The sequence below is a fragment of the Ruegeria sp. BB9 genome, assembly GCF_056539345.1.
Window position 1 is genome coordinate 225,417 of the sequence record NZ_JBQFUU010000001.1, and the last position, 110,530, is coordinate 335,946.

The 110,530-nt window shown below is 61.4% G+C and carries 112 protein-coding genes and 2 tRNA genes (2 of these 114 only partly in view); 59 read left to right on the forward strand and 55 right to left on the reverse strand.

Features of this window, described 5'->3' with window-relative positions:
• Window positions 1-33 carry the beginning of a GcrA family cell cycle regulator gene (locus ACR0FC_RS01085; protein WP_093962717.1) on the reverse strand. It extends 546 nt beyond the left edge of the window, so the window shows 33 of its 579 coding nt (coding positions 1-33); it begins with the start codon at window positions 31-33; its stop codon lies beyond the left edge, outside the window.
• Window positions 34-159: 126 nt separating this feature from the next.
• Here ACR0FC_RS01085 and ACR0FC_RS01090 point away from each other — a divergent pair, with 126 nt between their 5' ends.
• Entirely contained in the window at window positions 160-963 is an 804-nt protein-coding gene (locus ACR0FC_RS01090) for an ABC transporter permease (RefSeq protein WP_170337564.1), read from the forward strand.
• On the opposite strand, the gene ACR0FC_RS01095 is transcribed toward ACR0FC_RS01090, so the two are convergent.
• Window positions 960-2,195: an MFS transporter gene (locus ACR0FC_RS01095; RefSeq protein WP_170337565.1), complete on the reverse strand. Its 1,236-nt coding sequence runs from the start codon at window positions 2,193-2,195 to the stop codon at window positions 960-962. The genes ACR0FC_RS01090 and ACR0FC_RS01095 overlap by 4 nt on opposite strands.
• A gap of 106 nt (window positions 2,196-2,301) precedes the next feature.
• Window positions 2,302-3,186, reverse strand: a complete 885-nt coding sequence (locus ACR0FC_RS01100) for a DMT family transporter (RefSeq protein WP_170337566.1) — start codon at window positions 3,184-3,186, stop codon at window positions 2,302-2,304.
• A gap of 306 nt (window positions 3,187-3,492) precedes the next feature.
• Here ACR0FC_RS01100 and ACR0FC_RS01105 point away from each other — a divergent pair, with 306 nt between their 5' ends.
• The 3 genes from ACR0FC_RS01105 (at window position 3,493) to ACR0FC_RS01115 (ending at window position 6,077) form a co-directional block, all read left to right on the forward strand.
• Window positions 3,493-4,680 carry an aspartate aminotransferase family protein gene (locus ACR0FC_RS01105; RefSeq protein ID WP_170337567.1) on the forward strand — a complete coding sequence of 396 codons (1,188 nt, stop codon included), beginning with the start codon at window positions 3,493-3,495 and terminating at the stop codon, window positions 4,678-4,680.
• 68 nt (window positions 4,681-4,748) lie between these two features.
• The gene (gene argF, locus ACR0FC_RS01110) at window positions 4,749-5,675 is read left to right on the forward strand and encodes an ornithine carbamoyltransferase (protein ID WP_093963032.1); all 927 of its coding nucleotides are present in this window, start codon (window positions 4,749-4,751) and stop codon (window positions 5,673-5,675) included.
• 57 nt (window positions 5,676-5,732) lie between these two features.
• Complete coding sequence (locus tag ACR0FC_RS01115; RefSeq protein ID WP_170337568.1) at window positions 5,733-6,077, forward strand: 5-carboxymethyl-2-hydroxymuconate Delta-isomerase; 345 nt, start codon at window positions 5,733-5,735, stop codon at window positions 6,075-6,077.
• A 14-nt stretch (window positions 6,078-6,091) separates the two neighbouring features.
• On the opposite strand, the gene ACR0FC_RS01120 is transcribed toward ACR0FC_RS01115, so the two are convergent.
• Complete coding sequence (locus ACR0FC_RS01120; RefSeq protein WP_170337569.1) at window positions 6,092-6,697, reverse strand: ferric reductase-like transmembrane domain-containing protein; 606 nt, start codon at window positions 6,695-6,697, stop codon at window positions 6,092-6,094.
• A gap of 5 nt (window positions 6,698-6,702) precedes the next feature.
• Window positions 6,703-7,191, reverse strand: coding sequence for a peptidase associated/transthyretin-like domain-containing protein (locus ACR0FC_RS01125; RefSeq protein ID WP_170337570.1), 489 nt, complete (start codon window positions 7,189-7,191; stop codon window positions 6,703-6,705).
• 205 nt (window positions 7,192-7,396) lie between these two features.
• Here ACR0FC_RS01125 and ACR0FC_RS01130 point away from each other — a divergent pair, with 205 nt between their 5' ends.
• The 3 genes from ACR0FC_RS01130 (at window position 7,397) to ACR0FC_RS01140 (ending at window position 10,378) form a co-directional block, all read left to right on the forward strand.
• Window positions 7,397-8,239, forward strand: a complete 843-nt coding sequence (locus ACR0FC_RS01130) for a phytanoyl-CoA dioxygenase family protein (RefSeq protein WP_170337571.1) — start codon at window positions 7,397-7,399, stop codon at window positions 8,237-8,239.
• 102 nt (window positions 8,240-8,341) lie between these two features.
• Window positions 8,342-9,304 (forward strand): pirin family protein, encoded by a 963-nt coding sequence (locus ACR0FC_RS01135; protein WP_170337572.1) that lies wholly within the window; start codon window positions 8,342-8,344, stop codon window positions 9,302-9,304.
• Window positions 9,305-9,382: 78 nt separating this feature from the next.
• Window positions 9,383-10,378: a 2-dehydropantoate 2-reductase gene (locus ACR0FC_RS01140; protein WP_170337573.1), complete on the forward strand. Its 996-nt coding sequence runs from the start codon at window positions 9,383-9,385 to the stop codon at window positions 10,376-10,378.
• On the opposite strand, the gene ACR0FC_RS01145 is transcribed toward ACR0FC_RS01140, so the two are convergent.
• Together ACR0FC_RS01145 and hrpB are read right to left on the reverse strand one after the other, a co-directional pair.
• A complete protein-coding gene (locus tag ACR0FC_RS01145; protein WP_170337574.1) occupies window positions 10,375-10,830 on the reverse strand; it encodes an NUDIX hydrolase in 456 nt (151 codons plus the stop codon). The two genes, ACR0FC_RS01140 and ACR0FC_RS01145, sit on opposite strands and share 4 nt — an antisense overlap.
• Window positions 10,831-10,901: 71 nt before the next feature.
• On the reverse strand, window positions 10,902-13,352 hold the full coding sequence (gene hrpB, locus ACR0FC_RS01150) for an ATP-dependent helicase HrpB (protein WP_170337575.1): 2,451 nt from the start codon (window positions 13,350-13,352) through the stop codon (window positions 10,902-10,904).
• 126 nt (window positions 13,353-13,478) lie between these two features.
• On the opposite strand from hrpB, the gene meaB reads away from it, so the two are divergent.
• From meaB to rpmB, 3 genes are all read left to right on the forward strand, one after another.
• Entirely contained in the window at window positions 13,479-14,456 is a 978-nt protein-coding gene (gene meaB / locus ACR0FC_RS01155; protein WP_170337576.1) for a methylmalonyl Co-A mutase-associated GTPase MeaB, read from the forward strand.
• Window positions 14,457-14,612: 156 nt separating this feature from the next.
• On the forward strand, window positions 14,613-15,749 hold the full coding sequence (locus tag ACR0FC_RS01160) for a Hint domain-containing protein (RefSeq protein WP_170337577.1): 1,137 nt from the start codon (window positions 14,613-14,615) through the stop codon (window positions 15,747-15,749).
• A gap of 171 nt (window positions 15,750-15,920) precedes the next feature.
• A complete protein-coding gene (rpmB, locus tag ACR0FC_RS01165) occupies window positions 15,921-16,208 on the forward strand; it encodes a 50S ribosomal protein L28 (RefSeq protein WP_039532366.1) in 288 nt (95 codons plus the stop codon).
• A gap of 69 nt (window positions 16,209-16,277) precedes the next feature.
• On the opposite strand, the gene ACR0FC_RS01170 is transcribed toward rpmB, so the two are convergent.
• Window positions 16,278-16,763, reverse strand: a complete 486-nt coding sequence (locus ACR0FC_RS01170) for a GNAT family N-acetyltransferase (RefSeq protein WP_170337578.1) — start codon at window positions 16,761-16,763, stop codon at window positions 16,278-16,280.
• Window positions 16,764-17,612: 849 nt separating this feature from the next.
• Here ACR0FC_RS01170 and ACR0FC_RS01175 point away from each other — a divergent pair.
• A complete protein-coding gene (locus ACR0FC_RS01175; RefSeq protein ID WP_170337579.1) occupies window positions 17,613-18,086 on the forward strand; it encodes a copper chaperone PCu(A)C in 474 nt (157 codons plus the stop codon).
• Between the two features lie 101 nt (window positions 18,087-18,187).
• Here ACR0FC_RS01175 and ACR0FC_RS01180 read toward each other — a convergent pair whose 3' ends face one another.
• The gene (locus tag ACR0FC_RS01180) at window positions 18,188-18,796 is read right to left on the reverse strand and encodes an HdeD family acid-resistance protein (protein ID WP_170337580.1); all 609 of its coding nucleotides are present in this window, start codon (window positions 18,794-18,796) and stop codon (window positions 18,188-18,190) included.
• A gap of 52 nt (window positions 18,797-18,848) precedes the next feature.
• Window positions 18,849-19,544, reverse strand: a complete 696-nt coding sequence (locus ACR0FC_RS01185) for an NAD-dependent deacylase (protein ID WP_170337581.1) — start codon at window positions 19,542-19,544, stop codon at window positions 18,849-18,851.
• Window positions 19,545-19,571: 27 nt separating this feature from the next.
• Here ACR0FC_RS01185 and ACR0FC_RS01190 point away from each other — a divergent pair, with 27 nt between their 5' ends.
• Window positions 19,572-20,015, forward strand: coding sequence for a low molecular weight protein-tyrosine-phosphatase (locus tag ACR0FC_RS01190; RefSeq protein ID WP_170337582.1), 444 nt, complete (start codon window positions 19,572-19,574; stop codon window positions 20,013-20,015).
• On the opposite strand, the gene ACR0FC_RS01195 is transcribed toward ACR0FC_RS01190, so the two are convergent.
• Entirely contained in the window at window positions 20,012-20,974 is a 963-nt protein-coding gene (locus tag ACR0FC_RS01195) for a LysR family transcriptional regulator (protein ID WP_170337583.1), read from the reverse strand. The genes ACR0FC_RS01190 and ACR0FC_RS01195 overlap by 4 nt on opposite strands.
• A gap of 67 nt (window positions 20,975-21,041) precedes the next feature.
• A complete protein-coding gene (locus ACR0FC_RS01200) occupies window positions 21,042-21,353 on the reverse strand; it encodes a hypothetical protein (RefSeq protein ID WP_093962696.1) in 312 nt (103 codons plus the stop codon).
• 345 nt (window positions 21,354-21,698) lie between these two features.
• Here ACR0FC_RS01200 and lepA point away from each other — a divergent pair, with 345 nt between their 5' ends.
• Window positions 21,699-23,498: a translation elongation factor 4 gene (gene lepA / locus ACR0FC_RS01205; RefSeq protein ID WP_170337584.1), complete on the forward strand. Its 1,800-nt coding sequence runs from the start codon at window positions 21,699-21,701 to the stop codon at window positions 23,496-23,498.
• Between the two features lie 67 nt (window positions 23,499-23,565).
• Here lepA and ACR0FC_RS01210 read toward each other — a convergent pair whose 3' ends face one another.
• Entirely contained in the window at window positions 23,566-24,279 is a 714-nt protein-coding gene (locus ACR0FC_RS01210) for a class I SAM-dependent methyltransferase (RefSeq protein WP_170337585.1), read from the reverse strand.
• 322 nt (window positions 24,280-24,601) lie between these two features.
• Here ACR0FC_RS01210 and ACR0FC_RS01215 point away from each other — a divergent pair, with 322 nt between their 5' ends.
• Both ACR0FC_RS01215 and ACR0FC_RS01220 read left to right on the forward strand, forming a co-directional pair.
• Window positions 24,602-24,916, forward strand: a complete 315-nt coding sequence (locus ACR0FC_RS01215; RefSeq protein WP_110644555.1) for a hypothetical protein — start codon at window positions 24,602-24,604, stop codon at window positions 24,914-24,916.
• 123 nt (window positions 24,917-25,039) lie between these two features.
• A complete protein-coding gene (locus ACR0FC_RS01220; protein ID WP_093962693.1) occupies window positions 25,040-25,492 on the forward strand; it encodes a hypothetical protein in 453 nt (150 codons plus the stop codon).
• Between the two features lie 954 nt (window positions 25,493-26,446).
• Here ACR0FC_RS01220 and ACR0FC_RS01225 read toward each other — a convergent pair.
• The 4 genes from ACR0FC_RS01225 to ACR0FC_RS01240 form a co-directional block, all read right to left on the reverse strand.
• Complete coding sequence (locus tag ACR0FC_RS01225; RefSeq protein ID WP_170337586.1) at window positions 26,447-26,584, reverse strand: entericidin A/B family lipoprotein; 138 nt, start codon at window positions 26,582-26,584, stop codon at window positions 26,447-26,449.
• A gap of 73 nt (window positions 26,585-26,657) precedes the next feature.
• Window positions 26,658-27,452 (reverse strand): iron chelate uptake ABC transporter family permease subunit, encoded by a 795-nt coding sequence (locus ACR0FC_RS01230; RefSeq protein ID WP_170337587.1) that lies wholly within the window; start codon window positions 27,450-27,452, stop codon window positions 26,658-26,660.
• Window positions 27,452-28,195, reverse strand: a complete 744-nt coding sequence (locus tag ACR0FC_RS01235) for a metal ABC transporter ATP-binding protein (RefSeq protein ID WP_170337588.1) — start codon at window positions 28,193-28,195, stop codon at window positions 27,452-27,454. Before ACR0FC_RS01235 ends, ACR0FC_RS01230 begins: the two co-directional genes overlap by 1 nt.
• Entirely contained in the window at window positions 28,192-28,671 is a 480-nt protein-coding gene (locus tag ACR0FC_RS01240) for a Fur family transcriptional regulator (protein ID WP_170337589.1), read from the reverse strand. The genes ACR0FC_RS01235 and ACR0FC_RS01240 overlap by 4 nt, the downstream gene beginning before the upstream one ends.
• Window positions 28,672-28,762: 91 nt before the next feature.
• On the opposite strand from ACR0FC_RS01240, the gene ACR0FC_RS01245 reads away from it, so the two are divergent.
• On the forward strand, window positions 28,763-29,824 hold the full coding sequence (locus tag ACR0FC_RS01245; protein WP_170337590.1) for a zinc ABC transporter substrate-binding protein: 1,062 nt from the start codon (window positions 28,763-28,765) through the stop codon (window positions 29,822-29,824).
• Window positions 29,825-29,880: 56 nt separating this feature from the next.
• On the opposite strand, the gene ACR0FC_RS01250 is transcribed toward ACR0FC_RS01245, so the two are convergent.
• A complete protein-coding gene (locus ACR0FC_RS01250; protein WP_093962687.1) occupies window positions 29,881-30,216 on the reverse strand; it encodes an ArsR/SmtB family transcription factor in 336 nt (111 codons plus the stop codon).
• A gap of 353 nt (window positions 30,217-30,569) precedes the next feature.
• On the opposite strand from ACR0FC_RS01250, the gene ACR0FC_RS01255 reads away from it, so the two are divergent.
• The 6 genes from ACR0FC_RS01255 (at window position 30,570) to ACR0FC_RS01280 (ending at window position 34,317) form a co-directional block, all read left to right on the forward strand.
• Complete coding sequence (locus ACR0FC_RS01255) at window positions 30,570-31,202, forward strand: ATP-dependent Clp protease proteolytic subunit (protein WP_093962686.1); 633 nt, start codon at window positions 30,570-30,572, stop codon at window positions 31,200-31,202.
• Between the two features lie 136 nt (window positions 31,203-31,338).
• Complete coding sequence (gene clpX / locus ACR0FC_RS01260) at window positions 31,339-32,607, forward strand: ATP-dependent Clp protease ATP-binding subunit ClpX (RefSeq protein WP_170337591.1); 1,269 nt, start codon at window positions 31,339-31,341, stop codon at window positions 32,605-32,607.
• 64 nt (window positions 32,608-32,671) lie between these two features.
• A complete protein-coding gene (locus ACR0FC_RS01265) occupies window positions 32,672-33,034 on the forward strand; it encodes a RidA family protein (protein ID WP_170337592.1) in 363 nt (120 codons plus the stop codon).
• A gap of 79 nt (window positions 33,035-33,113) precedes the next feature.
• A complete protein-coding gene (locus ACR0FC_RS01270) occupies window positions 33,114-33,497 on the forward strand; it encodes an NADH:ubiquinone oxidoreductase subunit NDUFA12 (RefSeq protein ID WP_093962683.1) in 384 nt (127 codons plus the stop codon).
• Window positions 33,498-33,508: 11 nt separating this feature from the next.
• On the forward strand, window positions 33,509-33,961 hold the full coding sequence (gene mlaD / locus ACR0FC_RS01275) for an outer membrane lipid asymmetry maintenance protein MlaD (RefSeq protein ID WP_093962682.1): 453 nt from the start codon (window positions 33,509-33,511) through the stop codon (window positions 33,959-33,961).
• Window positions 33,958-34,317, forward strand: a complete 360-nt coding sequence (locus ACR0FC_RS01280; protein WP_170337593.1) for a DUF2155 domain-containing protein — start codon at window positions 33,958-33,960, stop codon at window positions 34,315-34,317. Before mlaD ends, ACR0FC_RS01280 begins: the two co-directional genes overlap by 4 nt.
• On the opposite strand, the gene aat is transcribed toward ACR0FC_RS01280, so the two are convergent.
• The 4 genes from aat to ACR0FC_RS01300 all read right to left on the reverse strand — a co-directional run bounded on the left by aat (window position 34,281) and on the right by ACR0FC_RS01300 (window position 37,508).
• Entirely contained in the window at window positions 34,281-34,913 is a 633-nt protein-coding gene (gene aat, locus ACR0FC_RS01285; protein WP_170337594.1) for a leucyl/phenylalanyl-tRNA--protein transferase, read from the reverse strand. The genes ACR0FC_RS01280 and aat overlap by 37 nt on opposite strands.
• Window positions 34,914-34,968: 55 nt before the next feature.
• Window positions 34,969-36,315, reverse strand: coding sequence for an acetyl-CoA carboxylase biotin carboxylase subunit (gene accC, locus ACR0FC_RS01290; protein WP_170337595.1), 1,347 nt, complete (start codon window positions 36,313-36,315; stop codon window positions 34,969-34,971).
• Between the two features lie 9 nt (window positions 36,316-36,324).
• Window positions 36,325-36,822: an acetyl-CoA carboxylase biotin carboxyl carrier protein gene (gene accB, locus ACR0FC_RS01295; protein WP_170337596.1), complete on the reverse strand. Its 498-nt coding sequence runs from the start codon at window positions 36,820-36,822 to the stop codon at window positions 36,325-36,327.
• Window positions 36,823-36,971: 149 nt separating this feature from the next.
• Window positions 36,972-37,508 (reverse strand): LuxR C-terminal-related transcriptional regulator, encoded by a 537-nt coding sequence (locus ACR0FC_RS01300; protein ID WP_170337597.1) that lies wholly within the window; start codon window positions 37,506-37,508, stop codon window positions 36,972-36,974.
• A gap of 220 nt (window positions 37,509-37,728) precedes the next feature.
• Between ACR0FC_RS01300 and ACR0FC_RS01305 the strand changes: the two genes are divergently transcribed.
• The 5 genes from ACR0FC_RS01305 (at window position 37,729) to ACR0FC_RS01325 (ending at window position 43,641) form a co-directional block, all read left to right on the forward strand.
• The gene (locus ACR0FC_RS01305) at window positions 37,729-39,024 is read left to right on the forward strand and encodes a helix-turn-helix transcriptional regulator (RefSeq protein ID WP_170337598.1); all 1,296 of its coding nucleotides are present in this window, start codon (window positions 37,729-37,731) and stop codon (window positions 39,022-39,024) included.
• A gap of 78 nt (window positions 39,025-39,102) precedes the next feature.
• A complete protein-coding gene (locus ACR0FC_RS01310; protein WP_093962675.1) occupies window positions 39,103-39,483 on the forward strand; it encodes a response regulator transcription factor in 381 nt (126 codons plus the stop codon).
• Window positions 39,480-39,800, forward strand: a complete 321-nt coding sequence (locus ACR0FC_RS01315) for a hypothetical protein (protein WP_170337599.1) — start codon at window positions 39,480-39,482, stop codon at window positions 39,798-39,800. Before ACR0FC_RS01310 ends, ACR0FC_RS01315 begins: the two co-directional genes overlap by 4 nt.
• On the forward strand, window positions 39,788-42,466 hold the full coding sequence (locus ACR0FC_RS01320; protein WP_170337600.1) for a sensor histidine kinase: 2,679 nt from the start codon (window positions 39,788-39,790) through the stop codon (window positions 42,464-42,466). Before ACR0FC_RS01315 ends, ACR0FC_RS01320 begins: the two co-directional genes overlap by 13 nt.
• 77 nt (window positions 42,467-42,543) lie before the next feature.
• Window positions 42,544-43,641 (forward strand): FliM/FliN family flagellar motor switch protein, encoded by a 1,098-nt coding sequence (locus ACR0FC_RS01325; protein WP_170337601.1) that lies wholly within the window; start codon window positions 42,544-42,546, stop codon window positions 43,639-43,641.
• A 9-nt stretch (window positions 43,642-43,650) separates the two neighbouring features.
• Here the strand turns inward: ACR0FC_RS01325 and ACR0FC_RS01330 are convergent, their stop codons facing one another.
• The gene (locus ACR0FC_RS01330) at window positions 43,651-44,082 is read right to left on the reverse strand and encodes a protein tyrosine phosphatase family protein (protein ID WP_170337602.1); all 432 of its coding nucleotides are present in this window, start codon (window positions 44,080-44,082) and stop codon (window positions 43,651-43,653) included.
• A 269-nt stretch (window positions 44,083-44,351) separates the two neighbouring features.
• Here ACR0FC_RS01330 and ACR0FC_RS01335 point away from each other — a divergent pair, with 269 nt between their 5' ends.
• Window positions 44,352-44,567: a hypothetical protein gene (locus ACR0FC_RS01335; protein WP_170337604.1), complete on the forward strand. Its 216-nt coding sequence runs from the start codon at window positions 44,352-44,354 to the stop codon at window positions 44,565-44,567.
• A gap of 9 nt (window positions 44,568-44,576) precedes the next feature.
• Here ACR0FC_RS01335 and ACR0FC_RS01340 read toward each other — a convergent pair whose 3' ends face one another.
• Window positions 44,577-44,795, reverse strand: a complete 219-nt coding sequence (locus ACR0FC_RS01340) for a hypothetical protein (RefSeq protein ID WP_170337605.1) — start codon at window positions 44,793-44,795, stop codon at window positions 44,577-44,579.
• Between the two features lie 165 nt (window positions 44,796-44,960).
• Between ACR0FC_RS01340 and ACR0FC_RS01345 the strand changes: the two genes are divergently transcribed.
• Entirely contained in the window at window positions 44,961-45,227 is a 267-nt protein-coding gene (locus ACR0FC_RS01345) for a DUF2312 domain-containing protein (RefSeq protein ID WP_093962669.1), read from the forward strand.
• 24 nt (window positions 45,228-45,251) lie between these two features.
• Here ACR0FC_RS01345 and ACR0FC_RS01350 read toward each other — a convergent pair whose 3' ends face one another.
• Complete coding sequence (locus ACR0FC_RS01350; protein WP_170337607.1) at window positions 45,252-46,127, reverse strand: hypothetical protein; 876 nt, start codon at window positions 46,125-46,127, stop codon at window positions 45,252-45,254.
• Between the two features lie 434 nt (window positions 46,128-46,561).
• Between ACR0FC_RS01350 and ACR0FC_RS01355 the strand changes: the two genes are divergently transcribed.
• A tRNA-Thr gene (locus tag ACR0FC_RS01355) sits at window positions 46,562-46,637 on the forward strand.
• Between the two features lie 138 nt (window positions 46,638-46,775).
• On the opposite strand, the gene ACR0FC_RS01360 is transcribed toward ACR0FC_RS01355, so the two are convergent.
• Complete coding sequence (locus ACR0FC_RS01360) at window positions 46,776-47,630, reverse strand: LysR family transcriptional regulator (RefSeq protein ID WP_367646629.1); 855 nt, start codon at window positions 47,628-47,630, stop codon at window positions 46,776-46,778.
• Window positions 47,631-47,781: 151 nt separating this feature from the next.
• On the opposite strand from ACR0FC_RS01360, the gene ACR0FC_RS01365 reads away from it, so the two are divergent.
• From ACR0FC_RS01365 to ACR0FC_RS01385, 5 genes are read left to right on the forward strand one after another with little or no spacing between them, the layout of a single operon-like run.
• Complete coding sequence (locus tag ACR0FC_RS01365; RefSeq protein ID WP_170339390.1) at window positions 47,782-49,194, forward strand: aldehyde dehydrogenase family protein; 1,413 nt, start codon at window positions 47,782-47,784, stop codon at window positions 49,192-49,194.
• A complete protein-coding gene (locus tag ACR0FC_RS01370) occupies window positions 49,194-50,171 on the forward strand; it encodes a membrane dipeptidase (RefSeq protein WP_170337611.1) in 978 nt (325 codons plus the stop codon). The genes ACR0FC_RS01365 and ACR0FC_RS01370 overlap by 1 nt, the downstream gene beginning before the upstream one ends.
• A 44-nt stretch (window positions 50,172-50,215) precedes the next feature.
• Window positions 50,216-51,853: a hypothetical protein gene (locus ACR0FC_RS01375; RefSeq protein WP_170339392.1), complete on the forward strand. Its 1,638-nt coding sequence runs from the start codon at window positions 50,216-50,218 to the stop codon at window positions 51,851-51,853.
• On the forward strand, window positions 51,850-52,479 hold the full coding sequence (locus tag ACR0FC_RS01380) for a DUF3726 domain-containing protein (protein ID WP_170337612.1): 630 nt from the start codon (window positions 51,850-51,852) through the stop codon (window positions 52,477-52,479). Before ACR0FC_RS01375 ends, ACR0FC_RS01380 begins: the two co-directional genes overlap by 4 nt.
• A gap of 10 nt (window positions 52,480-52,489) precedes the next feature.
• Window positions 52,490-53,500 (forward strand): Ldh family oxidoreductase, encoded by a 1,011-nt coding sequence (locus ACR0FC_RS01385; RefSeq protein WP_170337614.1) that lies wholly within the window; start codon window positions 52,490-52,492, stop codon window positions 53,498-53,500.
• Window positions 53,501-53,552: 52 nt separating this feature from the next.
• On the opposite strand, the gene ACR0FC_RS01390 is transcribed toward ACR0FC_RS01385, so the two are convergent.
• From ACR0FC_RS01390 to ACR0FC_RS01425, 8 genes are all read right to left on the reverse strand, one after another.
• Entirely contained in the window at window positions 53,553-54,773 is a 1,221-nt protein-coding gene (locus ACR0FC_RS01390) for an aminopeptidase P family protein (RefSeq protein ID WP_170337616.1), read from the reverse strand.
• Window positions 54,774-54,936: 163 nt separating this feature from the next.
• The gene (locus ACR0FC_RS01395) at window positions 54,937-56,148 is read right to left on the reverse strand and encodes an ABC transporter permease (RefSeq protein ID WP_093962661.1); all 1,212 of its coding nucleotides are present in this window, start codon (window positions 56,146-56,148) and stop codon (window positions 54,937-54,939) included.
• Between the two features lie 5 nt (window positions 56,149-56,153).
• A complete protein-coding gene (locus ACR0FC_RS01400) occupies window positions 56,154-57,428 on the reverse strand; it encodes an ABC transporter permease (RefSeq protein ID WP_170337618.1) in 1,275 nt (424 codons plus the stop codon).
• A 73-nt stretch (window positions 57,429-57,501) separates the two neighbouring features.
• The gene (locus ACR0FC_RS01405; protein WP_093962659.1) at window positions 57,502-58,593 is read right to left on the reverse strand and encodes an extracellular solute-binding protein; all 1,092 of its coding nucleotides are present in this window, start codon (window positions 58,591-58,593) and stop codon (window positions 57,502-57,504) included.
• Between the two features lie 103 nt (window positions 58,594-58,696).
• Complete coding sequence (locus ACR0FC_RS01410) at window positions 58,697-59,845, reverse strand: ABC transporter ATP-binding protein (RefSeq protein ID WP_217358561.1); 1,149 nt, start codon at window positions 59,843-59,845, stop codon at window positions 58,697-58,699.
• An 81-nt stretch (window positions 59,846-59,926) separates the two neighbouring features.
• A complete protein-coding gene (locus ACR0FC_RS01415; protein ID WP_170337622.1) occupies window positions 59,927-60,643 on the reverse strand; it encodes a maleate cis-trans isomerase family protein in 717 nt (238 codons plus the stop codon).
• A complete protein-coding gene (locus ACR0FC_RS01420) occupies window positions 60,640-61,785 on the reverse strand; it encodes a M24 family metallopeptidase (RefSeq protein ID WP_170337624.1) in 1,146 nt (381 codons plus the stop codon). Before ACR0FC_RS01420 ends, ACR0FC_RS01415 begins: the two co-directional genes overlap by 4 nt.
• The gene (locus ACR0FC_RS01425) at window positions 61,782-62,825 is read right to left on the reverse strand and encodes a pyridoxal-phosphate dependent enzyme (protein WP_170337626.1); all 1,044 of its coding nucleotides are present in this window, start codon (window positions 62,823-62,825) and stop codon (window positions 61,782-61,784) included. Before ACR0FC_RS01425 ends, ACR0FC_RS01420 begins: the two co-directional genes overlap by 4 nt.
• 237 nt (window positions 62,826-63,062) lie before the next feature.
• Between ACR0FC_RS01425 and ACR0FC_RS01430 the strand changes: the two genes are divergently transcribed.
• Window positions 63,063-63,148 (forward strand) — tRNA-Leu (locus ACR0FC_RS01430).
• Window positions 63,149-63,180: 32 nt separating this feature from the next.
• Here ACR0FC_RS01430 and ACR0FC_RS01435 read toward each other — a convergent pair.
• Complete coding sequence (locus ACR0FC_RS01435) at window positions 63,181-63,678, reverse strand: hypothetical protein (protein WP_170337628.1); 498 nt, start codon at window positions 63,676-63,678, stop codon at window positions 63,181-63,183.
• Window positions 63,671-64,423, reverse strand: a complete 753-nt coding sequence (locus ACR0FC_RS01440; protein WP_170337630.1) for a helix-turn-helix transcriptional regulator — start codon at window positions 64,421-64,423, stop codon at window positions 63,671-63,673. The genes ACR0FC_RS01435 and ACR0FC_RS01440 overlap by 8 nt, the downstream gene beginning before the upstream one ends.
• 605 nt (window positions 64,424-65,028) lie before the next feature.
• Here ACR0FC_RS01440 and ACR0FC_RS01445 point away from each other — a divergent pair.
• The 6 genes from ACR0FC_RS01445 to ACR0FC_RS01470 all read left to right on the forward strand — a co-directional run bounded on the left by ACR0FC_RS01445 (window position 65,029) and on the right by ACR0FC_RS01470 (window position 73,884).
• A complete protein-coding gene (locus ACR0FC_RS01445) occupies window positions 65,029-67,383 on the forward strand; it encodes a hypothetical protein (RefSeq protein ID WP_170337631.1) in 2,355 nt (784 codons plus the stop codon).
• A 133-nt stretch (window positions 67,384-67,516) separates the two neighbouring features.
• Window positions 67,517-69,472 (forward strand): type I secretion protein, encoded by a 1,956-nt coding sequence (locus ACR0FC_RS01450; protein WP_170337633.1) that lies wholly within the window; start codon window positions 67,517-67,519, stop codon window positions 69,470-69,472.
• 36 nt (window positions 69,473-69,508) lie between these two features.
• Window positions 69,509-71,800: a type I secretion system permease/ATPase gene (locus ACR0FC_RS01455; protein WP_170337635.1), complete on the forward strand. Its 2,292-nt coding sequence runs from the start codon at window positions 69,509-69,511 to the stop codon at window positions 71,798-71,800.
• A gap of 12 nt (window positions 71,801-71,812) precedes the next feature.
• The gene (locus ACR0FC_RS01460; protein WP_170337636.1) at window positions 71,813-73,153 is read left to right on the forward strand and encodes an HlyD family type I secretion periplasmic adaptor subunit; all 1,341 of its coding nucleotides are present in this window, start codon (window positions 71,813-71,815) and stop codon (window positions 73,151-73,153) included.
• Window positions 73,154-73,227: 74 nt separating this feature from the next.
• Window positions 73,228-73,620 (forward strand): rhodanese-like domain-containing protein, encoded by a 393-nt coding sequence (locus ACR0FC_RS01465; RefSeq protein WP_093962649.1) that lies wholly within the window; start codon window positions 73,228-73,230, stop codon window positions 73,618-73,620.
• A gap of 84 nt (window positions 73,621-73,704) precedes the next feature.
• Window positions 73,705-73,884 carry a hypothetical protein gene (locus tag ACR0FC_RS01470; RefSeq protein ID WP_170337638.1) on the forward strand — a complete coding sequence of 60 codons (180 nt, stop codon included), beginning with the start codon at window positions 73,705-73,707 and terminating at the stop codon, window positions 73,882-73,884.
• A gap of 5 nt (window positions 73,885-73,889) precedes the next feature.
• Here the strand turns inward: ACR0FC_RS01470 and ACR0FC_RS01475 are convergent, their stop codons facing one another.
• Window positions 73,890-74,693: an alpha/beta fold hydrolase gene (locus tag ACR0FC_RS01475; protein WP_254432904.1), complete on the reverse strand. Its 804-nt coding sequence runs from the start codon at window positions 74,691-74,693 to the stop codon at window positions 73,890-73,892.
• 47 nt (window positions 74,694-74,740) lie between these two features.
• On the opposite strand from ACR0FC_RS01475, the gene ACR0FC_RS01480 reads away from it, so the two are divergent.
• Entirely contained in the window at window positions 74,741-75,115 is a 375-nt protein-coding gene (locus ACR0FC_RS01480) for a hypothetical protein (RefSeq protein ID WP_170337639.1), read from the forward strand.
• 72 nt (window positions 75,116-75,187) lie between these two features.
• On the opposite strand, the gene glyA is transcribed toward ACR0FC_RS01480, so the two are convergent.
• On the reverse strand, window positions 75,188-76,483 hold the full coding sequence (gene glyA, locus ACR0FC_RS01485; RefSeq protein WP_170337640.1) for a serine hydroxymethyltransferase: 1,296 nt from the start codon (window positions 76,481-76,483) through the stop codon (window positions 75,188-75,190).
• Window positions 76,484-76,651: 168 nt separating this feature from the next.
• Between glyA and ACR0FC_RS01490 the strand changes: the two genes are divergently transcribed.
• Window positions 76,652-77,413 (forward strand): NAD kinase, encoded by a 762-nt coding sequence (locus ACR0FC_RS01490; protein ID WP_170337641.1) that lies wholly within the window; start codon window positions 76,652-76,654, stop codon window positions 77,411-77,413.
• Window positions 77,414-77,676: 263 nt separating this feature from the next.
• Here the strand turns inward: ACR0FC_RS01490 and ACR0FC_RS01495 are convergent, their stop codons facing one another.
• From ACR0FC_RS01495 to ACR0FC_RS01510, 4 genes are all read right to left on the reverse strand, one after another.
• The gene (locus ACR0FC_RS01495; protein ID WP_170337642.1) at window positions 77,677-79,116 is read right to left on the reverse strand and encodes an amidase family protein; all 1,440 of its coding nucleotides are present in this window, start codon (window positions 79,114-79,116) and stop codon (window positions 77,677-77,679) included.
• 90 nt (window positions 79,117-79,206) lie between these two features.
• Complete coding sequence (gene prpE / locus ACR0FC_RS01500) at window positions 79,207-81,096, reverse strand: propionate-CoA ligase PrpE (protein WP_170337643.1); 1,890 nt, start codon at window positions 81,094-81,096, stop codon at window positions 79,207-79,209.
• A 228-nt stretch (window positions 81,097-81,324) separates the two neighbouring features.
• A complete protein-coding gene (locus ACR0FC_RS01505) occupies window positions 81,325-81,714 on the reverse strand; it encodes a GFA family protein (protein WP_170337644.1) in 390 nt (129 codons plus the stop codon).
• A 46-nt stretch (window positions 81,715-81,760) separates the two neighbouring features.
• Window positions 81,761-84,034, reverse strand: a complete 2,274-nt coding sequence (locus ACR0FC_RS01510) for an NADP-dependent malic enzyme (protein WP_170337645.1) — start codon at window positions 84,032-84,034, stop codon at window positions 81,761-81,763.
• A 143-nt stretch (window positions 84,035-84,177) separates the two neighbouring features.
• On the opposite strand from ACR0FC_RS01510, the gene ACR0FC_RS01515 reads away from it, so the two are divergent.
• The 6 genes from ACR0FC_RS01515 to upp all read left to right on the forward strand — a co-directional run bounded on the left by ACR0FC_RS01515 (window position 84,178) and on the right by upp (window position 89,884).
• Window positions 84,178-85,263: a cupin domain-containing protein gene (locus ACR0FC_RS01515; RefSeq protein ID WP_170337646.1), complete on the forward strand. Its 1,086-nt coding sequence runs from the start codon at window positions 84,178-84,180 to the stop codon at window positions 85,261-85,263.
• Between the two features lie 98 nt (window positions 85,264-85,361).
• Complete coding sequence (locus ACR0FC_RS01520) at window positions 85,362-85,745, forward strand: cytidine deaminase (protein WP_170337647.1); 384 nt, start codon at window positions 85,362-85,364, stop codon at window positions 85,743-85,745.
• A gap of 11 nt (window positions 85,746-85,756) precedes the next feature.
• Window positions 85,757-87,064 carry a thymidine phosphorylase gene (locus ACR0FC_RS01525; protein WP_170337648.1) on the forward strand — a complete coding sequence of 436 codons (1,308 nt, stop codon included), beginning with the start codon at window positions 85,757-85,759 and terminating at the stop codon, window positions 87,062-87,064.
• Complete coding sequence (locus tag ACR0FC_RS01530) at window positions 87,061-88,272, forward strand: phosphopentomutase (protein WP_170337650.1); 1,212 nt, start codon at window positions 87,061-87,063, stop codon at window positions 88,270-88,272. Before ACR0FC_RS01525 ends, ACR0FC_RS01530 begins: the two co-directional genes overlap by 4 nt.
• Complete coding sequence (locus ACR0FC_RS01535) at window positions 88,269-89,255, forward strand: adenosine deaminase (protein WP_170337652.1); 987 nt, start codon at window positions 88,269-88,271, stop codon at window positions 89,253-89,255. The genes ACR0FC_RS01530 and ACR0FC_RS01535 overlap by 4 nt, the downstream gene beginning before the upstream one ends.
• Window positions 89,252-89,884, forward strand: coding sequence for a uracil phosphoribosyltransferase (gene upp, locus ACR0FC_RS01540; RefSeq protein WP_093962638.1), 633 nt, complete (start codon window positions 89,252-89,254; stop codon window positions 89,882-89,884). Before ACR0FC_RS01535 ends, upp begins: the two co-directional genes overlap by 4 nt.
• Before the next feature lie 6 nt (window positions 89,885-89,890).
• On the opposite strand, the gene ACR0FC_RS01545 is transcribed toward upp, so the two are convergent.
• Window positions 89,891-90,904: a hypothetical protein gene (locus tag ACR0FC_RS01545; RefSeq protein WP_170337654.1), complete on the reverse strand. Its 1,014-nt coding sequence runs from the start codon at window positions 90,902-90,904 to the stop codon at window positions 89,891-89,893.
• Between the two features lie 145 nt (window positions 90,905-91,049).
• Here ACR0FC_RS01545 and ACR0FC_RS01550 point away from each other — a divergent pair, with 145 nt between their 5' ends.
• From ACR0FC_RS01550 to ACR0FC_RS01560, 3 genes are all read left to right on the forward strand, one after another.
• Window positions 91,050-91,985, forward strand: coding sequence for a DMT family transporter (locus ACR0FC_RS01550; RefSeq protein WP_170337656.1), 936 nt, complete (start codon window positions 91,050-91,052; stop codon window positions 91,983-91,985).
• Window positions 91,982-92,629, forward strand: a complete 648-nt coding sequence (locus tag ACR0FC_RS01555) for a sulfotransferase family 2 domain-containing protein (protein WP_170337658.1) — start codon at window positions 91,982-91,984, stop codon at window positions 92,627-92,629. Before ACR0FC_RS01550 ends, ACR0FC_RS01555 begins: the two co-directional genes overlap by 4 nt.
• 185 nt (window positions 92,630-92,814) lie before the next feature.
• Window positions 92,815-93,579, forward strand: a complete 765-nt coding sequence (locus ACR0FC_RS01560) for a Hint domain-containing protein (protein ID WP_367646632.1) — start codon at window positions 92,815-92,817, stop codon at window positions 93,577-93,579.
• A gap of 55 nt (window positions 93,580-93,634) precedes the next feature.
• Here ACR0FC_RS01560 and ACR0FC_RS01565 read toward each other — a convergent pair whose 3' ends face one another.
• The 7 genes from ACR0FC_RS01565 to ACR0FC_RS01595 all read right to left on the reverse strand — a co-directional run bounded on the left by ACR0FC_RS01565 (window position 93,635) and on the right by ACR0FC_RS01595 (window position 101,009).
• Window positions 93,635-95,836, reverse strand: coding sequence for a 3-hydroxyacyl-CoA dehydrogenase NAD-binding domain-containing protein (locus ACR0FC_RS01565; protein ID WP_170337659.1), 2,202 nt, complete (start codon window positions 95,834-95,836; stop codon window positions 93,635-93,637).
• 23 nt (window positions 95,837-95,859) lie between these two features.
• Complete coding sequence (locus tag ACR0FC_RS01570; protein WP_170337662.1) at window positions 95,860-97,071, reverse strand: acetyl-CoA C-acetyltransferase; 1,212 nt, start codon at window positions 97,069-97,071, stop codon at window positions 95,860-95,862.
• A 10-nt stretch (window positions 97,072-97,081) separates the two neighbouring features.
• Window positions 97,082-97,720, reverse strand: a complete 639-nt coding sequence (locus ACR0FC_RS01575) for a glutathione S-transferase family protein (protein WP_170337664.1) — start codon at window positions 97,718-97,720, stop codon at window positions 97,082-97,084.
• Between the two features lie 138 nt (window positions 97,721-97,858).
• Complete coding sequence (locus tag ACR0FC_RS01580) at window positions 97,859-98,071, reverse strand: hypothetical protein (protein WP_170337666.1); 213 nt, start codon at window positions 98,069-98,071, stop codon at window positions 97,859-97,861.
• A 56-nt stretch (window positions 98,072-98,127) separates the two neighbouring features.
• A complete protein-coding gene (locus ACR0FC_RS01585; RefSeq protein ID WP_170337668.1) occupies window positions 98,128-99,909 on the reverse strand; it encodes an acyl-CoA dehydrogenase C-terminal domain-containing protein in 1,782 nt (593 codons plus the stop codon).
• Between the two features lie 47 nt (window positions 99,910-99,956).
• Window positions 99,957-100,358 (reverse strand): MerR family transcriptional regulator, encoded by a 402-nt coding sequence (locus tag ACR0FC_RS01590; protein WP_093962630.1) that lies wholly within the window; start codon window positions 100,356-100,358, stop codon window positions 99,957-99,959.
• A gap of 282 nt (window positions 100,359-100,640) precedes the next feature.
• Window positions 100,641-101,009, reverse strand: coding sequence for a MerR family transcriptional regulator (locus ACR0FC_RS01595; RefSeq protein WP_170337669.1), 369 nt, complete (start codon window positions 101,007-101,009; stop codon window positions 100,641-100,643).
• Window positions 101,010-101,122: 113 nt separating this feature from the next.
• On the opposite strand from ACR0FC_RS01595, the gene ACR0FC_RS01600 reads away from it, so the two are divergent.
• From ACR0FC_RS01600 to ACR0FC_RS01610, 3 genes are read left to right on the forward strand one after another with little or no spacing between them, the layout of a single operon-like run.
• Complete coding sequence (locus ACR0FC_RS01600; RefSeq protein ID WP_170337671.1) at window positions 101,123-101,542, forward strand: PaaI family thioesterase; 420 nt, start codon at window positions 101,123-101,125, stop codon at window positions 101,540-101,542.
• A gap of 1 nt (window position 101,543) precedes the next feature.
• Entirely contained in the window at window positions 101,544-102,062 is a 519-nt protein-coding gene (locus ACR0FC_RS01605) for a PaaI family thioesterase (protein WP_170337672.1), read from the forward strand.
• Window positions 102,063-102,067: 5 nt separating this feature from the next.
• A complete protein-coding gene (locus ACR0FC_RS01610; protein WP_170337674.1) occupies window positions 102,068-103,384 on the forward strand; it encodes an MATE family efflux transporter in 1,317 nt (438 codons plus the stop codon).
• Here ACR0FC_RS01610 and arsC read toward each other — a convergent pair.
• From arsC to ACR0FC_RS01630, 4 genes are read right to left on the reverse strand one after another with little or no spacing between them, the layout of a single operon-like run.
• A complete protein-coding gene (gene arsC / locus ACR0FC_RS01615) occupies window positions 103,381-103,722 on the reverse strand; it encodes an arsenate reductase (glutaredoxin) (protein WP_170337675.1) in 342 nt (113 codons plus the stop codon). The two genes, ACR0FC_RS01610 and arsC, sit on opposite strands and share 4 nt — an antisense overlap.
• Complete coding sequence (locus ACR0FC_RS01620) at window positions 103,719-104,777, reverse strand: quinone-dependent dihydroorotate dehydrogenase (RefSeq protein ID WP_170337677.1); 1,059 nt, start codon at window positions 104,775-104,777, stop codon at window positions 103,719-103,721. Before ACR0FC_RS01620 ends, arsC begins: the two co-directional genes overlap by 4 nt.
• Complete coding sequence (locus ACR0FC_RS01625; protein ID WP_170337678.1) at window positions 104,774-105,205, reverse strand: DUF1330 domain-containing protein; 432 nt, start codon at window positions 105,203-105,205, stop codon at window positions 104,774-104,776. Before ACR0FC_RS01625 ends, ACR0FC_RS01620 begins: the two co-directional genes overlap by 4 nt.
• A complete protein-coding gene (locus tag ACR0FC_RS01630) occupies window positions 105,202-105,540 on the reverse strand; it encodes a DUF952 domain-containing protein (RefSeq protein WP_170339396.1) in 339 nt (112 codons plus the stop codon). The genes ACR0FC_RS01625 and ACR0FC_RS01630 overlap by 4 nt, the downstream gene beginning before the upstream one ends.
• A gap of 107 nt (window positions 105,541-105,647) precedes the next feature.
• Between ACR0FC_RS01630 and ACR0FC_RS01635 the strand changes: the two genes are divergently transcribed.
• On the forward strand, window positions 105,648-107,225 hold the full coding sequence (locus ACR0FC_RS01635; RefSeq protein WP_170337680.1) for a bifunctional metallophosphatase/5'-nucleotidase: 1,578 nt from the start codon (window positions 105,648-105,650) through the stop codon (window positions 107,223-107,225).
• Window positions 107,226-107,288: 63 nt separating this feature from the next.
• Here the strand turns inward: ACR0FC_RS01635 and ACR0FC_RS01640 are convergent, their stop codons facing one another.
• Entirely contained in the window at window positions 107,289-108,941 is a 1,653-nt protein-coding gene (locus ACR0FC_RS01640; protein WP_170337682.1) for a tetratricopeptide repeat-containing sulfotransferase family protein, read from the reverse strand.
• A gap of 55 nt (window positions 108,942-108,996) precedes the next feature.
• Here ACR0FC_RS01640 and ACR0FC_RS01645 point away from each other — a divergent pair, with 55 nt between their 5' ends.
• Window positions 108,997-109,665 carry an SOS response-associated peptidase gene (locus ACR0FC_RS01645; RefSeq protein ID WP_170337684.1) on the forward strand — a complete coding sequence of 223 codons (669 nt, stop codon included), beginning with the start codon at window positions 108,997-108,999 and terminating at the stop codon, window positions 109,663-109,665.
• Between the two features lie 51 nt (window positions 109,666-109,716).
• On the forward strand, window positions 109,717-110,530 hold the 5' portion of the coding sequence (mnmH, locus tag ACR0FC_RS01650; RefSeq protein WP_170337686.1) for a tRNA 2-selenouridine(34) synthase MnmH. 239 nt of this gene lie beyond the right edge of the window; only the first 814 of its 1,053 coding nucleotides appear in the window; it begins with the start codon at window positions 109,717-109,719; the stop codon falls past the right edge of the window.

Sequence of the window (110,530 nt, forward strand, 5' to 3'; positions counted from 1 at the left end):
GAGCAGTTCAACGCGCTCGTCTGTCCAGGACATGGGTAGCCTTTCAAAAGCGGGAAAGCGGCCTCGGTCACGGGCCGCCTTCGGAATTCGTCTCAGCGCCCTATTCTAATCACTGCGGGCCGAGTTACAAGCGGTCATCGAATCAGATTGGGGGCAGGAATGCAGAATCTCGCGGATCAGGACATGCGCCGTTTCGGAGCGGTCAACTGGATGGGGTTGTGGACACTGGCTCAGCGCGAAACCCTGCGCTTTCTGGCGGTCTGGACGCAGACCCTGCTGGCGCCTCTGGTCACAGCGGGCCTGTTCCTGCTGATCTTCAACATCGCCGTCGGCCCAGGGCGACCGGATGTGATGGGCGTGCCGTTCCTGACATTCCTGGCGCCCGGGATCATGATGATGACGGTGATTCAGAACGCCTTTGCCAACACTTCGTCCTCGATGGTGATCTCGAAAGTGCAGGGCAACATCGTGGACACGCTGATGCCGCCGTTGTCCCCACTCGAGATCTTGCTGGGCTATCTGGCGGGCGGCATCGCACGGGGTGTGCTGATCGCGTTGATGCTGGCCGCTGCGCTGGCGCTTGGCTTGGGGCTGATGCCGCAGCATCCCGTGCTGGCCTTGGTTTTTGTCATTCTTGGGGGTGCGTTCATGGGCGCGCTGGGCCTGCTGGCAGGGGTTTTTGCCAACAAGTTCGATCAGATGGCCGCAATCACCAACTTCATCGTTACCCCGCTGGCGTTTCTGTCCGGCACCTTCTACTCGGTCGATGCGTTGCCGCCGTTGCTGAACAGGATCAGTCACGTGAACCCCGTTTTCTACCTGATCGACGGATTGCGATACGGCATGATCGGTGTGTCGGACAGCAACCCGATGTTGGGGATGGCCGTCTGTTTGCTGTCGACCCTGCTGATCTGCGCCGTCATCTGGCAAATGCTGCGGACCGGTTACCGTTTGAAGGCCTAGGCAGCTTCGGACAACGAACCGGGCTGCAGCGGTACGCGAGGGCGTCCCAGCCGCGGGTGCAGTCGTGCGGCCACGGACCAGGCTCCCAGCATTGCAAGCCCACCTGCCGCAAAAACACCAGCCACCGGTGTCGCCAGCAACACCAAGGCGGCAACGCCCGGTGTCAGAATTCCCGAAACGTCGCGATAGCTGGAATAGATTGCGGACATCTCTGTCCGCTCGGACGGCTTCACCGCCATCAGGAATGGCAGCCCGGCACATATGTCCAGCACGATCAACCAGATTGACCCCATGACCAGTGCGACGACCGATGCCACCGGCCAGCCCGAGAGAAATGCAGCCAACAGAAAACATGTGGCGCAGGCGGCAAAGCCTGTTCGCACGGCGCTGCGCAGTGACCGGTTCTGGACCCAGCGCAGAATCAGGGGGGCAGCAAACAGCATGGCGTTCGTGGCGGACAAAAGCGTGCCGCCCAATTGCTCACCCAACCCGTTTTCGATGGCGAAAATCGGAAGGTAGACCACATAGATCCACCAGCCACAGGACCGGATCATGGCAAACAGATACCCGGCCACCAGCCGCGGTTGGGCAAAGAACCGTCGCAGAAATGACAGCGGATTCTTCGTCGCACCTCTGGCCTTGGTAATCAGTTTGCCGTTGCCCAGACGCATGGCCCAGAACATGATCAGCATCCCAGTGGCGGCGGCCGTGCTGATGACGAAAGGGGCAGGGGCCCATAATTCCATCAGCATCACGCCTGCCATCGGCCCCGCTGTCCAACCCAGCGCGCTGTAGAACATCCGGCTCGTTTCGCAGCGGCCGAGCTCGATCTTGCTGATGTAGTCCAAAACGTAGGCGTTGAAGCAGATGAAAGTCACCACCGCGGCCACGGTGTTCAGCGCAAGTGCGCCGATCACGGCCTTGGGGCTGCCGTCGATGGCCAGAAGAGCGCCGGTGATGAACATAACGCAGCCAGCGGTGTAAGCCCATCGCCGCGGGACATAACGGATCAGGAACGGCACCATCAGTCCGGCCAATAACGAAACGAGGCCGACCAGAAAGTAAACGAGCGAGACGGACCCGGCGTCGCCCATGGCCCGGTACATCACCAAGGGGAACACGGAAATCAGGATGCCGCGAACCACGGCCTCGAACCCGGCAAGTATTCCGAACTTGCGAACGGAGGGCGCGGGCGCATGACGGACCCATTCCGGGATTCGGCGTTCGTGCATCGGGCAATCTCTCTAACCAACCGCATTCAGGGTGCGTCATGCGGTGTCGGTTTCATGAGAGTTTGCGACATCGGGGTCGCCTGCGGACAAGGCCGTAGAAAAAATCCTAGCGGCGTCTGGCTCGGGCCTCGCGCCAGACAAGGATCAGCGCTCCGGTCAGAATGACCCCTGAGCCCAGCAAACTGACCCAATCCGGAACGACCCGGAACACCGCAAAGTCATAAAGCGCGGCGAATATCAGCGTTGCATAGCTGATTGGCGCTACGAACGAGGCATCTGCCCGGGCCATTCCATTGACGAAGCAGGCCTGCGCGCAAGCCATCAGAAAACCAATGCCGGCCAAAGCCGCCCACTGAGCGGGCGATGGTGGCTGCCAGACGGTTGCGACCGCGATGCTGGCAATCGTCAAGCCCATGGCATTGTTGATGAGCAGGATCTGGATGGGGCTCTCGCGGCCAGACAGCTTTTTGATGAAGATCAGTTCCATCCCGATCACTGCCGCCGCCGCCAAGGCCAGCAGAGCCGCGGGTTGAAAGCTGTCGGGGGTCGGGCGCAGCAGGATGATGGCCCCCGTCAAAGCCACCGCCGCCGCCAACCAGCGCCAAGGCCCCACGGTCTCTTTCAGCAGAGGAATGGCCAGAACCATCGCGAAAACAGGGTTCAGAAACGATATCGCCGTGGCATCGGCTATGGGGATATAGGCGACCGACGCGAACATCAGAGTAATGCCAGACCACCCGAAACTGGTGCGTCCGACATGCAGGCCCCAGTGGGGACGCCGTAGTTGGGGACGCAGAACGCCAACCGCTGCCACGATGACCACAAATGCGAACAGGAACCGGCCATGGCTGATCTGCATCGGGTGCAGGGGCGGGCCCAGTGTCTCGGTGCCCAGAGCTTTGGCCAGCAATGTCGTGCCCGCGATGAAAGCGCTGGCGCAGAAGATAAGTACGGCTGCCAGGGCAGGGTTGTGGGCTTGTGGTGAGAACATGGGCCATCGGTGCGCCAGCGTAAAAGAAATGACAAGCCCGAATTGCAAGGCGCCCGACCCGCGCCTGCAAAAAATCCATGGGCGGATACATTTTGCCTTTCCACACTGGGTTGGCCCCGCTATACGGGCACCCATGATCAAACTCGCGCATATCCTGCCGCTCCGACGCCGACGCATCACCGCGTAACCGGCCCGTTTGATCCTGCGCGCGCGACCCAAATCCGCGCATCTCTCACCAAATCTGTTGACGAACCCGGTCTCAGTGTTTCAGTCACTGGGTTCAAGTTTTCCAAAAAGGATGATCCGATGATCCCGTCCGTTCTGCCGACCTACAATCGTGCTCCGCTGACCTTCGTTAAGGGCGAAGGCGCCTGGCTGACCGAGGCGGACGGCCGACGTTTCCTTGATCTAGGCGCGGGGATTGCGGTGAATGCGCTGGGCCATGCCCACCCGGCACTGGTCGGGGCCTTGACTGAACAGGCGCACGCGCTGTGGCACGTGTCGAACCTGTACCATATTCCGCAGCAGCAGGCGCTGGCCGACAAGCTGGTGGATCTGACCTTTGCCGACACGGTGTTCTTCACCAATTCGGGCACCGAGTCCTGCGAATTGGCGGTCAAGATGGCCCGCAAATACTTCTACGATCAGGGGCAACCCGAGCGGGTGGAGATCATCACGTTTGATGGGTCTTTCCATGGGCGTTCTTCAGCGGGCATCGCCGCTGCCGGGTCCGAGAAAATGACCAAGGGGTTCGGCCCGCTGCTGCCGGGGTTCGTGCATGTCGCCTTCGGCGATCTGGACGGTGTGACCAACGCGATCAGCGACAAGACCGCCGCGATCATGATCGAGCCGATCCAGGGCGAGGGCGGCATCCGCCCCGTCCCCGATGTCGAGCTCAAGGCCCTGCGCCAGATCTGCGACGACAACGGCTTGCTGCTGATCCTCGACGAGGTGCAGTGCGGCGTCGGCCGGACCGGGAAACTCTTTGCCCATGAATGGGCGGGCATCACGCCCGACATCATGATGGCGGCCAAGGGTATCGGTGGCGGCTTCCCGTTAGGTGCGGTGCTGGCTACCGAAGCGGCCGCCAGCGGCATGACCGCGGGCACCCATGGGTCGACCTATGGCGGCAACCCGCTGGGCTGCGCGGTGGGCTGCGCGGTTCTGGACCACGTGGCAACCCCGGCCTTCCTGGACGGCGTCAACCGAAAGGCGGGTCTGCTACGCCAAAAGCTCGAGGGCCTAGTCGCCGATCACCCCGACGTGTTCGAAGAGGTCCGCGGATCCGGCCTGATGCTGGGCCTGAAATGCAAGGCGCCCAATGCCGATGTGGTCGCGGCCGGTTATGACAACGAAGTCATCACCGTGCCCGCGGCCGACAACGTGATCCGCCTGCTGCCGCCTCTGACCCTGACCGAGGATGACATCGCCCAAGCTTTGATCCGTCTCGAGAAAGCCGCCCGGCAGGTTCAAGGCCAACTCGCCTCGGCCTGACGCCACCCCATCCCGAATGCGCCGGGGGCGACGCCCCCCTGCAACCGACAGTGAAAAAGCGAACCGACATGAACCATTTCCTTGATATCCACAAAACCGACGCCGCCGCGCTGCGGTCGATGATCGACCAGGCCGGCGCGATGAAGCAGGCCCGGTTGGGCCGTCCCAAGGCCGCGCCCGACGACGAACAGCCGCTGGCCGGCCGCATGGTGGCGCTGATCTTCGAAAAACCCTCGACCCGGACCCGCGTTTCGTTCGATGTAGGCGTGCGCCAGATGGGCGGTCAGACCATGGTGCTGTCGGGCAAGGACATGCAATTGGGCCATGGCGAGACCATCGCCGACACCGCCCGCGTGCTGTCGCGCTATGTCGACATGATCATGATCCGCACCTTTGACGAAACCATCCTGACCGAGATGGCCGAATACTCGGACGTGCCGGTGATCAACGGCCTGACCGACCGCACCCATCCCTGCCAGATCATGGCCGACGTGCTGACCTATGAGGAACACCGCGGCCCCATCGCCGGGAAAAAGGTGGTCTGGACGGGTGACGGCAACAACGTCTGCGCCTCGTTCCTGCATGCCGCAGGCCAGTTCGGCTTTGACCTGACCTTCACCGGCCCCGCCCAGTTCGATCCCGAGGAAGAGTTCATGGGTTTCGCCCGCCAGAAGGGCTCGAAGATCGTGGTCGAACGCGACCCGTACAAGGCCGTCGATGGCGCTGATCTGGTTGTGGCCGACACCTGGGTTTCGATGCACGATTCCCAATCCGCGAAGGAACGCCGGCACAACCTGCTGCGGCCCTATCAGGTCAACGCCGAGCTGATGGCCCATGCCAAGCCCGACGCCCTGTTCATGCACTGCCTGCCCGCCCACCGCGAGGAGGAAGCGACCTCCGAGGTGATGGATGGGCCGAACTCGGTGATCTTTGACGAGGCCGAAAACCGCCTGCATGCGCAGAAGGCGGTAATGCGCTGGTGTTTGGGGGTCTGAAGCCCCCTCAGTCATTCAATGGGAGCCGCTGGTTCTCTTTCAATCCCGGAGGCTCCCATGCCGCACGTCGTCTTGGAATTTTCAGCCGGACTTGAGCAATCGCATGATTTTCAAGCCATATGCAAAAAACTCTATGCGGACCTAGCCGCGCATCAGGAGTTTGACGCACCAACGCTGAAAATTCGCGCGATGCCGATCCCGTATTCCTTCATCGGGACCGAGCCGCAGACCTTCATCCATGCCTCACTGTTGCTGATGCAGGGACGGGATGAACGGACGCGAGCCGAGCTGAACGCGATCATTCTGGATGTTCTGGCCGCCGCGGCGCCGAAGGTCGGCAGCATTACCGTACGGGATGTAGAGATGAACCGCGCCACCTATGCCAAGCGCCTGGCGACCTGACGTGCGCCCGTCGCTTAACCCCGCGGTTTCACGTCCCAGACCTGCAATCTGATCAACGCTCGGACGCAGGCGAATAATACAAGCCCGCACAATGTGGCCTTGGTGACGGTTTCCATTGCGCCCTCGATCAGCAGGGCATGAACGACCGTGCCTAGGATGGTCACAAGCGCAAGACTGGCATGGGCCAACCGCCAAAGGCGGAACCGCCATCCCAGCCGGCTGCGCAACGCGGCCAACACCACGGCGGCGAACGCTGCCCACATGGCCGCCACGCCCCAAGCCGAGAACGGAGTGGGGGACCGGAACAGCAGGGCATCCACCACGTCCGGGGGGCTGGTGATCCACAACCCGCCCACATGCAGGGCAATCATGGCGATCAGGGCGATGCCGACCCAGCGGTGCACCATTCGGCTGTTCATCGCGGTCAGCCCCGGCAACATGCGCGCAGCCAGCAGCGGCTGCACCAGAAGCAATCCCAACCCGATGACCCCGGCAAAGCCCGCAGCGATATAGATCGAGCTGCGCCAGGCCAGATACGGGCTGAACCCCGCCACCACCACAGGCACCGCAATGGCGGCGATCAGCGCCAGCCAAACCGCAAGGACGCCCGGGCGCGGCACGTGGTTCAGACCGGTTGCAGAACGAAATGCGCGGCCAGGGTCTTGTCGCGCGCACTGGACATGATCGGCCGCAGGAAGACGGTCTGGAATTCGCCGCTGTCATAGGCCAGATGTCCATGCGGCTGACCAAAGGCCGGCACGATCTGCGGCATCTCCAGCCGGAATTCTCCGTTCGCATCGGTCAGGGTGGCGCCGTGGCTCTGAGGGTCGCGCTCGTGGCCTTCTGTGGTATGCGCCCAGACCTGGATGCGCTGACCGGGCAGGGGCGCGCCGTCGCCGGCCCGCCGTACTGTGCCGGTCATCCAGAAACCGCCGCCGCCGATCCGGTCGACGATTGGCGCGCCCGGGCGGTAGTTGTTCGATCCGCCCCGCATCGACGGGGTCGGCGCCAACCCACTGGCCCGCGCAGGCATGATGAGGCCGCTGCCGGCCGAGGCGACCAGAGCGGTGCCGGCCACCAGCATGGTTCTTCGGTTCAGTGAATCTCCGGGCATCGAAACCTCTCCTGTGCTGACCCGGCAGCTGTTCCAACCGCCACAGTGGAAGAATAGCACGATCACGACTCATTCCGAGCGTTCCGGGCAAAATCCGGCCGACCTGCAGACAAAAGCGCGTGGAATGGACCGAGACGGCAATAATCTTTGACGCCTGCGCCATTCGGGTGCGATCCTTTTCCTTGCGTCACCAAGGGGGAAGCCGATGACAGATGCCAACCTGCTGACCAAGGATGAAATCACCGCCTTCCGCCGCGATGGCGCGGTGGTGCTGCGCCAGAAATTCAGCGCGGACTGGCTGGAGTTGCTGCGCGCGGGCATCGACGCCGATCTGCAGACCCCGACCGAGAACTTCACCCGCCACACCAAGGACCCGGACGCGCCCGCCTATCTCGAGGATTACTGGGCCTGGAGCAAGATCCCCCAGTTCGAGGAATTCGTCCGCAGCTCGCCCTGTGCGCCGATCGCGTCCGAATTGCTGGGCGCCGCGCCGATCAATCTGGTGATGGACAACTGGTTCCTGCGCGAGGCCGGATCGACCTCGCGCCCGCCATTCCATCAGGACCTGTCCTATTTCGATTTCGAAGGCTCGATGTGCGTGCTGTGGCTGCCGCTTGAACCGGTCAGCAAGGACAACGGGATCGCCTTCGTGCGCGGCTCGCACCTTTGGGACAAGCTGTTCATGCGGGTGCGGTTCGCCGACGGGCACCCCAGCTATGAATCCACGCAGGTTGCAGGCCGCACCTATCACCCGCCACCGGATGTGAATGCCGACCCCGGCACCTATGACCTGCTGCAATGGGATATGGATCTGGGCGACTGCATCTATTTCGACATGCGCACGCTGCACGGGGGGCTGTCCTCGGTCACGCCCTCGGAAACCGTGCGCCGCTTCACCCTGCGCATGACCGGGCCGGACGGGGTGATCCGGTATCGCGGCGATTGGGCCAAGGAGGAACGGGCGCAATTCGAGGCCGCCGGCTATGCTGAGGGCGACCGGATCGCCGGCCCGTTTTTCCCGCAGCTCTGGCCCCGTGCACAGGGCTGATCCGGGCCGCAGCCTTTCTGTGCGCAGATGCACTTTATCCGCCGGTATTTTGCGCTAGATTGACAGGAGTAAACATCCCGCCGCACCGGATTGGAGGCCGACATGAGCTGGAACCCCACCCACAGCCCCGAATGCGTCACCGAAGGTGCGGCGCTGGAAACCCTGATCATCCCGCGCGCCCGCGATCTGGGCGGGTTCGAGGTGCGGCGCGCGCTGCCCTCGGTCAAGCGCCAGTTGGTGGGGCCCTTCATCTTCTTCGACCAGATGGGACCGGCCGAGTTCATCACCGATGGCGGCATCGACGTACGCCCGCATCCGCATATCGGGCTGGGCACGGTTACTTACCTTTACCAGGGCGAATTTGAACATCGCGACAGCCTCGGCACCCATCAGATGATCTATCCCGGCGAGGTCAACTGGATGGTCGCGGGCCGCGGCGTTACCCATTCCGAACGCACCAGCGCCGAAACCCGCGCCAAGCGGCACAGCCTGTTCGGTATCCAGACCTGGATTGCGCTGCCCGAAGCGCACGAGGACATGGCCCCCGATTTCGAACATCACAAGCAGGCCACGCTGCCGCATATCCAGGATGCCGGTGTCAGCGCCCGGCTGATCCTCGGCTCGGCCTATGGGGAAACCAGCCCGGTCACGATGCTGTCGGAGACCTTCTATCTGGACGTGCAACTGGACCCCGGCGCCGCCTTTCCGCTGCCCGACGATCACGAGGATCGGGGCGTCTACGTCACTCAGGGCTCGGTCGAGATCGCGGGTGACCGGTTTGAGGAAGGCCGCATGATGGTCTTCCGCCCGAGTGACCGCCTGTCGGTGACCGCCGGGCCGGCGGGGGCGCGGCTGATGCTGCTGGGCGGGGCCACGATGAATGAGGATCGGTATATCTGGTGGAACTTCGTCTCGTCTTCGAAGGACAAGATCGAAACCGCGATCCGCGAATGGAAATCCGCCGATTGGGCCAACGGCGCCTTCCACCTGCCGCCGGGGGACGAGGACGAGTTCATTCCGATCACCCCGGAGCTGGAACGCACCAAGCCCCGGCGCGCGCGCTGAACGCGACGTCAGCGCCCGCCCGGCTTGCCCACCCGCGCGATCCCGGCGATCCTTGGCGGCAAACGGGAAGGGGACGGCATGAAACTGGCGATCGCGGGCGCTGGCAGCATCGGATGCTATTGCGGGGGGCTGTTGGCCGATGCCGGGCATGACGTTACGCTGTTGGGCCGGGCGCGGGTGCTGGACCCGATCCGGCAGAACGGGCTGACCGTGACCGACTATTCGGGCCTGCGCAAAACGATCCCTGCCGACTGTCTGACCCTGTCCGATGACCCCGCCTGCCTGTCCGACGCCGATCTGGTTCTGGTCACGGTGAAAACCGGCGCCACCGCTGAGATGGGCCGCCTGATCGCCGCGTACGCCCCGGCCGAGACCCCGGTCATTTCGTGGCAGAACGGGATCGAGAACGCGCGCACCCTACGCACCGCGCTGCCCGGGCGGGACGTGCGCGCCGGGATGGTGCCGTTCAACGTGGTGCCTGCCGGTCCGGCCACCTGGCATCGCGCGACATCCGGCGACATCGTGATCCAGTCCGGACCCGGCGCGCTGGCCCGCCGCCTGTCCTTGCCCGATCTGCCCGTCACCGAAACCGACGGGATCGAGGCGGTGCAATGGGGCAAGCTGGTCATCAACCTCAACAATGCTCTGAACGCGCTGTCGGGCCTGACCCTGCGCGAGCAGCTGTTGAACCGCGACTGGCGCCGTCTGATGGCCGATCAGATGGCCGAGGCGCTGGCGGTTCTGGCCGCCTCCGGGCGCCCCGTGGCCTCGACCACGCCGCTGCCGGCCTCGATGACGCCGCATATCCTGCGCCTGCCCACGCCGCTGTTTTCGCGCATCGCGGCGCGGATGCTGACGATCGACCCCGCCGCGCGCACCTCGATGGCCTATGATCTGGATGCCGGTCGCCCGACCGAAATCGACAGTCTGCAGGGCGAGATCATCCGCCTGGGTCGCGAAACCGGCACACCGACCCCTATCTGCGACCGGGTGGCAGCGCTGATCACGCAGGGCGAGACGGGTCCGCTGACCCCCGATCAGATCCGCGCAGGGCTGCACGGTCCCGGCGGTTAGATCCGCAACAGCAGCTTTTTCAGCTCTGGTTCATGGACGCGTTCAGACGCCTCTTGCGGCGAGACCCACTCGCGGGTGCGTTCGTGCATTTCGGGAAATTCATCGGCCAGGTCGGTGACCCGCAGCCGATAAACAGTGGTGCAGACCGGATCGATCGCGCCGCTTTTGCGGACCTTGCCGTAGCAGTAGCTGCCGACCGGCTCTGGATCGACCTCGGCGTTGCGCACGCCGGCCTCTTCCCAGGCCTCCTGCACCGCCGCCTCGGCCCCGTTCAGCCCGTCAATCGGCCAGCCCTTGGGAATGATCCACCGCCCGGTGTCCCGGCTGGTGACCAGCAGCACCTGCGTATCGGGGCCATCGCCACGGGTACACAGCGCCGCGAACTGCACGAGGCGCGGACGCTGAAACAGGGGTTTCAGGACCCCCTCCCAGAATTTGTGCAGCCATGTCATTGCGGGTGCCTGCCGTTTTTTTGTTGTTCTGCCTTCCAGACGGCGAGAGATATCAATCTGACAGACGGTATTCAAGCACCCCTGCGTTTGGCCCGCAGGGTCGGGTCGGCCTGGGTCGGGTCCTCGGGCCAGGGGTGCTTGGGATATTGCGCGCGCATGTCCTTGCGCACATCGGCATAGGACCCGGCCCAGAACCCCGGCAAGTCGCGGGTGATCTGGATCGGGCGTTGCGCGGGGGACAGAAGGGTGATCTTCAGCGGCTCGCCGCCCACCATCGGGTGCCGGGTGACCCCGAACATCTCCTGAAGGCGAACGGCGATTTCGGGCACCGCCTTGCCATAGTCGATCGGGACCTTGCGCCCCAGCGGCGTGACGAAGGCCGGGGGCGCGCGGCGGTCCAGTTCCTGCATCTGGTCCCAACTCAGCCGCGCCTGAAGAGCGGGCAGCAGGTCGAACCGCTTCCAATCCTCGGCACTGCGCACGCCGGTCAGCATCGGCAGCAGCCAGTCCTCAAGCGTGTCCGTCAGCCCGTTTTCCGAGAAATCGGGCAGGTCGACGCCCGCCGCCCGCACCAGTTCGACCCGCGCTGCCAGTCGCGCGGCCTTGCCCTCCAGCCGCAGGCCCATATCGCGCACGCCGTCCAGCATCGCGCGGGCCACGGACTCGTCGGGCACGTCCTTCCAGATGCGGTCATCGAGCACCAGCGCCCCGAACCGTTCCTGCCGCCGGGCCACCACCCGACGGTCCCGTTTCGACCAGGCGCAGGTCTCGACCCATTCGATCTGGTCGGCGAACAGCGCGCGGATCTCGGCTTCGGTGATCTGCGCGGCCATACGCAGCCGGGCCTCGCGCGGGTTGCCGTCAGTATCGATGGCAACCAGATACGGCGCCGCGGCCAGCGGATCGCCGGGGTCCATCACCACACCCTTGCCGCCGGACAGCACATAGCGTGGCGCGTCGCCCTTGCGCCGCTGGCCGACCCGGTCGGGATAGGCCAGCGCGGCCATCGCCGCCGGGCTCAGCGGGTCGCCTTCGGTCTTGATCTGGCCGCGCAGCCGTTTCGCCTCGGACCGGATCCGGTCCAGAATACCGGGATTGGCGGGCCAGACCCGGTTGCGCTGATAAGTGCGCGGATCGCGCAGCGCCTCGAGCCGCAGCGACAGGTCCACCGGTGCTCCCTTCAACGGGTCGCGCTCGGCCATCAGGGCGGCAAGCGGGGCGGCCTGCGCACCGGCCGTGACCAGCATGTGCCCCAACCGCGGATGCAGCGGCAGACCAGCCAGTGCGCGGCCATGTTCGGTGATCCGGCCCTTGCCGTCCAGCGCACCCAGCATCCGCAGCAGCGTGCGCGCCTCGGCCAGCGCCCCCTCGGGCGGTGGTGTCAGAAAGGCCAGATCCTGCGGCTCGGCCCCCCACAGGGCCAGTTCCAGCGCAAGTCCGGTCAGGTCGGCGGCTTCGATCTCGGCGGGTGGAAAGGCGGGTAGGGCGCCTTCCTCACCCTTCGACCACAGGCGATAGCACAGCCCTTCGGCCACGCGGCCCGCGCGTCCGGCGCGTTGGGTCGCCTCGGCGCGGGTGACGCGCTCGGTCACCAGCCGCGACATGCCCGAGCCCGGATCGAACCGCGCGCGGCGGGCCTGACCCATGTCCACTACCACCCGGATGTCCGGAATGGTCAGCGAGGTCTCGGCGATCGAGGTGGCCAGCACCACCTTGCGCCCGGCCTCGGCCGGCGCAAGGGCGGCGCGCTGGGCGGCGAAGGGCAGGGCGCCGAACAACGGCCAGATCGCGCAATCGCCGGGCAGCCGGCCGGCCAGCGCGGCCTCGGCCCGGCGGATCTCGCCCTCGCCCGGCAGGAACACCAGAATGCCGCCGCCGGTGGTACGGGTCTCGCGCTCGGCCTGAACCACCAGATCGACCAACGCGTCCAGCCGCCGCGCCTGCGGGCCCAGCGGGCGGTCCAGCCAGCGGGTCTGAACCGGAAAACTGCGCCCCTCGGATGTCACCAGCGGCGCGTCCATCAACCGGGCCACCGGATTGGCATCCAGCGTGGCCGACATCGCCAGCAGGATCAGGTCGTCGCGCAGCGCACCGGCGACCTCAAGGCACAGGGCCAGCCCCAGATCGGCGTTCAAAGAGCGTTCGTGGAATTCGTCGAAGATCACCGCACCCACACCGGGCAGGTCGGGTTCGGATTGCAGCATCCGGGTCAGGACGCCTTCGGTCACCACCTCGATCCGGGTGGCTTTCGACACTTTCGCCTCGCCCCGCACGCGATAGCCGACGGTCTCGCCCGCACGTTCGCCCAGTGTCTCGGCCATGCGTTCGGCGGCGGCGCGGGCGGCCAGCCGCCGCGGTTCCAGCATCACGATCCGCCTGTCGCACAGGCCGGCGTCGCGCATAGCCAGCGGCACGCGCGTGGTTTTGCCGGCGCCGGGCGGAGCCTGCAGCACGGCGCGGCCGCGCGCGCGCAGCGCAGCGATCAGGTCGGGCAGGGCATCGTCGATCGGTAGGCGGGTCATGCCGCCTTATCGCCAAAGCCCCGGCCAAGGTCCAGAACGCCTGCGTCAAATCCCGCGCGCGGCGGTACTAGACAAACCCGGCCCATCCCCGTCATCTAGGGCAGATTTCAACGAAGGACCCCGCCCATGACCACAGCCGAGCTTGCCGCCAGGATCCTCAAGGGCGACCGCCGGGCGTTGGCCCGCGCGATCACCCTTGTCGAAAGCACCCGCGCCGATCACCGCGCCCAGACGGCACAGCTGCTCGACGCGCTGTCAGGCGCCGGGCGGCAGGCGCTGCGCATCGGCCTGTCGGGAACGCCGGGGGTGGGCAAATCAACCTTCATCGAGAGTTTCGGCATGATGCTGATCGGGCAGGGGCTGCGGGTGGCGGTTCTTGCTGTCGATCCCAGCTCGGCCCGGTCGGGCGGCTCGATCCTGGGCGACAAGACCCGGATGGAACGCCTCAGCCGCGAGCCGAACGCCTTCATCCGCCCCTCGCCCAGCCAGAGCCACCTGGGCGGCGTCGCCCGCCGCACGCGCGAGGCTATCGCCCTGTGCGAGGCGGCCGGGTTCGACGTGGTGCTGATCGAAACGGTGGGCGTGGGCCAGTCGGAGACCGTGGTGTCGGAAATGTCCGACCTTTTCCTGCTGCTGCTGGCTCCGGCTGGTGGGGATGAATTGCAGGGCGTCAAGCGCGGCATCATGGAGATGGCCGACATGATCCTTGTGAACAAGGCCGACGGCGACCTGAAAGCGACGGCCACCCGCACCTGCGCCGACTATGCCGGGGCGCTGCGCCTGCTGCGCAAACGCCCGCAGGACCCCGAGGGCTTTCCCAAGGCGATGACCGTTTCAGCGGTCGAGGAACACGGCCTGGACCAGGCCTGGGCCGAGATGCAGGCCCTGGCCGACTGGCGCAAACAGAACGGTCATTGGGACGCCAACCGCGCCGAACAGGCTCGCTACTGGTTCGACCAGGAGGTGCGTCACGCGCTGCTCGCCAAGCTGGAGACCCCGCAGGCCCGGTCCGAGATGGACCGGCTGGGCGCCGAGGTCGGTTCTGGGCGGCTCAGCCCCTCGGTGGCGGCCGAGCGGATGCTGAGGACTCTTGCATCCGGGTAACACCGTTGCCCGCGCGGACAGGAAAACTTGGCGCAACGCCCAAGAGTTCTGTAGCCTGAGTGCAGGTGAAATCCTTGGTTGTGGCGCCCAGCAAATAGAAAAACCGGAGCGCAGCTGGCTGGACGTGACCAAGCGGAGAAACAGGACCCGCCTCTCATGCCCGATATCTTTGGGACAAACGGCGATGACGATATCGATGTCACCAATGACAACGGTACGCTGAACGGCACCCCTCAGGGTACGCCGATTGATGATATCCGCGCGCGCGGCGGCAACGACATCATCACTGTTACCAACAGTACCATCTCTGGCAGTGTCCGTGGAAATGCCGGGATCGATACGATCACGGTGATCGGCAGCACGATCGGCGGTCAGGTAAGAGCCGGATCAGACGACGACACGGTCACGCTGCAAGGCTCGGTCATTGGCAATATCCGTTTGGGCGGTGGAAATGATGTTCTGAACTTCCGCAGCACCAGCGTGTCCGGCGATGTGCGCGGTGGCAGTGGTACCGACACGCTGAATCTGCCTGCAGGAACTGTGGTTAACGACAGCTCATTCGGGACATTCACCGTGTCCGCCGGCACCAGCTATTCGTTGACCAGCGGCAGTTTCACCCTGCCGTCGGGCATCACGGTCACCTATTCCGCATTTGAAAACGGATCCGGCGTTCCGTGTTTTACCGCTGGCACGAACGTTCTGACTGCCCGCGGTCCGGTACAGGTGCAAGACCTGTGCACCGGTGACCTGATCTGTACGGCCGAGAGCGGCAACCAATCCATCCGCTGGATCGGTCGGCGCAGGTTCGATGCGATTGATCTGAGGGCCAATCCGAAACTGCGCCCCGTTCGTATTTGCGCCGGCGCTTTTGGGGCAGGGCTGCCCACGCGGGACCTGTTGGTTTCCCGCCAGCACCGTATGATGGTCAGTTCTCGCATCGCGCAACGCATGTTCGGCCAGTATCAAGTTCTGATTCCCGCGATCAAGCTGACGGCGCTGCCGGGGATCTTTGTAGATTGCACTGTCGACAGCATCGAGTACTTCCATCTGCTGTTCGATCGGCACGAGATCCTGTTTGCCGAATCCGCGCCGACCGAAAGCCTGTATACCGGCCCTGAGGCGCTGAAATCTCTCGGACCCGCGGCAAGGGCTGAAATCCTTGCGATTTTTCCGGAACTGGCTGATGAGAACCACGAATCCGAACCCGCAAGGTTGATCCCGATAAACCAACAGCAGACCCGTTTGATTGCTCGTCACCTCAAAAATCACAAGCCTTTGCTTGTTGATGCCTGAGCCGTTTCAGGACCATTAGTTGGCCCGGAAAGATTTCGCAGCTGCTGTCTTGACCCTTCCGGCGATTCCCACTAAACGCATCCAACCAGTTTTCGGGCGCGACTTCGGGTTGTGCCCCTCGTGATTTGGCTGCGGATTTATGCCCGGCCTCCAGAAACAAAGGAAGAAACCATGTCGCGCCGTTGCGAACTGACCGGAAAAGGCCCGATGACTGGCAACAATGTCAGCCACGCCAAAAACAGAACTCGTCGTCGTTTTCTGCCCAACCTGAACGACGTGACCCTGCAGTCGGAAACCCTGGGTCGTGGCGTCAAGCTGCGCATCTCGGCCGCCGCGCTGCGCTCGGTCGATCACCGTGGTGGTCTGGACGCGTTCCTGGCGAAAGCCAAGGACGAAGAGCTGTCCGCCAACGCGCTGAAAGTGAAAAAGGAAATCGCCAAGGCGCAAGCCTCGGCCTGATTTTCCCAAAGACTGTTTCGTGGCCCCTGTACCCGTTGGTGCAGGGGCTTTTCGTTTATCTGTAGGTCCTCAACCTGTCTCAAGCCTGTATTTCAGGAATTGCTCGCCGGAATAGGTCACCGGACCGACATAATGCGCGCCGATGCGCTGTAGCGCAGAGAGATTGCGGCGGGACGGAGGAAGCAGAAAAGTGACATAGGGAATGCGTTCATCGGCTCGGGCGAATGCGAAGGCCTTGCGGGTGATGCGCGTGCCCAGACCGAATGCGTCCGCCGTCAGGACCAGACCGAAATCCCATTCACTGCCTTCACGCTGGAAGCCGCCCCAGCCGACATAGCAACCGCCGGACGTGATCGCCCAGTGCCCAAGCCCGTCGCGTTCCCAGCAGGCTTCTTTCGCGTCTATGAAGGCCCGCGCCATCGCGATGTCCCAGGGCCCCGTCAGCAAAGGCAGATGCCGAGCGACGCGGGGATCAGACATGTGCCGTGCGATTTCAGCCGGCTCAATCTGTGGCAGCCTGAGGAACTGAATTTCTGTGTGCGCTTTGAGTGGCATGACCGCGATCTACGCTTGAATTTCTGCCCAAACCAGACCGTCCCGATCACTTTGCCGTTGGACTGATGCCGCACGCGATCTCGGTGCGGAAGGCAAAGGGACGCGACTACGTGACATTGTTCACATACAGGGTTTTGAATCTGTTTTATGTATGCGGTTATTCTATGGCGGAGTGTGGTAATGTCTGCGAATACTTCAATTATTATTTCCTTCCTTTCGACTCTTCTGGTCGGCTCATTTTCCAGCTGTGCGCGAATGCAGCGGCGGGTGAACCGGCTGCATACCGGTCTCAACACAGGTCCGGATGATCGCGGAATTCTTTGAAGGTCACTATCAAAGCAAAATCAAGGGTCGGCCAGTCAGGCCGGCCCTTTTCCATTGTTCGCGCCAAACTGTCTCAGCGCTCACGAAGGCACTTGCAGTCCGTTTCCGATCGGGCCTAAACCTCTGCCAAGATGACCCGATCCTATCGCCTCGTGTTGCCGTTGCTGCTGTCGCTGATGCTGGTTCTGACAGGCCAGGGTTTTGCGGCGTCACGGGGATTGAATGCAGTGGTCGGTCAAATGGTGCTTTGCACCGGGAATGGGCCTGTGGTCGTGTACATGGACGAGCACGGCCAGCCCACCAAACCACCTCACTTCTGTCCCGACTATGCGCTCAACTTGCTGGGTGCGGTTCTGGATGCCCCTCCGCCGGCACCGAAAGGGCCTGAGCGGGCAAAGTCTGACATACCATTGCGTTCCGCCAGCCTTGTTGCGGCTCCTATCCCGCAGCGACCGGCGCGCGCGCCGCCGGCCCCTGTCTGAGACCCTTCGCAACACAATCAGACAGTCAAAAAGGAGAGGCGAGATGCCCTTCAAATCAATCCTGCCCGCTATTTTCGTCGCTGCAATCATGTCCACCGCCGCCCATGCGGAAAGTGTGATCTCGGTCGAGGATGCCTACGCCCGATCCTCGGGGGCCAATGCCAAGGCTGGTGCGGCCTTCATGATGATCCGCAATTCAGGCGACACCGATGATCAACTCGTCGCCGTCAATTCCGATATCGCTGCACGGGTCGAGCTGCATACGCACAAGATTGACGACAACGGCGTGGCCAAGATGATGGAAGTCGAGGAAGGTTTTTCGATCGCCGCTGGCGAGGCGCATATGCTGCAGCGGGGCGGGGACCATGTGATGTTCATGGGGCTCAAGCAGCCGTTTGAGCAGGGCGCAACCATACCCGTCACTTTGGTTTTTGAGCAGGCCGGTGAGGTCGTTGTCGAGATTCCCGTGGACCTGGAACGGAAAGACGGCCACGGGCAAATGAAGCACTCGAACTAACAGAACGCCTGTCTTCGGGCCGCGATGCGGCCGTCATCCATGCGTCAGGCCGGGTCAAGCCCCGGCCTGTTCGCGTTTCAACTGCCGATCAGCGTTGTTCTTCACTTGTTGACCACGCGCATCGAAACTCGTTCTCCGGCCCGTTTGAAACGTGCGGCCATGAACAGCATGACGCCGGCAAAGGCCAAGGCGGAGAACGCGATTGCCCAGCCCAGTGCGACGACGCCGCTTCCGGGCCAGAAGATCAGCACCAGCCCGATGATAAGGGCCACGATGCCCGAGTTCCGAACGGTCGCGCGTTCTGGGTCCAGCTGATGCATCTGGCCCAGCGAAATCAACGACCCGATCCCGATGATCAGCGCCCAGGCGCCCAGTAGGAAGAACGTCAGACGTGCTGTGCCTTCCGGCCAGATCAAAAGGACCAGCCCAATCAAGACCGCCCCGATACCCGCGCCTCCGATCAGTCCGCGCCGCCCGAAGCCAAGCAGGGTCAGGCCGCCATCGAGGATCAGCAGCACTCCTACCAGCCGCAGCAACAGAGCGATGCTGCCGGTTGGCCAGAACAGCGCGGCAATGCCAACGGCCCCCGCAAGCAATCCTCGCAGTAGGAACGTCCACCACAGATCCGCGAGGGTGTCGCCCAGCGCTTCGCGGCTGTCGATGCCTTCGTCGTCAACGATTTCGCCACGGGGGGCTTCAGGCTCGGTCATCTGTTTCTCCTGGTTCAGGTTCCTTCAGCTTAGACCAGCGTGATGACCCGAGTCACCTGCGGCCCAGCAAGTCATCGACCCAGCGTGGCACGATCTGGGTGGCGGGGCCAAGCAGCGTCTGATCGAAGCTGGATGCACCAACCGAAGGCTCGAGGTTCAATTCGACTGTCTGTGCGCCCGCAGCAATGGCTTCGTGAACGAAGGCCGCAGCCGGGTAGACCTGGCCAGAGGTTCCGATAGCGGCGAATATCCCGGCCTGTGCCAGATGGTCGTAAATCTGATCCATGTGGTAAGGCATTTCGCCGAACCACACGATGTCGGGTCGGGCGGTTGCCGCGCGGCAGGCGGGGCACGGTTCGCCCACGGACATTTCCGCTGGCGCCGTCCAGCGATGCTCGCAGGAGGCGCACAGCGCGCCTGACAGGGTGCCGTGCATGTGGATAACCCTGGTCGCACCTCCGGCTTCGTGCAAATTGTCCACGTTCTGGGTTACGATCACCACTTCTCCCGGCCAGTCGCGCTGAAGCCGGGCCAGTGCTGTGTGGGCTGCATTTGGGTCGGCACCACCCGCCTGCATCCGGCGCGCGTTGTAGAAGCCATGAACTAGGGCAGGGTTTCGGGCAAAACCTTCGGGTGTCGCCACGTCCTCGATCCGGTGCTGGGCCCACAATCCGCCTTCATCGCGAAAGGTGCCCAATCCGCTTTCCGCCGAAATCCCGGCTCCGGTCAAAATCACGATCTTTTCCATTCGCCCTCCACACGCTAAACCCGAGCCATGTCACAGCGTATCCTGTTTGTCTGTCTCGGCAACATCTGCCGTTCCCCTGCTGCCGAAGGCGTTTTTCGTGTCAGGGCGCCCCATCATTCTTGCGACAGTGCCGGAACGTCCGACTGGCATGTCGGGGATCCACCCTATGCGCCGATGCAATACGCGGCTCGCAACCGAGGGCTGGAACTGAGCGATCTGCGCGCGCGCCAGTTTGCGGTGTCTGATTTCGACAGGTTTGACCTGATCATCGGTATGGACAGCGAAAATCTCGCAAAGATAGAGGCTTTACGCCCGGCCGACAATCCTACACCCGTACGCTTGTTGACCGAATTTGCGCCCAACACCGGCGCCGATCATGTGCCCGACCCCTACTATACCCGTGATTTCGACGGGGCGCTGGACCTCATCGAAGCCGCCGTGGATGGGTTGGTGGCATATCTGGACGGCTAGCCGCCGATCACCTTCAACTGACCGGACAACCAGGGCAGGCGGGAAAGCGCTGGTTCGATCATCTGGCTTTGCATCAAACGGCGCGTCATGCCCGCGACTTCGCGCGGAACCTGATCTGACCAGTCAGACCGCGTGAACAGGGAAATAGTGCGCGAGAACTCTCCGAACGGAGCCGGGTAGACATCCATGCCTTCGTGGAAGCGGGCTGCCCGCATGTATCCCAACGGCGTGGTGATTGCCCAGCCAAGGCCACGCGCCACCATAGCCATCAGTGCCAAGTGCGACCCGATCTCGAACCGCTCTTCGAACTGAAGCTGTTGCCGCGCCAGGTGGCTTTCGATTTGCCGGCTGATCAACTGTTCTCGCGCATAGCGCAGAAAGGGCAGGGCCTGCAAAGCAGCCTCTACGCCCCCATTGGCCACACCGCCCTTCGGCGCGACCAGAATGAAAGGATCCTGTACCAAAGGGTACTCCACCACGCCTTCCAGCACCTCGCCGCTATGGGCCGAGACCGCCAAATGCAGGCGTTGCGAAGCCAGCGCCTCGAAAATTTCGAGGCTGGGGAGGGTTATGAGTTTGAACTTGGAACGGGTCAGGCTGTCGGCCAGCAACGTTGCAAGGCGCGGTGTCAGGTCATTGTCGAAATCGTCGATCAGGCCGATCGAAAGAGTGCTCAGGTGACCCAGGTCCATGACCGACAGCTCGCTTTGGGCCATCTGCAACTCGGCCAGTACGGATTCGGCCCGCGCCAGAAAGCTGCGCCCGGCTTGGGTCAGGCGCATGGGTCTGCGCCCGTGATCCACGAGGTCCGTGCCCAGAGCATTCTCGAGATTGCGCAACTGCTGGCTGACCGATGGCTGGCTGAGTCCGGTAATCTCGGCAGCCTGTGCCACCGAACCGGTCCGCGCCAAGGCCTCGAACACTTCGAGACCGCGCAGGGTCAACCCTTTCGTCACCATATGATTTCCCTTTCACTGCGCCATTACTGAGGCGCAGGGCGGGTCAGGTCAAGGATCGCGGTCAGCGTCAGCTGCAGATCGCCTGCGCCATGCGGCCAAAGTTCTGATACCGCTCCCACAGCGCGTCGTCGCGGGCGGATTTCGACATCTTCAGCTCTTGGGCCTGATGAGGGTCGGTGAACCACTTGGCCACGGTTTTCTGGTCTTTGTTGGTCAAAGCCTGATCGGCCACCCGCTGGATGCACTTGCATCTGTCACGGGTCGCAGCCGAACGGTCGGACGCCAAACATGCACGTTTGATCTGCGCCGCTTCGGTCATGGCCGGGGCCAAAGTGGTCAGCGACGTGGCGCATAGCGCGATAATGAGGAACTGTTTCATGCTCATGCCTCGTTTTGCCTGCCCGGAGGAGTCTTGTGTCCCTCTCGGCTTGCGGCGCAGTATCGTCCAAGTTTTCCTGCCGTTCAACAATTTGCTTTCAGAAACTCCGTACCTGAGTCGAAAGTGCCGCGGTTGGCGCGACGGTCGGCTGTGGCATGCCCTTCGCAATCCGTTTTGGGCCGCGCAATGCGGCCGAGTTCTTTCTGCGATAGGCCGCCTAGACGCAACTGAGGCCTTGGAACGAAGCCAACCGCAGCGTCATTGCTTCATAGCGCTGAAGTATGGGGTGTTCGCCGTGCTGTCTCACCTTGACCAGCGCCCGATTTCGAACCATATCCCGACGCTATGACAGACCTCGCTCATATCCGCAATTTCTCCATCGTCGCGCATATCGACCATGGCAAATCCACCCTTGCCGACCGGCTCATCCAGGAGACCGGGACTGTGCAGGATCGCGACATGAAGGAACAGCTGCTCGACAGCATGGATATCGAGCGCGAGCGCGGCATCACCATCAAGGCCAACACGGTCCGCATCGACTATACCGCCGACAATGGCGAAAAGTACGTGCTGAACCTGATCGACACTCCCGGCCACGTGGACTTCGCCTATGAAGTCTCACGGTCCATGCGCGCGGTCGAAGGCTCGCTGCTGGTGGTGGACTCGACGCAAGGGGTCGAGGCGCAGACGCTGGCCAACGTGTATCAGGCCATCGACGCCGACCACGAGATCGTGCCGGTGCTGAACAAGATCGACCTTCCGGCCTCGGACTGCGACCGCGTTGCCGAGCAGATCGAGGACGTGATCGGCATCGACGCCAGCGACGCGATCCGCGTCTCGGCCAAGACGGGCGAGGGGATCCACGAAACGCTCGAGGCGATCGTGCACAAGCTGCCCGCGCCCAAGGGCAATCTGGACGCGCCGCTCAAGGCGATGCTGGTGGATTCATGGTACGATGCCTATCTGGGTGTGATCGTTCTGGTCCGCATCGTTGACGGCGTTCTGAAAAAGGGCATGCGGGTCAAGTTCATGTCGAACGGCACCTTGCACCATGTCGACCGCGTGGGCGTCTTCCGCCCCGAGATGCAGATGGTCGATCAGCTCGGGCCGGGCGAGATCGGATTCCTCACCGCATCCATCAAACAGGTCCGCGACACCCGCGTCGGCGACACGATCACCAATGACCGCAACGGCTGCGAGGAACCGCTGCCGGGCTTCAAACCCGCGCAGCCGGTGGTGTTCTGCGGCCTCTTCCCCGTGGACAGCGCCGAATTCGAAGACCTGCGCGACGCGATCGAGAAACTGGCCCTGAACGACGCCAGCTTCTCCTACGAGATGGAAACTTCGGCCGCGCTCGGCTTCGGCTTCCGCTGCGGCTTCCTCGGCCTGCTGCACCTCGAGGTCATCCGCGACCGCATCGAACGCGAATACGATATCGAGCTCATCACCACCGCGCCCTCGGTGATCTATCACGTCTACATGAAAGACGGAGAGATGATCGAGCTGCACAACCCCGCCGACATGCCCGACATGTCCAAGGTCGACCACCTGGAAGAGCCGCGCATCAAGGCCACCATCCTGGTGCCGGATGAATACCTGGGCGACGTGCTGAAACTCTGCCAGGACCGCCGCGGTATCCAGATGGACCTGACCTATGCGGGCAGCCGCGCGATGGTCGTCTATGACCTGCCGCTGAACGAGGTCGTCTTCGACTTCTACGACCGCCTGAAATCGGTGACCAAGGGCTATGCCAGCTTCGACTACCAGATGACCGGCTACCGCGAGGACAGCCTGGTCAAGATGTCGATCCTGGTGAATGACGAGCCGGTGGACGCACTGTCGGTCATGGTCCACCGCGACCGCGCCGAGACCCGCGGCCGCGCCATGTGCGAAAAGCTGAAAGAGCTGATCCCGCGCCATATGTTCAAGATCCCGATCCAGGCCGCCATCGGCGGCAAGGTCATCGCCCGCGAGACCCTCTCGGCCCTGCGCAAGGACGTGACCGCGAAATGCTATGGCGGGGATGCCACGCGGAAACGGAAACTGCTGGAAAAGCAGAAGGCCGGCAAGAAAAAGATGCGCCAGTTCGGGAAGGTAGATATCCCGCAGGAGGCGTTTATTTCAGCGTTGAAGATGGATGGGTGAGGCTTCTCAGGAATTTCTTTGCCTAAGAGATATCAGTTGCCCGAAGGTCGGCGCGGTTCAGATGATTTCATACCTTGGCGCGAATGATATGGAAATCACATTCTACTAACCCGTTGGATTGATAGTCCAATGGTTTTGAGAAATTGATTCTTCTAAGTTGCCGGTCGGCCACCCGAACATTTCGCATCTGGAAATCGTCGTGAACGACAAACCCATCGGTTGGCATCAGTCCGCCAATCGCAATGGCTTCCCGAAGGTGTGTGTCCTTTGAGCCGTCAAGATGAAGAAAATCAACTGTCGCATCCGGGTTCTCAAGCTGGAACCGGGGTGTTTCGATCAAAGAGTTCCCCTTAATTAGTTCGACCCGATCGCCAAATTTGTACCTGAGCCAGTTGAAAGCCGCCGGTACGTAAATATCCACGCGCGCCCAACGCTGGTTCAGACGTTCGCAAACGTCCACACCTACGCATTTCAGCTCGGGGTTAGCCATAAGCGCCAGCAACATGCTGTGGCCAGCATTCACTCCAATTTCGAACAGGCAAGTCGATCGCCGGGCCAGTTCGAAGAAGTTTCTGCGTTTGGATTCGAATTCTGTATTCAATGGCAGGTTATGAAAGTCCCTTTCCAAGTGTTTATAAAACAAATTCCCGTTAATAACTGCAGGTTCCCCGGCTCGAGCCAGATTATCCACGATATAGTCGTTGAGATCCTGAAGAGTGTCTTTCCAGCTTGATGAGGTGATGAGGTCGTTGTAGTCAGCGGCCCGGTTGCTGGAGTCCATGGTCTGTACCCTCGTGTGTGTGGCTCCGTCGACAAATAACCAATCCAGCCAGCTGGTGAAACTTCAAAAAATTCAAATCACCCTCGGGGGCAAGGCCGGGCCAAAAAAACCTGTGATATAGCTTCGGGCCAGTCGCCTCGTGCCTCCCCGCTGAACGGCCGCCGCAGCAGCGGTTGCGCACTGGAGCTCCGTCTGTTCAGCCCAAAAACGCTCCACAGGACCGTTTCCGACACGGGCCTCCCCTCAACGTGACCCACTTCACAGCCCCGCCGACCCGCACCTGCTAAGGTTAACCCAACGGAAACCAGCGGCGGAGGCCCCCATGTCCATGATCCCCATCATCGCGCTTGGATCGGCGGGTCTCTATTCCGTGGCCATGATATCGATGAAGTTCTGGTGGAAACTCCCCGGCCTCGGGCTGGGGCTGCTGATCGTCGCCACCTTGCTGGCCGCCGCCACGCTGGAACTCGCCGCGCTGCGCGACGAACGGCTGGGCATCATCTATACCGGCATTCTGGGGGCCGAGGTCGTGCTGATCGCCATCGCTTCGTTCTTCCTGTTCGGCGAGTCCTTTTCCTACCGCGAGGGGCTGGGCATCGCCCTTGTCATCGCGGGCACCGCGCTGGCCTGGGCCTGAGCCCGTCGGTGAGCGCCGCATGAACCCTTCATGAAGTTTCCCTTAGGTAAGTTGTAACGGCCGCGCGCCCTCCCAATCTGTTCAGCAGGCCAGCAAGGCCCGCCGATCACAGGGAGAGAGCCCATGACCAGATACATGACCGCCGGCGCCGCCGCCGTGGCCGCCACATTGACAATGGGGTCTGCCGCCCTCGCCGATGCCATGCCCGACCTGCGCGGCACGTGGACGGCCAGCCAGACTACGGTGTCGCCCTCGAACGCCAACACCGCCACCGCGCCGCGGTTCAATACCTCGGAATGGGTGCTCGAGATCCAGGCGCAGCACGAAAACGTGTTCTGGGGGCCCAGCATGTGGCGACGCAACGCCATGGATGACTGGACGATGTATGAGGCCACCGGCTCGATCAGCCAGGATGGCTCGGGCAAGATCGGCATTGTTGAAACCGCTGCTGATCCGACCTCGGGCGTCAACGCGCTGATCGATGCGCGCTACGAGGACGGCAAGATCTATGCGGATTTCCGTAGCCTGCGGACTGGAACCACCTACAGCACGGTTCTGGAACGACAGGTGAACTGAAGCGTTTCCGGCCCAGGCGGTTGTAGGGGGTAGTTGCCGTTGCCCGATTTTGCGGGATACGGAGAGTAGTAGGTTGCCTCGTCCGGGTCGGAACGCTTCTCAATTTGTGGGCTGCACGTTCGTTCACCGTTGCGTGTGGCGACTCATCGATGTCGATTCGAGCGATATGCCCGTATGCGTCAGGTCAGGTCCGCCATGAGGGCCGAGATTTTCCCTTTGCACCCGCAGAAATCGCCCAATTGAACGGAGAGAAATCGGCCTTCGGCTTTTCCCAGCGCAACCCAGCCGGATTTCATCATTTCCCGACTTATCCACATCGTCTTCCAGTCGGATATCAACATCTTATCCCCGGCTAATTTTCATGCTGCAGTGCTATTTTCTTGCCGGATGTGAGGGCGAGTGCCATCGTTCAGACATCGCCAAGGTTCATCACGATCCAAGGCGGGACGCAAAGGTCAGGGGGTCCTGGCACCGCAGGCAGATCTTAGGATTTTCGTCGGGTTGCAAGGGCTTACCGGTAGGTGACCAGTCAGGAGGGGCGCAAGCCCGGCTTGAGCGGTCAGCTTCTCAGAAGGCCAAAGCGGGCGGCAGAGCGCCATCAGGTGCTTTGCGGCAGCGAGGTCCCCTCGGGGGCTGAAGCAACTGGATCGGGGCGTCCCTCGGGCGTGTCGACCCGGCAAGGCGTCAGGGGTGTCCGCAAGGGCACATGCAAAGACCGCGTCTGCGCACCTGGCGCCTTTTCCTTTTGCCGATTTCGGTTTCGTACAGGCTTCCACTCACCGCCCGTCAGAACGGGAACGGGGTTCTTGCGCAATTGCACAAGAACCCCGCAGTCGTGTCAGTAATGCATTACCGCGTCTATGCACCTGTGGCAGGGACAATAATCCGGTCGCCCGGAACTTTCAACCATATGTTGGTAGTGCTGCGCCGCTGTCCGCTAGATGCTGACGGGTGTCAGAGGCTTTCCTGAACGTCCGTCGCCGCGCCCTGGATGGCGTCGCCGGCTTTTTCGATGTCTTTGCCCGCGCCTTTTGCGGTTTCACAGGCCGCCAGGGCCAAAAGGCTCAGCCCGATCAGAATAGTGCGGATCATCGATATCTCCTTGGTTGGTCGACTACCAATCGGTAGCACCATTCAGGCAATGCAGACAAACCTTTTTGGGTGATCAGCCTTTGCGGAAGATGGGACCAAGGATGGCCGTCGCGACAAAGATCAACGCGGCCGCGCAAACGATGCTTGGTCCAGCGGGTGTATCCGCCCAATATGCACCGCCCAGCCCGCCCAACGCCGCCGTCGAGCCTATGATCGCAGCGGTGAAAGCCATACTTTCTGGGGTGCGGGCCAAAGGGCGGGCTCCGGCCGCTGGAATGACCAGCAGGGCCGCGATCAGAAGAATTCCGACAACTTTGATGGCGACCGCAACGGCCAGTGCCATCGCCAGAGTCAGCCATAGTTCTTCTCGTTTAGGATCGATCCCGGATGCCTGAGCCAAGTCCGGGTTGAGTGTCGAAACCAGAAGGGCTGACCAGCGCCAGACCATCAGCGCCAAAATCGTGGCGCCACCGATCCAGATCGTGGCCAGATCGGACTTTGTGACGGCAAGGATATCGCCGAACAAAAAGGCATTCAGGTCCAGTCGGACATCGGACAGCAACGCCACGGTTACCAAGCCGGCGGCCAGTGCGGTGTGTGCAATCACACCCAGAAGCGTGTCCATGGCGTAACCGCGACCGCGCAGCAGGCTGACCGACAAGCCCATGGCAAGCGCAGCGGCAATGATTGCGGGCAGCAGCGGCAGAGAAAAGCTGAGCGCCAGCGCTACACCCAATACGGCCGCATGTGCGGTGGCCTCTCCGAGATAGGCCATGCGCCGCCAGACGACAAAACATCCCAGCGGTGCCGCGGCGATCGAAACACCGAGTCCTGCCAGGGCGGCGCGAACCATGAAATCGTCCAGCATCAGTGTGACGTATCCTGCGCGTGATTGTGATCGTGGGTATGACTGTGCTTGTGTTGGTACAAGGCCATCGTGCCCCGTGTTCCACTGCCGAACAACGCCCGATATTCCGGCGCGTCTGCGACCATGTGGGGTGCCCCTTCACAGCAGACATGCCCGTTCAGGCACAGAACCCGATCCGACGCGGCCATGACGACGTGCAAGTCATGGCTGACCATGACTATGGCGCAGCCGAGGTCCGTGCGAACCTGTTCAATGCGTTCATAGAAGGCAGCTGCGCCGGGCTGATCAAGCCCCTGGGTTGCTTCGTCCAGCAGCAGCACCTGAGGCTCTTCCAGCAGCGCGCGGGCCAGAAGGACGCGTTGAAACTGACCGCCGGACAGTCGGGTCATCTGTCTGTCACGCAAGTCCGGTACGCCGGCCAGTTCAAGCGCGGTTTTGGCCTTGCTGGCCGAAACCCGTTTCGGCAGGCCAAGGAACCGTTGCACCGTCATCGGCAGGGCGGCGTCCAGCGCAAGTTTCTGGGGGACGTAGCCGATCCGCAAACCCGGAGCGCGCCGAACAGTGCCCTGAGCCGCGGGAACAGCTCCGATCATGGCGCGCAGCAGAGTCGATTTTCCCGAACCGTTCGGGCCGACAATGGTGACGATTTCACCAGCGGCGATCTGTGCTGATACGTTGTCCAGAATGAGCCGGCCATCCAGGCGCACCGACAGGTTCTGTAGAGAAATGAGGGGGGTCGTCATGGCTGCGTTCCAATGCAATCCGGGCAAAGACCTTCGGCCTCGACCACAATCCTTTCAATGGTGAAGCCTGATGTGTCGGCGGCAGCACCAAGCCGGCCCTGAGTCAGCTCGGTTTCGGTTTCGGCCACGGCCTTGCACGCCCGGCAAATCAGAAACGCAGGTACGTGGTCGTGCGTGGGGTGGGCGCAAGCCGCATAGGCGTTCATCTGCTCGATACGGTGCACGAACCCATGCTGCACCAGGAAGTCCAGTGCACGATAGGCCACCGGAGGTTGCGACCCCATGCCTTCGGCGGACAGAACAGCCAGAATGTCATAGGCTCCCATTGCCTTGTGCTGCTCCAACAAGATCTCCAACACGCGACGGCGCACCGGAGTGAACTGAAGCTTCTGGTTGGCGCATTTTTCCTCGGCCTTGCTCAGCGCGGTTTTCATGCAGTGGTTATGATTGTGGTGCCTGAAGCCTACTGTGCTCATGTGCGCTCCGAAATTTTTGACTTGATATGTTATAACGTGGGCAATATCAAGCCGACCAGCAATGTAATAACATATCATTTCAGGAGGTGACATGTCCCGAAAATTCTTGTTGCTGGCCGGCGTCGTGCTGGCTGGAAAGGCGGCGGCTGATGCGCCCAACGTTGCCGTCGATATCGCACCGGTTCACGCGTTGGTTGCCCAAGTCATGGACGGTGTTGCCGAGCCTTCCCTGATCATCCCGCCCGGAGCCTCACCTCATGATCACGCCATGCGCCCGTCCGAGGCGCTAGCGTTGCAATCTGCCGACGTGGTTTTTTGGGTAGGCCCTGAGCTGACCCCGTGGATGACTGGACCACTTGGCGCCCTGTCCGAGGGAGCGACGCAGGTTGAGTTGCTGGAGGTGGCCGGAACTGTGCGGCACGACTTCCGCGACTTGGCCGATCATCATGAGGGCGAAGAGGAGCATGCAGACCACGACGATCACGACGATCATTCGGACCATGATGACCATGCGAAACACGATGATCACGAGGATCATGCAGGTCACGACGACCATGCGGACCACGATGAACATGAGAAACATGAAGAGCACGCCGATCACGATGCACATGACCATGACCACGGGCATGACCACGACGGTGTAGACCCGCATGCTTGGCTGGACCCGGAAAACGCGCGCGTCTGGGTGCAGGCAATTGCCAAAAGTCTGTCGGAGAAGGACCGGGATAACGCTGCGCGGTACCAAGCCAACGCGGACAAGGCGGTTGAAGGCCTGAGTGCTTTGGAAGCCGAGATCCGGGCGGATCTGGCACAGTCAGAGCCGCGGTTTGTCACCTTTCACGACGCTTACCAGTATTTCGAACACCGATTCGATCTGGCATCGTCGGGCACCGTGAGCCTGGGCGACGCGGCCTCACCCGGACCGGCCCGTCTGGCCGAGCTGAAAGCCCGGATTGCAGAGGAAGGCATTGATTGCGCTTTTTCCGAGCCGCAATTTGACACTCGCCTGATCTCTGCCGCGACGGAGGGGGTGGATGCACAAATCATCGTGCTTGACCCGATCGGGGTTGCGCTCGAGCCGGGTCCAACCCTGTATCCGGACCTGTTGCGCGAAATGGCCGCAAGTTTTCAGGCCTGCAGCGGCAACTCGTGAACAAAGAAGGGCGCAACGATCTGTTGCGCCCTTCGCCATTCAATGGGTTTTCTGTCTTATTCCTCATCGCAGAACAACTCGTACACCGTTTCCAGCATTTTGCGAGGTCTGTCGTCTGCAAGGCGATAGTAGATTGCCTTGCCTTCGCGCCGTGGCGTGACCAGCCCCTCAAGGCGCAGCCGCGAAAGTTGCTGTGAAACGGCGGCCTGTCGGGCGGACAGCAGTGACTCGAGTTCGGTCACCGATTTTTCGCCGGATACCAGATGACAGAGGATCATCAACCGGCCCTCGTGGCTGATCGCTTTCAGAAAATTCGAAGCGCGGGTTGCGTTAGCGGCCATCCGGTCCATGTCGTCGCGCGAGATGTCTTCGGAAAGTTGGGGAAGTGCCATCTTCTTGTCCTTGTTGGCCCCTTGGTGAGTGTGGGGCAGGTGTTCCCTTTGTTAGTTTCGCCTGAGCGAATTGGGTCTCTATATAGAATGATCAGATATTTCCATATGCATGGATCAAAATGGCGTGATGAAAGCGCTGTGAATGGCGGCGAGGCCAAAAAACAGCCGGGTATTTGCGTTCTGCGCGGTTGTTCGCTCTGTTTTGCGGGATCCCGACGATGCGGACTGATCCGTATTTCTCAATCGGCGTCGCGTGTCCGCTGCCCCTTGCAGGCCCCCGAAGGCAACACTAAGACTCATGTAACTTCTCATCGGGTATGGTCCCGGTTCACACCAAAGCAGGCAGGTTCCGAATGTTCGATCCAGTTGACACCTACATGAATACGCTCGTCCCGATGGTCGTTGAGCAGACCAGCCGTGGCGAAAGGGCCTATGACATCTTCTCTCGCCTGCTGAAGGAGCGGATCATCTTCATCAATGGCCCGATCCATGACGGGATGAGCCACCTGATCGTAGCGCAGCTTCTGCATCTGGAAGCCGAGAATCCCAACAAGGAAATCTCGATCTACATCAACTCGCCCGGCGGTGTCGTGACCAGCGGTCTGTCGATCTACGACACAATGCAGTACATCAAGCCAAAATGTTCGACATTGGTGATCGGCCAGGCGGCCTCGATGGGGTCGGTCCTGCTGGCGGGCGGAGAGAAGGGGATGCGCTTCTCGCTGCCGAACAGCCGCATCATGGTGCACCAGCCCAGCGGCGGTTACCAGGGTCAAGCCAGCGACATCATGATTCACGCGGCCGAAACGCAGAAGCTGAAGGATCGTTTGTACGATATCTATGCCAAACATACCGGACAGTCGAAAAAGGCCATTGAAAAGGCTTTGGACCGTGACAATTTCATGAGCCCGGAAGAAGCAAAAGAGTGGGGCCATATCGACGAGATTGTCGAAAGCCGCTCCAAATCCGAACCGACCGAAGCGTGATGCGGAAACCCCGCACCCACGGGTGCGGGGTGCGATTTTGACATTGTAGCTGCCCCGGTGCTGGCCTAAGCTGCACGGACAGGCGGCAAGCGCGGTCCGGATCCGGGCCGCAGGGATGGAGCCCGAAAGGTAGAACATGGCGACGAATTCAGGCGGCGACAGCAAGAACACGCTCTACTGCAGCTTCTGTGGAAAAAGCCAGCATGAGGTGCGCAAGCTTATTGCTGGACCGACCGTGTTCATCTGTGATGAATGCGTCGAACTGTGCATGGACATCATCCGCGAGGAAACCAAAGCCAGCGGGCTGAAGTCCTCCGACGGTGTGCCCACCCCCAAAGATATCTGCGAGGTGTTGGACGACTATGTCATCGGCCAGGCTCGGGCCAAGCGTGTCCTGTCGGTTGCCGTGCACAACCACTACAAACGTCTGAACCACGCGCAGAAGGCCGGTGGTGACATCGAGTTGGCCAAGTCGAACATTCTGTTGATTGGTCCCACCGGGTGCGGCAAAACCTTGCTGGCGCAGACGCTCGCGCGGATTCTGGACGTGCCGTTCACGATGGCAGACGCGACCACACTGACCGAAGCCGGGTATGTGGGCGAGGATGTCGAGAACATCATCCTCAAGTTGCTGCAGGCCAGCGAATACAATGTCGAACGCGCGCAGCGCGGCATCGTCTATATCGACGAGGTCGACAAGATCACTCGCAAGTCGGAGAACCCCTCGATCACCCGCGACGTGTCGGGCGAGGGTGTGCAGCAGGCCCTGCTGAAGCTGATGGAAGGCACCGTGGCCAGCGTTCCGCCGCAGGGCGGGCGCAAGCACCCGCAGCAGGAATTCCTGCAGGTGGACACCACCAACATCCTGTTCATCTGCGGCGGCGCTTTTGCCGGCCTCGACAAGATCATCGCGCAGCGCGGCAAGGGCTCGGCCATGGGCTTTGGCGCCGATGTTCGCGACAATGACGAGCGCGGTGTGGGCGAGATCTTCCAGGATCTCGAGCCTGAGGACCTGCTGAAATTCGGGTTGATCCCGGAATTCGTTGGACGTCTGCCGGTTCTGGCGACGCTTGAGGACCTGGATGAGGACGCGCTTGTCACCATCCTGACCAAGCCCAAGAACGCGCTGGTTAAGCAATACCAGCGTTTGTTCGAGTTGGAGAACGTCGAACTGGACTTTACCGACGACGCGCTTGCGGCGATTGCCAAAAAGGCGATCGAACGCAAGACCGGTGCCCGCGGCCTGCGTTCCATCCTGGAAGACATTCTTTTGGACACGATGTTCGAACTGCCTGGCATGAAGAACGTGACCAAGGTGGTCGTGAACGAGGAGGCCGTGACGTCGGACGCGCAGCCGCTGATCATCTATGCGGATGCCGCGCCGGAATCGGCATCTGCCGGCTGAACTGTTTGAAATTTAATGCAGATACGGCGCGGCAAAGTCCGCGCCGTTTTCATATGAGGGTGTCATGACGATCCAGCGTATTTCTTCGGGGGGTGAGTTCGAAGCCAAGGTCGGCTACTGCCGGGCCGTTGTTGCGGGTGGCTGGGTCCATGTTGCCGGAACGGTCGGGCAGGGCGAGGGCGTCGTCGACCAATGCCGCTCGGCGCTGACGATCATAGGCAACGCCTTGGCAGAGGCGGGCGCCTCTTTTGCCGACGTGGTGCGCGTGACTTACATGCTGCCCGATCGCCGCGAATTCGAAGCGTGCTGGCCGGTCCTAGCTGAGACGTTCGGTGCCAACCCGCCTGTTGCGACGATGATCGAATGCGGATTGATTGATCCAAAATACCTGATCGAAATCGAGGTCACCGCATTCTTGCCCAAGTAATGGGTGCGGTATTTGTGGCTCTGGACCTCTGCTCGGCTTTGGTCCATATCTGCAGGGACAGAAATGCCGGAGGCAGCCGATGGGAATCCTGAACACTCTTTTGCGGGCCGTGACCTGGTGGAACGGGGCCACTCTGAACACGCAGATCTACACTGCGCGCAAAGGTATCAAGGTGGGCGAGGACGATCAGGGCAACGTGTTTTATCGCAACGCCGATGACAGCAAACGGTGGGTGATTTTCAATGGAGAGGCCGAGGCCAGCCGGATCGACCCGGAATGGCACGGCTGGTTGCACCGCACATGGGATGAGCCTCCGACCGACAAGCCATTGCCACACAAGGCGTGGGAAAAGCCGCATCAGGAAAATCTGACGGGCACCGCGATGGCCTATGTGCCGGCGGGGTCCCTGCGCCGTCCCGATCCGATCGAGCGCAAGGACTACGAAGCCTGGAGCCCGGAATAAGCGAGATCCACATGTCGACCCACAACATGACCGAAGTTCTTGTCGGCGGTGTCGTGCTGGCCAGTGCATTGGCGTTTGGCGTGTATGCCAGCCAGTCCACGGGCTGGTCGCGCGAAAACGGGGGCTACCACCTTGAGGCGTCCTTTCGGTCGCTTGAAGGTGTGGCGGTGGGCACGGATGTGCGCCTCGCGGGTGTAAAAATCGGTACCGTGACCGATGTCGAGTTGAACCCTGAAACCTACCGTGCCGATACGACGATTTCGGTTGCCGAAAACATCCAGATTCCGGATGACAGCGCGATTGTGATCTCGTCCGAAGGCCTTCTGGGGGGTAACTTCGTCGAGGTCATGCCCGGCGGTTCTCCGTTCTATTTTGAGCCGGGCGATCAGATTGAAGACACGCAAGGAGCCGTCAGCCTGATCTCGTTGCTGGTCAAGTTTGTGGCCGGGGATGGCAGCGAATGATGCGTGCCGCCCTGATGGCGCTGCTGTTGGCCGCGACGACGGCCGGCGCGCAGCAGAAGGTTTCCTCGGGACCGGGGGCCATGCTGCGCGGGCTGGACAAGGTCAGCGGTCAGACGGTGGACGTGCAGGTGCCGACAGGTGATACGGTCGAAATTTTTGGCTTGGATGTCGCTCTGGGTGATTGCCGGTATCCGTCTGAAAACCCGACCGGTGACGCGTTTGCCTATCTTACGATCTGGGAAAAGGGAAAGGCCGACCAGCTGTTCGACGGCTGGATGATCGCCACGTCCCCGGCGCTCAACGCCCTGGATCACTCGCGCTACGATGTCTGGGTGATCCGCTGTATCACCCCCTGAGGGGTCTGGCACAACTCGGCGGTGAAATCTGCGCTGGCAGCAGTGGCCTGATCCAGAAGTTGGCGGTATTGCTGTCTGGGGATTTCGATCGCCCCCAACGAAGCCAAATGTGCCGTCAGAAATTGTGTGTCGAACAGTTGAAAACCTGTCTGGCGCAATCGGTCGACCAGATAGGCGAGCGCAATTTTTGACGCATCGGTACGGCGCGAAAACATGCTTTCCCCGAAAAATGCCGCACCCAAGGCAACTCCATAGACGCCACCGACAAGCTCCTCGCCCTCCCAAACCTCAAGTGAATGGGCGCGGCCCGAGTGGTGCAGTTGGGCATAGAGTCTGCGCAGTTCGTCATTGATCCAGGTGTCCGCCCGGTCCGCGCATCCGTCTACGACGGCTGCAAAATCCCGGTTTATGGTCACGGAGAACCCGCAGTTCCGGATGCGTCGCGCAAGGCTGCGGGAGATGTGAAACCCGTCCAACGGGAATACACCCCGCAGCTTTGGATCGACCCAGAAAAGATCCGGGTCGTTCCTGTGTTCGGCCATCGGGAAGATGCCGATGGAATAGCCGTGCAACAGCAGGTCAGGCGTCAGGCCCATGGCTCACACCGCGGCGACAAGCCTGAGAGCGCGTGCTCTCGCGGCTTGGTCGATACTAGGCCATGTTCTCCGCAAGCCAGTGCTCCAGCCAGTGGATGTTGTAATCGCCGCTGTGGATGTCGGGTTCCTGCAGAAGTGCGTGAAACAGGGGAACCGTCGTGTCTACACCGTCCACGATCAACTCACCCAAGGCCCGGTTCAACCGTGCCAGCGCTTCGGGGCGGTCGCGGCCGTGCACGATCAGCTTGCCGATCAACGAATCGTAGTAGGGCGGGATCGAATACCCGTTGTACAGCGCCGAATCCATCCGGACACCCAGGCCGCCCGGCGCGTGATACGCCGTGATCTTGCCCGGGCAGGGCGCGAAGTTCGGCAGCTTTTCGGCGTTGATACGCACTTCGATCGCGTGGCCGTTGATCTCCAGATCGTCCTGGCCGAACGACATCGGTTCTCCGGCCGCAACAAGGATCTGCTCGCGAACAAGGTCGACGCCGAAAATGCCTTCGGTCACAGGGTGTTCGACCTGCAGGCGGGTGTTCATCTCAATGAAATAGAACTCGCCATTTTCATACAGGAACTCGATCGTACCCGCGCCGATATAGTTGATCTTGGCGACCGCATCCGCGCAGACCTTGCCGATTTGGGCGCGCTCCTCAGGAGTGATGCAGGGGCCCGGAGCCTCTTCGAATACTTTCTGGTGACGGCGCTGCAGCGAACAGTCGCGCTCGCCCAGATGGACCGCATTGCCCTTGCCGTCGCCGAAGACCTGAATCTCGATATGGCGGGGCGTGGTCAGGTATTTCTCGATATAGACCTCGTCATTGCCGAACGCGGCCTTGCCCTCGGCCCGCGCGGTCATGAAGGCGCTTTCCATTTCGGCCGCAGTCTGCGCGACTTTCATGCCGCGTCCACCGCCACCGGCGGTGGCCTTGATGATGACCGGATAGCCGATCTCTTCACCGATGCGTTTGGCGGCCTCAAGATCCGGAACGCCGCCGTCCGAGCCCGGTACGCAGGGAACGCCCAGCTCTTTCATGGTGTCCTTGGCGGTGATCTTGTCGCCCATGATGCGGATGTGTTCGGCGGTGGGGCCGATGAACGTGATGCCGTGGTCCTCGACGATCTGAACGAACTCGGCATTTTCGGACAGAAAGCCATAGCCAGGGTGGATCGCTTGGGCGCCGGTGATTTCACAGGCCGAGATGATCGCGGGCATCGAGAGATAGCTCTGGGGGCCGGGTGCCGGTCCGATACACACGGACTCGTCAGCCATGCGCACGTGCATGGCGTCACTGTCGGCGGTCGAGTGCACGGCAACCGTCGCAATCCCCATCTCGCGCGCGGCGCGGATCACACGCAGGGCGATCTCGCCTCGGTTGGCAATCAGGATCTTGTCGAACATGGGCCCGCCTTACTCGATGATGACCAGAGGAGTGCCGAATTCGACAGCGTCGCCATCCCCGACCAGGATCCGCTTGACGGTGCCGGATTTGGGGGCGTGGATGTGGTTCATGGTCTTCATCGCTTCGACGATCAGCAGCGTGTCGCCTTCGGAAACAGATGCGCCAACGGCAATGAACGGGGACGCGCCGGGTTCCGGCTGCATATAGACGGTACCAACCATGGGCGAGGTCACCGCGCCAGGGTGGCTCGCCGGGTCCTCGACGGCAGCGGGTGCTTCGGCGGGGGCAGCAGCGGGGGCTGCGACAGGTGCCGGCGCGGCAGCGGGTGCCGGGACGGCAACTTGCACAGGCGCGGCTGTCGGGCTTACTCGGCTGACCCGGACGTTCAGGCTGTCTTCTTCGCCATATTCCCGTTTCACCTGCAACTCAGTCAGGTCGTTTTCGCGCAAGAGTTCGGCCAGTGCCTTGATGAACGTCACATCCGCTTCGTGTCTGTTGTCTGTCATGAGTGTCCTCGAAGGTTCCCCTTTGGCCCGTCTATCTGCGCGGGCTCTGGTCAATTACGCTGCGTTATAAGGCAACCGCGCGGCCATGAAAAGCGCCGACTGGGGCCGTTCGGCCCCGGTTTCTGCGTTATCGGCAGGGTCCACGACGGTCAGAACGGCGTGCCGGACAGTTTGGCGACCAGTTCCGGCAGCTTGCGCGCGCCGAATTTCTCGAGCAGCCGGGCGCGGTAGGCTTCGATGGTCCGGTAGCTGAGCCCCAGTTCGACGCCTATTTCCTTGGCCGACAGGCCGCGACAGGACAGGATCGCGACTTCACGTTCGCGTTTGGTCAATTCGACCAGTGGGCGTTCCTCGGAAATGTCGGAGAAGCTCCAGATTCCATGGCGGAATGGGTCATCGGGTGTCAGCGACCGGCCGCGCGCGCGACACCAGAACAAGTCGCCGTTGCGGCGGCGCATGACCCGCTCGTCCGTGTAGTAGCCGGTGTCCCGCATGACCTGAAGACTTCGTGCGCCAATTCTCTCCCAATCGGCAACGGATGGGTACAGGTGCAGCAAAGGCAGGTTGCGGTAGTCGGATTCGTTGCCCCCGAATGTCCGGGCAAACTGCAAATTGCACCGCCGGATGATGCGGTTTTCAAGCTCGACAAGCCCGATAGGTGCGTATTCGAAGGCCGGATCACTCATTTGCCTATCGTGCCGCCAATTCGGCCGGAATTGAAGAGGGCATTGCAGCACAGGATTGCTTTGGCGTCCGAAAGCGATCAGAGCCCGGTGAAAGCCACGACATTGTCAATGTTGTAAAACTGCTTTGAAAAGGGCGGCGTAAATCATATAAATACATGAAGTATTCAGAAAATAAGGGGTTGTTTCGAGGGCAGCTCGAACACGTTTCGGCGGGGGCATCATGCGTGATTCATTGACGGGCAGCCGTATCCGCGAAAGGCGGCAAATCTCGGGCTTGCGTCAGGCCCAGCTGGCGCGTCAGGTCGGCATTTCAGCGTCATATCTGAACTTGATCGAGCACAATCGGCGGCGCATCGGGGGCAAACTGCTGGTCGATATCGCTTCGGCTTTGTCCGTTGAGCCTTCGGTTTTGACACAGGGGGTCGAGGCGACGCTGATCGCGGCTCTTCGTGAGGCGGCGGCGGATGCGGTCGGCCAAAAGGCCGAAGTTGAGGCGCTGGATGAATTCGCCGGCCGGTTTCCCGGCTGGGCCGCTGTACTGGCACAGATGCATCGTCGGGTGGTTTCGCTGGAACGTACCGTGGAAACCCTGTCAGACCGGCTGACCCATGACCCGCACCTTGCGGCATCCATGCACGAAGTCCTGTCCGCCGCAGCAGCGATTCGGTCGACAGCCGCCATCCTGGCCGAACCGGGCGAGATCGAGGCCGAGTGGCGCGACAGATTCCACCGAAACTTGCACCAGGATGCCGAACGTCTGGCTGAAAGCTCAAAAGCTCTGGTCGCCTTTTTGGACGAAAGCGAGGACACCGGCGAACGGCGCGGGTTGCCGATGGAGGAGGTCGAGGCATTTCTGGAGAAGCGCGGGTTTCATTTGCCGGAACTTGAGACAGGACAGGACCCGGTAACCCTCGCGCAGGCCGAGATGGCCTCTTCCGCCTCAAGATCTGTCGCGCGTCAGGTGCTCGACGCCTATGCGGCGGATGCCCGGGCCATGCCGCTGGAAGCGGTTTCGGAGGCACTGGAGGTCGAAGGCGTTGATCCTCTGCGTCTTGCCGCGCGGTTTTCTGTTGACGTGCCGACAGTCCTGCGACGGCTTGCGTTTCTGCCCGAGGATGTCATGCCGCGCCCGGCTGGTTTGGTCATATGCGATTCATCAGGAAGCATTTTGCTGTTCAAGCCGGTCCCCGGTTTCGCAATGCCGCGCCACGGCGAAGCCTGTCCTTTGTGGCCGGTCTTCAGCGCGCTGAACCGGCCCCTTGTGCCGATCCGAAAACGCGTGACCCTGTTGGGCCGGACGCCGGCGGATTTCGACTGCTTTGCAATCGCCTGGCCTCAACCCGTCAGTGCCTTCGGTCAGGAACCTGTGTACAGATCGGCGATGCTGGTGCTGCCGGTCGAAGAGCCCGGCGTGGCCACCGACTTGCCGCTACAGGTCGGCACGAGCTGCAGGATCTGTCCCCGAAAGCCGTGCGACTCGCGGCGGGAGCCGTCGATTTTGAGTGAAGGTTTTTGACAGTTTCCTGACACAGCGATTAATCTGCACTTGGCAGGTGGCTGGAGGTGCGACCGGTCTTGGGGAGGAAGTGAACATATGAGCCGCAAGGTTCTGTTGATCGAGGATGAACCGAACATCACGGAGGCAATCAGGTTTCTGCTGACCCGCGAAGGGTGGCAGGTCGAAACCCATGCCGAAGGTGAAAACGCGGTTCAAACGATATTGTCTGCGCAGCCTGATCTGGTCATTCTGGATGTGATGCTGCCCGGCAAGAGCGGTATGGATGTTCTGCGCGAATTGCGCGAGCACGAGGAGATGCGCGCCTTGCCTGTTCTGATGCTGACCGCTCGCGGTCAGTCGCGAGACCGCGAGATGGCTGAAAAGGCAGGCGTCAGCCGGTTCATGACGAAACCGTTCTCGAATACCGAAGTGCTGACGGCTGTGCGTGATTTGCACGCGCAGGCGTCACAGTCATGACCACACCGGAAAACGAGCCAGCCCGCCCGACAGGCCCGCGTCCGTCGGTGTTTTTGGAACGGCAGAGTTACCGCCGCCGCAGGCTGGCCGATGCGGCCCGAATGCTGCCCTTTGTCGGCGCGGGTCTGATCTGCATCCCGCTGCTGTGGCCGGATCCGGGGCCGGAAAACTCTGGCGTCCCGTTGTCGTCGGCCATTCTTTATGTCTTTTCATGCTGGGCCGCCCTGATTGTGGTCAGCCTCCTGTTCGGCTTTGCCGCCCGGCGGATGTCGTCCTCGGAGGGGTCCGCGGCAGAGAGTGAGCAATGGCCACGCTGAACGTCCTGATCCTTGTTTGCCTGGGCTACGTCGTGCTTTTGTTCGGCGTTGCGTTTGCAGCCGATCGAATGGCCGCAGCGGGGAGAGGCAAATGGCTGCGGTCACCGTTGATCTACACGCTGTCTTTGTCGATCTACTGCACGGCCTGGACCTTCTATGGCGCGGTCGGCAATGCGGCCCGGTCCGGTCTGGAATTCGTGACGATCTACCTCGGGCCGACCTTGGTGATGATCAGCTGGTGGTGGGGGCTGCGCAAGCTAGTGCGTGTGGGCCGTAGCCAGAGGGTGACTTCGGTCGCCGACTTGATCTCATCGCGCTATGGCAAGTCGAACACCTTGGCCATCTGTGTTACGATCCTCGCCGTGCTGGGGGGCACACCCTATATCGCGCTGCAACTCCAGTCGATAACGCTGTCGTTCTCGATTTTCGCCGAAGCCGACCCTTCGGGCCTTTACCGCGAGGGCGCCAGCGTATTCTGGGTGGCCGCGGGTCTGGCCGTGTTTGCCATTCTGTTCGGCACCCGGAACCTGGATGCCAATGAACGGCACCATGGCGTGGTGACCGCCATCGCGTTGGAATCCGTCGTCAAACTGTTCGCTTTGTTGGCGGTGGGCATCTTTGTCGTCTGGGGGGTGGCCGGAGGCGTCACGCCCATGATGGAGCGGATCGACGCGTCGGAAATCGGGCGTTGGAACGTCGATACCGGACGCTGGATGGCCATTACCTTCCTGTCGGCGGCTGCTTTTGTCTGCTTGCCGAGAATGTTTCAGGTCATGGTCGTCGAGAACGACGACGAAAGTCACCTGAGAACGGCGGCCTGGGCGTTCCCGCTCTATCTTCTTTTGATGAGCCTTTTCGTGGTTCCCATTGCGGTCGTCGGGCTGGATCTGCTGCCGGCCGGGTCAAATCCGGACCTTTTCGTGCTGACGGTTCCTCTGTCACAGGGGAATGACTGGCTGGCGATGCTGTCTTTCATCGGCGGTTTTTCGTCGGCCACGTCGATGGTCATCGTGACGGCGATGGCCCTGTCGACCATGGTCTCGAACCACGTCGTGATGCCGATCTGGCTGAATACGCGCGAGAACGCCAGTTCCATGTCAGGCGATGTGCGAAACGTGGTGCTGATGGCGCGCCGGGTTTCGATTGCCGCCATCATGGCCTTGGGGTTCTTTTACTATCGTATGTCCGGTGGCGGCGCCGCGCTGGCCTCGATCGGCCTGGTAGCCTTTGCAGGTGTGTCGCAGATCCTGCCGGCTCTGGTTGGTGGCCTGTTCTGGCGCGGGGCCACACGGACAGGTGCCCTTGTCGGGCTGAGCGTGGGGTTCTTCCTTTGGATCTACACGCTGTTGCTGCCGGGAATGGGCGGCAGTGTCATGTCCGCCTCGGTCATCGAAAACGGTCCTTTCGGTCTTGGATGGCTGCGTCCGCAGGCGTTGTTCGGCCTTGATGGTTTGGACCCGATGACCCACACGGTGCTGTGGTCGCTGTCACTGAACACGTTGGCCTTTTGCCTCGCGTCTCTCCTGAGCTTTCCCAGCCCGCTTGAACGGTTGCAGGGGGCGCAGTTCGTCAATGTCTTTGATCATTCTGTCGCGCCCGGGGGGTGGACGGGATCCGTTGCCCAGAGTGAAGACCTGATGATCATGACCCAACGGATCCTCGGGGCCGGTCCCGCTCAGGATTTCTTTCAGGCCGAGGCGGAAAAGCAGGGCGTGCGCGGGCGCTGGCCCGAACCTACGCCGGGTTTTCTGGAACGGCTGGAACGCGAATTGAGCGGCTCGGTCGGTGCGGCCACCGCTCATGCCATGATCGGGCAGATCGTCGGAGGTTCGTCCGTTTCGGTCGAGGATCTGTTGGCGGTGGCCGACGAATCCGCGCAATTGCTGGAATACTCCAGCCAGCTTGAGGCGAAGTCGGCCGAACTGAGCCGTACGGCCCGCAAGCTGCGTGAGGCCAACGAAAAATTGACCCAGATCTCGCGTCAGAAAGATGCCTTTCTGGGGCAGGTCAGCCACGAGTTGCGCACTCCGATGACGTCCATTCGTGCCTTTTCGGAGATCATGCGGGACACTGACGGGCTGAGCGCTGAGGATTCCCGGCGTTATGCGACGATCATCCATGACGAAGCGCTGCGTCTGACGCGGCTGCTGGATGACCTGTTGGACCTGAGCGTTCTGGAAAACGGTCAGGTCAGCCTGAATATGGGTGATGCCAGCTTGCGAACGGTTCTGGATCGGGCCGTTTCAACGACTATGGCCGGGGCAGAAAGCCCTTTGACCATTCGCCGCAATCTGTCTGCCGAGCGCATCGCGTTGCATTCCGATCTGGATCGCCTGGGGCAGGTCTTCATCAATCTGATTTCGAACGCCCAGAAATACTGTGACGCGCCCGAGCCGGTCCTGACGATTTCAGCCCATGATGTCGGCGGCCAGGCGGTGATCGACTTTGTCGACAACGGCAGCGGCATCCCGCCGGACGCCCAGTCGATGATCTTTGAGAAATTCGCGCGGGTCGGATTCGACAAGGCGGGCGGTGCAGGTCTTGGACTGGCAATTTGCCGTGAGATCATGCACCGGCTTGGAGGAGAAATCACCTATCTGCCCGGGCAGGGCGGCGCAGCTTTCCGCGTCAGCCTGCCATTGCCACACCGCCAGGCCGCTCAGTAACGGCCAAGTAAAGGTATTCGTAACGAACAATGGGCTAGACCAGTAGCGAGCAGAATGGAAACTGGCGGACCGTTGCGATGTCAAAGACTGTCAGCGCGGCCTTGGCGCGCAAATTGTCGGCAGGACAAGAGGGGACGGGCAGCAGATCCCGGGCGCTGCTGCGGGCATTGCGCCTTGCGATTGCCCGTGCCGCGGTCGAACGGTTCAAGCTATCAGCATCTGTCATTGGCGCGAAACAGGTCAGCAAATGCCAGGAAGTCGTCACGAGCCGGCTGGAAGACGGTCAGATGTTTCTGCTGTTCGCGACCAAAGAGGGCAGGGTAGCCAGTGTTGTCTTGGACGTCGGTTTGGTCTCGGCAGTCATCCAGAAGCAGACAATGGGCGAAGTATTCGCGAACCCGCCCCAGCCTCGCGCCCTCACCGACACCGATGCGGCAATGGTGGTCCCGTTGGTCGAGGACATGCTGGACCGGGCCCGGAAACTGGTCGATGATCAAAGCGATGCAGCCCGCCTGAATGGATATGAGTTCACCTCAAGGGCGGTCGATCGGCGCACGCTTTCTTTGGCACTGGTCGAGGACAGGTATGATGCGTTCGAGTTCACGGTTGAACTCGAGGGCGGTGTGCGGCAGGGAACGGTCCTCATCCTGCTGCCGAAAATCTCGGTGGCCGAGGGGCAGGCCAAACACGCAGATTTGGAACCGCTCAAGACACTGTCGCAAGCTGCAGGCGTGGTTCGGGCCGAACTCAACGCGGTGATTTGTCGGATGCATCTTCCGCTGACAACGCTGTCGGATCTGGGCATCGGGGATCTGCTGCCACTTGCGGGCGCGCGACTTGATCGGATCGACATTGCCGCGATTGATCGGAACCAGGCCACTACAGGACGTCTGGGCCAATGTGGCGGTCAACGGGCCGTGCGGATCAACGAATTTCTGCAGCCACCCGCCCCAACACGACCCGAAGCGCAGAGCTTTATCGAGCACAAGCGAAGGGACGCGCCGGTTGAAATGGCAGATGTTGAATTGTCGCGTCAGGACGCCGTTGCCGAAGACCGATCGCATGCGCAATCCGCAGCGGATGAAGACTTCGCGCAAGCAAGCACCGACCGCCTCGCGTCCGAGATATCCGAGTTGGCGGGTCTTCCTGCTCCTGTGGAACGACCCAACGACTGACGTATGAAATCAGGTGTTCGCAGACCGCATCTGCACCAATGCCGGCCGCAAACCGTCCAGCGCGTAGCCCGCCTTTGCCGTGGCTTCGAGAATTTCATCGGGGCTCATTGTGTCACACTGCCCAAGAGCCCAAACGACAGAACAGCGTGTGCCCGAGGCACAGTAGGCAAGAACCGGGCCTTCGCAAGACTCGGCAAGGTCGCGCTGCCGTGCCACGTTCTCGGGCGTCATGGTTTGGTGCGTCAGTTCAAGCACCTCAAACTCGAGACCCGCATCCCGCACGGCCTGGCCGATTACCTCGGATTGCATGGCGGCAGGCACTTCGACATTCGGCCGGTTGCAGATGACCTTGACGAAGCCGGCGGCAACGATGGCGGGCACATCCTCGACCGTGATCTGCGGCGAGACGAAATAGCGGGGCGTGATCTGTCGAATCTCCATTCCGATTTCTTAGGTCGCAGAGTCAGCCCTGTCCAGTTCCACGGCGTGAAGGTACTTGCGCAATGCGATTTCTTCCATTGCGGCTTTTGCGGATTGATGTCTGTCAAGGCAGTTTGGTGGAAATCAGGTTAATATTCGATCGACTCGCGGCCCAGTGCCGGTCGCCTGATAGCGAGCGGGCGATTTTTTGCTGGGATTGGGCGGGTCCTGTGTTGGTCTCAATCCTGTTACCTATATCAGGCAGGATGGCAGCATTTGGGAGGATGGCCATGACCACGAACGAGCTATATTTCGAAGCCGAGCGGCTGGAGCGGAAACTGCACGGGGCAAATCTCGAGACCCGGCTGGCACTGCAGCCCAGCGTCACGAAGGTAATTGAACGCATGCGCGCTCAAGGCATGAGCGTACCATCGCGCTTCCGACGGCTGGACGCTGCCTTGATCGAAGATGCGGTTGAAGCTCAGTTCGACAATATGCCGATCTGACACCGGCGATCAGCCGAACGATATGCCAAGGATAACCAGTATCAGTCCTATGACGGACAGAAAAAGCGCGCCCATGTTCCAAGGCAGCACCCGCTGAACGGCCGCCCGCAATTCGTCGTCAGTCAAGCCTGACCGACGAGCCTTCATCACGCGCAGAATGCACCAGACCAATCCTGCCAGCCCGGCCAGTGACAGGCTGGCGCCTCCCCAGATGAACACCTCGAACATTGCGCCCCGCATCGTTCTGTTTCGCTGCCGATGCGCTTAGCGGATCGTTGCCGGCGGCACAAGGCAAGCAGCCCCATTGTTCGCTTGCGGCTGACCCGCCGGCACGGTATCCGACATGTTGCCCGTGACCCCGGCTAAAGAGATTTCCACTTGGGAGAGACGCATATGGAAGACATGACCGAAGACCAGGCCGCTGCGAACTACCGCGTGACCGCAGGCGAGCTGCGCCAGTTCATCGAACGGTTCGAACGTCTGGAGGCCGAAAAGAAAGACATCGCTGACCAGCAGAAGGAAGTGATGGCTGAGGCCAAGGCACGTGGCTACGACACCAAGGTGATGCGCAAAGTTATAGCGCTGCGCAAGCGTGACAAAGACGATATCGCCGAAGAAGAAGCGGTGTTGGAAATGTACAAAGAAGCCCTCGGCATGTAAGCCTCGGGCCTTGTGAGGCTTCGGTCAGCGCCCCAGAAACCGCACGCCCGGCATTTTCTTGAGCCGTTCCAGATCCTGTGTGTAAAGCTCGGAAAACGCCGCGTGGATTTCGGCGCTCCACCCGGGGAAGTCCAGTTCCTCCTCGATTCTGTCCGGCAAGGCGTGCTGCGAAAAGACGGCCGCGAGGCGGTCGTGAAGGAGGGTCGGGTCCGCGTGCCCGACCTGTTGTTGGATCTCTTCAATCTCCCGCTTGCCGTCTGCGTCAACCAGCGAGGATAGCAGCGAGAACTCCTCGGTCAGTGGTATGTCGGCGCTCAGACCGCACAGGCTGCGGATAATGTCTCCCCAGATCAGCGGGCACTCCTCATTGGCCCAGACCGTGATCGAAACGGCCGGGGCAAGATCGTGAATATCCTCGATAAGGGTCAGCCAACTTAGGCAACTCAGGTCAGTTGAAGCCAGAATGCTGTCGCGGGTTTCGTCCGGCAATGCCATCAATACCTTGGGTATGAAGCTGCCCGGATTTTGCAGCCCGATAAACAATTCGAGCTCGTGTCCTTCGAAAGCCTGATCCAGCAAGGCTAGCCGACGACCTGCATGGGGGAAGAATTGGCCGTCCTTTATGGCGCTGTTCAGTTCTCCGATGAAGTCCGCAGTGCTCATGACCACCCGGCCGGTTTCCGGATCATCAGGAATTTGGGCTCTCAAACGCTCGAAGGCATCTGGGGTCAGCTTGCCTTCGTCCAGTGCATTCAGCGGCGTCTTGAACGCCTTCCGGAACCGGCGCGGACCAAACAGCACAATGCCGTTTTCCTGCAATACACTGGCATTCGCCTGAAGCGATTTGAGCAGGAGCCCCCCGTCTGAAAAAACCACACCGGAGTGAATGGCCACATGCATGTCGACCGCTGTCCTTGCCCTTCGATTGAATACGTTTTGGGGTTACAGGTTGAACGATCGACAGTCAAACCTGCCACTCTTTCGCAATGATGAAGATTGCCTGAGAATGTCGAAACTTGATTGTGGTCAACAGGACAGCGCCAGAAACGACTGGGTCGAATTGCTTCGCAACCGTCGTTGCCGCGTAACCATCTGTGGCGTCTGTGTTGCAGATAATCGAGGCGATTTTATGTGGCGCCGATTTTCCGCATGTTGTTGCACAATTCCGTCGCAAACCCGCTTGCCTTTATTGAGGCTTTCACCTAATCACAGCGCCATCGGCTCAATGAAATTACATGTGTTTCGATAGGCATGTAATCACAGAGGGTTGAAAAGGTGGGAGTGGTTGCCCGTTCTTGCCTTTGCCTGCAAAGGTATGTGAAAGCGTAATGCTTGCCCCTATAGCTCAGCTGGTAGAGCAACTGATTTGTAATCAGTAGGTCCGCGGTTCGAGTCCGTGTGGGGGCACCATCTTCTCCGAAAACTCAAGAAAGTTTGTACTTGTCTGAACGGCTTTCCGGCGGTGCGGTACGTTGTTTTCTATCCATCGTATTTATTTAACGCATCCCGCTCGCTTGGATGCGCTTGGCAGGATTGTTCTCTGGGGTCTCAATCGCGAGGCCAATTCAGGATATGGCTGCGACATTCTTCTGCCACTTTTGGGAACTGTGTTCGCTCGCGGGTGTACAGATAAACATCACGAACGTCCGACAAATCCTCGATCGGACGGAATGCAGTGTTTTCCGGCAAAAACCGTGCGACCGTTTCAGGCAGTATGGTCACCCACCGCCCGGTTGCGACCATGGCGATCAACGAGTGAGTGTTGTGCACCGTGATCGCGGACCCTGCGATTACGTCTTCGAAACCCGGATTTTCAATGAGTTGGCACAGCGAGTTGTGCACGAATCCCTTCGCCGCGACTTGGTTCAGCGTTGGTGGCTCGTGCGCAGTGATCAGGGCGTGATCAGCGGCGGCCACAAGCCCAAACCTGTCTTGAAACAGCGGCTCGGCCCGTATTCCGTTCAAGGGGTGATGGCCCGAGGCAATCCCCACATCCGCCCGCCCTTCGGTGAGGCTGTCCAAAACCTGTCGGGTGTCGGTGTCCCTCAGCTCGATCTTCAGGCCGGGAAAGGCGCTGGACAGGTGGTCAAGCAGCGATGGAAACAGCAGTGCTGCCACCGAAGGGACGGAAACGATCCGGATCAGCCCTTGGGACGCTTTGGCCAGGGCTTCAATGCTTTGGACCGTGTCGTCAAATTGGCGCACCTGATTTTGGGCGAGGACAAAGACTTCCGCCCCCAGAGGCGACAGCTGGTTCTTTCGCTCACCCAGAAACAAGCGTTTGCCCAGATGCTCTTCAAACTGTTTCAGGGTCATCGAGACCGCAGACTGAGTGCGACCCAGACGGCTTGCGGCTTCGGCCAGATTTCCGGACTGGGCGACGGTGCAAAAGCAGCGGAGCATTTCCAGTTTCAGCGACAAATTTCAGATTTCCTGAAGTCCATTAAATTTGTTTGAGTTTGCCTGATGTCCGGGCAGAGGTCTATTCTGTTCGTGAAACGTACCAGAGCCGAGGCACCCTGTGACAAAATTGAACCTGATTTCCGGCGAGTGGATGGCCGGCGACACCGCGATCGAGAACCGCAACCCTTCTGATCTGACGGATGTGATTGGCCTGTTCGCCCAGGCAAGCGCTGATCAGCTGTCCGCGACCCTCGATCGGGCACGTATCGCGCAGCTGGAATGGGCGGCCTATGGGTTGGAACGCAAGCAGGCGGTTCTGATGAGTATCGGGACCGAGTTGATGTCCCGCGCCGAAGAGTTGGGGCGGTTGTTGTCGCGAGAAGAGGGGAAGCCGTTTGCCGAGGGCAAGGGCGAGGTTTACCGCGCGGGGCAGTTCTTTACGTATTATGCGGCGGAATGCCTGCGCCAGATCGGTGAAAACGCGGACAGCGTACGTGAGGGCGTCGAAATCGACGTGCGCCGCGAACCGGTCGGGGTTGTCGCGGTAATCTCTCCTTGGAATTTCCCGACAGCTACGGCCGCATGGAAGATCGCACCGGCCTTGTGTTATGGGAACGCCGTAGTGTGGAAGCCGGCCAACCTGACCCCGGCCTCAGCCGTGGCGTTGACTGAGATCATTGAGCGTCAGGACATTCCCAAGGGTCTTTTCAGTTTGGTCATGGGATCAGGCGGCGCAATCGGACAAAGACTGGTTGAGAGCCCTCAGGTGGATGCGATTTCGTTCACCGGATCGGTGCCCGTCGGCAAGGGCATTGCCGCAGCAGCCATCCAGAACCTGACCAAGGTGCAGATGGAGATGGGCTCCAAAAACGCGTTGGCCGTGATGGATGACGCGGATCTGGATCTGGCGGTGTCACTTGCGCTGGGCGGAGCTTTTGGCGGCACCGGGCAGAAATGCACCGCCTCTTCGCGGTTGGTGGTCCACGCCGCGATCCACGACGCCTTTGTCGAAAAGCTTGTCGCCGGCGCCAAGGCACTGAAAGTCGGGCATGCCCTGGAGGAAGGCACGCAGATGGGACCCGTCGTCAGCGAACAGCAACTGCAAGAGAACCTGGCCTATGTCGAACTTGGCCAATCCGAAGGCGCCGAGCTGGCGTGCGGCGGGCAAAGGCTGGAGCTGCAGCATGACGGGTATTACATGTCGCCCGGCGTGTTCGTGAATACGAACAACACCATGCGGATCAACAGGGAAGAGATGTTTGCCCCGCTGACCAGCGTGCTCAAGGTCGACAGCTATGGTGAGGCTTTGACGATCGTGAATGACACGAATTTCGGCCTGACATCGGGCATCGTGACCCAGAATCTTGCACGCGCGACGCATTTTCGACGGCATGCAAGAACCGGTGTCGTGACCGTCAATTTGCCCACGGCAGGCACTGATTATCACGTTCCTTTCGGTGGCCGGGGCGACAGCTCGTATGGACCGCGCGAACAGGGCAAAGCGGCCGCCGAGTTCTACACCACTGTCAAAACCGCCTATATCAGCGCCGGGACCCCGATCTGATGCGGATTGACGGCCTGCAATATGCCAACTGGTCGGAAAAGATCTTCCGGCAATTGCAGGAAGGGGGCGTGGATGCCATTCACGTCACCGTCGCCTACCACGAGAATTTTCGTGAAACGGTTCAAAACCTCGAGAAATGGAACCGCTGGTTCGAGTTGTTCCCGGACCTGATCATGAAGGGACGATCGGCCAGTGACATCGACACCGCGCGTGACACCGGGCGCACGGCCGTTTTCTTTGGTTTCCAGAACCCATCACCCATGGAAGATGACATTGGGCTGATCGAAATACTGTACGACCTTGGTGCCCGGTTCATGCAGTTGTCCTACAATAACCAATCCCTGCTGGCGACCGGCTGCTACGAGGCGGAAGACACCGGTATCACCCGGATGGGGCGGCAGGTGATCAAGGAGATGAACCGCGTGGGATTGGTCATCGACATGAGCCATTCGGCCGACCGTTCGACGATCGAGGCGGCCGACCTTTCCGCGCGTCCGATCGCCATCACCCACGCCAATCCGCACGACTGGGCGCCCGCCCTGCGCAACAAGCGTGACCCCGTCATCCGCGCCGTGACGGAAAGAGGTGGGATGCTCGGGTTTTCGGTCTACCCTCATCACCTGAAGGACAAGTCCGACTGCACGCTTGAAAGCTTTTGCGCCATGATTGCCCGAACGGCCGAAAAGTACGGAACACAGCATCTCGGGATCGGAACCGACCTGTGCCAGGACCAACCCGACAGCGTTGTCGAGTGGATGCGTGTGGGTCGCTGGACCAAGGAAATCGATTACGGCGAAGGATCGTCTGCGAACCCGGGCTTTCCGCCGATGCCAAAGTGGTTCAGGGACAATCGTGACTTTGACAAGATAGAGGCCGGCCTTCTCGCGGTTGGGATGACCCAGACCGAAGTCGCCGGGATCATGGGGCAGAACTGGTACCGCTTCTTTTCGGACAACTTCGGACCTGTCCAGAATTGACCGGACCGGGGCCGCATATCGCGCGCCGGGATCCGGCAACCGTTATGCGGCTCAGCCGGCTCGGGTCTTTGCACCAGTGCAGGCTTAGCTTTATGCGCGTTCTGACCCGCCGCCTGGCACGCGACAACTGGCGGTTTTCCACGCCGGTGTTCGAGATTGACGAGGCAGGTGTCGGACGAGCCGTCTATGTCGCCCAAGGACCCGAGCGCGCTTATTCTCTGGTGGCCTTCGCCCATGATCTTCCACCTGAAAAACGGTCGGACCGAGTGATCGCGGATGCGTGGGACGCGACCTTCACCCTATTCGACGGAATCCCTTCCGAAGCCGACCTTGACCGGCTGTCCCGCAATGTTCCGCTGCAAGAGGCCGGTCGGATCAGCGAAACCGAGCTGTCGCTGTCCCGGGCCAACCGCTCGGTCCGATTGTGGGCGCATGTAGTCGAAGCCCTGGCCGACGGTCGACAGCCGGATCTGGAGCAGATCCAAATGGTTGGCTACCTGATGCGAACTACGGCTGTGTACGGATCGGGTAAATTCGGCGCCGCGGACCGGGAAAACCTTGCAAACCGTGCGGAAACCGAGGGGCCGTTTCAGGCCGAGATGCTGTCGGTCTTCCTCACCCGCGCCTTCGTGCGGGACCTGGTCGAACACATGGCGCGCGCCAAAGGGGGAAGCAAGGCCGTCAGGATGTCTCCTGATATCGCGCGCCGCCTGGGCATAGGGAATTCCACGGGACTGGGCATGGCGCCCTTCCTGATCAATCATCCGGTCCTTCTGAACAACTGGATCATGGCGCGCGAGGAGGCAATCGCCCGGGTTCGAGCCGTGGAAACCGCGACCCAAGAAGAAATCAGTGTATTCCGGTCGGTGTTTGATCGCAGCCAATTGTCGATTGGCCAATGGCATTCGGAACATCCGATACAAGAGCGGAAACTGTCTGCTCTGAAATCGGACCTCGGGGCGATCGCGGGCTTTCTTCGCCATGACGAGCTTACTGGCCGAAGACCGTGGAACCGTCTGGTGGAGTGGTCGGAAACTGTTCTGAGCGAGGAGGGGCAGGAGTTGCTTCTTTCCCTGATCCTCGAACCCTATTCAGACTTGGTGGACGGTTTGTCAGGATGCATGGCAGATTCAAGCCCGCATCTGTACGAGATTGACGGCGCCATGCCGCTAGCCGATGTGCGGCAGGCGATCCGCGACGGTTTCGGTTGGGCGTTGGATCTGGACTGGGGCGCCCGGGAAGCCTGCGCAAGGGTCTGGTATGTATCGGAAGAAAAGCTGGAACCCAGACTGGGTGAGCGCTTTGACGAGCCGGTAGCCGAGTACGAACAACCGCTTGCCCCGGCACGGGATGCGGCAGCGGCATATTCGGCAATGGCCGATTGGGACACAGCCGCGACCACCGCGGAATTTCTTCTGCGCCATCCTGAACATCGCCACACGATCCGCCGGGCGCAGATCAGCCGCAAGGCCCCCTACAGCGAGATCCGAGACAACACGATAGGTGCATCGGTTCTGCCGATCGACATGCTCCGCGCCAAACTGTCCTTTTTTGGCGCCACGCATTTCGATCCCCGCTCGGACCGTTGGGTCCGTATCTGCATGTATTCAGGCGCGCCTTACCCAGAGAATCTTTCGCCCGAAAATGCCGATTTCTGGGTTTATCCTGAGGTGCCGGTATGAATCTGTCGCTGAACGAGGTCGAAGGATTGGCAAAACGCGCGGCACGTGGGGCGGGTCATCACTGGGGGCCGGCCGAGGACGCCGCCAAAGCGACCCGCTGGCTGTGTCGTCAAGGTTTTGACGGCGCAGCCGCCTTGTCAGCGGTCCTGCGCCAGGAATTTGCCCTTCGGTTTGTTGCACACACGCCGCAGGTTCTCGGGGCGAATTGGCGTGCGCATGGGCAGATGTGCCCGTTGGGGGCGGGGATGCTGCTGTCAGATTGTTCGGAACATCTGGGCCGCGGGCCGATCGTTCTGCATAACGTTGCGGTTCCGCTGTTTCTCGTGCCGTTCGCTGGCAACGCTGCACGCCGATTGCGGACCACTGTGACTGTCGTCTGCGCTGAACTCAGTGCCACGACGGACGGGGAGGTCGTGGACGCTCCGGATCTTTGGCCGGAAAGCGCCACAAAGGTCACCGTAAGGATCGGCGGTACGCCCAACAAACTGCGCGCCAAGCGGACGCGCGCCCTGCCGGCGTCTGCGGCTCTGGCTTTTTTGAACACTCTGGCTCAACGCACCTATGCCCCGGCAACCGAAGAGTCTCGCCGGTTGGGTGCAGGTGCTGGTTTGTCCGATAATGACTGAGGAGGCCGAGATGCCGGAAACCCGAACGTTGTCACTTGCTGAAATCGAGGACCTGTCGTTGCGCGCACTGATGGCGGCCGGAACGTCCGAGGACAATGCCCGGCCATTGGCGGTTGCGACCGCCGCGACCGAGGCGGATGGAGTGGCCAGCCACGGGCTGGCCTACATCCCGATCTATTGCGAGCACGTACAATGCGGCAAGGTGGACGGGCGTGCACAGCCGGTGATGTCCGCCCCCAAACCGGGCGTGGTGGTCGTTGATGCGGCCACCGGTTTCGCGCACCCGGCGATCGACTTAGGGTTCGACGCGTTGATCCCGGCTGCACGCGAGCAGGGGATAGCTGCGCTGGCCATCCGCAACAGTTACAATTGTGGTGTGCTGGGGTATCACACCTATCGCTTGGCTCAGGCGGGCCTTGTTGGTCTGGGGTTCACCAATGCACCTGCATCCATTGCACCGTCGGGTGGTTCACGGCCCGTCGTGGGCACGAACCCGTTTTCGCTGGCCGTTCCGGGTGCTGATGGGCAGCCTGCCGTCTTGATCGACCAAAGCGCCAGCACGATCGCAAAAAGCGAGGTCATGAAACACGCCCGCGAGGGAAAACCGATTCCGGTCGGTTGGGCGCTGGACCCTGATGGCAACCCGACAACTGACCCGGCCGTTGGCCTCAAGGGCTCGATGGCGCCTTCGGGCGGCTACAAGGGCGTGGGCGTCGCACTCCTGACCGAGGTAATGGCCGCCGCATTGACCGGGGCCACTTTGGGCATCCATGCTTCACCCTTTTCCGGAACTGTGGGCGGCCCGCCAAAAACCGGCCAGTTCTTCATTGCCATCGACCCCGGCGCTACGGCCGGGTCGGGGTTTTCTGCCAATATCGCGGAACTTGTCGAGGCGATCCGGTATCAGGAAGGAGCGCGTCTGCCCGGCGATGGTCGGCGCGCCAAGCGCCTGCAGGCCAGCCAGGACGGGGTTGGTGTCAGCGTCGCGACGCTGGACAAAATCCACGCCATACTGGCCTGACACCCGTTTCAGGCGGAAACAGGGGCAAGGCCGATGCCGCGCCCCCTCTGCATCACGCCTGGATGATGTTGTGTTCCGGTCCGTACGGAAAGCCGGTGATATTCTCGGCCCCGTCCTTGCCTACGACCAGAATGTCGTGCTCGCGGTAGCCGCCCGCGCCGGGCTGACCTTCGGGAATCCACAGCATCGGCTCGATGGACACCACCATGCCCGGCTCGAGCACTGTGTCGATGTCCTCGCGCAGTTCCAGGCCCGCCTCGCGGCCGTAATAGTGGCTGAGGATGCCGAAGGAATGGCCATATCCGAACGAGCGGTATTGCAGCAGGCCCTGATCGGCGAAGAACCGGTTGATCTCGGCTGTGATGCCGGAACAGGTCGCGCCGGGTTTGATCAGGCTCAGCCCCAGTTCGTGGGCGGCGACATTGGCCTGCCACAGGCGTAGGCTGTCGGCGTCGGGCTCGCCCAGGAACAGGGTGCGTTCCAGCGCGGTGTAATAGCCCGAGATCATCGGGAAGGTGTTGAGCGACAGGATATCGCCTTTCTGCAGCGCCCGCTTGGTGACGGGGTTGTGCGCGCCGTCGGTGTTCAGGCCTGACTGGAACCAGACCCAGGTGTCGCGGTACTCGGCTTCGGGATAGGCGCGGGCGATCTCGATCTCCATCGCGTCGCGGCCGGCCATGGCAATCTCGATCTCGGTGGCACCTTCACGGATCGCGGCATGGATGGCTGCGCCGCCCACATCCGCCGTGCGGGCGCCGCCCTTGATCAGTTCGATCTCCTCGGCCGATTTCACCATCCGCGCGGCCATCGTGTCGGGAGCGATGTCCACAAGCTCGGGCTGGTTCAGCATGGCCAGGGCCGTGTCGCGCGCAGCCAGCGTCATGTGGTCGCTTTCGATGCCGATCCGGCGGGCATTCCCGATCAGGCTGGCTACGGCGCGCCAGTAGTTGTCGCGCTTCCAGTCGGTGTAGATCACGTTGTCTTCGACCGACCGGCGCCAGGGCTGGCCCGCGTCGATATTCGCCGACACGGTGGTGCAAGTGTCCTGCGTCACCACGCAGCCATAGGGCCGGCCGAAGGCGCAGTACAAAAAGCCCGAGTAGTAGGCGATGTTCTGCATCGAGGTCAGCAGAACGACCGGGATGTCCCGCTGCGCCATGATGGCGCGCAGTTTGGCCAACCGGCGGTCGTACTCGGCCCGACTGAAGGGCAGGGGCGCCTTGTCGCCGTTGTGGCAGGTGAAGAATTCGGGGCGATTTGAAAGGTCTGTCATGTGCTCTCTCGTTTCTTTGCCGGACGTGCAAAGCCCGGCCACATGTCCCGGCGTACAGGACAGGCGGTCTCGGGGTCCGAGAGCCGATCACCCCCTTGGGTGCTGCGACGCCATCGCAGCAGGGGGTGAACCAGGAAATCGTTAGATCAGCAAATGCCGCCGGTCAAGCCGGCGTCAGCCCGCGCAGACGTTCCGACCGCCGCCGCAGCAGCTCAACCGTGGTGAGCAGCGCGATCGAGATGACGACGAGGATCGTGGCCACGGCCAGGATGGTCGGGCTGATCTGCTCGCGCAGGCCCGTGAACATCTGCCAAGGCAGGGTCTTTTGGCTGGCCGATCCGACGAACAGCACCACGACCACCTCGTCGAACGAAGTGATGAAGGCGAACAGCCCGCCCGAGATCACGCCCGGCAGGATCAGGGGCATCTGGATCTTGAAGAAGGTCCGCACCGGGCCCGCGCCCATATTCGCAGCGGCCCGCGTCAGCGAGCGGTCAAACCCGACCAGCGTGGCCGTCACGGTGATGATGACGAAGGGAATGCCCAGAACGGCGTGGGCCAGAATCACCTTGAGATAGCCCACAAAGGTCTTGTTCATGCCCAAAGTGCCTTCAAGGAAGCGGCCGATGTCGCTGTAGAAGAAGAACATGCCCGTGGCCGAGATGATCAGCGGCACGATCATCGGAGAAATCAGGATCCCCATGATGGCGCGCCGCCCAGGCACATGCGATTGGCTGAGACCGATGGCCGCCAGCGTTCCCAGCGTTACCGATATGATAGTCGCGATGGGCGCGATGATCAGCGAGTTCTTGAAGCTGCGCTGCCATTCGTTGTTGGTGAAGAAATCCTGGTAATGCTTCAGTGAATACCCTTCGGGGTCCAGCCGCAGCATCTCGGGCGTAAAGGTAAAGAAGTCCTGCGCGTTGAACGACAGCGGAAGAACAACCAGAATTGGCGTGATCAGGAAAACGAAGATCGCGCCGCAGATCACCCGGAACAGATAGTGATAGAACACCTGCTGTGCCGTCAGATAAGGCAGCAGTTTGCGGCGGTATCGGCCCTCGTACAGCCAGAATGTGAACCATGCGAAAAACCAGCCGCCCAAGAAGCCGAGCACACCGCCCATCGGCCCGGAAACCGCGAAGCCGACGGCCGCGAAGCCGATGATGTTGATCCAGTAGGCAAGCCTCTCGTTCTTGAGGACCGAGATGTAGATCCAGGCCAAAAGGGCCGTCAGCGCCGCGCCGCCGATCATTCCCAGGGGGACCGAGCCGTTTCCTGCGCCAACAAACATGCCGGCAAACGCGCCGGCCAGTGCGACGCTGGGCAGGACCATGGATAGGGGCTTGCGCGAAATTGGTGTCAGTGCGGCCATGTCGATTACCCCAGCTTCACGTTATCGATGCCCACGATCTTGTCGTAGACCCAGTAGAGGATCAGAACCACCGCCAGCAGGATCGTCCCCAATGCTGCAGCCAGGCCCCAGTTCAACGACGACGATATGTGATAGGCAATCCGGTTCGAGATGAAGACACCCTTGGTGCCGCCCACGATTTCGGGCGTGATGTAGTAGCCGATTGCCAGAATGAACACGAGGATCGATCCCGCTCCGATGCCCGGGATGGATTGCGGGAAGTAGATCCGCCAGAACGTGGTCCAGTTCGTCGCGCCCATGGATTTGGCCGCGCGGGTGTAGGATGGCGGAATCGTCTGCATCACCGAATACATCGGCAGGATCATGAACGGCAGCAGGATATGCGTCATGGCAATGATCGTGCCGATCTGGTTGTTGATGATGATCAGCCGGGCGTCATCTGCGACCAGCCCGAGCCAGACGAGGGTGTCGTTTATAACGCCCTGCTGCTGCAGCATGACCTTCCATGCGGATGTCCGCACCAGAAGCGACGTCCAGAAGGGCAGCAGAACCAGAATCATCAGCAGGTTCGACACGCGCATTGGCAGGGTCGCCAGCAGGTAGCTGACCGGATAGGCCAGCAGGATGCAGGCCCCGGTGATTACCAGCGACATGAACAACGTACGCCCGAACAGCTTGATAAGAATCTGCTTGTCTTCCGGCTGAGCCTGAGCACCTTCCGGGGTGCGCCGCATGTCGATTGCGTTCAGGAAGTAACCGTTGGTGATCGGAACCGCATGGGTTTTGATCACGCGCCACGTCTGCGGGTCCCCCCAGCCGTCGTGGATCTCGATCAGCTTTTCCTTGAACGGACCGTCGGTTTCGGGGTCCAGCCGTTTGATCTTGCGGCCTGACTGGCGGAACAGCGAAGACATGCCGGTTTCTTCGTAGTTCAGACGCGTTCCAAGCCGGGTGTGTTCCTTGTTTTCGATCGCGACCACCATGTCACGAACGAAGGCATCATAGACGTCCTCGCCCGGCAATTCGCCGCTGGTTTCATCCCAGTTGTCCAGCGCTTCGACCGTCAGGGGCAGGGTTTCCGAGACAATCCCATTTTCCACCGACCGAAACAGCATCGATGCGATCGGTACGAGGAAGGAAAACAGCACGAACAGAAGCAAAGGCGCGATCAGCATAAGCGCGCGCAGTTTCTGACGTCGCAATGAACGCGCCAGCGATTGCTTGAGCGGCGTTCCGTCCGCTGCCAGCATGGGTCCTGCTGTTTGGCTTGCGTCAGTCATCAGTGCCTCTTGGTTGTGCCCGGGTCAGATGGCGGCGCACCGCCACCTGACGTTTCTTCAGAGATTCAAGCTCTTATTGCGCCAACCACGCCTGGAATTTGGCGTCGATGTCATCGCGGTAGTCAGCCCAGAACTCGTAGTTGTAGAGGAACGTGTTCTTGGCGTTTTCCGGATCGGTCGGCATGTGCGGAGCCATGTCGATTCCCAGTTCGGCATGCTTGCCGACCAGCGGAGCCGACGAAGCGCGAGCCGGGCCGTACGAGATGTATTTGGCCTGATCCGCCAGGCGCTGGGTGTCGGTCGCGAACATGATGTAGTCCAGCGCGCGCTGCTTGCGCTCTTCGCTCAGACCGGCGGGAATGATCCAGCCGTCCAGATCGAAGACCTGCGCGTCCCACAGCATGGCGACGGGCTGTTTCTGCTCTTCGATGACGCTGAACAGGCGGCCATTGTAGGTCGAGCCCATGACGACTTCGCCGTCAGCCAGCAGCTGGGGCGTATCGGCACCGGCGGACCACCAGACGACGCTGTCCTTGATGGTGTCCAGCTTCTTCAGAGCACGATCCTGGCCTTCGTCGGTTGCCAGAACGTCATACACTTCGTCCTTAGGGACGCCGTCGCACAGCAGGGCCCATTCCATGTTGTTGATCGGGCGCTTTTCCAGCGACCGCTTGCCGGGATAGGTCTCCAGGTCGAAGACCGCGCAGATGTCGGTCGGCGGGTTGTCCCCGACCATGTCGGTCCGATACCCAAAGGTGGTCGAATACACGATCTGAGGGATGAAGCATTCGCTGACCAGCAGATCGCCGAAGTCTTCCGAAGCCGGGGTGCCGTCCGGCGCAGGCGCCAGCTGGGTGTCCGGGTCGATTTCCATTGCCAGACCTTCGTCACACAGACGGATCGCGTCCGCGGCAACCACGTCGACCACATCCCATGTGATGTTGCCCGCCTCGTTCATGGCGCGCAATTTGGCCACGGCCTCGGCCGAGCTGTCATCGTTCAGGATGGTGACGCCGGTCTTTTCCGAATAGGGCTCGTGATAGGCCTTGAGCTGCGACTTGGAATAGGCGCCGCCCCAGGACACGATCGTCATTTCTTCGGCGGAAACTCCGCCTGCTGCAGTTGCCAGAGCAACAGCTGTCAGCATTGTGGTGGTACGTTTCATATGTAGCTCCCAGTTTTTCCCGTTTTTTGATTTGTCGACCAACGCACGGGTTTTCGTCGGTCGGTTCTTTCGGCTTGGGGGCGGATTGCGAAGCCGGGCGCGCCTAGGCGTCCAGAGCGCGGCAATCCTGCGCCAGCCATCCGATCTCGATCTCCTGACCCGGTGTCAGCCTGACGGCGTCAGGGGCATTCCGGGTCTTGACGATGAATTCATCATTGCCGGCCACCGACATGCGGAACCTGAATACATCGCCCATGTAGATGAATTCCTTGACCACAGCCTTGAGCGTATGCGCTTCGGGGCTGAGGCGATCCTTGTTGAATTCCACGCGCTCGGGCCGGATCGAGACCTTGGTCCTTTCCCCCGGTTGGCTGACGTTGATCGGAACCGCATCAATCTCGGACCCATCGTCCAGCGCTACGACGCATTTCCCGCCATCGATTGATTTCAGAACGCCTTCCAGCGTGTTGTTTTCGCCGATGAACTGCGCAACGAAACTGTTTTCCGGCTCTTCATAAAGCTGGTCAGGCGGTGCAAGCTGTTGGATCCGACCATCGTCAAATACCGCTACGCGATCTGACATGGTCAGCGCTTCGGTCTGGTCGTGGGTCACATAGACGGTCGTGATCCCCAATTCATGGGCCAGACGCGTGATTTCAAACTGCATGTGCTCGCGCAGCTGTTTGTCCAATGCGCCCAGCGGTTCGTCCATCAGAACCAATTCGGGTTCGAAGACCAGCGCGCGGGCCAAGGCGATACGCTGTTGTTGTCCGCCTGACAGCTGAGCGGGTCTGCGGCTGCCGAAGGCACCCATCTGCACCATGTCGAGGGCGCGCTGGACCTTTTCTTCGCGCTCGGACTTGCCGATTTTTCGGACTTCCAGCGGAAAGGCGAGGTTCTCGGCCACAGTCATGTGCGGGAACAGGGCATAGTTCTGAAACACCATCCCGATGCCACGCTTGTGCGGCGGAATGTTGTTGATCGGTCGCCCATCCAACAGAATTTCGCCATGCGTCGCAGTTTCGAACCCGGCCAGCATCATCAGGCAAGTGGTCTTGCCAGATCCCGATGGGCCCAACATTGTCAGAAACTCGCCCTTTGGCATCGCGAGGTTAAGGTCTTTGACGACAAGATTTTCGCCGTCATACGATTTTTGAACGCGTTGAAATTCGACAAACGCGGCGTCGCTAGAAGTGCCGGTCACAAGACCCCCTGTTGCGTCAATTCTTGATCCGGTTGGTCCGGATTTCATTGATCCCTGAGCACATTAAAGACGCAGCAATGTCCGGCTGGCAAGACTCAATGACAAAAACCAATCCCCATTGGGGGGAATTCAGCGATTTTGCGCAGTGTTGAGGCGCTGCATGTGCCACGCAAGGGCCTGATTGCTGGACAAGACCGGTTTGCCAATCTGTTCATGGATCTGCGGGATGGCGTCCAACGTGCGAAGGTTGGTGCAGCTGAGAAAAACAGCTTCGACCGCTCTGTCCGAACCCAGCCTCACCGCGGCGTCAACGATGGATTGCGTTGATATCCGGACGACCTTTGCTTCTTCGGAAATCCCAAAGGTGCCGAACACATCCATGAGGATCCCTTGATCGGCGAAGGCCGCGCGAAGCGCCGTGTTGACCTGCTCCTCATAAGGGGACAGCAGTGCAAAGCGTGACACACCCAATTCGCGCGCCTGAGCAACCGCGGCGCGCAGAGGGTTGGTCACCGTTTGCACGTCACAAGTCTGCTTTACCAGTTCTTCGACCTTTTCCGATCCGATGACCGAGCTTGCCGAGGTGCAGGCGTAACCCACAGCCCGGAAGGGGTGCGCCTTGGGCAGTAAATCTGCCGCCGCTGGAAGCGCATGTTTCATGCGGGTCAACGTCTTGGTCGTGACCTGCGGGTCGCTGGTTATGCGCGAGACATAAACGGGTGACGGGTCGCCGGCAAAAAGCCTGCGGAAATCGCCTTCGATCGTTTCGTCTGTCTGCAAAACGATCAGGCCAAGCGGAGATATACCCGGGTCATCCGTGTCCAGAGAAAATGGCAGTGTTGTCATAGCTCGGGAATCTCCCGTCCTGCTTTGGGACTCAGGAACCGGGGTGCGCCTTCGGTGATCAGCACGTTTTCCTCGTGCACAAGTATTTTGCTACCGACCTCAATACCTGGCTCCAGCGTCAACACCATTCCGGGTTTCAGAACCGTGTGATCCGATGGGATGAGCGAAGGCCACTCGGTCAATGACATGCCCAACCCGTGGCCCAGGCGCCCGGCTTCGGTCCCGCCGCCGCCATGGGACAGGACCGAGTTCATCGCGTGATACAGGTCCGAGGCCGTCGCGCCCGGTCTGGCCTGCTCGAACGCAGCCTCGGTGGCATCGATCAGCGCGTGGTGCGCCGCGCGCACGGCCGGACTGGCCGGGCCGACGGACCAGTTGCGGTCGAAATCGCAAAAATACCCATCCCAGACCAGCCCGGTATCCAACACAAGCACGTCGCCCGGCTTCAACGGTCGTTGGGTTGCCGGTGAGATCACGTCGTCATATCCGCCCAGGTCGGCAGCGCCGGCAAGATAAGGCACCCAATCGGCGCCTTCATCGAGACACAACATCTGAAACCGTCGAAAGACCTGATCCAGAGGAACACCGGCCGATGCAATCTCAGGAACCCGCTCAAAAGCTTCCCCTGCGATCCGGCACGCGGTTTGGATCTTTTTGATTTCGGCTTGGGATTTGACCATGCGCAGGTCGCGCAGAATGCCTGCGTCGCTGGCGATCCTGCGGCGGTTGACTTCGGATTTCAGACGCGCCAAATCTGCGAGCGGCATCCGCAGGTGCGTTTCATGCCCGTCGGGGCATCCGATCAAGCCGTCGTCCGGAACGAGTTCGCGTAGGGTTTCGGCCAGCAACGATACTCCGTCGTCTGCCAGATCCGGGGCGGTCCAAGTGCGGATGTCTTCGATCCAGGTCTGCGCCATCAAGGCCGCTCCAATCGACGGGATCACGGCGATAGGTTTACCGGTCGCAGGAACGACAAGGAACCAGGGGCGCGTCGGGCTTTCCCAGAACCGGGTCAGAAAGCCGCTGAAATACCGGACGTCGGGCTCGGTCGTCAGCAGCAGGGCGTCCAGTCCATGCTCTTGCATGAGATCCTGCGCACGCGAAGTTCTGTCCTCGAATTCGGCTTGTTCGAACCCTCTCATGAGGCTTGCTCGGTCACGACGCACAAAACGCGGTCCTGTGGTCCGATTTTGAGCAAGTTGCGGCTATCGGCATCCAGAACGGCAGCCAGTCCGGCCCCGCCTGACGCAGTCGTTTCGAACCCGGCCTCTGCCATGACTGGAAGCTGAGCGGCCACGGTGTCATCGTCCAGCGTCAGAAACAGATCGGCATCCCGCGCCAATCCATTCAGCGCAATCAGCGATGGCTCCTTGCAATCCAGCCGTCCCATGATGCTGTCCGGACCGTCTGCAAAGACCGGCGCGCCGGCTTGGATGCTGGCCATCAGCGCCGGGGCTGCGGCCGGTTCGACCACGACGATCCTGGGGTCGTCTCCCCAAGCGTTTCGGAAACATGCGGCAACGGCGCCCGCCATGCCTCCCACTCCGGCCTGCAGCAGGATCAATGTCGGAGGTTCGGGACATTGATCAACCGCCTCGACGGCCATTTGAACGTACCCCTCCATCAAGAGATGGGGCAGGTCATAATACCCTTCCCAAGAGCTGTCTGACAGAAGCGTCCAGTCGTTGTCGTTCGCCGCGCGGCTCGCGGCGTTCATGCTTGCGGCGTAATCGACGCCTTCGCGCACCACTCGCGCACCTTGCGCCGCAAGGCGCTGCGCAAAGCTTTCGGGCACGGTTTCAGAAATGAACACCACGGCATTCGCACCAAAAACGCGTGCACCCGCAGCCATGCTGAGGCCGTGGTTCCCGGCGCTGGCCGTAACATAAGTGCGGCCGGCAAGGGATGTGTTGTCGGGTGTCTCGGTGGCCTCGCTCGCTTGACAGGCGATGACATAGGCCGCGCCCAATGCCTTGAACGACCCGAGATTCATCCGCGTCCGTTCATCTTTGATCCAAAGGCGGGAAACGGGCGCCAAACCCGACGCTTCGGCCAGTGGTGTCAAGCCGGAGGCCGGGCACAGAGAAAGAAGCTGTGCCAACCGGTTCGAGTTGGTTGAAGGGAAGGGTGCCTGAGAAAGCAGTTTGCCTTTGCCCCGATACGGGTTGGTGACGGTCTTCATCGCGGCCTCCCTCAACGATCCGGCAGACGTCATAGAAATGCAGTCGATCTGTCAAGGCAAAGGGGTGGAATGCGAGAATTGCGCGCTTCTTCTTCCCTTGGGAAATTGGCTGCTTGCACTGAACCGCACGGCGTTGATCAGGCTGGCGAATTAACTGCTTGCGGTCTTTGCAATCGGAATGGGTGCGTGTAAGTGTTCGGCACGTGATCCGTTGCCGGTGCACCAGACCGGCCGGATGCGGGCGTGATGGAATGGTAGACATATCGGACTTAAAATCCGAAGGCCTTAGCGCCGTGTGGGTTCGAGTCCCACCGCCCGCACCAAACACAATGGTCGGCTTGGCCGAGGGCGATCGTCAGACCGGATAACCCAGCTTGGAGATCAGCCGCCATATGTCCTGGTTCGCCGCCGACAGCTGCGCTACGACATCCTCGATTTCCTGCATCGCCTGTTCGTCGACCGTATCTTCGCGCCCCAGCTTGATGTCGGTTTTTCGATCGGCAATGCGCATCAGGATCGTCTTGGGATTCCCGGTTTCCTGGTCGAAGGAATAGATGCAGTGGTTGAACTTGTTGCGTATGCCCGACAGACGGCTGAGCCGCTGCGTGTGCTCAAGGATAGGATCACGAACCGAGACCGGCCTTCCGTCCATCTTTGCCAGACGCTCGACCAGATCAATTCGGGCGCGGGTCGTGTTCAGGGTGAGGAAAGTGATGACGGCTACGTCTTTGCTGGTCCCCGAGAGGCCGGCAATCAGATGTATCAGCAGGCTTTCGGTGTTCGTCCAGACATAGTTCAGGCGGCCGACCAAAAGGATCAACCGATCGAACCTGGCTTCGAAGTCGTCAGTCAACCGAAGTTCGGTGCGCGTCTTGCGCCGCCGCCTCAAAGAAGAAATGCGCCGCTGCCGTTCTGTTGCTGACACCGATCTTGCCCGACACGTTGTGCATGTGCAGCTTGACCGTGTGTTCGGTGATACCCAACTGGGCAGCGATAGCCTTGTTGCTTTTGCCTTCGGAGACAAGCTGCAGAACCTGCTTCTCGCGCCTGGTCAGTTTAGACAACAGAGGGCCAGCCGCAGGGGATTTCGGAGTTTCCCGGGCTGCAGTTGGGGTTTTCGCGCACGGCTTCGATGCAACGCAATTGGCTACAAATCCCGGCAGGTACAACTCTTCATGCATCAGCAGCCGCAGGATCGCGCGCCATGCGTCCGGAGCGACGTTCATCGGAAGAAACCCGATTGATCCGTACCGGGATCGGTCCCATCGCTCGAAAACGAAACGGGCTGCGTCCTCTTTGCGGTATGCGAAGGCAAGGCATCCCGGCATGGACGATCGGACATAATCGGAGGGACGGGCCAGCAGATCCTCCATCATGATCTGATCCACGACAACAATCTTGCCGGAACCCTCAGCATTGCTGGCTTGGGACAAGAATGCCGCGAGAGATTCAAACCGATGGGCTGCCACACCGAATTCGTGCTGAACGCTTCGCAGGGTTTGGTTGGAGTAGAAGAGCTCTTTCCCAATAAAAACAATCATAAAATCTTCGTTTTCGTCGATCGTGCAGGAACTGTTACTTAATTCGGAAATGCTCATTCTTGTGCCCCCCTAAATACCCCGGATTACGTCCTGAATTGGCCGTTATTGGCCGAGGTGAAACTGAATAAAAACAATTAAAATTATGTATTGAGTATACCAGAAAGTTCAGTTTTCGACAACTGTACGGCTTTGAGAATCACCAGAGTTTAGAACTTTCGATTAAGGCCGTTTGACGGTCGGACCGCTTAAATATCTGGATACAAAGAACTTTAATTCACCAACCTTTGTCGCTGGCCAATTCGGCTCCGAACTCGGCCATGAAATGCGTGTTCGAGTAATACATCAAGCAAATCAGCCTTTTAGTGATGTTAATACTTTCTGCCAGCTAGGCAGGCCGAACGGCATCTGTACCCTGTGTCGTGCTTCAATTTGCGAAGTGTACTTGTACCTGGCGTGTCTGCGGCCCGCGTATTTTCGCGTGATTTTGAGCAGTCACGGAATCGGCTTGGCCGAGAAAAGGGGGGTGACAACACATCATTCGAAAGACAAGGCCGCAGACATGCGCAGTTTCGCGAATGGATGCTCAATAATATTTTTCAACCGCGCCGAATATCGCTTTGTAGATGAATGGCGGTCTGGCGCTTCAAAAATGGAAGATTGTTATGCGACGCAATGTGAACAATACCAATGTCACGACCGTTGACGAAGTTAATGTTGAAAATCTCGAAGCTCCGATCTCGGTGGAAATTCCCGTTGAAGAAGCAAATATCGAGGCCGAACTGACCGCGCAGCAACAGCAGCAGGGTCAGGAAGTTCAAAACGCTGCAAACAACGAAGACGAACAGAACCAGGCTCAGGCTCAGGCGACCGAGGTTGCAAACGAACAGGCCCAGGGTCAGGATCAGGGCCAAGCGCAGCAGCAGGGCCAACAGCAAGGTCAGCAGCAATCGAACGTCAATGGCGGCGATGACAGCAACAGCATCGCAAACTCGATCAACATCGATTTCGGTGAAGGCGAGTGGATCCCGCGCGACGATGACCAGGTCGATCTGGATATCGGTGACTCGGCATCGATCGGTGATGTCATCACGGCCGGAAACGACGTGAATTATGATCCCGGCGATGATCTGAACCTGTCCATCTCGATGAATGGTGACGGCAATGACATGTCGTCGATCAACAACCAGTTGGCCAGCCTGAGTGACGATGACACGCTGGATTCGCCCAGCCTGTCGAATGACGGCTCGTTCTATCAGAACGGCAGCGCGACGGGCGGTTCGGCCTATGCCGAAGAAGGCATCGGTTCCTCCTCCGGCGGCGGTAACTCGGGTTCTGGCGGAACCAGCTACGGCGGTGCAGCAAGCGGCGAGACCAATGGCAGCCACGCATTCGCGCTGGGCGGCCACACCGGCAATGCCGGCGCGGCTTCGCAAGGCGGCAACGGTGCGGCTTCGGGCGGCGCCAACAACACGAGCCTGGGTCTTGGTCTGTCGGGCGCCGAAGCCAGTGGCGAAAGCACGGCTGGCAATGGCGGCAACGCCAACAGCACCTCCAGCGCCAACAACACCGGCAGTTCGAATGCCAACGGCCAGGGAACTGGCGGTGAAGGCGGTAATGCCGGCTCGATCGGTCTTGGCCTTGGTCTGGGACTGTCCGGCGCCAACTCGGAAGGCAATGCCAACGGTGGTGAAAACGCGACCGGTTCGATCGGCGCGGGCCTTGGCCTGGCCGGAAACGAGTCGGGTGCGAACGGCGCCAATGGCGGCAACGGCGAGTCATCGAACTCGGGTTCTGCATCGAACAATAGCACCGGTACGACCGAAGCGAATGAAGCGACGGCCGGAAGCAACACGGGTGCGGGCATGGCTGGCAGCGGCGCGCAAAGTGGCGCCAATGGCACCGGCGGGTCTGGTTCCGGTGGCACGGGTTCCGGCGGCTCGGGCTCGGGTGGTGAAGGTGCTGGTGGCGAAGGCTCTGGTGGCGAGGGATCCGGCGGATTCTCGGCCATGGTCGAAGCGGCCATCGCGGCGCTGAACCAGGAAATCGCGGATGGTGGTCCGGCCTTGAATGCGGCTGATACCGACGCTGCGACCGGCGGCGGCGGAACCACAGGCAACAACCCGGGTACCGGCGGAGCGGGCACCGGTGGTGCCGGAACCGGCGGCGCAGGAACCGGCGGTGCCGGAACCGGTGGCGCAGGGTCCGGCGGAGCGGGCACGGGCGGCAGCTCGGCAGCCAACTCTGGCGCACAGGGCGTCGGCGATCTGGCAGCAAGCGGTCCGAATATCAGTCAGTCGCCCGGTGACGTGAACGGTGCGGCCAGCAACCCGCAGACGTCGACCGGAACCGGCGGAGCCGGCGGTTCGAACGCGGCCAATGGCGCGGCAAATGGAACCGGTTCGGGTTCGTCCAGTGCAGAAGGCGCTGGCGGAGCCGGTGGGACCACGACGCCCACGTCCACCTCGTCCGGTAACGGTGCGGGTTCTGCGGACGCGGTCAACACGGCCGGTACCGGTGGTGCGGCAGAAGTCTTTGCTGACGCTGACACAAACGGTTCCGCCGACAGCTTGGCCGAAGCCATCGCGGGATACGGCGGCGCGTCGTACACCGACAACGATGCCACCTCGACCGGATCCGGCAGCGCGACTGGCGCGGCCAGCTCGGGAGCCGGTGGTGCAGGCGGTGCGTCTGCGGCCAATGGCGGTACCAGCGGCTACGCCATGGGTAGCGCCATGTCCGGCGATACCACGGGTGGCGCAGTCACCGGTGGCAGCGCGGCCGGCGCCTATTCGGGTGACGGCGGAGCCGGCGGCAATGGCGGCACCTGGGGTTCCAACAATGGTGGCGACGGTATCGTTACTGGTGAATCCTACGCGTCGGCAGCAGCAGTGGTCGATACCTCGGCCTTCAACCAGACAATCGTCATGGGCGCCAACGTGCTTGGCAACTCGGTCGATACCACGATGGTTGGCGGTTCGATGAGCTCGACCTACGCGAGCGACGACACCGAGGCATAATGCCTGACCCCGGAGGCCGCGATTTCGGCCTCCGGTCTTTGATGAAAACACCGGGGCCGTGCTTCATGGCCTCGGTCCAACTTAACCCAGACCCGGAAATTTTCTGCCGGAAAGGGTGACAGGGATAGTCCAGATGTCACTTGACAGCATTACGGAAACGATCGCCCATTTTATCGGTACTTTTCAGCTCACGATGGAACAGGCCATCCTGCGGCAGCAATACGAGGAGTTTACGGCGCTTCGACGGCTGGCCGAAGTTGAAGGCCTGGGGGATCCGATCAGAATTGTCGTCAAGGCCGATCTGGATCTGAAGCCCAAGGACTACGACCCGCTTCCCTACCGTTTCCCCGAACCGCCCGCGGACCCGCAGTTGCCGCTGCCTCCGGCCGGTCCGATGCTCGAGTCGAGCATCCAGATCGGTGACCCATTGGCGCCGGGCGGATTTGTTCCGCAGTCCGAATTGCCCATCTCGGTCGGGCCGCAATTCTTGATGCTGCAGCCTCAGGTCGTCAGCGACCTGATAGGGTCTGCCGTCACTTACACATTCCAGACATTGGTCCTGCGCGACAATGATACCGTCGGCGCGGGCGACTTCCGCGATGCGGCGATGCTGACTGCGCAGGCCGAGGCCGCGCTGGACGTGGCGCAGTCGCTTCATGCGATGGCGGTGCCTTCACTGGCGATACCGGACTACATGACGCCAGAATACCTGGATACGCTGGTCGAACAGATAACGACACCGATGAACGGATCGGTACAAGGTGTCACGGTTCACCAATTCCATGGTGAAGACGCGGAAGGCATCATCGTCAACGGTCAACACGTGTCGGAGGCTCCGGTCTGGAGCGATCTTCTGCCGGCCTACCACCAGCCCGAGGAGGCTGAGGAAAATCTGGTGTCACAGTCCTATCCGGCCGAGTGGAACCAGTCCGAAGGGCCGGAGTCGCACGAGGGTCATTCCGTTGTCACCGGCGGCAATCTTGCAATCAACGAAGTCGCGCTGAACGTCGGTTGGGTGGACGCCCCCTTCATCGCCGTGGGTGGACAAGCAATCAGCCTGACGATGATCAGCCAGGTCGCGCTGGTATCAGATGTTGATGTCGGAAACACCGGCAGCGGTGCGGGCACCAACGTCGTCCAATCCGCCCGGATTGAAACCGAGGCGAATCCTGCGCCCTGGCTTGCCGAAACCTCGGCTGTCGCTGGTGGGGCCGGGCAGCCGTCCTTTTTGACCGTCGACTGGATCCATGGCGATCTGGTGGTTGCCAACTTCCTCAAGCAGGTCATCAACGCCACCGACATCGACCATATCCAGACCGAGATTTCCGCATCTTCGACCATGTATGCGATGGGTGGCAACCAGATGGTCAACGTGGCCGATATTGTTCAACTCGGCAGTTACTATGACCTGATCATGATCGGCGGCGACATGATCTCGGTCGACATGTTGTTCCAGACGCTTGTCCTGATGGATGACGACGTGGTGTCAGGCGGCCTAGCCGGACCTGCCGGAGGTGCGAACGAAAATCTGCTGATGAACCAGGCTTCGGTGATGACCAACGGCCTGGACCTGCAGGAGGCGCTTGAGGAGAACATGGCCGAGGCCATGGCTCTGAATGAAATGAACATGGCCGCGCTCGAGGACGCATTGCTGAACGATCCGATGTTCGCGGGTATGGAGCAGATGCGCGTTCTGAAGATCGACGGAAACCTGTTGCAGGTGAATATTCTTGAGCAGGTCACGATGCTTGCCGATCAGGATGACATTTTCCTGTCCGGTCCGCACGGTGCCAGTACCGAAGTCGTGTCCGGCAGCAACGCGATGCTGAATGCGGCCAACATCAACAAGCTGGGTGTGGACTCCGTGGTCATGGCCGGGCAGGGCGCATATTCCGAGCTTTTGCTGCACCAGGCCAGTCTCATCGACTTGCCCGAGAATGAGATCGGCCCGGAATTTGCCAATGAAGCCATCGCAATCCTGATGGAGGAGGCAATGACCGCCGGGCAAGCAGTCAGCGGCCCGACCGCTCCTGTCCTGACCCCCGAAGACTTGGACGCCAATGTAGGAATGCAATCCATCCTGACCTGATTTTCCCTTTTTTACGAGTGACCGGAAGGTTTGTTTATGTCGATCGTTTTTTCGTCGCGCCGCACCCGATATGCCAGCCCGCTGGACCGGTCGGGAAGCGGGCAGCCTTTGACTTTGCGACCCAGCGACATGGTGTCTGGCTCGTCATTTGAAGCGGAACGGCTGACCGCACGGCTAAGGCTGACCAAGGAGATGCGCGTGCCCGTGACCGAGCAGAGCCAGAACAAGGCAGCGCAGGAGGGCCCGGCGACAGCGCAGAATGAGCATGAGGTTGCGCGAAATGCTGCGGCTCCGGCACCGGAAGCCCGGAACGAAACCGATCAGAAAATAACAGACGACAGCACACTGGAAACAACATTCAGCGCCGCTTCTCCCCGACGGCGCGAAACGCCGGAGACCGTCGCCGTGGAAGGGCGTGCGGGTGACGGCGAAGGGGTGGCCAATGCCGAGGACTCGGAACCGCAAACCGCCGAAAGCCCGACCGCGCGCATGACCCCCTCGTCCCGGTCGGGTGGGACGGATCGCATGGGCACCACTATCGAGGCCGAAGCGAACAAGCCGCTGCTGCGCACTGGTTCAAGCGATGGCGGCGGCAAAGGGCCACCCCAAACTTTTCACAAACGCACGCCGCCCGAAGACTTTCAACGCACCCTTCGGACCTCGATGCGAGCGATATGGCGAAACCTTGCCTTTGTTCTGGTACTGACCTGCGCGACCAATCTGTTGATCCTGGCGATCCCGATCTACCTGTTCCAGATCAGTGACCGGGTGCTGACCAGCCGCTCGTTGGACACGCTGATCATGCTGACCGCGATCGTGGCCGGGGCAATCATCTTTCAATCGGCTTTCGATGCGGTGCGGCGCTTCATGTTGATGCGCACCGGGGTCGAAGTGGCGGCGCGACTGGGTGCTCCGACCCTCAGTGCCGCAGCGCATGCCTCGTTGCACGGGACGGGACGCGAGTATCAGACGCTGGGTGATCTGCAGCAAATCCGCGGCTTTCTCGTTTCAAGCACCCTTCTCTCCTTTTTGGATGTTCCTTTTGCGCCGTTGTTCATCCTTATGATTTTTCTGGTTCACCCAGAGTTGGGCATGATCGTGGTGGTGACGGCCGTGATCCTGATGGTTATCGCGCTGATCAACCAGCGGATGACGGCCAAACCGTTTGCCGAGGCCAACATGGCCCAATCTCTGGCCAACCAGCATCTGGATTCGATGTCGCGGAACAGCCAGATCATCAACGCACTTGCAATGATCCCCGAGGCGGTTCGGATCTGGGGACGCGACACCGCCAACTCCCTGACCTGGCAGGTCCGGGCGCAGGACCGAAACGTGGTGTTCGCGGCGATCTCGCGCACCGTACGCCTGCTGACGCAGGTCGGCATTCTGGGATGGGGGGCCTATCTGGCCCTGCAAGGCGAAATCACGGGCGGCATGGTGATCGCGGCCTCGATCATCGCTGGGCGGGCTTTTGCGCCAATCGAAGGGTCAATCGAGGGCTGGAATACATTCCTGCTGACCCGCGGTGCCTACAGCCGCATCAAGGCATTGCTGTCCAATTCGGCGCTTCAGTATGAGAAGCTGCGCTTGCCCCGCCCCGAGGGACGAGTGGATGTTGAACGCCTTCTGTTTGTACCCGGGGGTACCAAACGCGTGGTTCTCAACGGCATCAGTTTTTCGCTCAACCCGGGCGAGACGCTGGCGATCATCGGCAACTCGGGCGCGGGCAAGACCACGCTGGGCAAAACGCTGGTAGGATCGATTCTGCCGACTTCGGGCAGCGTGCGGCTCGACCTGATGGATATCCGAAACTGGGATCCGCGCCAGTTCGGCGAAAGCATCGGGTACCTGCCGCAGGACGTTCAGCTGTTTCCGGGCACGATCAAGGACAATATCGGCCGAATGCGCGCCGATGCCACCGATGAGCAAATTCATGATGCTGCAGTTCTGGCCGACGTGCACAACATGATCGCCACCTTGCCACAGGGCTATGAAACGGTGGTCACTGCCGATGGCTCGCCCCTGTCTGGCGGTCAGAAACAAAGGATCGCGCTGGCCCGCGCGTTCTTTGGCAATCCGCGGATGGTGGTACTGGACGAGCCGAACTCGAACCTGGATGTCGCGGGCGACAAGGCTCTTGCCCGGGCGATCGAGCAGGCGAGGGAAAACAAGATTACTGTGGTTGTGATCACTCAGAAACCAACGCTTTTGAACGTGGTGGACAAGATCATGCTGCTGACGGACGGGCGGGTCGCCCTGTTCGGTCAGCGTGAGCAGGTGCTGCAGCAACTGAACGGGCCGCGTCAGCAGCCCGAGTTGAAAGGGTAGACGGGGGTAAAGATGAACGAGTTGGTACAAGTAGACGATCCCGCCCTTTGGTACGCCGAGGTTCCGAGATCGATAACCAAGTTCATAGTCGTGGGCACCGTTTTGCTGGTAGCCTGTTTCGGCGGGTTCGGCCTGTGGTCGTTTCAGGCGCCGCTCGCGGCCGCAGTGATTGCACAAGGCAGCTTTGTTGCCACCGGGCGCAACAAGATCGTTCAGCATCTTGAAGGAGGCATCATCGAACAGATCCTGGTCACCGAAGGCCAGACCGTACAGGAGGGTCAGGTCTTGATGACACTGGACCAGACCTCGGCCGAGGCAAATGAGCGTGAATTGTTTATCCGCAAGATCCGCCTTAAGGCGATGGTCGAACGCTTGCTGGCCGAATACGCCGAAAAGGACACTCTGGAGTTCTCACCCGCCTTGATCGAGGCGTCCGACGACGTGGAGGTTATGACCATTCTCGACAATCAGCGCCTCAGTTTTGAAGTCTCGCGCAAAACGCTGCTGAATGACATTGCCCTTCTCGAACGCAATATCGAGGCGCTGAAGATCAGGGCCAGCGGCTTCGAGGCGCAATTGGAAAGCATGGAGCGCCGCAAGGCGATCCTTCAGGAAGAATACGAAACCAAGAACTCGTTGTTCGAAAAAGGGCTTGTCCGAAAGGGTGAGTTGAACACCATCCGACGGGTCCAGGCCGAAGCGGACGGGCAATTGGCCCGACTGGTGGCCGAGGCCTCGGAAACCAGCCAGATGCTGCTGAAATACGAAGAGCAGATCACCCGGACCCGGTCGGCCTATCGCGAAGCGGCGCTGGACGAATTGGGTGTGATCGAGGCGGATCTGGAAAGCGTGCGGGAAAAATCGCGCCAGGCCAGCAGTGTTCTTGCCCGCGCGGTGGTGCGCGCCCCGGTTGATGGCACGGTCGTGCGACTGCACTATCACACGCCGGGCGGCGTCATCGAGACCGGCAAGCCGATTGCCGAAATCCTGCCAGCCGATGCCCCGCTGATCATTGAGGCCCAGATCCCGCGCACCGATATCGACAGCGTTGTAACCGGCCAGGCCGCGACCGTGCGGTTGGTGGCTCTAAATCAGCGCACGACACCGGTTCTGACGGGCGAAGTCTTCTACGTCTCGGCGGACGCGATTCTGGAAGAAGCCAGCGGAATACCGCAAGAGGTCTATCTGGCCCGGGTGTCGTTGAAGCCCGAAGAGATGGACCGCGTACGGGGCTTCATTCCGACCCCCGGTATGCCGGCGGAGATCATGATCCAGACCGAAGAACGCACCTTTGCCGCGTATATCGCCAAGCCGATCGTCGACAGCATGTCTCGGGCCTTTCGCGAGCAATAGGCGCCCATCATAGCGCTTACAAATACAAAAGGCCCCGTGCTAGCATTCGTGAAAATCCGGGAGGGACCGCACGAATGCCATTGACCGTTCAAGAGATGCTTGAGGCCGCGAATTCCGTTGTTCAACGTATCAGCGCCGCGCAAGCAAGAGAGTTATTGCAGCAGGGTGCGCTGCTACTGGATATTCGCGATGCGCCTGAACTGGAAAAGACCGGTCGCGCCGTTGGGTCTCACCATATCTCACGCGGTATGCTCGAGTTTCGTGCCGATCCTGCGCTGCAGTCGCATGACCCCGAGCTGCGGAAAGATCGCCCGATCATTCTGCATTGCGCCTCGGGCGGACGGGCGGCACTTGCGGGCAAGTTGCTCAAGGACATGGGGTATCAGCATGTCTACAACCTGGGTGGGTTCTCGGACTGGGTAAACGGCGGGGGCGACTATGTCGGCCCGGTTGATTCCGGGATGTAGGAACCCAGCCTGATCTGCATCAAGGCCGATTTTTTCCGCTTCGGCAATCTGAGGGTCAGACGCCATCAATAAGGACGACTGGCCATGATGAGACTTTCAGCGCTACTGTATTCCCTGATCGCGACCGCCCTCGTGGGGACGGCCGTTATCGCCGTGCTGACCGCGGGGATGGTTTCGGCCCTGGCCATCGTGGGCGCCGCAGCCGTCGGAGCGGTCGCGGCTTTGCCCGCATCCTGGCTGGTCGCCAAGCGCCTATACCAATAGAGAGCTTAGGCGGCGTTCAGAAATGTCCGGACGGCAGCTTCGAACTCACGCGGTTTTTCGGCGTGCAACCAATGGCCTGCGCCCAGAATCTTGGCGAAACGGGCGTTCGGGAACAAGGATTTGATGATTTCGCGGTGACTTGCCTGAACATAGTCCGACTCCGCACCGGCGAGAAACAGCGCCGGACCGTCCCAGTGCGAGGTAAAGTCCGGAAAACCCATGATATTCGACATCTCTTTGGCCAATACGTCCAGATTCAGCCGCCAACGTTTGCCGGGAACGTCCAGCGACTGAGTGAAGAAGCTCTGCAACGCCTTCTCGACTCCGAGATCGGCCAGTTGCTGTTCCACATCCGAGCGGCGCGCGACCTGTGTCATGTCCACGGCGCGCATGGCCTCGATATATTGCATTTGCGTGTGGCTGTACCGAACCGGAGCAATGTCCGCCACGACCAACCTGTTGACCATTTCGCCATGCTCGAGCGCCAATGTCATTGCCGACTTGCCGCCCATCGAATGCCCGATCACGTCTGCCACGCCGCCCATGCTTTCGATGACCTCAGCCAAATCATCCGCCAATGCCGGATAATCGTGCCGGTCGTCCCAGAAGCTGTGGGCGTGATTGCGCATGTCGACCGCCACCACCTGACGTTCGTCTGACAGCCGACGCGCGATCACCCCCCAGTTTCGGGCCGATCCGTATAGCCCATGGGCAATCAGCAGCGGTGTGCGGGACGTCGGTTCGCCATGTGTGATCGTGTTCAGCATGTCTTTCTGATAGCCTCCGGCGCCCCGGACAACCAGCCCCATTGTGACCGCCTGCGCAGACCGTTAGATTGCCCCATCAGGAGGGGCGCATGGCTCAGGAAACAGAAATTCAGACCCAGATCGCGCAGACGATAATCCTGTTGCGCAAAAAACTGGGCGCAAAGGGCAAGACCCTGGCCGAGTCGGTGCGCCGTGCCAAGCGTCGCTTGCCGCGTAAGGTCTACAAACAGGCAATGGAACTCGCCCGTGCCGAGCCGTTGGTCGAGCATCCCAAGCTCCGGCTGACCCTGGACTCGCCGACCCTGGAAAAGGCGGCGAAGGATGTTCAGTCGCATCTGCGCGCCATTAATCTGGCGGATCGCCGCTGGGGTTGGTTCCTGGGCATGCTCGGGGGGCTGGCCTTCAACATTCTGGCCTTGGCCGCACTGTTCCTTGTCGTGCTTTGGTGGCGCGGTCTGATCTGATCAGGGCATCTGCCGGCAAGGAAAAATGGCGCCCGAAAAAGGCGCCATCTTGTTGTTTCTAAACTTGTAGCGTCAGAGGTTCGGGTAGATCGGGAACTTTGCGCACAGATCCGCGACCTGCGCTTTGACCCGCGCCTCGACCTCACCGTTGTTGTCTTCACCATTGGCGGCCAGTCCATCGACCACCTCGATGATCCAATCCGCAATCTGGCGGAACTCGGGCTCTCCAAAGCCTCGGGTCGTGCCGGCGGGCGAACCCAGACGGATGCCGCTGGTCACGGTCGGCTTTTCTGGATCGAACGGCACGCCGTTCTTGTTGCAGGTGATGTGCGCACGGCCCAGCGCCTTTTCGGTCGCGTTGCCCTTGACGCCCTTGGGGCGCAGGTCGACCAGAACAACATGGGTGTCGGTGCCGTGGGTCACCGTGTCCAGGCCGCCCTTGATCAGTTGATCCGACAACGCCTGAGCGTTGACGACGACCTGTTTGATGTAGTCTTTGAACGAAGGCTGCAGCGCCTCGCCAAATGCCACGGCCTTTGCCGCGATCACATGCATCAGTGGGCCGCCCTGGATGCCCGGGAAGATCGCCGAATTCACCTTCTTGGCGATCGTCTCGTCATTGGTCAGGATCATGCCGCCACGCGGGCCGCGCAGGGTTTTGTGCGTGGTGGTCGTGGCCACATGCGCGTGCGGGAAGGGGCTGGGATGCTCGCCCGCGGCGACCAGACCGGCGAAATGCGCCATGTCCACGTGCAGATAGGCGCCCACCATGTCGGCGATCTCGCGCATGCGTGCAAAGTCGATCTGGCGCGGAATGGCAGAGCCGCCGGCGATGATCAGCTTGGGCTGGTGTTCTTTGGCCAGCGCCTCGACCTGATCGTAGTCCAGCATGTTGTCCTGCTTGCGCACGCCGTACTGAACCGCATTGAACCACTTGCCCGACTGGTTGGGCTTGGCGCCATGGGTCAGGTGACCGCCAGCATCCAGGCTCATGCCCAGAATGGTGTCGCCCGGCTGGATCAGCGCCTGGAACACGCCCTGGTTGGCTTGTGATCCCGAATTCGGCTGCACGTTGGCGAATTCGCAACCGAACAGTTGCTTGGCGCGGTCGATGGCCAGGTTCTCGGCGATGTCGACGAACTGGCAGCCGCCATAGTAACGCCGACCGGGATAGCCTTCGGCGTATTTGTTGGTCATGACCGAGCCCTGCGCCTCCATGACGGCTGCGCTGACGATGTTTTCCGAAGCGATCAGCTCGATCTCGTCGCGCTGACGTCCCAGTTCGGAGGTGATTGCCCCAAAAAGTTCAGGGTCACGATCCGCGAGGGACTGGGTGAAGAAACCGGTATCACGAAGGTTGGCGTTCATGGGCGCTCCGCATGGCTGAGGTTGGTTTGGCGGATTTCCTATAGGAAACTGTACGGATGAAAAAGACTTTAAAGCGACGAAATGGCCAGCTGCGGCGTCACGTCTGGCCTAATGGGGAAAGGTATGTTTGTTTCGGAACCAAATGCGCAGCACCGGAAACCGGAAAACATGACCAAGAGAATCGCTTTTCTCGCCAGCGACGTGGATGTCGCGCAGTCGGCCCGCAACAAACTGGTGGCACGCTATGGCAATGCGGCGCCCCGAGATGCGGATGTCATCGTGGCGCTGGGCGGCGACGGGTTCATGTTGCGGACGCTGCACAACACGCAGCATCTGGATGTGCCGGTCTACGGCATGAATCGCGGGACCATCGGGTTTCTGATGAACGAGTTCCACGAAGCCGATCTGATGGAGCGTCTGAGAGCCGCCGAAGAAGAAGTCATCAACCCCTTGACGATGAAGGCCATGGACCAATCGGGACAGGTGCACGAAGCCCTTGCGATTAACGAGGTTTCGTTGCTGCGCGCCGGTCCGCAAGCCGCGCGCCTGAAGATCAGCGTGAATGGCCGCGTGCGGTTGGCCGAACTGGTCTGTGATGGCGCGCTGTTGTCCACGCCCGCCGGGTCGACCGCCTACAACTATTCGGCACATGGCCCGATTCTGCCCATTGGGTCGGACGTTCTGGCGCTGACGGCCATTGCGGCCTTTCGCCCTCGGCGGTGGCGCGGTGCGTTGCTGCCCAGCACGGCGCACGTGCGCTTTGACGTGCTTGAAGCCGACAAGCGCCCGGTGATGGCGGACGCTGATTCCATATCCTTTCCGGATATCGATTGGGTCGAGATTCGGTCGGAACCCAAGATCCGCCACAGGATCCTGTTTGACCCCGGGCATGGCCTGGAAGAGCGTCTAACGATTGAACAATTCACATAAATTCCCGAAATTCTCGGGCTTATGTGAAGCAGTTCACAGGACGCTGACCATCTCTCAGCTATGCTGAACCTGCCCGGAGAACACGCCGCGGTGGGAGTGAGTGGCCACCAAATGGTGTTTTCGGATGATTGCGCAGTTTTCGCGCTGGCGAGGGTGGGTGGTGCTACGCTCGTCATCACAATCCGGGCATATTTTAGCACGTGGACCCCGGGCTCTCAGTCCCGGGGTCAATTATTTTGGGGCATTTGAAAGCGGTTGGTGTTTCAGCCCGTGCTTGCCAGATCGGCCCACAGGTGATCAGCCATACGACCAACCCGGGCTTCAATTGCGACGGCTGCGTCCACGGCAAGGTCCTCGCGCCAGCGCTGCGCCGCGATCTGAACGTTGATTGGTTGGCGCCCGTTCGGCAATTCGGCCAAACGCGCCGGAACGCAGGCGGCGGGTAGGCCCAGAAAGTTCATGGCGTAGGAATAGACTGCGCAGCCCAGCACTTCGTGCACACCTTCCGAGCCTTCTGTGTCGCGGTCGGGTCTGAAAAAGGGCTGCGGCAGGAAAGGAGACAGCACCAGCGGATAGTCCTCCATGAACAGGGACCATTCCCGCGCATGGTGGCTGCGCTGCGCCAGCGCCCGGATCAGGTCCGGTCCGGTGATCGGGGGAAATTCCTGGAAGTAAGTGGCAAAGATGCGTTGGATGGTCTCGGACCCGGCCGCCTCGACATCGGCTTTCATCAGGGTCAGAACCTCGCCCATTAATGCGCGATAACCAATCCGTCCACATTCAAAAACGTTCGGAGCGTCGATCTCGTCAACGGTGTACCCGGCATCAACCAGTGCATCACGGGCCGTGTCCAGCGCCTTGTCGACCTCGGGGTGGAGATCGTAACCGAAAGTGTTCTTGGTGAAAGCCACCCGCGGCTGCTGGTCAGGCTCGGCCATGCGCCATGGCAGCGGAACGTGAAACGGATCGCGCGGATCCGGCGCGATGAGGCTGGGCATGGCCAGGTGCAGGTCAACCGCGCTGCGGGTGATCAGTCCTTGCACCGACATCAGTTGCGCCAGCAGACCGCGTTCGGCGGTTTGGCTTGGGTTCCATGCGGGGACGCGGCCAAGGCCCGGCTTCACTGTGACCGCGCCAAGGGCCGCGGCCGGGAACCGCAGGCTGCCGCCGATGTCGTTGCCATGCGCCAGCGCCCCCATGCCCGTCATCACCGCCACGCCGGCCCCGCCCGAGGAGCCGCCGGGCGAAATATGCTGTCCCCACGGGTTGTGCGTGCGCCCATACAGCGGGTTGTCGGTGTCGGCGCGGAATGAGAACTCGGGCGTGTTGGTCCGGCCGATCACCACCGCACCGGCCTTCAGCAGGTTCGACACGACGGGCGCATCGTCAGGGGCAATTACGTCTTTCAGAGCGGCCACGCCATTGGTCGTGGCATGGTCTTTCTGGTCGACATTGACTTTGATCGTGACGGGAACGCCGTGCAGCGGGCCGGTCGGTTCGCCGCGCGCCCACTGGGCATCGAGGGCGCGGGCGCGCTCCTGCGCCTCGGTGCTGAGGTCTTCGACGACGGCATTCAGCGCCGGGTTCAGCGCGTGCATCCGGTCGATCGCACTTTGGACGGCTTCGGTCGCGCTCAATTCGCCGGAGCGGGTCAGTTTTGCTAGTTCTGCAGCGCTCAGGCGCCAGATGTCGTCATTTGCCATGTGCCCTCCGTCAAGGGCACAGTAGGCGGTCTGCCAATGGTTGCAACCCTGCAGGGCAGGGCGGGCGGCCCAGGGCCGCACAATGCCCGGTTACTGGGCGTAACCGATTGATTTCAGGGCTTCGGTGATCTCGTCCAGAATGGCCGGATCGTCGATCGTGGCTGGCATTTTGTATTTCTTGCCATCGGCGATCGACACCATCGTTCCACGCAGGATCTTGCCGGACCGTGTCTTTGGCAGACGATCCACTACGACGGCCAGCTTGAATGCTGCTACGGGCCCGATTTTGTCGCGCACCATCTGCACGACCTCTTTCGCGATCTCGGCATGGTCACGATTGCAACCCGCGTTCAGGCACAGGAAGCCAACCGGGGCCTGACCCTTCAACTGGTCCGATACACCGATGACTGCGCATTCGGCCACATCGGGATGGGCGGCCAGAACCTCCTCCATCGCGCCGGTTGACAGGCGGTGGCCGGCGACGTTGATCACGTCATCGGTGCGGGCCATGATGTAGAGGTACCCGTCCTCGTCGATCATGCCTGCATCGCCGGTTTCATAATAGCCCGGGAAATGCTCGAGATAGGATTTCTTGAAACGCTCCTCGGCATTCCACAGGGTCGGCAGCGTGCCCGGGGGCAGTGGCAGCTTGACCGCGATCGCGCCCAGTTCGCCCGGTTTCATCGGGTGACCGCCTTCGTCCAGGATCTGCACGTCATATCCGGGCATCGGCTTGGCGGGCGAGCCCAGCTTGATTGGCAGTTCCTCGATCCCCAGCGGGTTTCCAGCGATGGTCCAGCCGGTTTCGGTCTGCCACCAGTGGTCGACGACCGGAACCTTCAGCGCGTCCTGTGCCCAAGTGATCGTGTCCGGGTCGGCGCGTTCACCGGCCAGGAACAGGGCCTTGAGGCAGGACAGGTCGTATTTCGCCAGCATTTCGCCCTTGGGGTCCTCGCGCTTGACCGCCCGGATCGCCGTTGGGGCGGTGAAAAAGCTTTTGACCTTGTGCTCGGATATCACCCGCCAGAAGGTGCCCGCGTCGGGGGTGCCGACGGGTTTGCCCTCGAACACGATGGTGGTGTTGCCGTGGATCAGCGGACCATAGCAGATGTAGGAATGCCCCACGACCCAGCCCACGTCTGAGGCCGCCCAGAACACGTCGCCGGGATCGACGTTGTAGATGTTCTTCATCGTCCAGTTCAGAGCCACAAGGTGCCCGGCCGTCGGCCGCACGACACCTTTGGGTGCGCCCGTGGTGCCCGAGGTGTAAAGGATGTAGGCCGGATCATTGCCTTCGACCGGGACACACTCGGCCGGCTCAACGCCGTACTGGAAGCCGTGCCAGTTGAAGTCGCGCCCCTCGACCAGCTTGGCCACTTCCTGTTCGCGCTGGAAGATCACGCAGAAATCGGGCTTGTGTTCGGCCATGTCGATGGCACCGTCCAGCAGCGGCTTGTAATGCACCACGCGACCGGGCTCCAACCCGCAGGACGCCGCGATGATCGCCTTGGGTTTGGCGTCGTCGATCCGCACCGCCAGTTCGTTGCTGGCAAACCCGCCAAAGACCACCGAATGCACCGCACCCAGCCGCGCGCAGGCCAGCATCGCCTCAAGAGCCTCTGGGATCATCGGCATGTAGATGATGACGCGGTCGCCCTTTTCGACGCCCTTGGCGCGCAGCGCGCCGGCCAGGGTCGCCACGCGATTGCGCAGCTCCATATACGAGATTTCGCGCTTGGTGTGGGTGATCGGGCTATCATAGATGACGGCGGTTTGCTCGCCTCGGCCGTTTTCAACGTGGCGGTCCACCGCGTTCCAGCAAGTGTTCACCTTGGCATCACAGAACCATTCATAGAGAGGGGCGTTGTCGTCAAACAGGGCCTTGCTTGGCGGTTGGAACCAGTCGATCCCCTTGGCCGCGTCCATCCAGAAAGCCTCTGGGTCTTTTTGCCAGCTCTCGTAAACGTCCTGGTATGCCATGGGTCCTCCTCCCAAAAATTGCTCGCATTGTGTTAGGCGCGGACGGCTGACCGAGCAAGCGGCGCGCGTGACGGCGCGTCAGTTTATCGCGAAATATTTGCAGAACCGCCCCATTTGCCTTGCAAAGTTTTGCAAATGATCCTTGTTTTCGCGCCTGGGCGGGAAATTTTTGCGGAACTTGCAAATTTGCGAAGCGTCTGGTGCAAAAGTGGCGTTGCCAGATTCGGATCAGGTCGTTGTTCCCGCATATCGGGGCAGACTGTCCTCGATGTTCAGCCAATGCAGATGCTCGGCGTGAAAAACGTGAAACCGGGGCGCGGCATCCTCGGGGTTGTCCAACGTGGCGGTATAGAGGTGAATGTTCACCCGGTCGCGGGCATTGCGGTATGCCATCGGCGTGCCGCAGGTCCCGCAGAACAGGCGTTCGACATCCTTAGACGAGTTGTACACGTGCGGCGCATCCCCCGACCACGTCACCGAACCGTGGGGCAGCCCGATGAACGCGGTGACCGGGGCGGCGCAGTTGCGCCTGCAATCCGCGCAGTGGCAGTAACAGCTCCAGGCGATCTCGGCATCGCTGGCCCATCGCACGTCGCCGCAGTGGCAGTGACCATTCATGATGACCTCCCTCGACAGGGCGGCCAGACCGGTCGGGCCGCCGTGTTCAACCGTAGTGCGCGACGGGCGTTCCGGCAATCGCCGCCATGTTCAGCAGCCCGCGTGCCGTGATCGAGGGTGTCACGATATGCGCCTTGTTGCCCATGCCCATCAGGATGGGGCCAACCTCGATGCCGTCGGCCTTCATCTTCAGAATGTTGCGCACACCGCTGGCCGCGTCCGCATGGGCAAAGATCAGAACGTTGGCCGCCCCCTCCAGGCGGGAATTGGGGAAAATCCGCTCGCGCAGTTCGGGGTCCAGGGCCACGTCCAGGTTCATTTCGCCTTCATAGATGAAATCGCGGGGCTTGCTGTCCAATATCGCGATCGCTTCGCGCAGGCGCTTGCCGGACCCCTCGGCCTGGTTGCCGAATTGCGATTGCGAGCAGAACGCGATCTTTGGCGTCAGCCCGAACCGCCGCACATGCCGCGCGGCGCCCACGGTGATCTCAGCCAGTTCTTCCGGGCTGGGCAATTGCCGGACATGAGTGTCGGCGATGAACAGCGGGCCGTCTTCAAGGATCATGAGGGACAATGCGCCATGCGGGCGCAGGTCGCCGTCGTCCAGAACCTGTTCGACATAGTTCAGATGCCAGCGATACTCGCCGAAGGTGCCGCAGATCAGGCTGTCGGCCTCGCCGCGATGCACCATGATGGCGCCGATGGCGGTGGTGTTGGTGCGCATGATGGCCTTGGCCAGGTCTGGCGTCACGCCGCGGCGCTGCATGATCTGGTGGTACGAGTTCCAGTAGTCATAGTACCGCGGGTCGTTTTCCGGGTTTACGATCTGGAAGTCCTGCCCAGGGCGGACCGACAGGCCCAGACGTTCGCAGCGCGCCTCGATCACCTCGGGACGGCCGATCAGGATCGGGGTTTCTGTGGTTTCCTCAAGAATCGCCTGAGCGGCGCGCAGCACGCGCTCGTCTTCGCCCTCGGCAAAAACGATGCGGCGCGAGGCAGCGGCGGCGGCCTCGAAGACGGGGCGCATCAGAAGGGCGGACTTGAAGACCGTCTGGTTCAGCTTTTCCTTGTAGGCTTCGATGTCCTCGATGGGGCGTCTGGCCACGCCGCTTTCCATCGCGGCCCGGGCCACGGCCGAAGACACCACACCCACCAGCCGTGGGTCGAACGGTTTCGGGATCAGGTAATCGGGGCCGAAGGTCAGTTGTTCGCCCTTGTAGGCGGCTGCGGCCTCGGCGCTGGTGGTGGCGCGGGCCATTTCGGCGATGCCTTCAACGCAGGCGATCTGCATGGCATCGTTGATCTCGGTCGCGCCCACGTCCAGCGCACCGCGGAAGATGAACGGGAAACACAGAACGTTGTTTACCTGGTTCGGGAAATCGCTGCGCCCGGTGGCGATGATGGCGTCGGGGGCCACTTCGCGTGCGGCGTCGGGCAAGATCTCCGGGGTCGGGTTCGCAAGGGCAAAGATGATCGGTTGTTTGGCCATGCGCGCGACCATCTCGGGCTTGAGCACGTTCGACCCGCTGAGGCCCAGAAACAGGTCGGCGCCGTCGATCACCTGATCCAGCGTGCGCAGGTCGGTTTTCTGGGCGAATTGGTCCTTGTGCGGGTTCATGTCCTCGGCCCGGCCTTCATAGACCAGCCCGTGAATGTCGCACACCCAGATATTCTCGCGCTTGACACCCAGCTTGACCAGCATGTTCAGGCAGGCGATCCCCGCCGCACCGCCACCGGTGGAAACCACCTTGATGTCCTCGAACCGCTTGCCAGCCACGTGCAGCGCGTTGCGCGCAGCAGCCCCCACCACGATGGCTGTGCCGTGCTGGTCGTCGTGGAATACTGGAATATTCATCCGCTCACGGCATAGTTTCTCGACGACAAAGCAGTCGGGCGCTTTGATGTCTTCGAGGTTGATCGCGCCGAAGGTGGGCTCCAGCGCGCAGACGATATCGGCCAGCTTCTCGGGGTCGGGTTCGTTCAGCTCGATGTCGAAACAGTCGATGCCAGCGAATTTCTTGAACAGAACGGCCTTGCCCTCCATTACCGGCTTGGAGGCCAGCGCGCCGATATTGCCCAGCCCCAGCACCGCGGTGCCATTCGAGACGACGGCCACCAGATTGCCGCGCGCAGTATACATCTCGGCGGTGGCGGGGTCTGCCTTGATTTCAAGGCTCGCCTCGGCGACACCGGGCGAATAGGCGCGCGCAAGATCGCGCCCGTTGGCCATGGGTTTGGTCGCCTTGATCTCCAGTTTCCCAGGCTTTGGATGCGCATGGTAATCAAGTGCGGCCTGGCGCAGGCTGGGTGTGTCGGACATGTCAAAACTTCCCGTTTGGAATTTAGTTTAGTGCTAAACTATTTCTGACGCAGGGGAAACCTCGAAATCGAATGACGGCGGATATGACCCCGACTTGCAAATCCCCCAACGGCCCCCCACAGTCCTGCGCAGAGGAGACCAGCATGACCGACACCATAGCCGAATTCCGCATTCCGACCCAAGAACTGCGCGACGACATTCCGTTCTACACCAAGGTTCTGGGCATGCGGATGGACATGATCTATCCGGCGGATGACCCACGGGTTGCGGTGTTTTCGGGGCATGGCCTGCGCCTGCGGGTGGAAAAGGACGCGCCCGAGGCGCCGGGCACCTTGCGCATCCTCACCGATGATCCGGACAGTTTTGCCGGCGGTCAGCGCAGCCTGGTCGCCCCCAACGGCACCCGCGTCGAGATCGAAGAGCGCAACCCGCCCCTGGTGATGCCCGAGACGGTTCATTCCTTCGTCGTTCGCAGGCTAAAAGATCAGGCGCCCTGGATCATCGGGCGCGCGGGCATGCACTACCGCGATCTGGTGCCGGACCGGCTGGGCGGGTCGATCATCGCCAGCCATATCCGCATTCCCGACGGCGGCCCGGTCCCAGACATGGTGCATTTCCACAAGGTCGGGTTCCAGCTGATCTTCTGCATCCATGGCTGGGTCGATGTCGTCTACGAGGATCAGGGCGACAAGATGCGCCTGACCGCTGGCGACTGTTTCATTCAGCCGCCCGAAATCCGGCACCGCGTGCTCGAGGCGTCGGACAACGTGCAGGTGATTGAAATCGGCGTTCCGGCCGAGCATGTCACCGAGATCGACCACCAAATGCAGTTGCCTACTCCGCATTACCGCCCCGAGAGGGAATGGCAGGGCCAGCGGTTCGTCTACAACCGGGCCGAAGGGGCAGCGTGGCAGCCGTTCCGCCTGCCGGGCTATCAATGCCGCGACACGACGATTGCAGAAAACACCAAGGGCGTGGCGGGCGTTCAGGTGGTGCGCCGGGGGCAGGGCGACCCGGTCTGGGCCAGCCATGATGCCGATATCCACTTTACCTTCGTGATGAACGGGGCCGTCACCCTGGAAGGTGAAGGCCGTGATCCGTTTCGACTGGAGCAGGGTGATGCCTTTGTCATCCCACCCGGAATGCGCACGCGGCTGGCCGACCCCAGCGACGATGTCGAACTGCTCGAGGTCACGCTGCCGGGGTATTTCAAGACCGATCTGGGCTGAGGCGCGGACATTCGGGTGCAGAGGGGGCTTCAATTCCCCCGCGGATTTCCAGTAGGGTATGGCATTCTGACCAGATGATCAAAAATCGGGGAATCGCCATGTCGTTGAAAGAAGCAGCCCTCAAGGTGCGTGAAAACGCCTATGCGCCCTATTCGAATTTCAAGGTGGGTGCCGCGGTCCGCACCCCGTCGGGCGCAGTGTTCGCGGGCTGCAACGTGGAAAACGTGGCCTATCCCGAAGGCACCTGCGCCGAGGCCGGGGCGATCGCCGCGATGGTCGCCGCCGGAGAAAACAAGCTGGCCGATGTCTATGTGGTGGCCTCCAGCCCGCAACCGGTGCCACCCTGCGGCGGATGCCGGCAGAAACTGGCCGAGTTCGGGGACAAGGATGTGGTGGTCACCATGGCGACGGTGGACGGGATTGAGACCCGCACGACCATCGGCGAGCTGCTGCCCGGCGCCTTCGACGCCTCGTTCATGTAAGGGCCGCGCCCATGGACGCCCGTTCGATCATCGCGAAACTGCGCCGCCGCGAAGTGCCGGATGCCGGCGAGCTGGCGTGGTTCGCCCAGGGTCTGGCCGATGGCAGCGTCAGCGACGCCCAGGCCGGAGCCTTCGCCATGGCCGTCTGCATGGGCGGGCTGGGTCCCGAGGGCCGCGCCGCGCTGACGCTGGCCATGCGCGACAGCGGTGAGGTTCTGACCTGGAACCTGGACGGCCCGGTGATCGATAAGCATTCGACCGGCGGGGTGGGGGATTGCGTCAGCCTTGTTCTGGCCCCGGCGCTGGCGGAATGCGGGGCCTATGTGCCGATGATCTCGGGCCGCGGTCTGGGCCATACCGGCGGGACACTCGACAAGCTCGAGGCGATCCCCGGCGTGTCGACCCAGATCAGTCAGGACCGGCTGGCCCAGATCTTGGCCGAGACTGGCGCCGCAATCGTTGGCGCAACGGCACAGATCGCCCCAGCGGACAAACGGCTCTATGCCATCCGCGACGTGACCGCCACGGTTGAAAGCCTCGATCTGATCACCGCCTCGATCCTGTCCAAGAAACTGGCGGCCAGCCCGGATGCGCTGGTGCTGGACGTCAAAGTGGGCAGCGGGGCCTTCATGAAAACGCTGGACGAGGCGCGCAAGCTGGCGCAGGCCCTGACGGAAACGGCCAATACGGCCGGGTGCCGGACCTCGGCCCTGATCACCGACATGAATCAGCCGCTGGCGCCCGCCTTGGGCAACGCCCTGGAAATCGCCGAGGTGATGAAAGTGCTGACCGGTGGGCAACCCTCGCCCCTGGCCGAGATTTCGGCCGAACTGGGCGGTGTTCTGCTGTCTGACGCCGGTATGGTCAACGACGCGCAGGCCGGGCGGGACATGATCGCCGAGGTGATCCGCGATGGCCGCGCGGCCGAACGGTTCGGCCGGATGATGGCCGCGGTGGGCGGGCCGCTGGGCCTGGTCGAGGACTGGGCGCGCTATCTGCCCGAGGCCAGCGTGATCCTTGAAGTCACGGCGCAGGACGAAGGTTATGTAACCGCAATGGACGGCGAGGCGCTGGGCCTTGCGGTCGTGGCGCTGGGCGGTGGCAGGCAGGTGGAAAGCGACGTGATCGACCCGGCGGTGGGCCTGTCGGGGCTGGTGCGGCTGGGCGAAAAGGTCTCGGACGGAACGCCGCTGGCCGTGGCCCATGCCGCGCGAGAGGACGCCGCGCAGCGTGCCGCGCAAGCCGTGCGTGCCGCAATCACCATCGGCCCGGCGCCCGTTCCGGTGCCGGAGCTGGTACAGGAAAGGATCCTCGCATGAGCCGCGCGTTCCTTGTGGTGATGGATTCGGTGGGCATCGGCGGCGCGCCGGATGCCGACCGCTTTTTCAACGGCGACGTGCCGGATACCGGCGCCAACACGGTGGCCCATATCGCGCAGGCCTGCGCTGAAGAGCGGGCCGAGGATGGCCGGTCCGGGCCGTTGCGCCTGCCCAACCTCGATGCGCTGGGGCTGGGGGCGGCGGTGCGGCTGGCCTCGGGCGCGGATGTGCCGGGCTTGGAGGCCGACCCGACCGGCCTGTGGGGGTGCGCGCGCGAACATTCGCCGGGCAAGGACACGCCGTCGGGTCATTGGGAGCTGGCCGGGCTGCCGGTGCCGTGGGACTGGCACTATTTCCCCGACACGGTCCCCACGTTCCCTGATGATGTGACCCGCGCCGCCGCACAAGCTGCAGGTACCGAGGGCATTCTGGGCATATGCCATGCCTCGGGTACCACGATCATTGCCGAACTGGGTGCTGAACATATGCGCACGGGTTGGCCGATCTGCTATACCTCGGCCGACAGCGTGTTCCAGATTGCCGCGCACGAGGAGACGTTCGGGCTGGAGCGCCTGTACCAAATGTGCCGGACACTGGCCCCCATGCTGCACGAGATGAAGGTCGGACGGGTGATCGCGCGCCCCTTCGTGGGTTCGCCCGAACAGGGGTTCGTCCGCACCACCAACCGCAAGGATTTCGCCATCACGCCGCCCGCGCCGGTGCTGACCAACTGGGCGCAGGATGCCGGGCGCAAGGTGCATGGTGTGGGCAAGATCGGCGACATCTTCTCGATGCAGGGGATCGATACGCTGGACAAGGGCTCGGACGCCGATCTGATGGGTCACCTCTCGCGCCTTGTGGACAGCGCCGAGGACGGCAGCCTGACTTTCGCAAATTTCGTCGAGTTTGACAGCCAGTACGGCCACCGGCGCGACATCTCGGGCTATGCGCGCGCGCTGGAGTGGTTTGACGCCCAGATCGGCCGTATCCTGCCCCGGCTGCGCCCGGGCGACCTGTTTCTGTTGACCGCCGATCACGGCAACGACCCCAGCTGGGTCGGCACTGACCACACCCGCGAACAGGTGCCGGTGCTGATCGCCGGCCTGGGGGCCGGACAGATCGGGCAAGTCAATTTCGCCGACGTGGCCGCCAGCATCGCCCATCACCTGAACATTCCGGCGCAAGGGCCGGGAAGGACCTTTCTATGACCGTCGCAGACCTGCCCAAGATCGAACTGCACCTGCATCACGAAGGCGCGGCCCCGCCCGCCTTCATCCGCCAGCTGGCGCATGAAAAGAAGGTTGACCTGAGCGGCATTTTCAAACCCGACGGCAGCTATGACTTTCGCGATTTCGCGCATTTCCTCAGCGTCTACGAGGCCGCTTGCGAAGTGTTGAAAACCCCTGAGGATTTCCGCCGCCTGACGCTGGCGATCCTGGAGGAAAGCGCGGCGAACGGGGTGGTCTATTCCGAAACCTTCCTCAGCCCCGATTTCTGCGGCGGGGGCGATCTGTATGCCTGGCGCGACTATCTGGCCGCCATTCAGGACGCCGCTGACGAGGCCGAGCACAAGTTCGACATCACCCTGCGCGGCGTGGTGACCTGCGTGCGCCATTTCGGACCCGACAAGGCCAAGCGCAGCGCGCGCTGCGCCGCCGAAACCGCGGGTGACTGGATCACCGGGTTCGGTATGGGCGGGAACGAGGCCATGGGCCAGCAGGCCGATTTCAAATGGGCCTTCGACTGCGCGCGCGAGGCCGGATTGCGCCTGACTACCCATGCCGGCGAATTCGGCGGCCCTGAAAGCGTCCGCGATGCGGTCCGCGCGCTGGGGGTCGAACGTGTGGGCCATGGGGTTCGTGCCATCGAAGACCCCGATTTGGTACATGAACTGGCCGACCGGGGCGTCACGCTCGAGGTCTGCCCGGGCTCGAACGTGGTGCTGGGCCTGTACCCTGATTTTGCCGCCCACCCGATCGCGCGGCTGCGCGCGGCGGGTGTGAAGGTCACGGTATCCACCGATGACCCGCCGTTTTTTCATACCACCCTGCGCCGCGAATATGACATGCTGGCCCAGGCCTTCGGCTGGGATGCCGAGGATTTCGCCGCGCTGAACGACACCGCCCTGAATGCCGCATTCTGCGATGAAGAGACCCGCGCAAGGGTTAGAAAAAGACTGGAGAACACATGAGCGAACATCTGACCGTCGTCGACCACCCGCTGGTTCAGCACAAACTGACGCTCATGAGGGACAAGGGCACCTCGACCGCCTCGTTCCGGCAATTGCTGCGCGAGATCACGCTGCTGCTGGCCTATGAAGTCACGCGCGAAATGCCCCTGACCACGCGCCATATCGAAACCCCGATGGAGGAAATGGACGCGCCGATCCTGGCGGGCAAGAAGCTGGCGCTGGTGTCGATCCTGCGCGCGGGCAACGGGATGCTGGACGGCGTTCTGGAGCTGGTGCCCTCGGCGCGGGTCGGATTTGTGGGCCTGTATCGCGATGAAGAAACGCTGCAGCCGGTGCAGTACTACTTCAAGGCCCCCGAAGGCCTTAAAGATCGGCTGGTTATTGCGGTTGACCCGATGCTGGCCACCGGCAACAGCTCGGCCGCAGCGATCGACCTTCTGAAACAGGCCGGTGCCACCGACATCCGGTTCCTGTGCCTGCTGGCCGCCCCCGAAGGCGTGGCCCGCATGAAAGAAGCGCATCCCGACGTCAAGATCGTGACTGCCGCACTAGACCGCGAGCTGAATTCCAAAGGCTACATCATGCCCGGTCTGGGCGATGCCGGAGACCGGATGTTCGGCACCAAATAGGCGCGCCTAGTCGCTGCAGATGTTCTGCAGCCGTACCCAGTCCCGGTCGGGCAAAACCTGATCCAAAGGCTGACCCGCCATCGGGTCGGCCTCGATCAAACCCAGAACCGTTTCGCCGGTTATGTCAACTGCATAGGCATATGGGGTTGAGGGCAAATTGGCGGACGCAAACGCCTCCAGCAGGTCGTCTTCCGGAACTGCGGGGCGGGGTTCGGCCAGAACCTGTTCGGTATAGGTGTCCACGATCTGGGGTGTCAGTTCGCCCGTCGTCAGCAGGCGAAACGCTGCAGTGGGCCCAGTTTTGTCCAGGAGATCGTCCAACGGATCATGCAGCCTGGCCCGCGTGCGTTCAGCTATCACGTAACCGGCGGCAACCGCGGGATCTTCACTGTCTTCAACCAGCGCTCGGTTCAGCAGCACGATCCCTCCGGGAAGTGACAGGCTTTCCCGCACCCCGGCCGGCAACACAACGATCCGTCGCACGCCTGTTCTCTGGGCCAGCCTCTGCAGCGCCGGCTGCGCGTCCGCCGAGGCGCAGGCCCGGCCCGAAACCCGTTCGATCCGTTGCAGAATCGTGTTCCCGATGTCCTGCCGTTTGATTTCGGGCACGACCTTTTCGACATGGCTTTGCAGGGCGCCGGGCAGCCAGAACAGCAAGACCGCCGCGACAGCCGCAACCACGCCGCCGACGCTGGCCCACCGCAGGCGTCCGGGATGCGGGCGCGCCCGTTCGATGGCGCGTTGCAAGCGGTCGATTGCCTCGATCATGGTGGTTTCGGACTGCTCCAGCTCCAGTGTCTCATCCGGGTCGCCGTCTGGATTGAATATTGCGGGGAACTTGCCCGGGTTCTGCCTTTCAAGTGCGGCAAGCGACCAGTGCGTCAGCGCGCGATCGTTGAAATCGGTGATGGTCAACGTTGCCTCGCCGATCGAAACAACCACTTCGCGCCGCTGCTCGTCGGGCGACGGGCGCCACAGACCGGTAGCCTCGATCCGCTGGTATTGTTTCAGTGCCGTCATTTCGATGAGGTCTGCTCGTTTTTTCTTTTGTCGATTCCTAGCACGGAGAGATTAATCCGCGCAAACCTGTTGCGTGGTGATTTGGAAATGTGCTCGATAACCGGGACGCGTAGTTTCGGCCAAAGGGCCCGGAGGCCAAGGCCACATGCAGACAGCACATCCTTCTTCACCGGTTCTTGCATCGGTTCTGATGGTCTCGGCCATGGCAATCATCGGCGTCGTGGACAATTTCGTCATTCGGCTGGCCGAAACGATCGGTCTGTGGCAATTCCACCTAAGCCGGGCCGTGATGATGCTGCCTCTTATCGTTGGACTGTCGTTTCTTGGGTTTGGAGGGCTGCGACCTCAGAGGTTTTGGGCGGTCCTGCTGCGCAGTGTTCTGATCACCCTGGCGATGTTGTTCTATTTCAGCTCACTGGCTTTGATGCCAATTGCTCAGGCCCTTGCGGGGCTGTTCACATCACCGATCTTCGTTCTGTTGATTTCCGCGCTGTTGCTGGACCAGAAGATCGGCCCCTGGCGGGTCCTGGCTGTGCTTATGGGTTTTGTCGGAATCCTCTGTGTATTGCAGCCTGACCCCAATGCCTTTGATGCGACCAGCCTTTTGCCGGTGGCAGGCGGCTTTTTCTATGCGCTCAGTGCGATCCTGACCCGAACGCATTGTGCAAACGAAAGCACCGTCGCTTTGCTGGCCGCGATGATTGTCACGCTTGGGCTGGCCGGCGCTCTTGGTCTCGCCGTTTTTTCGGTTTTGCCGGTTGTGGAGTCTGACGGCCCGGCCGGTTTTGTGACCCGGGGCTGGGTCTGGCCGATGGAGGCCGCTCTGCCGTGGGTCGCATTGCAGGCGGTTGGGTCCACGGCTGCGGTATTCATGCTGATCAAGGCCTACCAACTGGGCGAGCCGTCATATGTCGCGGTGTTCGAGTATTCGGTCATGATCTTCGGGCCGGTTTTTGCCTGGGTGGTGATGGGGCAGGGGATCGGACCGCTGCAGATTGCGGGCATCGCCCTGATCGCCGCGGCCGGCGCAGTGCTGGCGTGGCGGGCGAGCGTGGTTCCCCAACGGGAACCGGCGCAATGATTCTATCAACAGGGCGGACCTACATCTTCATACATATTCCCAAGACCGGGGGAACATCACTGGCGCTGGCGCTCGAGCAGCGGGCCATGAAGGACGATATCCTGGTGGGCGACACCCCCAAGGCGCAGCGCAGAAACAAACGCAACAGGTCACTGAAGACGGCGGGAAGGCTGTGGAAACACTCCCGTCTGACCGATTTGCGGGGGCTTTTGCCCGACCAGCAGATGCAAGAGATGTTCGTGTTCACGCTGATCCGCAACCCGTGGGACCGGATGGTCAGCTATTACTACTGGCTGAGGGATCAGTCCTTTGATCACCCAGCAGTCCATCTGGCCGGGCGGCTGGATTTTGAGGCCTTTGTTCTGCACCCTAAAATCCAGCAGTCCTTTCGGGAAAACCCGTTCCCATCCTATGTCAGAGACGCCACCGGAACCGATCTTTGTCGCGCATACATTCGGATCGAAAGCTTTCAGCGGGATGCGGCCCCACTGTTCGATCATCTGGGGTTTCGTCTGGACCTTCCGCATGAAAACCGGTCAGCCCGGGGGGCGGAATACGCCAACTACTACTCGGTTCAGGCAAAAAAGGCGGTGTTTGACGTTTGTCGCGAAGACATAGAGAGATTCGAATATCAGTTCGAATAAGGCTGGTCGATTATTTCCCAAATTGTGCAAAACGCTGACAAATGCAGGCTTTTGTTTATAGGAAACGCGATTAATGGGGCGAAAAAGGCCCAAATTGGCCCGAAATATGGCAAAACTAAGTCGCTCCCGAAAACTTCGTGCTAGCCCAATGGGATAGTTTGAAAGTGCCAAAAGGGGGTAGGCACGTGTTGGAAGTAGTGAGTGTTTCGGGGTTTTCCGAAAATAATATCCAGACCGTACCGGGTGACGCCGTTTCGGTCAGGCGTGGCGGATTGCTGCATGGAACGAAGGTTGCCACCACCAATGGCTGGAAGCTGGCCGAGGCATTGATCGCCGGGGATCTGGTCAGAACGATGGACAACGGATTCCAGGAAGTGAAACGCTTGTCCCACGACAGAATAGCCGTACCGGCTGGCGAGACCCGTCCTGATTTTCTGCCCGTGCGCGTGCCGTCACGCGCGGCATACAACGGTCGTGAGGTCTGGCTGATGCCCGAGCAGGGAATGGCCGTAGCCTTGTCTTCTGATGGAAACATAGACGAGGGGCTGGCGATCATTCCGGCGCGCCTGCTGAGCGGGCACTTCAGCTTTTCCTCTCAGACACCGGCAGAGGAATTCCAGGTCACATCGCTGTTTTTTGAGCAGGACGTAGTGGTCTTCATCGAGGGTGGCTTTCAAGCCTTCTGTTCCTCGTGCCGCATCCGTTCGCTGTCTGGTCCGTCCCGACGGTCCTACGCGGTGCTGGAGGAATCCGAGGCGCGGAGCCTCGTCACATCTATCGCAGAGGCGGGCGAACTGTCGGCCCTTGCAAACCCGTTGGGTGCACTGCCTGCACCCATCCCGCAGGAACCGATCTTTCCGATCCGTCCCCCATCGGGGGTGCGGCGTCCGGGACGTCCGGGGCGGCCCAACGTGCCGGCTTTGTTTCTGCGGCCTGAATGGCAGACCTGACCAAACACCTTAAAAAAGATGCTGGCGCATGGGATCATGTGCCAGCATCACTTGGTCAGGCAGCTTTGGCTTCGGGGTCGAAGCGGCCGTAGAAGGTCTGACCTTTTTCGGCCATCTCGCGCAGTAGCGGCGGGCAGGCGAAGCGGTCACCGTACTTCTCCGACAACTGGTCACAACGCTCGGCCGCGTAAGGCGCACCGATGATATCAAGCCAGCTGAACGGACCACCTGACCAGGGCGCAAAGCCCCAGGCCAGGATGGCGCCGACATCGCCTTCGCGGATGTCTTCCAGAACACCTTCTTCAAGCGCGCGCACGGCTTCAAGAACCTGTGCGAACATCAGGCGTTCCTGTACTTCGATCAGGTCGGGCTGCTGCTCGGCCAGCGGATATTTGTCCTGCAGACCTTTCCAGTAGCCGATGCGCTTGCCATTTTCGTCATAATCGAAGAACCCGGCCTTGGACTTGCGGCCCAAGCGACCCTGTTCTTCCATCCAGAAGATCAGATCGTCCGCAGGGCTTTCCGGGTAGGCGTCGCCCATTGCCGCCTTGGTCGCCCGCGCGATCTTGGCGCCCAGGTCGATCGAAGTTTCGTCGGTCAGCTGAACCGGACCCACCGGGAAGCCCAGTTGACGGGCGGCGTTGTCGACCAGAACCGGGCTGACGCCTTCGGTGATCATCCGTGCCCCTTCGTTGATGTAGGGGATGATGCAGCGGTTGCAGTAGAAGAACCGCGCGTCATTGACCACGATCGGCGTCTTGCGGATCTGGCGGACATAGTCCAGCGCCTTGGCCACGGCCCGGTCGCCAGTTTCCTTGCCCTTGATGATCTCGACCAGGAACATCTTCTCGACCGGCGAGAAGAAGTGGATGCCGATGAACTGATCGGGCCGCTTGCTGGCCTTGGCCAGTTCGGTGATCGGCAGGGTCGAGGTGTTCGAGGCAAAGATGCAGTCCTCGGGGATGATCGCCTCGACCTTCTGGGTCATCTCGGCCTTGACTTTGGGGTCCTCGAACACGGCTTCGATGATCAGATCGCAGCCCGCCAGCTTTTCAAGATCAGGCGTGGCGGTGATGCGGGCCAGCATGGCCTCTTTCTTCTCGGCCGTGACCTTGCCACGCTTCATGCCCTTGTCCAGATAGGCTTCGGTATAGGCCTTGCCCTTGTCGGCGGCGGCTTGATCGCGGTCGATCAGCACGACCTCCATCCCGGCCTGCGCCGAGACCAGCGCGATGCCCGCGCCCATCATGCCGGCACCCAGAACGCCCACCTTCTTGACCGACTGGTCCGGAATGCCCTTCGGACGAACGGCGCCTTTTTCCAGCGCTTCCTTGTTCAGGAACAGCGAACGGATCATCGCGCCCGAGGACGGGTTCATCAGCACCGAGGTGAACCAGCGCGCCTCGATCTTCAGCGCTGTGTCGAAATCGACCAGTGCGCCTTCATAGACCGCGCTCAGCAAGGCTTTGGCCGCCGGGAAGGCGCCTTGGGTCTTGCCGTTCACCATCGCCGAGGCGCCCACGAAGTTCATGAACCCCGCAGGGTGATACGGTGCGCCGCCGGGCATCTTGTAGCCCTTGGCGTCCCACGGCTTGACCAGATCGGCGTCCTTGGCGTTCAGAACCCATTCCTTGGCCGCGGCCAGCGGATCGGCTGCGATCTCGTCGATGTAGCCTGCGCCCTTGGCCTTTTTCACGTCCAGCATCTTGCCTTCCAGCAGCAGCGGAGCCGCCGCGATGGCGCCCACTTTGCGGACCATACGCGTGGTGCCGCCTGCGCCGGGGAAGATGCCGACCATGATTTCCGGCAGGCCGTATTTGGCCTTGGGGTTCTCGGCGGCAAAGATGCGGTGCGTGGCCAGCGGCAGCTCCATCCCGATGCCGGCGGCGGTGCCGGGCAGGGCGGCCGCGATCGGCTTGCCACCTTTCTTGGTCTTGGGGTCCATGCCGGCCAGCTCGATCTTGCGCAGCAGGGCGTGCATCTTCATAGTGCCTTCGAACAGGCCCTTGGCCGGGTCGTCGCCCGCCTGTTCCTTCATCACCGCCAGCAGGTTCAGGTCCATGCCGCCGGCAAACGAGCCTTCCTTGCCGCTGGTGATCACGATGCCTTTGATCTCGTCATCGGCCAGCGCCTGATCAATGCAGTCGTTCAGTTCGGACAGGCCGTCGAACGACATCACGTTCATGGTCTTGCCGGGGACGTCCCAGGTGATGATGCCAACGCCGTCGGCGTCTTTGGTCAGTGTAAAATCAGCCATTTTTCTTCTCCTGATCCCCGCCGTTACACACGTTCGATGATGGTTGCCGCGCCCATGCCGGATGCGATGCACAAGGTCGCCAGACCGGTTTCCTTGTCCTGGCGCTCCAGCTCGTCCAGCAGGGTGCCGATGATGATCGCGCCGGTGGCGCCCAGCGGGTGGCCCATGGCGATCGAGCCGCCATTGACGTTGACCAGCGCCGGATCGACGTCAAACGCCTGCTGGAACCGCAGAACGACCGAGGCAAAGGCCTCGTTGACCTCGAACAGGTCCAGATCGCTGATCTTCATGCCGGTTTCCGCCAGGATCTTTTCGGTCACCGGAACCGGGCCGGTCAGCATGATGGTCGGGTCGGTGCCGATCTTGGCGGTGGCCTTGATGCGGGCGCGCGGCTTCAGGCCGTATTTCTCGCCGAATTCCTTGTTGCCGATCAGAACAGCCGCCGCGCCATCTACGATACCCGAGCTGTTGCCGGCGTGGTGGATGTGGTTGATCTTTTCCAGATGCGGGTATTTCAGCATCGCCACCTTGTCGAAACCGGGCATCTGCTCGCCCATCATCTGGAACGAGGGGTTCAGCGCGCCGAGGCTCTGCATGTCGGTGCCGGGGCGCATATATTCGTCGCGGTCTAGAATGGTCAGGCCGTTGCGGTCTTTCACCGAGATCACCGACTTGGCAAAGCGGTTCTCTTCCCACGCCTTGGCCGCGCGTTTCTGCGACTCGACGGCCAGCGCGTCTGCATCGTCGCGGCTGAAACCGTATTCGGTGGCGATGATGTCGGCCGAGATGCCCTGAGGGACGAAATAGGTCTCCATCGCCAGCGACGGATCGACCGCGATGGCGGCGCCGTCGCTGCCCATGGGCACGCGGCCCATCATCTCGACGCCACCGGCGATATAGGCCTCGCCCGCGCCGCCCTTGACCTGGTTGGCGGCCAGGTTCACGGCCTCCATGCCGGATGCGCAGAACCGGTTGATCGCCAGACCGGGGATCGATTCATCCAGGTCCGAGGCCAGAACCGCGGACCGCGCCAGGCAGCCGCCCTGTTCCATTACCTGGGTGACGTTGCCCCAGATCACGTCCTCGACGGCGTGGCCTTCCAGGTTGTTGCGTTCCTTGATGGCGTTCAGGGCCACCGCCGACAGGCGCACCGAGGTCACCTCGTGCAGGCTGCCGTCCTTGCGGCCCTTGCCGCGCGGGGTGCGCAGGGCATCATAAATGTAAGCTTCGGTCATACTTCTCTCCTCAAGCTCGATCCGACGGATTGCCGGGCATCAGGTCATAGGGGTGTTTCCAGCCGGGCTGCTCGGACAGGCGGGTCAGCCAGGCGTCGATATGGGGCCATTCGGCACGGTCAAAGCCGAACGGTTCGGGGTAATACAGGTAGCCGCAGCAGCTGAGATCGGCGTTGGTCACGCTGTCGCCGACGATCCAGTCGCGTCCCTCAAGATGCGCGTTCAGCACCTGATAGGCGGCTTTCAGTCGGCCCTGGTTGAAGGCGAGCACATCCGGGTTGCGGTGCTGTTCGGGCAGAAAGTTGATCAGGAACCGGGTCATGCCAGCCATCGAGCTGAACTTGTGGTTGTCCCACAGCACCCAGCGCAGGATGTCATAGTTCTCTTCCCGCGTCTTGCCGCCGAATTTCCCGGACTTCTCGGTGACATAGGCCTGAATCGCGCCCGACTGGCTGGTCCGGAAATCTCCGTCGATCAACACCGGCGCTTCGCCCATTTCGTTGACTTCGGCGCGGTATTCGGGGGTTCGGGTCTGGCCGTTGAAGAAATCGACAAAGACCGGCTGCCATTCCAGCCCCGACATCTCAAGTGCCAAGGCAGCCTTGTATGAGTTTCCGCTTTCTCCGAAGCAATGCAGTTTTATCGTCATGCACTCACCCCTCCCAAGGCGGTTTGTACGGTTTTCGTCACGCACGTGTTTCAAGAAAGACCTGTCTCGCGGGCCGCAGCCGCGTTCGGACTTGTCTTGCTGAAAACACGCCGGGCCTGGGCCAGGCATCGGGGTCGTTTAGCGTTTGCGCGCCTCAAGCTCGGAATTGAAGATGCGCAGCCGGTGGGTCAGGTTCTCCTCGTCGATCACGCTGTTGAAATTCTCGAACAGGAATGACAGCGCCTCTCCTTCGTCCAGCCCGGCCTCGCGGGCAAAACTCTTGAGTTTTCGATACCCGTCCTCGGTCATGGCGACGGGAAAGCGGCGGGTCAGGCGAAAGCGTTTGGGCATGTCAACTCCTTGGTGAGCGCTGGTTCCGGGCGGGGTCGCCCGGAACCAGACTGGGATCAGAAGTTCGCCGCGTCCAGTGCCATCACCGTGTCGGCGCCGGTCTGGATCCGCGCGAGGTGCATGCCCGTGGCCGGCAGACGGCGCGCCATGTAGTAGCGGCCGGTGGCGATCTTGGTTTCGTAGAAGTCCTTGTCGGACGCACCGGCATCCAGCGCTTCTTGCGCGGCCTTGGCCATCTGAGCCCACATCAGGCCCAGGCAGACATGACCGAACATGTGCATGAAGTCATACGAGCCCGACAGAGCGTTGTTCGGGTTGGTCATGCCGTTCTGCATGAAATACATGCCGGCGGCCTGCAGGTCCTTCGAGGCGGCCTTCAGCGGTTCGATGAACGCCTTGTCATAGGCTTGGTCCTTGCCGCTGTTTTCCTTGCAGAAGGTTTTGACCATGTCGAAGAAGGCCATGACATGCTTGCCGCCGTCCTGCGCCAGCTTGCGGCCGACCAGGTCCAGCGCCTGAACGCCGTTGGCCCCTTCGTAGATCATGGCGATGCGGGCGTCGCGGGTGTATTGCGACATGCCCCATTCCTCGATGTAGCCATGGCCGCCATAGACCTGCTGGGCCTGAACGGTCATGTCGTAACCCTCATCGGTCAGGAAGCCCTTGATGACCGGGGTCATCAGCGAGATCAGCCCGTCGGCATCCTTGTCACCCGAACGGTGCGCCTTGTCGATCAGGGTCGCGCCCCACAGGATGAAGGCCCGCGCGCCTTCCACAAAGCTTTTCTGGTCCATCAGGTTGCGGCGGATGTCGGGATGTACGATCAGCGGATCGGCCGGGCCGTCGGGATTCTTGGCGCCGGTCACGTCGCGGCCTTGCAGGCGGTCCTTGGCGTATTCCAGCGCGTTCTGATAGGCGGCTTCGGCCTGAGCCAGACCTTGCATGCCGACACCCAAACGCGCTTCGTTCATCATGGTGAACATGGCGCGCATGCCCTTGTGTTCCTGACCCAGCAGCCAGCCGGTTGCGCCGTCATAGTTCATCACGCAGGTCGAGTTGCCGTGGATGCCCATCTTTTCTTCGATCTTGCCGACCGAAACGCCGTTGCGCTCACCCAGGCTGCCGTCTTCGTTCACCAGGAACTTGGGGACGATGAACAACGACACGCCCTTGATGCCCTCGGGGCCGCCGGGGATCTTGGCCAGCACCAGGTGGATGATGTTGTCGGCCATGTCGTGATCGCCGGACGAGATAAAGATCTTCTGGCCGGTGATCTTGTAGCTGCCATCACCCTGCGGCTCGGCCTTGGTGCGCATCAGGCCCAGATCGGTGCCGCAATGCGGCTCGGTCAGGTTCATGGTGCCGGTCCATTCACAGCTGACCATCTTGGGCAGATATGTGTCTTTCTGCGCATCGGTACCATGCGCCAGGATGGCTGAGGCCGCGCCGTGGGTCAGGCCCTGATACATCGTGAAGGCCTGGTTCGCGGCCGAGAACATCTCGCCCACGGCCGTGCCAAGAACATAAGGCATGTTCTGGCCGCCATATTCCTCGGGCATGTCCAGACCGGTCCAGCCGCCTTCCTTGACCTGCTCGAACGCATCCTTGAACCCGGTCGGGGTGTAGACGACGCCGTTTTCCAACCGGCAGCCTTCGGTGTCGCCGACCACGTTCAGCGGGTGCAGCAGGTTGACGGCGACCTTGCCGGCCTCTTCCAGAACGGCGCCCGTGAACTCGGGCTCCAGCTCATTGTAGCCCGGAATATCCGAGGCCGAGATTTTCAGAACGTCATGCAGAACGAATTGCGTGTCTTTGGTAGGCGCGTTGTAAACGGGCATTTGAAGCTCCCTTAATTCAGATGTCCGGGTGGCAGGCGGGCGAGGAGTTACTCGGCCGCCTTCTTTTCCTGTTTCATCGAGGCGATGACCTTCTCGCCCCAGCGCAACTGCTCCTTCAGATCGTCAATGGCCTGAGTCAGTTCCTCGCGGCGGGCTTCCATGTCCGCCAGACGTTCGCACGCGATTTCATAGGTGCGGGTCATCTGGGTCAGTTGCTGGTCGCCGACATGGTACAGATCCAGAAGCTGTCGAATCTCTTCCAGGCTGAAACCAAAGCGTTTGCCGCGCAGGATCAGCTTGAGTCGCGCCCTGTCACGTTTGGTGAACAGCCGTTTCTGGCCCTCACGGATCGGAAACAAAAGCTCTTTGGCTTCGTAGAACCGCAAGGTCCGCGGCGTGACGTCATAGGTCTCGCACATCTCGCGGATGGTCATAAGATCTTCGGTCATTGGTCACCCTCTCGTCGCTGGCGTCATGAGAAAGTTGCGCAGTCGATGGCCGCTTTACAACATGAGATTGACGTTTACGTAATCCAGACGCTGCGTCACAAAGAAATTGACGTAACTTCCGGTCGCGTAAAGCGGCGGGTTGGCAATTTTCTTTCCGTTGGGTCAGCCAAATCCACTGTACCGGCGCGGTTCGAAGCCGACGGGCAGGCGGCAGGGCGCCAGCCGAAAAATGCAGATTTCCGGTGTAATGAAGGATGGATTTGGGGGCTCGAACTGGCCGATTTAGGTCAGGGAGTTGGCCGTTTGATCGCGAAGGCGCTGCAACTCGTCCATAGCTTCGTCCAGTTGCTGACGCTGCTGACGCAGCTCTTCCATCTGGCGGTCGGCCATTTCGATAAAGGTAGCCATCTGGGCCTTGTTGCCTTGATCTTCGTAGATCAACAACCACTGCCGGATTTCCTCAAGTGGAAACCCGAACTTTCGGCCACGCATGATCAGCTTCATCCGCGCACGCTCGCGCGGACCGTAAAACCGGGACCGTCCTTCCCGGTCTGGCTGCAGCAGCTCGATATACTCGTAGTAGCGCAGGGTGCGCGGAGTCACGTCGAACTCGGCGCACATCTCTTTGAATGACAAACGCTTGTCGGACATTCCTGTTCTCCTCGGTTGCAACCTAGGGCGTTGTGCGGACAAGCGCAACAGGCGGGCTTGCCCTTTGCGCGCAGAGCAGATCATAAAGGGGCAGGACAACAGGACTGAACCTCATGGTCGACAAGACAGTACTCGCCCGCCAGTTCATCGAGGCGATCCCCCATGCGCGGGCCCTGGGCCTGACGCTGACCCATATCGGCGAGGGTGAGGCCGAGATCACCATGCCTTACAACGAGGATCTGATCGGCGATCCCCGCACTGGCGTGGTTCACGGCGGGGCTGTGTCGGCCAGCCTGGATACTTGCTGCGGGGCTGCGGTCATGAGCCACCCGGCCGCGCCCGGCGGCACAGCCACCATCGACCTGCGCATCGACTACATGCGCGCCGCAACGCCCGGCCAGACGATCACCACCCGCGCGACCTGCTATCACATCACGCGCAACGTGGCCTTCGTGCGCGCAACCGCGATGGACGACGAACAGGATCGCCCGGTGGCCACCGCCTCGGGCGCCTTCACGGTCGAGGGGAAGTGAGATGGCAAGACCCCGTCCCGAACCGATGCAGGTGGTGAAACAGCGCCGCGACGCGGCCCTCAAGGCGCTGGTCGAGGGGGTCCCGTATATCCGGTTCCTCAACATCAGCTTCGACCGGCGCGGAGACGAACTGACCGGAGTTCTGAATTTCGACGAAAAGCTGATCGGCAACCCATTCCTGCCAGCGATTCATGGGGGCGTCACGGCGGCCTTTCTCGAGGTGACGGCGGTGATCACGCTCAGCTGGGAGCACCTGTTCCCGCGCATCGAAAGCGGTGAGATTGACGCCGAGGACATCATCTCCGATCACAGTATCCGCTTTCCCAAGACCATCGACTTTACGGTGGACTACCTGCGCTCGGGCCTGCCGCGCGATGCCTATGCGCGCGCCTTCATCAGCCGGGCAGGGCGGCGGTACGCCTCGGTGCGCGTCGAGGCCTGGCAGGACAACCACGCCAAGCTGTTCGCGCAGGCCACAGGGCATTTCCTGATGCCGCAAGAGCCTTCGGCCAAGGGCTGAGCAAAATGCGGGACGCCTCGGCACCCATTACGCACAGACGGGTGCTGAAGATCGCGGTGCCGATTGTGCTGTCCAACGCGACGGTGCCGATTCTGGGCGCTGTGGATACCGGCGTGGTCGGCCAGATGGGGCAGGCCGCCCCGATCGGCGCGGTTGGCATTGGCGCGGTCATTCTGGCCACGATCTATTGGGTGTTCGGTTTTCTGCGCATGGGCACGACCGGTCTGGCCGCACAGGCCCGAGGCGCGGGAGACACGGCCGAAACCGGTGCTCTGCTCATGCGCGGTCTGCTCTTGGGTGGCGCGGCTGGGCTGTTCTTTATCGTGGCGCAGGTGGCGGTATTCGCAGGGGCGTTCGCGCTGTCGCCCGCCAGCCCCGAGGTCGAGGCGCTGACGCGCAAATACCTCGAGATTCGGATCTGGGGCGCGCCGGCGACCATTGCGCTTTATGCCGTGACGGGGTGGCTAATCGCGGTCGAGCGCACGCGCGGCGTGTTCGTCCTGCAGGTTTGGATGAACGGGCTGAACATCCTGCTGGATTTGTGGTTCGTACTGGGTCTGGGCTGGGGCGTTGAAGGTGTGGCGGTGGCCACGCTGATTGCCGAATGGACGGGTCTGGCGCTGGGTTTGTGGTTGTGTCGCGATGCTTTCGGGGGCAATCAATGGCGCGACTGGGCGCGGATCTTCGACCCCGCCCGCCTGCGCCGGATGATGCAGGTCAATGGCGACATCATGATCCGGTCGGTCCTGCTGACCGGGTCCTTCACCACCTTTCTGTTCGTGGGCGCCGATCTGGGCGACGTGACGCTGGCCGCCAACCAGGTGCTGCTGCAGTTCCTGGAAATCACCGCCTTTGCGTTGGACGGGTTCGCCTTTTCTGCCGAGGCGCTGGTGGGCAGCGCCGTTGGGGCCAAGGACCGATACCAGGTCCGGCGCGCCTCGGTCATGGCGTCGCAATGGGGCGTCGGTGGGGCTCTGGTGCTGGGGGCCACGTTTTTTGTGGCAGGGCCCGCATTGATCGACCTGATGGCCACCGCGCCCGAGGTGCGGATCACGGCGCGCGAATACCTGATCTGGGCGGCGCTGGCCCCGGTGGTCGGTGTTGCCAGCTGGATGTTCGACGGCATCTACATCGGCGCCACCTGGACCCGCGCCATGCGCATCGCCATGATCCAGTCGGTGGCAATCTATGTGGTGGCGCTGTTCCTGCTGGTGCCGACCATGGGCAATCACGGGCTGTGGGCCGCGCTGATGGTGCTGAACACCGCCCGCGCGGTGACGCTGGGCCTGCGCTACCCCCGGCTCGAGGCGCAGGTGGCCTAGAGCAGGGTCAGCAGGGTCTCGGGCGGGCGACCGATTGCGGCCTTGTCGGTGGTGATCCCGATGGGGCGTTCGATGAGGATCGGGTTCTCGGCCATGGCGTGAACCAAGGCCTCTTCGGGTGTTTCCCTACTCAGCCCCAGTTCCTTGAACCGCGCCTCGCCCCTGCGCATCATCTCGATCGCCGGGATGCCCAACCGGGACAGCACCGCGCGCAGCTCATCCGCGCTGGGCGCGTCCTCGAGGTATCTGCGAACGGTGACTTCGGCGCCGCGGTCCTGCAGCAGGGCCAGCCCGGCGCGCGATTTTGAACAGCGTGGGTTGTGCCAGTATTCGATCACAGCCAATCCTCTCGTTTGCTGCCGACGGCGTCGGCCACCGACTTGAACCCGTCCCGCGCCAGCAGGGCGTCCAGCCCCCGCGCGATCTCGGCCGCCAGTGACAGGCCGCCATAGACCATCGCGGTATAGAACTGCACGGCCGAGGCCCCGGCGCAGATTTTGGCATAGGCCTGTTCGGCCGTGCCGATGCCACCCACGCCGATCAGCGGGATCTGCCCGTCGGTCAACTGGCTCAGCCGAGCCAGAACGCGGGTCGATTTCTCGAACAGGGGCGCGCCCGACAATCCGCCGGCCTGATCCTTGTGCAGGCTGCGCAGCCCTTCGCGCGACAAGGTCGTGTTGGTGGCGATGACACCGTCGATGCCCGTGTCACGGGCGACATCGGCGATGTCCCGCAGTTCGTCATCCGTCAGGTCGGGGGCGATCTTCAGAAACACCGGGACCCGCCGCGCCAAGGCATCGCGGGTGTCCAGCACACCTGCCAGCAGGGCGCTCAGCGCTTCTTTCCCCTGCAGGTCGCGCAGCTTTTCGGTGTTGGGTGACGAGACATTCACCGTGGCGAAATCCAGCCATTGCCCGCAATGGGCCAGCACATGCGCAAAATCCCGCGCCCGGTCGGTGCTGTCTTTGTTGGCGCCCAGGTTCAGGCCGATCACCGCGTCCTTGGGGCGGTGCGCCAGACGCCGGGCCATCGCCTCCATCCCTTCGTTGTTGAAGCCGAACCGGTTGATGGCGGCGCGGTCCTCGGTCAGTCGGAACAGGCGCGGCTGGGGGTTGCCTGGCTGCGGGCGCGGTGTGACGGCACCCACCTCGATAAACCCAAAGCCTGCGCGTGACAGCGGGCCCAGAACCTCGCCATTTTTGTCGAACCCGGCGGCCAGCCCCACCGGGTTGGGCAGGTCCAGCCCGGCAAGTTGCGTGCGCAAGCGCGTCGAGGTGACGGGACCGGGCGCCGGGGTCAGACCCGTTTTCAGCGCCTTGATCGACAGGCCGTGCGCGGTTTCTGGGTCCAGGCGATGTAGCGCGGCCAGGGCCAGTTTCTCGGTCAGTTTCATCCGAAGGACGCTCCGGTTGGGGTAGGGGCGGTGCGGATCAGGCGCGAGTCGGCCACAGCCGCCTGCCGGTGAATGACCGCCGCGCGATAGGCCGGGTGGGTCACCATCTCCAGAAACGCATGGGCCGAGGGGTAACGGGCGATGAACATCTCGTCCCACGCTTCGCCCTGCGGGCCGATCAGCGTTGTTTTGAACGTGCCGCGCCAGATGATCGAGGCCCCCAGCCGCGCGATGATTGGGGCGGTTTCGGCCCCATACCGGCGATAGGCTTCTGCGCCGCTGAGCCCCGCGCCGACCAGGTCGTGGCCTGCGGGATAGTCGGCCTTGGCGCGGAACCGCACAAGGTTCAACATTTCGATCGGGTGGTCGCGGTCCAGCGCCTTGAACGCCTCGAACTGGGCGCGGTCGGGGTCGACATGGCCGGTCATTGCATCTCCTTGGGGAAGAGGTGCGCGCCGTTTTCCAGCGGCAGCGGCTTGGCCCAGACCACATCCGCCAGGCGCATGTTGCGATAGAGATGTGGGAACAAGGCCCCGCCGCGCGAGACCTCCCATTTCAGATCATCGCCCATTTTCTGGGCATCGCAGGCCACGAGGGTCAGGTTTTCGGCCCCGGCAAAGTGCTTGGCCGCGGTTTCCGCCGCCTGTTCTGCGGTGGAAAAATGAACGAACCCATCCGCCACATCGACCGGCGCGCCCCGGGTTTCGCCCTGTGCCTGCAGAGCCGCCCATTCTTCGGCCCGGAATATCTTGTAGATCAGCATGGCGCCGTGATGCCCCGCGCGCGGGATGGAATCAAGCCGCATTTCCCCCTTTGACTCTTTGTCGCCCTCGGCGCACGATCCTGACAATCAATAACAGGGAGTTTCAAATGATTACCCGTTTCCTGACATCCGTGGCGGCCCTTGGTCTGACTGCAGGCATGGCGGCGGCCGACTACAAGCTGACCATTCTGCACACCAACGACTTCCATTCCCGGTTCGAGCCGATCAACAAATATGACAGTGGCTGTGGCGCCGAGGACAATGCCGAGGGCAAATGCTTCGGCGGTTCGGCGCGACTGGTGACCGCGGTCAACGACGCCCGCGCGCGGGCCGAAAACTCGATCCTCGTGGACGGCGGCGACCAGTTCCAAGGGTCCTTGTTCTATACCTACTACAAGGGCAAAGTCGCGGCCGAGTTCATGAACAAGCTGGGCTATGACGCGATGACCGTGGGGAACCACGAATTCGATGATGGCCCCGAGGTTCTGGCCGGTTTCGTCGATGCGGTCGAATTTCCGATTCTGATGTCGAATGCGAACATCGAGAACGAGGAACTTCTGACTGACCGGATCAAGAAATCGACCGTGATCGAAGTGGGTGGAGAGAAGATTGGCCTGATCGGCCTGACCCCCGAAGACACCGACGAGCTGGCCTCACCCGGTCCGAATGTCGTGTTCTCAGATCCTGTTCCGGCGGTTCAGGCCGAGGTGGACAAGCTGACGGGGGAAGGCATCAACAAGATCATCGTGCTCAGCCATTCGGGCTATGGCGTCGACCAGCGGGTCGCGCAGGAAACCACGGGTGTTGACGTGATCGTGGGCGGACACTCGAACACCTACCTGTCGAACACTTCGGACAAGGCCGCCGGGCCGTACCCGACCGTGGTGAACGGGGTGCAGATCGTTCAGGCCTATGCCTACGGCAAGTTCCTGGGCGAGCTGAACGTGACCTTCGATGACGACGGCAACGTGGTTCAGGCGGTCGGTGAGCCGCTGATCATGGACAACACCGTGACCGAGGATCAGGCTGCCCTGGATCGCATCGCAGAACTGGCCAAGCCGCTGGACGAGATCCGCAACAAGGTCGTGGCCAACGCCGCGGCTCCGATCGAAGGTGATCGGTCGATCTGCCGCGTGCAGGAATGCGAGATGGGTAACCTGGTGGCCGATGCCATGCTGGCGCGGGTCGCCGATCAGGGCGTTCAGATCGCCATCGCCAACTCGGGTGGCTTGCGCGCCTCGATCGACGCGGGCGACGTGACCATGGGCGAGGTGTTGACCGTTCTGCCCTTCCAGAACACGCTCTCGACCTTCGAGATCAGTGGGCAGGGTATCATTGATGCGCTGGAAAACGGCGTCAGCCAGGTAGAAGAGGTCAAGGGTCGCTTTCCGCAGGTGGCAGGGCTGAAATTCACCTGGGATCCGTCGGTTTCCCCCAACGAAGGCCGCGTGACCGAGGTCATGGTGGCCGAGGGTGATGGCTATGTACCAATTGATCCGGCCAAGACCTATCTGGTGGTGACCAACAACTATGTCCGCAACGGTGGCGACGGGTACAAGATGTTCTCTGGCGAGGACAAGAATGCCTATGACTTCGGTCCCGATCTTGCGGATGTGACCGCGGAATACCTTGCGGCCAATGCACCTTACACGCCCTATCTGGATGGACGTATCCAGCAGAAGTGATTGCTGACACAAAGAAAGAAAAGGCCGCATCCCCGGATGCGGCCTTTTTTGTTGGGTTTCGGCTTAATCGAATTCGTACTCGGGCCACAGTTCGGGGTCGAAACCGTCCAACATGGGCCGGATATAATCCGCAACCTGACGCCAGCCGCCAACCGATTTGGTCGAGATTTTGTTGCGCACTTGGTCGATACTGGCCGTACGCACCTGTTTCTTGTTTTCTTCCGGGTGCATCATGCTTTCGCGCCATTCGATCCCGCAGAATTCTGCAACCTGCTTGCTGTAGGTCTCGGGATCGGCCACCAGTTTTTCGTAGGGCACCGTCAGGATGCGATCACCGAAGATGGCGTCCCAATGCTGCATGTAGCGGCGATACATGTTGGCCGAGTGCGCGATCGAGTTCAGGTTCGATGCGTACCGCATACCGGCCGCGGGAAAACGCCGGATCCATTTCGACAGGCCGACGTCCCGAGGGTCACGCAGCATGTTGATGATCTTGGCGTTGGGGAACGCTGCCAAAAGAAAACCAACCCGCTGGTAGTTGTGCGGCATTTTGTCGACGAAAGCGATCGAGCTCTCGGGGATCGGGGGCATCAACTCGCGGAAATGCTTGGCGAATTCCGCAGCTTCGGCGTCCGAGAATGCCTTCTTTTCGTTCGAGTATGGCGCCGAAAGGTCGGTTGCGAGGGTCAGCTCTCCACATCCCGCGATGTCGGGGGCGGAACTCAGCATCATTTCCATCAAGGTGGTGCCCGACCGAGGCTGTCCGATCACGAAAATCGGCAGGGGCATTTCCTCGATCCCGGAACTTGGGACCGACGCGCTGTCGGGGAACAGGCCGCAGATTCGGCGTAGTTTGCGCTCTTCTTCTTCGAAATCGTATGGGTTTTCGTCGTGCTGCACCCTGTTTGCGACTGCAAACTGCGCGAGGGCGGCCTCCAGCCCACCGATCTTCGATTGAAGCTGTGCCAGCGTGAACTCCAGAGTCGAATTGGGATGTTTCCGCTTTGCGATCGCAGCCTCGACCCGGGGCAACAATGCTTCGGCCTGTTCGGCGTCTACCATCGACGACAATTGGAACAACGCCGATGCGTGATACGGATCCTTGTCCAAAACACGCCACAAAATGTCAGTACAGCCCTTCTTGTCGCCAGCCTGGTGCAGGTCCACCGCTCGGCGGAAGGCGATTTCGATGCTGTCGGGATCCAGCTCGTATGCACGCGCAATATCGGCCGAGGCCGCATCCACGAAGCCGACGCGCCCATAGGCCCTGCTGCGGGTGGACAGCAGCTTGGGGTTGTCTGGATCGGTCATCAGGCGCTTGGTGGCGTTCTCGATGATGCTGCGCCAGTTCTTGCCCTTGAGCGTGATTTCATCGATCACCCGGACGATCTCGCGGTTGCCGGGCATCTTTTCGGCCATCTTTTCGGCATAGGCCAACGCTCGCGCGATCTGGCCGGTCTGCATCAGGGCATTCGCGATGTTTTCGACGAATTGCGGGTCGTCCGGTTTCAGGCGGGCGGCTTCCTGGAAATGCGGCAGCGATTTCTTGTACTGCTTCATCTCGGTCAGAACGAACCCGGCAATCGCGTGGTAGTCCGCGTCATTCGGGAATTTCTTGATGCCGAGCGTAGCTTTCTTCAGAGCCTGAGGAAGCTTGCCGGAGTCCAGATCCGCCACCGCCTTGGCCTTGAGGGAATTTGGTGCTTGATTTGTCATCTGACTGCGCGAGACCCTGTGCCTGATTGAAACTTTTGTTGTTGGTTCATTACCCATGTGCGGACGGTTTGCAATAACTCTTCCCAACGATGCCATGGCGCAGCTGTTTGCTGCGCGGCCATCAAACGCATTGCCGGACGTGCCCAACTACAACATCTGCCCGACAAATCAGGTGCATGTCGTGCGCGCCGGAGAGGGAGGGCGGCAATTGGACCCGCTGCGATGGGGTTTCTTGCCACATTGGTACAAAACCCAAAATGACGGTCCGCTGCTGATCAACGCGCGCGCCGAAACTCTGGCCCAGAAGCCGGCCTTTCGCGCAGCCTGCCGCGATCGGCGTTGTCTGATCGTGGCCACGGGTTTCTACGAATGGACCAAGACACAGGACGGTGCGCGGCTGCCTTGGTACTTTTACCGCAGCGATGGTGCGCCCATCGCCTTTGCCGGGATTTGGCAGAACTGGGGCGAGGGCGGGGCGCGGCAGGCGACCTGCGCGATCGTCACGACCGCAGCCAACGACAATGTGCGTGCGGTGCATCACCGGATGCCGTTGATCATCGAACCGGCGGATTGGGCCTTGTGGCTGGGCGAGGTCGGCAAGGGGGCAGCCCGCCTGATGAAACCCGGCGCCGAGGATGTGTTGCAGTTTCACAGGGTCGGCACGGCCGTAAACTCCAACCGGGCCAGCGGGCCGGACCTTATCGCGCCCGAAGCCGATGAATGACATCAGCGGGGCCTTCTTTTCTTTTGCCATCCTGCGCGCTAAACCCCTGTCATGGCCCTGAAATTCTCAAACCTGCCGCAGCTGTACGCGCATCCGTTCGATACGATCATCGATGTGCGCAGCCCGGCAGAGTTTGCCGAGGACCATCTGCCCGGCGCCATCAACCTCCCGGTTCTGGACAATGAGGAACGCGCATGTGTCGGCACGATCTACGTTCAGCAGAGCCCGTTTCTGGCGCGCAAGCTGGGGGCCGCGTTGGTGTTCCGCAACGCCGCCACCCATATCGAGACGCAACTCAGCCACCACGAGGGCGGTTGGCGACCTCTGGTCTATTGCTGGCGCGGCGGTCAGCGTTCGGGATCCTTCACTTGGATGCTGCAGCAGATCGGCTGGCGAGCCGAGGTGATCGAGGGCGGATACCGCAGCTATCGGCGTCTGGTGAAGCAGTACCTCTACGATGACCCGCTGCCGTTCAAGCTGGTGGCGTTGGATGGCTACACCGGCACTGCAAAAACGGAACTTCTGGCCCAGTTGCAAACGCGCGGGGTGCAGGTTCTGGATCTCGAAGCGTTGGCCAATCACCGCGGTTCGCTGCTGGGCGAGCAACCCGGCGGACAACCCAGCCAGAAAGCGTTCGAATCTGCCTTGGCTTCGGCCATGTGCGCCCTTGATCCGGCACGGCCCGTATTGGTCGAGGCCGAGTCGTCAAAAATCGGTTCGTTGATCCTGCCCCCAGCGGTCTGGCAGAGCCTGTGCCAAGCGCCGCGAATACTTGTCACGGCAGATATCGAGGCGCGAACGGACTATCTGGTCGCTGCCTATGACGACATTCTGTCTGATGCCGAGCGTTTGCGGGACCGCCTGT

Coding starts and splice junctions, on each gene's coding strand:
- ACR0FC_RS01090 (WP_170337564.1), top strand. CDS start 160: ATGCAGAATCTCGCGGATCAGGACATGCGCCGTTTCGGAGCGGTCAAC.
- ACR0FC_RS01095 (WP_170337565.1), bottom strand. CDS start 2,195: ATGCACGAACGCCGAATCCCGGAATGGGTCCGTCATGCGCCCGCGCCC.
- ACR0FC_RS01100 (WP_170337566.1), bottom strand. CDS start 3,186: ATGTTCTCACCACAAGCCCACAACCCTGCCCTGGCAGCCGTACTTATC.
- ACR0FC_RS01105 (WP_170337567.1), top strand. CDS start 3,493: ATGATCCCGTCCGTTCTGCCGACCTACAATCGTGCTCCGCTGACCTTC.
- argF (WP_093963032.1), top strand. CDS start 4,749: ATGAACCATTTCCTTGATATCCACAAAACCGACGCCGCCGCGCTGCGG.
- ACR0FC_RS01115 (WP_170337568.1), top strand. CDS start 5,733: ATGCCGCACGTCGTCTTGGAATTTTCAGCCGGACTTGAGCAATCGCAT.
- ACR0FC_RS01125 (WP_170337570.1), bottom strand. CDS start 7,191: ATGCCCGGAGATTCACTGAACCGAAGAACCATGCTGGTGGCCGGCACC.
- ACR0FC_RS01130 (WP_170337571.1), top strand. CDS start 7,397: ATGACAGATGCCAACCTGCTGACCAAGGATGAAATCACCGCCTTCCGC.
- ACR0FC_RS01135 (WP_170337572.1), top strand. CDS start 8,342: ATGAGCTGGAACCCCACCCACAGCCCCGAATGCGTCACCGAAGGTGCG.
- ACR0FC_RS01140 (WP_170337573.1), top strand. CDS start 9,383: ATGAAACTGGCGATCGCGGGCGCTGGCAGCATCGGATGCTATTGCGGG.
- ACR0FC_RS01145 (WP_170337574.1), bottom strand. CDS start 10,830: ATGACATGGCTGCACAAATTCTGGGAGGGGGTCCTGAAACCCCTGTTT.
- hrpB (WP_170337575.1), bottom strand. CDS start 13,352: ATGACCCGCCTACCGATCGACGATGCCCTGCCCGACCTGATCGCTGCG.
- meaB (WP_170337576.1), top strand. CDS start 13,479: ATGACCACAGCCGAGCTTGCCGCCAGGATCCTCAAGGGCGACCGCCGG.
- ACR0FC_RS01160 (WP_170337577.1), top strand. CDS start 14,613: ATGCCCGATATCTTTGGGACAAACGGCGATGACGATATCGATGTCACC.
- rpmB (WP_039532366.1), top strand. CDS start 15,921: ATGTCGCGCCGTTGCGAACTGACCGGAAAAGGCCCGATGACTGGCAAC.
- ACR0FC_RS01170 (WP_170337578.1), bottom strand. CDS start 16,763: ATGCCACTCAAAGCGCACACAGAAATTCAGTTCCTCAGGCTGCCACAG.
- ACR0FC_RS01175 (WP_170337579.1), top strand. CDS start 17,613: ATGCCCTTCAAATCAATCCTGCCCGCTATTTTCGTCGCTGCAATCATG.
- ACR0FC_RS01180 (WP_170337580.1), bottom strand. CDS start 18,796: ATGACCGAGCCTGAAGCCCCCCGTGGCGAAATCGTTGACGACGAAGGC.
- ACR0FC_RS01185 (WP_170337581.1), bottom strand. CDS start 19,544: ATGGAAAAGATCGTGATTTTGACCGGAGCCGGGATTTCGGCGGAAAGC.
- ACR0FC_RS01190 (WP_170337582.1), top strand. CDS start 19,572: ATGTCACAGCGTATCCTGTTTGTCTGTCTCGGCAACATCTGCCGTTCC.
- ACR0FC_RS01195 (WP_170337583.1), bottom strand. CDS start 20,974: ATGGTGACGAAAGGGTTGACCCTGCGCGGTCTCGAAGTGTTCGAGGCC.
- ACR0FC_RS01200 (WP_093962696.1), bottom strand. CDS start 21,353: ATGAAACAGTTCCTCATTATCGCGCTATGCGCCACGTCGCTGACCACT.
- lepA (WP_170337584.1), top strand. CDS start 21,699: ATGACAGACCTCGCTCATATCCGCAATTTCTCCATCGTCGCGCATATC.
- ACR0FC_RS01210 (WP_170337585.1), bottom strand. CDS start 24,279: ATGGACTCCAGCAACCGGGCCGCTGACTACAACGACCTCATCACCTCA.
- ACR0FC_RS01215 (WP_110644555.1), top strand. CDS start 24,602: ATGTCCATGATCCCCATCATCGCGCTTGGATCGGCGGGTCTCTATTCC.
- ACR0FC_RS01220 (WP_093962693.1), top strand. CDS start 25,040: ATGACCAGATACATGACCGCCGGCGCCGCCGCCGTGGCCGCCACATTG.
- ACR0FC_RS01225 (WP_170337586.1), bottom strand. CDS start 26,584: ATGATCCGCACTATTCTGATCGGGCTGAGCCTTTTGGCCCTGGCGGCC.
- ACR0FC_RS01230 (WP_170337587.1), bottom strand. CDS start 27,452: ATGCTGGACGATTTCATGGTTCGCGCCGCCCTGGCAGGACTCGGTGTT.
- ACR0FC_RS01235 (WP_170337588.1), bottom strand. CDS start 28,195: ATGACGACCCCCCTCATTTCTCTACAGAACCTGTCGGTGCGCCTGGAT.
- ACR0FC_RS01240 (WP_170337589.1), bottom strand. CDS start 28,671: ATGAGCACAGTAGGCTTCAGGCACCACAATCATAACCACTGCATGAAA.
- ACR0FC_RS01245 (WP_170337590.1), top strand. CDS start 28,763: ATGTCCCGAAAATTCTTGTTGCTGGCCGGCGTCGTGCTGGCTGGAAAG.
- ACR0FC_RS01250 (WP_093962687.1), bottom strand. CDS start 30,216: ATGGCACTTCCCCAACTTTCCGAAGACATCTCGCGCGACGACATGGAC.
- ACR0FC_RS01255 (WP_093962686.1), top strand. CDS start 30,570: ATGTTCGATCCAGTTGACACCTACATGAATACGCTCGTCCCGATGGTC.
- clpX (WP_170337591.1), top strand. CDS start 31,339: ATGGCGACGAATTCAGGCGGCGACAGCAAGAACACGCTCTACTGCAGC.
- ACR0FC_RS01265 (WP_170337592.1), top strand. CDS start 32,672: ATGACGATCCAGCGTATTTCTTCGGGGGGTGAGTTCGAAGCCAAGGTC.
- ACR0FC_RS01270 (WP_093962683.1), top strand. CDS start 33,114: ATGGGAATCCTGAACACTCTTTTGCGGGCCGTGACCTGGTGGAACGGG.
- mlaD (WP_093962682.1), top strand. CDS start 33,509: ATGTCGACCCACAACATGACCGAAGTTCTTGTCGGCGGTGTCGTGCTG.
- ACR0FC_RS01280 (WP_170337593.1), top strand. CDS start 33,958: ATGATGCGTGCCGCCCTGATGGCGCTGCTGTTGGCCGCGACGACGGCC.
- aat (WP_170337594.1), bottom strand. CDS start 34,913: ATGGGCCTGACGCCTGACCTGCTGTTGCACGGCTATTCCATCGGCATC.
- accC (WP_170337595.1), bottom strand. CDS start 36,315: ATGTTCGACAAGATCCTGATTGCCAACCGAGGCGAGATCGCCCTGCGT.
- accB (WP_170337596.1), bottom strand. CDS start 36,822: ATGACAGACAACAGACACGAAGCGGATGTGACGTTCATCAAGGCACTG.
- ACR0FC_RS01300 (WP_170337597.1), bottom strand. CDS start 37,508: ATGAGTGATCCGGCCTTCGAATACGCACCTATCGGGCTTGTCGAGCTT.
- ACR0FC_RS01305 (WP_170337598.1), top strand. CDS start 37,729: ATGCGTGATTCATTGACGGGCAGCCGTATCCGCGAAAGGCGGCAAATC.
- ACR0FC_RS01310 (WP_093962675.1), top strand. CDS start 39,103: ATGAGCCGCAAGGTTCTGTTGATCGAGGATGAACCGAACATCACGGAG.
- ACR0FC_RS01315 (WP_170337599.1), top strand. CDS start 39,480: ATGACCACACCGGAAAACGAGCCAGCCCGCCCGACAGGCCCGCGTCCG.
- ACR0FC_RS01320 (WP_170337600.1), top strand. CDS start 39,788: ATGGCCACGCTGAACGTCCTGATCCTTGTTTGCCTGGGCTACGTCGTG.
- ACR0FC_RS01325 (WP_170337601.1), top strand. CDS start 42,544: ATGTCAAAGACTGTCAGCGCGGCCTTGGCGCGCAAATTGTCGGCAGGA.
- ACR0FC_RS01330 (WP_170337602.1), bottom strand. CDS start 44,082: ATGGAGATTCGACAGATCACGCCCCGCTATTTCGTCTCGCCGCAGATC.
- ACR0FC_RS01335 (WP_170337604.1), top strand. CDS start 44,352: ATGACCACGAACGAGCTATATTTCGAAGCCGAGCGGCTGGAGCGGAAA.
- ACR0FC_RS01340 (WP_170337605.1), bottom strand. CDS start 44,795: ATGTTCGAGGTGTTCATCTGGGGAGGCGCCAGCCTGTCACTGGCCGGG.
- ACR0FC_RS01345 (WP_093962669.1), top strand. CDS start 44,961: ATGGAAGACATGACCGAAGACCAGGCCGCTGCGAACTACCGCGTGACC.
- ACR0FC_RS01350 (WP_170337607.1), bottom strand. CDS start 46,127: ATGCATGTGGCCATTCACTCCGGTGTGGTTTTTTCAGACGGGGGGCTC.
- ACR0FC_RS01360 (WP_367646629.1), bottom strand. CDS start 47,630: ATGCTCCGCTGCTTTTGCACCGTCGCCCAGTCCGGAAATCTGGCCGAA.
- ACR0FC_RS01365 (WP_170339390.1), top strand. CDS start 47,782: ATGGCCGGCGACACCGCGATCGAGAACCGCAACCCTTCTGATCTGACG.
- ACR0FC_RS01370 (WP_170337611.1), top strand. CDS start 49,194: ATGCGGATTGACGGCCTGCAATATGCCAACTGGTCGGAAAAGATCTTC.
- ACR0FC_RS01375 (WP_170339392.1), top strand. CDS start 50,216: ATGCGGCTCAGCCGGCTCGGGTCTTTGCACCAGTGCAGGCTTAGCTTT.
- ACR0FC_RS01380 (WP_170337612.1), top strand. CDS start 51,850: ATGAATCTGTCGCTGAACGAGGTCGAAGGATTGGCAAAACGCGCGGCA.
- ACR0FC_RS01385 (WP_170337614.1), top strand. CDS start 52,490: ATGCCGGAAACCCGAACGTTGTCACTTGCTGAAATCGAGGACCTGTCG.
- ACR0FC_RS01390 (WP_170337616.1), bottom strand. CDS start 54,773: ATGACAGACCTTTCAAATCGCCCCGAATTCTTCACCTGCCACAACGGC.
- ACR0FC_RS01395 (WP_093962661.1), bottom strand. CDS start 56,148: ATGGCCGCACTGACACCAATTTCGCGCAAGCCCCTATCCATGGTCCTG.
- ACR0FC_RS01400 (WP_170337618.1), bottom strand. CDS start 57,428: ATGACTGACGCAAGCCAAACAGCAGGACCCATGCTGGCAGCGGACGGA.
- ACR0FC_RS01405 (WP_093962659.1), bottom strand. CDS start 58,593: ATGAAACGTACCACCACAATGCTGACAGCTGTTGCTCTGGCAACTGCA.
- ACR0FC_RS01410 (WP_217358561.1), bottom strand. CDS start 59,845: ATGAAATCCGGACCAACCGGATCAAGAATTGACGCAACAGGGGGTCTT.
- ACR0FC_RS01415 (WP_170337622.1), bottom strand. CDS start 60,643: ATGACAACACTGCCATTTTCTCTGGACACGGATGACCCGGGTATATCT.
- ACR0FC_RS01420 (WP_170337624.1), bottom strand. CDS start 61,785: ATGAGAGGGTTCGAACAAGCCGAATTCGAGGACAGAACTTCGCGTGCG.
- ACR0FC_RS01425 (WP_170337626.1), bottom strand. CDS start 62,825: ATGAAGACCGTCACCAACCCGTATCGGGGCAAAGGCAAACTGCTTTCT.
- ACR0FC_RS01440 (WP_170337630.1), bottom strand. CDS start 64,423: ATGAGCATTTCCGAATTAAGTAACAGTTCCTGCACGATCGACGAAAAC.
- ACR0FC_RS01445 (WP_170337631.1), top strand. CDS start 65,029: ATGCGACGCAATGTGAACAATACCAATGTCACGACCGTTGACGAAGTT.
- ACR0FC_RS01450 (WP_170337633.1), top strand. CDS start 67,517: ATGTCACTTGACAGCATTACGGAAACGATCGCCCATTTTATCGGTACT.
- ACR0FC_RS01455 (WP_170337635.1), top strand. CDS start 69,509: ATGTCGATCGTTTTTTCGTCGCGCCGCACCCGATATGCCAGCCCGCTG.
- ACR0FC_RS01460 (WP_170337636.1), top strand. CDS start 71,813: ATGAACGAGTTGGTACAAGTAGACGATCCCGCCCTTTGGTACGCCGAG.
- ACR0FC_RS01465 (WP_093962649.1), top strand. CDS start 73,228: ATGCCATTGACCGTTCAAGAGATGCTTGAGGCCGCGAATTCCGTTGTT.
- ACR0FC_RS01470 (WP_170337638.1), top strand. CDS start 73,705: ATGATGAGACTTTCAGCGCTACTGTATTCCCTGATCGCGACCGCCCTC.
- ACR0FC_RS01475 (WP_254432904.1), bottom strand. CDS start 74,693: ATGGGGCTGGTTGTCCGGGGCGCCGGAGGCTATCAGAAAGACATGCTG.
- ACR0FC_RS01480 (WP_170337639.1), top strand. CDS start 74,741: ATGGCTCAGGAAACAGAAATTCAGACCCAGATCGCGCAGACGATAATC.
- glyA (WP_170337640.1), bottom strand. CDS start 76,483: ATGAACGCCAACCTTCGTGATACCGGTTTCTTCACCCAGTCCCTCGCG.
- ACR0FC_RS01490 (WP_170337641.1), top strand. CDS start 76,652: ATGACCAAGAGAATCGCTTTTCTCGCCAGCGACGTGGATGTCGCGCAG.
- ACR0FC_RS01495 (WP_170337642.1), bottom strand. CDS start 79,116: ATGGCAAATGACGACATCTGGCGCCTGAGCGCTGCAGAACTAGCAAAA.
- prpE (WP_170337643.1), bottom strand. CDS start 81,096: ATGGCATACCAGGACGTTTACGAGAGCTGGCAAAAAGACCCAGAGGCT.
- ACR0FC_RS01505 (WP_170337644.1), bottom strand. CDS start 81,714: ATGAATGGTCACTGCCACTGCGGCGACGTGCGATGGGCCAGCGATGCC.
- ACR0FC_RS01510 (WP_170337645.1), bottom strand. CDS start 84,034: ATGTCCGACACACCCAGCCTGCGCCAGGCCGCACTTGATTACCATGCG.
- ACR0FC_RS01515 (WP_170337646.1), top strand. CDS start 84,178: ATGACCGACACCATAGCCGAATTCCGCATTCCGACCCAAGAACTGCGC.
- ACR0FC_RS01520 (WP_170337647.1), top strand. CDS start 85,362: ATGTCGTTGAAAGAAGCAGCCCTCAAGGTGCGTGAAAACGCCTATGCG.
- ACR0FC_RS01525 (WP_170337648.1), top strand. CDS start 85,757: ATGGACGCCCGTTCGATCATCGCGAAACTGCGCCGCCGCGAAGTGCCG.
- ACR0FC_RS01530 (WP_170337650.1), top strand. CDS start 87,061: ATGAGCCGCGCGTTCCTTGTGGTGATGGATTCGGTGGGCATCGGCGGC.
- ACR0FC_RS01535 (WP_170337652.1), top strand. CDS start 88,269: ATGACCGTCGCAGACCTGCCCAAGATCGAACTGCACCTGCATCACGAA.
- upp (WP_093962638.1), top strand. CDS start 89,252: ATGAGCGAACATCTGACCGTCGTCGACCACCCGCTGGTTCAGCACAAA.
- ACR0FC_RS01545 (WP_170337654.1), bottom strand. CDS start 90,904: ATGACGGCACTGAAACAATACCAGCGGATCGAGGCTACCGGTCTGTGG.
- ACR0FC_RS01550 (WP_170337656.1), top strand. CDS start 91,050: ATGCAGACAGCACATCCTTCTTCACCGGTTCTTGCATCGGTTCTGATG.
- ACR0FC_RS01555 (WP_170337658.1), top strand. CDS start 91,982: ATGATTCTATCAACAGGGCGGACCTACATCTTCATACATATTCCCAAG.
- ACR0FC_RS01565 (WP_170337659.1), bottom strand. CDS start 95,836: ATGGCTGATTTTACACTGACCAAAGACGCCGACGGCGTTGGCATCATC.
- ACR0FC_RS01570 (WP_170337662.1), bottom strand. CDS start 97,071: ATGACCGAAGCTTACATTTATGATGCCCTGCGCACCCCGCGCGGCAAG.
- ACR0FC_RS01575 (WP_170337664.1), bottom strand. CDS start 97,720: ATGACGATAAAACTGCATTGCTTCGGAGAAAGCGGAAACTCATACAAG.
- ACR0FC_RS01580 (WP_170337666.1), bottom strand. CDS start 98,071: ATGCCCAAACGCTTTCGCCTGACCCGCCGCTTTCCCGTCGCCATGACC.
- ACR0FC_RS01585 (WP_170337668.1), bottom strand. CDS start 99,909: ATGCCCGTTTACAACGCGCCTACCAAAGACACGCAATTCGTTCTGCAT.
- ACR0FC_RS01590 (WP_093962630.1), bottom strand. CDS start 100,358: ATGACCGAAGATCTTATGACCATCCGCGAGATGTGCGAGACCTATGAC.
- ACR0FC_RS01595 (WP_170337669.1), bottom strand. CDS start 101,009: ATGTCCGACAAGCGTTTGTCATTCAAAGAGATGTGCGCCGAGTTCGAC.
- ACR0FC_RS01600 (WP_170337671.1), top strand. CDS start 101,123: ATGGTCGACAAGACAGTACTCGCCCGCCAGTTCATCGAGGCGATCCCC.
- ACR0FC_RS01605 (WP_170337672.1), top strand. CDS start 101,544: ATGGCAAGACCCCGTCCCGAACCGATGCAGGTGGTGAAACAGCGCCGC.
- ACR0FC_RS01610 (WP_170337674.1), top strand. CDS start 102,068: ATGCGGGACGCCTCGGCACCCATTACGCACAGACGGGTGCTGAAGATC.
- ACR0FC_RS01620 (WP_170337677.1), bottom strand. CDS start 104,777: ATGAAACTGACCGAGAAACTGGCCCTGGCCGCGCTACATCGCCTGGAC.
- ACR0FC_RS01625 (WP_170337678.1), bottom strand. CDS start 105,205: ATGACCGGCCATGTCGACCCCGACCGCGCCCAGTTCGAGGCGTTCAAG.
- ACR0FC_RS01630 (WP_170339396.1), bottom strand. CDS start 105,540: ATGCTGATCTACAAGATATTCCGGGCCGAAGAATGGGCGGCTCTGCAG.
- ACR0FC_RS01635 (WP_170337680.1), top strand. CDS start 105,648: ATGATTACCCGTTTCCTGACATCCGTGGCGGCCCTTGGTCTGACTGCA.
- ACR0FC_RS01640 (WP_170337682.1), bottom strand. CDS start 108,941: ATGACAAATCAAGCACCAAATTCCCTCAAGGCCAAGGCGGTGGCGGAT.
- ACR0FC_RS01645 (WP_170337684.1), top strand. CDS start 108,997: ATGTGCGGACGGTTTGCAATAACTCTTCCCAACGATGCCATGGCGCAG.